This is a genomic window from Buchnera aphidicola (Cinara splendens) (genome assembly GCF_900698975.1).
GTDB lineage: Bacteria > Pseudomonadota > Gammaproteobacteria > Enterobacterales > Enterobacteriaceae > Buchnera_F > Buchnera_F aphidicola_AI.
The window spans coordinates 346028-445216 of record NZ_LR217722.1; the positions used below are offsets into that span (position 1 = coordinate 346028).

The following is a 99189-nucleotide window of genomic DNA, read 5'->3' on the forward strand; positions in this document are numbered from 1 at the left end:
TACGTTTACTGAAAAAAAAAAAAATTACATCCATAATATATACATCAAACATAAACATAAAACAAATCATTTATATTTTATAAACCAAAAAACAGAATATTTTTTACATAAAAAAAAATTTTTTAGTAGCTATAAAAAAATAAAAAAAACTACTCAAAAAAATATTTCAATTAAAAAATTAATAAATTTTTGGAAAAATCCAGTTCAGTACTATTTCAAAAAAACATTAAAAATACCAAAAATAGACAGCACAACAGAAATTTTATCAGAAGATGAATTATTTTCTATAAATTCTCTAAATCAATTTTATATTAATAAAAAAATTTTAAAAAAAAAAATTCTAAACAAAAAAACTAACTCGTTATATAAAAAATTAAAATTACAAAATAAAATCCCATATGGATATGTTGGAAAAATTTTATGGAAAAAACAAGAAAAAAAAATAAATATTTTAGCAAAACAAATTAATACTTTGAGAAAATCTCCAATTAAAAAAAAAATCAATATAAAAACAAAAAAATATAAGTTATCAGGAATTATAAAAGAAATCAATGCATACGGTCTAATTAGATGGTCTGCTAACAAAATTAACTATAAAATTATAATTTCAACATGGATTGAACACATAATTTATTGTTCGTTATATTCATGTACAAAAAGTATATTATTAGGAATTAATAATTCAAGTATAAAATTTTTACCTTTAAAAAAAAATAAAGCTAAAAAATATCTAAAAAAATATCTCCAAGGATATTTAGATGGTATAAAAAAACCTATATTAATATTAAATTCTGGAATTATTTGGCTACAATCATTATATATTTCAAAATATCGTATATTAAATACTAATGCTGATGTTTATACGATTGCTAAAAGAAATTTTTTTACAAAATGGAATGGAAGTTCATTCTTTACAGGTGAGAAAAAAAATATTTATATACAAAAATTAATTCCATATATAAATACTACTAAAATAAAAAAAATTTGTAATACATGTAAATATTGGTTATTACCTCTTTTTAAAAATTCTAATATTAAAAAATATCATTTAAAATAAATGATATCATATTTATATAAATCCATTAACCAGAAAAATATAATATGAAATATATTTCTTTAGACATGAAAAAAATACCTGATTATGGTATTACTTTAATAGAAGCATCTGCAGGAACTGGAAAAACATTTTCTATTATTACCTTGTATCTACGTTTACTTTTAAATATTGGCATAAAAAAAACATACAAAAGACCGTTATCTATATGTGAAATATTAGTAGTTACATTCACAGAAGCATCAAAAAATGATTTAAAAAAAAGATTATACAAAAAAATTTGTCAATTACATTGTTATTGCATCAATACTAGTAATAAAAAAAGTGAATTAATTAACATTATCAAAGATATTAAGGATATAAAAAAAACTACTAAATTATTGCAATTTGCAAAGAAAAACATCAATTCTATCATGATATACACATTACATAGTTTTTTTTTAAATACACTGCGCGAACAAAAATTTCTATGTAATCAAATAATACCTATTAAGATTTTAAAAAACATAGAAAAAATAAAATTAGAAGCTACAAAAGATTTTTGGAGAAATTATGCATACGGAATAAATGAAAACATTACTGATCTTATCATAAAAAAATGGCCCACTCCAAAAAAATTATTTAATTATATCAATATTTTACTGAATCAAGAAAAAAAAAAAGTTCACTATAGTTTTTTGAAAAAAACTAATTTAAAAAAAAAATATGATAATATCATAAAAAAAATTAATAAAACTAAAAAATTCTGGAAAAAAAATAAAAATGAAATACAAACATCAATAATACATACCAATACAAATAAAAAAAAAAATCAACATGAAAAATTCAAACAATGGTTTTATCAAATAGATCATTGGTCTATAAAAATCACAAATAATTGTACAATTCCAAAAATATTAAAAAATCTTCAATTTCATAAAATACTATCAAAACAATTAATAAAAAAAAATTCTCAATATATCCTTTTTAAAAAAATAAAAAAAATTTTTATAAGTTATAATTTATTTTTTAAATACTTTATTTTTATCGCTTTAAAAAAAATACCTCAAATAATTCAAAAAAAAAAAAAAGAAAAAAGAGGATTAGAATTTGATGACTTAAATAAAATTATGTTAAAACAAATAAAATTAAAATCATCTATAATAAAAAAAAACATTATCAAGAAAAATACAATCACTATAATTGATGAATGTCAAGATATAGATAATATCCAATTTAATATATTTTATGAATTATATAATAATATGAATAATAAATCACTTATTTTATTTGGAGATCCTAAACAATCTATATACAGTTTTCGTGGAGCAAATATATTTTTATATTTAAAAATCAAAAAAAAAATAAATAAATGTTTTTTTTTAAAAAAAAATTTTCGTTCATCAAAAAACATGGTAACTGGAATTAATAGTTTATTCTCTCGTGTAAAAGCACCATTTATATGGAAAAATATTAATTTTAATAAATCATCATCATATTCAAAAAATAAAAAAATTTACTTTTCAATTAATAAAATAAAACAATCAGCATTTAATCTTATTGTTAAACATGATAATGAAATGAACACTAATGAATATTACTCGTGGATTTCAAAAGAATGTGCGCATTCTATTTATAGCTGGTTATCAGATAAATTAAACAAAAAATCAATTCTTAAATTAAGAAATCAAAAAAAACGTTGTATTCAACCTAAAGATATAGCTGTTTTGGTAAAAAATAAATATGAGGCTAATTTAATTAAACAAGAACTACACAAAAAAAAAATCAATTCTATTTATACTTCTCGTAAAAAAAATATTTTTCATACTACAGAAGCACGAGAATTAATGTTAATTATAGATTCAATAATTGATTTATCTAGTACATTAAAATTTAAAAAATTATTAATGACAAAAATATTTAATATTAGCATACATGATATTCAATTAATTAATACTCAAAAACATATATATTTTTATTTACTAAAAAAATTAAAAAAATATTACATAATATGGAATACCGTTAACATTTCGCAAATGATTGCTAAAATAATAGTTGATTTTAATTTATTAGAAAGAAATACTTTGATACAAAAAAATAACATTAATATACAAAATATTACTACTATATGTAAAATTCTAGAAAAAAAAAACCAAAGTATCACAAATAAATTTTTATTAATCATATGGTTTAAAAAAAAAATTTTACAAACAGACATTGATAGTAATAATATTATTTATACTGAAACAGTAAATGACACAGAATATACAAAATCCATCAAGATAATTACCATACATAAGTCAAAAGGATTAGAATATCCCGTAATATGGATTCCTTTTTTTAGTAAATTTCAAATAAAAAAAAGTAATTCTATGTCTTCTAAACATGTTTTATCTGAAGATTTACGTTTGCTATATGTAGCTATAACTAGAAGCATAGTACACTGTAATATTGGTTTAGCAGTAATTTCTAAAAGAAAAGAAAAAAAAACAAGTTATAAAAACTATACAAATTTTCATAACAGTAGTTTAGGATTTTTAATACAAAAAGGAAAAAAAAGTAGTTTAATTAAATTAAAAAAAGAATTACAAAAAATACAAGATCCTAAAATTTTTCAAATAAAATATACATGCAAAATAAAAGAAACAATTTATAAAAAAAAAAATATACAAAAAAATGATCTAATATATTTAAATGTATTAAAAAATATAATCAATCCTTGGAATAAAATTAGTTTTTCTAAAATTGTAAAAAAAAATTTATTTTACAAAAAAAAATATATTCTATCAATTTTTCAAAAAAAACCGTCTACATTAAAAAAAAATCAATATTTATTTTGTAAAAAAAATATTCATAAATTTCCTAAAGGAAAAGAATATGGAGCTTACTTGCATAAAATTTTTAGACAAATAAACTTTAAAGAAAAAAAAAAAATAAAAAAAACTCTTACTCAATTAAATTGTTTATCATTATCTGAAACATGGATAAATAAATTATATACTTGGATATGCATTTTTATATCAAAACCACTATACAAAAACTGTTTAATTTTAAATCAGTTAAAAAAAACAGAATATCAAAAAGAAGTAAAATTCACTATGCCTATAGAAAAATCCATCGATATAAAAAAATTAAATTCTATTATTAATAATTTTGACCCTTTATCAAAAAAATGCACAAATATCAATTTTGAAAATGTTTCTGGTGTGCTTACTGGAGTCATAGATTTAATTTTTTTATGGAAAAATAAATACTATATTATTGATTATAAATCCAATTGGTTAGGACCTAACTATACTTATTATACCCATAAAAATTTTCAAAATGAAATAATTAAATATCGATATGATATACAATATCAATTGTATAGTTTAGCTATGCATCGTTATTTAAAATTAAAGATTAAAGACTACGATTATAAGATACATTTTGGAGGAATTTTCTATTTATTTTTGAGAGCATTCGATGAAAAAAATGATTCTAAAGTTTATTTTGTTAAACCTAATTATTTATTAATACATAACTTAGATAATTTATTATACGGAAAATTATATGATACCCCAAAATAAAAAAAAATTTTTTAGAATAATTAACAGCGCAAAAAATAATAATAAAATTCTTTGTATAAACTTTTATTTTTGTTTTAATAAAAATTTCGCAAACATTGCTCCAGAAGTAATATTAGTGATGTTATTTTTAAGTCAATCATTATATTCAGGACATACATGTATACCGATAAAAATATTTAAAAAAAACAAATTATTTTCCCAAAAAAATGATTTATTTTTTAAATTATTTCAACTAGTAAGTGAGGATAACGGGAACTGGTTTGATATTGTTATCAATAGTAATGTATGTAGTAATGGAGTACATAAAACTCCTTTAGTTTTAGAAAGAAAATATTTATATATATATAAATATTGGTATTCTGAAACAAAAATAATTGAATTTATTTACCATCAAAGTTCAAAATTCAATACCAAAAATATACAAAAATACAAAAAACTAATAAAAAAACATTGTTTAAAACACATTGATTGTAATCAAGCAATAGCTATTCAAAAAGCATTATTAAATAAAATATGTTTTATTATTGGAGGACCGGGAACAGGAAAAACTAGTATATTAGCATATTTAGTTTTAGTTTTAATTAAAAATACTAAAAAAAAAATTAATATTCATTTATCAGCATCAACTGGAAAAGCTACTGCTAAATTAACTCAATCAATATATTATATTTTAAATAAAAAAAAAATGAATAAAAATGAAAAACTCTCATATCCTAAAATCGGAGTCACTCTTCATAGTTTATTTAATATTCAAAAAAAAAATAATCAATGTAACGATCATTACATTAAATCATATGAAAAAATAGACGTATTAATTATAGATGAATGCTCTATGATAGATTTAAATATGATGGATATTATTGTTACTAATATAAAAAAAAAAACAAAAATAATATTTGTAGGAGATGTTAATCAATTATCTCCTATAGAAAACGGATCTGTTTTAAAAGAAATATGTAATATAGAATATCAAAGATCATATAAAAATACACAGTTAAAACAATTGAATAATATAAATAATCAAGAACAGAAAAGACAATATATTTCTATTTTAAAAAAAAAATATAGATTTATTAAAAATTCAGGACTAAATAATCTTATTAATTTATTGGAAAAAAAAAAATATTTCAATATATCAAATTTTTACAAAAAAAAATATCCAGACATTATATGTAAATCATTACAAACACAATCTAAATATTTTAATATGTTGAAAAAAATAAAAAAATATTATAAAAAATATATAAAATTTTTAAAAAAAAAATCTAGTCCTAAAAAAATAATCCAAAAATTTAATAAATATCAAATTCTATGTTCAGTAAAAAAAGGAATATACGGAACAAAAAAAATAAACAAATACTTAGACCAATGTTTTTATTATAAAAAACAAAAAAATAAAAGAAAAAAAAATTTTTTTTATCACGGAAAACCACTATTAATTAAAAAAAATAATACTTCTTTAAAACTAATGAATGGAGATATTGGAATTTGTTTGATCGTAAATAATAAAATTAACGTATATTTTATTCTTCCAAACCAAAAAATTCATGTAGTTGATCCATATATTCTATTCAATTACGATACTGCATGGTGTATAACTATCCATAAATCTCAAGGATCAGAGTACTCTTCTGTACAAGTTATTATTCCCAATAATTTATATTCAATACTATCTAAAGAATTATTTTATACTGCCATTACTCGAGCAAAAAAAAAAATTACTATATACGCTAATAAAGACATAATAAAATTTATGATAAGAAATCAAAAAAAAAGATATTCTGGATTAAGTAGAAAAATTTTATAATTAAAAATTATGGTTGCGGGAATTGGATTTGAACCAACGACCTTCGGGTTATGAGCCCGACGAGCTACCTGACTGCTCCATCCCGCTATCAATTTTTAATATTATAACATAATAAGAATTATGTACAACCTTTTTATAAAAATATTTCAGTTAAAATAAAATTTTTAAATTAAAAATATCTATTTTAAAATAAGATTATAATAAAATATTATATTATTAATTTTTATATTTATAATACTTATCAAATAATAAAAATATTTAAAAAATACAGAGAAATTCATCATGAATCCTTCAAAAAGAAGAAAAGCAAGAGAACTAGCCATTCAAGCAATTTATGCATGGCAAATTTCTAAAAATATTGTCATATCAGAAATTACGAAATATGTTGTTCATCACAATAAAAAATGTTCATTGGATATAGAGTACTTTAATCAAGTAGTTTCCGGAGTTATTAAAAATGTTCACTATTTAGATAATATTATCAAATTACATATATCTCAAACAAACATCAGAATAAATCCAGTTGAACAATCGATATTAAGATTATCTGCTCATGAAATTATACAACGTATAGATATTCCATACAAAGTAATTATCAATGAAGGAATAGAATTAGCAAAAATATTTGGATCAAGTAAAAGTCATAAATTTGTTAATGGTGTTTTAGATAAAATTATCTATGAAAAAAATAAAATTAAAACTATCCAACAATATAAAAAATAAACAAAGTTAAAAATTTAACATTGTGTATATAATATTTCAAATTACTAATTATATAAATTTTATATATATTATAAAAATATAACTATCAATTTTATAATAAAATATCCAAAAAAAAAATTAAAATAAATAATTATTTATAATATAAAAATTATCTCTTGATACATATCAATGAAAAAATTCTTATGGTATCATTTATATAAATACTAAATGTATATCAATCAAATTAAATACTTCATCTATTATATAAAAATACAACATGAAAAAATGGAATAAAAAATTTGCACAATCTATTGCAAACAAACTAAAAATCAATTTAAATGAAAATCACTGGAATATTATTTTTTGTATGCGAGATTTTTATAAAAAATACAATATTACACCTTCTACTAGAATGTTATTAACGTATATGAAAAAAAAAAAAATATTTTTGACTAGTCAAGATTTATTTATCCTTTTTCCTAAAGGATTCATGAAATATGCTAGTCAAATATCTGGATTACCAGATAACAGTAACTGTTTTTAACAATATATTTATTAAGAAAAATTTAAAGATAAAACAATACTAGTAAAAAAAATCACAAAAATAGATAAAAAAAACATAATTCGAGACCATTTTTTATAAGAAATAAAATAATTCTCATGTATTATAGAAAATAAAAACCAAGAAAAAATACATACACTTACATACAAACAACTAAAAATATGCACATAATTAAAATAATATAATAATAAATTTAATAAAAACATATTTATAATACAAATTGATATACATTTTTTTGTATATTTAAAACCATATATCGTTGGAATAGTAGGAATATTTGCATCTTGATAATCTTTATATCGGTAAAGTAAAATAGAACAAGCATGAGCTATTTGCCAGAAAACAAAAATAAAAAATAAAATCACACAACATCCATCAATTTTATTACTCACAGCTACATAACCTATAATTGGTGGTAAAGAACCAGATACACTACCTACAAATATAGAATAACATGATTTTTTTTTTAACCATACAGAATAAAGAATTACATAAAAAAATATTCCTACCATCGATATTACCATACATAAAAAACTTATATATTTTAAAAAAACATATAAACCAAGAAAACACAAAAAAATAGCTAATAAAAATGAACAAACTAATAATTTATTATTAGCATGAGCACATAAAACCCTGTTTTTAGTGCGATTCATTTTTTTATCTAAATGTCTATCGATAATATTGTTAAAAACACACGATGAAGAAATTATACAAATAATTCCTAATATCGTTTTTAAAAATAATGTTTTTAATAATTTACCGTGAGAAGCTAAAAAAAAACCACCAGATAAGCTAACTATATTACCTACAATAATACCTGGTTTTATTAATTCAAATATTTGTATTATCTTATGTATTTTTACAGAAAAAAAAAAATTTAATATTAGTGATGTAAATGATCGAAAATCCATAAAGATCCTATAGTAATAATACTAATAATTATACTTATAAATACTAGAGATAATATAATAAAAACATTTTCTTTTAAAAAACGCATACCCAAAAAATATTTAAAATAAAAAAAAATTTGCATGCTAATTAATAAAAAACAAAAATATACGTAGTAAAAATAAGAACAAAAAAAATTAGCTAATACAAAAAAATATACAAACATAAAAAAAGCAGACAAAAAAAAACCAACAAAAAAATTTTTTTTAATAAAAAACATCATAACTTTTATAAATTTATCTTTTATTTTTATAAACATCATCAATACCTCATTAATATTCAATATTTCTGATTTATTATTTTAAATATACACATGCAATTAATATTGTCCATATAATATCTAAAAAATGCCAAAATAAACAAAAACAAATCACTGAAGTGTTCACGAAGAAAGAAAAATTAAAAACAAAAATCTGAATAATTAAAACTAATATCCATAATAATCCTAATATAATGTGTAAGCTATGTGCTCCTAAAATAACAAAAAAAGAAGAAAGATAACCATTAGAAATAGGATAAAATCCTTTCTCTAGAATTTGTAAACATTCTGAAATTTCTAATGCTAAAAAAATACTTCCTAAAATTAGAGTACATAATAAAGAAATTACAACATGTTTTTTTAAACGTTTTTTTAAAAAATATTTAACTAAACTACAAAAAAAAGAGCTACATAACAGGATAAATGTTTCTAAAAAAATCATTTGTCTAGAAAATAAATGATTTTCTTTTAAAAAATTATTATACCCATGTCTCGACATTATAATGTGGACCACAAATAACACAGAAAAAATAATACAATCACTCATTAAATAAATCCACATACCAAAAATATTTTTATTTTCTAATGAAAAATACGAAACATTTTTTTTTTTTTTATTCACTTATAATCCTTATATAAAATTTATTTTCTGTTCTGCATAAGTTTCACTTATTAAAAATCTTTTTTTATGTTAAAAAGAATATTATTTAGAAATAATATATCCTTTATCTATTTTGAAGGATATAAAAAAAACACTAAAAATAATACCAAATAATGAAAAATATACTAACCACCAAATATGCCATACCATAGAAAAACCTAATATTGTAGTAAACATACTAATAACTATACCCATATAGGTATTATTCGGCATATGAATAGAGTCAGAAATACTATTTTTAATACAATTTTTCTTTTCATGTTTTTCATACCAAAAATTATCTATTTTTTTAACAATAGGTATATTAGAAAAATTATATACTGGAGGAGGAGAAGGAATAGACCATTCTAATGTTCTTCCATTCCAAGGATCTCCACTGATATCTTTATATTCATGAGAATGTCGATTTTTAATAGATACAATTAATTGAATTAATTGACAAATAATACCTAATAAAATCATAAATGCACCCATAGTTGCAATTGTTAATAAAAAATGATATTCATTATCAATATTTTGACTTAATCTACGAGTCATACCCATGCACCCTAATATATACAAGGGAATAAATGCTATAAAAAAACCAGTAATCCAAAAAACAAAAGAAATTTTTCCCCAATACTCATTTAACTTAAAACCAAAAATTTTAGGAAACCAATAAGTTATACCAGCAAAACAACCAAAAACAACGCCTCCTATAATAACATTATGAAAATGAGCTACTAAAAATAAACTATTATGAAGAACAAAATCTATTGAAGGTATCGACAATAATACTCCCGCCATACCACCAACAGTAAAACTAATTAAAAATCCTATTGTCCATAGCATAGAAGAATGAAATTGAATCCGACCACGATACATAGTAAATAACCAATTAAATATTTTCACTCCGGTAGGAACAGCAATAATCATGGTAGTAATACTAAAAAAAGAATTTACGTCAGCTCCTGAACCCATAGTAAAAAAATGATGCAACCATACTAAAAAAGATAAAATAGTAATAACAATAGTAGCCCATATTAAAGAAATATAACCAAACAAAGATTTTCTAGAAAATGTCGATACAATTTCTGAAAAAACACCAAATATTGGCAATATCAATATGTAAACTTCTGGATGCCCCCATATCCATATTAAATTAACATACATCATCATATTTCCACCCATATCATTAGTAAAAAAATGAAAACCAGCATATCGATCTAATGATAAAAATGTTAATGTAATAAATAAAACAGGAAAAGATATTAATATAAGAATATTAGTACATAAAGCAGTCCAAGTAAAAACTGGTAATTTAAACATTGTCATTCCAGGAGCGCGAAAATTAATAATAGTCACTATAAAATTAATCGCAGTTAAAATAGTGCCAAAACCCGAAATTTGTAAAATCCAAATCCAATAATCAACACCTACTCCAGGACTATATTTAATTCCCGATAAGGGAGGATAACCTAACCAACCAGTCTTAGCAAATTCCCCTATCCCTAAAGATAACATCATTAAAATAACTGAACTAACTGTTAACCAAAAACTCAAATTATTTAAAAAAGGAAACGCTAAATCTCGTGCTCCAATTTGTAAAGGAACAACAAAATTCATCAATCCAATAACTAATGGCATAGCAACAAAAAAAATCATAATTACACCATGAGCTGTAAATATTTGATCATAGTGATTAGAAGGCAAGATACTGATGTGATTAGGTAAAGAAGAAAAAAATTGCTGTAATCGCATCATTATTGCATCCGAAAAACCTCTAAAAAACATAATAAAAGCTAATACAAAATACATAACAGCAATTTTTTTATGATCCACTGAAGTAAACCATTGACTCCATAAATAGTTCCACTTTTTTAAGTATGTAATATACGCACATATACCTACTGAAAAAAAAATAATCGCCATACATGTAATCATAATAATTGGTTCATGAATAGGTATAGAATGAATAGTTAATTTTCCAAACATTATTATTTACCTTCAAGTATAAAATATATATTACATTAATTATTTTTATTAAAAAAAACTTCAAAAATCACTATTATACAAAGGGTCAAACATGTTTTTTATTTTATAAAACAAAAAAGGATCCACATATGAAAAATATTGTATATAATTTGTTGTATTATCACGCGATAAATGTAAAAATTGTTTTTTAGAAAATAATACATGATGGTGTGATCGTATTTTTTGAATCCATGTATTAAATCCTTGAATATTATCCTGAACACAAACTTTAAATTTCATGTTAGAAAAACCAGAACCACTATAATTAGAGGAGATTCCTTTGTATACACCACTTGTATTAGCTATTAAGTGTAAATCTGTTTGCATGCCTGCCATAGTATAAATTTGACTACCTAAATCAGGAATAAAAAAAGAATTCATAATAGATTGTGAAGTAATTTTAAAGTGTATTGGAACATGTTTAGGAAAAGATATTTCATTAAAAGTAGCTACTTTATAATAAGGATAAATAAACAACCAACGCCAATTCAAAGAAATTACTTCAATGACAATAGGTTTATTAAAATTTACCTTTAAAGGTTTACTAGGATCTAATTTATGTGTAGTTAACCAGGATAAATTAGCTAAAAAAAATATTATAATAACTGGAATTATCCAACATACTGTTTCTAATAAATACGAATGAGACCAATACGGTATATAATCTGAATAAACATTAGATTTACGATAGTAAAATGCAATTATTATAGTTAACAAAATAACAGGAACTACAATAATTAACATAACTCTAAAAACTAACAAAACTAACTGCAATTCATTTTTTAAAATATATCCATAAGCATGAAAATGTATATTTTTACTTAAAAAAAATAGCAGTAAAGACAAAAAACTAACAAAAAATATGGTTAAAATTTTAAACATATCATATTTATTAAATATTTTCATAATTTTAAACCTACATAATACAATATATTTATTTCTTGATATTATAAAAAAATCAAAAAAACAAACAAGCAAAAAAATAACATATATTGTAGAAAATGTTTAATACTTCAATTAGAGTACACAATAAAAATAAAGTTTAATAATTCTAAATTGACAGCTATTATAATTATATTGTATATTAAAAATAATAATATATTTATCTATATAAAATGCTATCTTTAATATTAAAAATTAAAAGTATAAATATATTAATATAAAAATATAAAAAAAATAAACTTATTTTTAAAATGAAAATTTTTAAAATTTATAAATAATTACGTCTATATAATAATAATTTAATCATTTGAAAACCAATAAATAATAAAATAGTATACTCAATAAATATTAAGAATTTTTATTCATTATAACCATAATTATAATTTTACTATAACATAGTAATCTAATAAAACTAGATCATCATGAAAAAAATAATTGAGAAAAAAATAAAATCTATATTAAATATTCTTTATTTAAAAATAGATAATATTAGTAAAATACACAAAAATCAAAATAAAAATCTAAAACATTTTCTTATTGTAGTATCTGCTTACGAATTTAATAAATTATCTTTATACAATCAACATAGAATTATATACAACATTCTTTGTAAATATATTCCACAAAAAATTTACGCAATACAATTACATACCTATACAACATATAAATGGGAAAAAACAAAAAATCCAGCATTTTTATTAACGCCATGCGTATACCAGACAAAAAAAGTTGATTAAATTTAATTTCTTGCATAAATATATATAAAAATATAGAAAAAATTTAAAAAAAAAATCATATCATATTATATTTAATTACTTACTAATAACTTAAATTATAAAAAACAATAAAAATGTACTGTAAGTATAATTATACTAATAAATATATATGAATATATTATTATATCTTTATAATAATTCTGTAATTAAAAACATTATAATATACGTTAAAAATTTATAAAAAATTGCATATTGTATAGTATACATACATAAAAAATATAAAATTATAAATATTTTATTATTACTCAATAACATAAAAAATATTTAATAATTATTTAAAAATACAATAAATAACTATTTATACATATAAAATAATTAATTATTCATATAAATTCATACATCTAAGTGTTATAGAAATAAACCAAAAACAATATTCATAAAAAAATATAAATATTTATAAAACAGGGATTACACATGAAATTTAATGACAAAAACAAACAAAAACATCATAATATGTCTTTAATACCTTTTGTAATTGATAAAAGTTATCAAGGAGAACGTTCATATGATATTTTTTCACGATTATTAAAAGATAGAATTATTTTCATAACTGGAACTATAAATGATAACTTAGCTAGCGTTGTTATATCTCAGATATTATTTTTAGAATCAGAAAATAAAAAAAAAGATATTTTTTTGTATATTAATTCTCCAGGAGGAATAATTACATCCGGTTTATCTATTTATGATACTATGCAATTTGTTAAACCAGATATCAACACAATTTGTTTAGGACAAGCCTGTTCTATGGCAGCTATATTATTATGTGCAGGAAAAAGGGGAAAAAGATTTTGTTTACCGAATGCTAGAGTTATGTTACATCAGCCTCTCGGTGGATTTCAAGGACAAGCATCAGACATTATAATTCATGCCCGAGAAATAAAAAAAATAAAAAAAACAATAAATTACTTATTATCTTATCATACACAGCAATCTATTGAAAAAATAACACAAGATATAGAACGTGATTATTTTTTTTCTCCAAAAGAAGCAATTAAATATGGTCTTATTGACTCAATTTTAAAAAACAAAAAATAAAATTTATGTAAAATCATATAATAACTGATAATAGAGAAAAACATGAATAATACGATTAATAATCAAAATTATATATTTTGTTCATTTTGTAAAAAACAAGAAAGCGAAATAGAAAAGATGATCAGCGGTCTATCTGGACATATTTGTAATCAATGTGTGGTATTGTGTTATGATATTTTAAATACAAAAAAATCACAAAAAAATAAAAAAATAATTCCATTACCAAAACCTAATGAAATAAAAAAATACTTAGATAAATTTATTATAGGGCAAGAACAAGCTAAAAAAATAATCTCAGTAGCTGTGTATAATCATTATAAAAAATTAAACTATGTACTAAATAACAGTAATACAATTAAATTAGAAAAAAGTAACATTTTATTAATTGGTCCTACGGGAACAGGAAAAACACTAATTGCTGAAACATTAGCAAAATATCTAAACATACCATTTTCTATTGCAGATGCTACTTCACTAACAGAAGCAGGATATGTAGGAGAAGACGTAGAAAATATTTTGAGAAAACTAATTGAAAATAGCAATTACGATATACATGAAGCAGAAAAGGGAATTATATATATTGATGAAATTGATAAAATAACCAAAAAATCAGAAAATATTTCTATAACCCGAGATGTATCAGGAGAAGGTGTTCAACAATCATTACTGAAAATAATAGAAGGAACTATTGCATCTGTACCTATAAAAGGAAATCGAAAGCATCCCCAACAAGAGACCTGGAAAATTGATACTTCAAAAATTCTGTTTATCTGTGGAGGATCATTTTTTGGACTAAAGAACATTATATATAATCGTATAAATAATATTTCTAACATTGGATTTAATAAAAATATAAAAAAAGCTATTTGTATAAAAAATACATCAAAAATATCAATACAACCTCAAGATCTCATTAAGTATGGATTAATACCTGAATTTATTGGAAGATTACCTATTATCGTAGAGCTTGATAACTTAACCGAAAAAGATTTAATACAGGTTTTATGTAAACCTAAAAACGCTTTAATAAAGCAATATAAAAAATTATTTTCTTTAGATAATATTAAACTTAAGTTTGATAATTCTGCTTTAAAAGAAATTTCAAAAAAATCCATAAAAAAAAAAACAGGAGCCAGAGGTTTACGATCAATTTTAGAATCTCTTTTATTAAATGTAATGTATCAAGCACCTCAACTAAAAAACATAAAAAGTGTATACATTGATGCATCAGTGGTTAAAGGAAAAAATGCTCCTAAATTATCTTTTTTTAAAAAAAAAATCAGATAAAATCATATAACATGGTAGTCTATCATCAGAAAAAGTATTTATAGTAAAATACATTTTGTTTATTAACATCCCAAATAAAATATACAACTATACAAATTTTGTATATATTTAAAATACTGACAGAGAGAATATACATATGAATTCTGAGTATTCTAAAAATATTAGTATTCCAATACTGCCCTTGCGAGATATTGTAATTTATCCGTATATGGTTACCCCTTTATTTATAGGTCGAAAAAAATCAATTAAATGCATAAAATTTTCTATGCAAAATGACAAAAAAATACTATTAATAACACAAAAAGAATCTTCTATTGAAAATCCCCGAAAAAATGATTTATTTAATGTTGGAACTGTAGCAAAAATTTTACAAATTCTAAATTTACCGGACGGAACAATAAAAATAATAATTGAAGGTAAAAAAAGAGCTAAAATAAAAAACATAGAAAAACATGATACTTATCAAATTGCAAACATAAAATATGTTAAACCAACTCAAGTAAAAGAAAAAGAAAAAAAGGTACTAATTAAAATTACCATCAATCAATTTAAAAAATATATACAATTTAACAAAAAAATATCACCTGAAACACTTAGTTTATTGAAAAAAATTAGTAACATAGAAAAATTAAGTGACATGTTGGCATATTATATACCCTTAAAAATACAGGATAAACAATTATTATTAGAAATGTTCCATACCAATAAGCGCTTAGAATTTCTAATTGGAATAATGGAAGCAGAAATTAATTTGTTGAAAATAGAAAAACGTATTCAAAATAGAATCAAGAAACAAACAGAAAAAAATCAAAGAGAATACTTTTTAACAGAGCAAATGAAAGCAATTCAAAAAGAATTAGGTAATTCTGATTCATCTGTTGACGAAAATGAACAATTAAACAATAAAATTAATTTAGCTAAAATGCCAAAAGAAGCAAATGAAAAAACACGATCAGAATTTAAAAAATTAAAAACAATGTCACCTATGTCAGCAGAAGCTACTGTAGTAAGAAACTATATCGAATGGATGCTACAAGTTCCATGGAACAAAAAAAGCAAATTAAAAAAAAACCTTAATACTGCTCACAAAATTTTAAATATTGATCATTTTGGATTAAATGATGTAAAAGAAAATATTTTAGAATATTTAGCAGTACAAAATCGAACCAGAAAAATAAAAGGACCAATTTTATGTTTTGTAGGCCCACCGGGTATTGGAAAAACATCATTAGGTAAATCTATTGCTAGGGCAACAGGGAGAAAATATATTCGTATGGCCTTAGGAGGAATTAGAGACGAAGCAGAAATCAGAGGACATAGAAGAACATACATAGGCTCTATGCCTGGAAAACTAATGCAAAAAATAACTAAATCAGGAGTTAAAAATCCTTTATTTTTATTAGATGAAATAGATAAAATGGCTTTCGATATACGAATAGATCCAGCCGCTGCTTTATTAGAAGTTTTAGATCCCGAACAAAATATTTCATTTAATGATCATTATTTAGAAATAGATTACGATTTATCAGAAGTTATGTTTATTGCTACCGCTAATTCAATGAACATACCTATCCCTTTACTAGATCGCATGGAAATAATAAGATTATCTGGATATACTGAAGAAGAAAAAATACATATCGCTAAAAAATATTTACAACCTAAACAAATGAAAGCAAATGCTTTAAAGAAAACAGAATTATCTATTCAAGATCCAGCTTTAATAAATATAATTAGATATTATACTAGAGAATCAGGAGTAAGATCTTTAGAAAGAGCCATTTCAAAAATTTGTAGAAAATCTGTAAAAAAAATTCTATTAAAAAAAAATTGTATTACTGTGGTCATTAATAAAAAAAATTTAAAAAATTATTTGGGTATCAAAAAATATACATACGGAAAAATCAATAAAACTAACCAAATTGGACAAGTAATTGGTTTAGCATGGACAGAAATGGGTGGTGATCTATTAACTATTGAATGTACTAGCATACCAGGTAAAGGTAAACTCATTCATACAGGTTCTCTTGGAAAAGTAATGCAAGAATCTATACAAACGGCTCTTACAGTAGTTCGATCACAAGCTCATAAGTTAAACATACAAAAAAATTTTTATATTAAAAAAGATATTCATATACATGTTCCAGAAGGAGCAACACCTAAAGATGGCCCTAGTGCTGGTATTACCATGTGTACGGCAATAGTATCATGTTTAACTAACAATCCTGTAAAATCAAATATTGCAATGACAGGAGAAATTACTTTACAAGGAAAAATATTAAATATAGGAGGATTAAAAGAAAAATTAATAGCTGCTCATCGAGGAGGCGTTAAAACAGTATTAATACCTTATGGAAACAAAAGAGAATTATCTAAAATACCTAAAAATATTCTTTCTAACTTATATATACATTCAATAAAAAAAATAGAGGACATTTTAAAAATAGCATTAGAAAAAAATCCTTATATTAATATATAAATACATAAAAAAGTGAAAAAAAAATTAAAGAAAATTTTACTTTATACAACATAACTAGCAAATGTTATATTTTTGCTAGTTATGAATTTATAAAAAATATCATAAATAACAATACAAGTCATCTAAAAAGGTCCTTATGACGAATTCAGCATTAAAAAACTTCTATAAAAAAAATATTTTAATAATAATTACTACAGTAATTATACTATCAATCATATTAAGTAACATATCAAATTTTTTTATATATAATAATCCACTACCTTTAATAACTATTAATCAAGAAAAAATTTATCCACCAATATTACAATTAAACTATAAAATTATGGAAAAAAATGAACAAAAAAAAATAAAAAACATGCTATCTACTACAATACAAAAAAAAGAATTCGCGCAATATATTTTTCAAAAAATAATCACTAAAACAATAAACGAGTCGTTATTTAAACAGTATGTAGATAAAATCCAGCTAAAAATGTTAAATAAATATGCAAAAAAAATAATTTTATCTTCAAAATATTTTCAGGTTAATAACTCTTTCAGTTATGAAAAATACTTAAAATTTATTAATTTTATTATGTATTCACATAAAAAATATCTGCATGCTTTACAAAAAAAAATAGCAGTAAAATATTTAATAAAAATATTATTAACATCAACAATCGTATTAAAAAATGATATACAAAAAAAATTTAAAAAAATCATAGATAAAAAAAACATAAATATTATTAATTTTAAAATTTCTACAAAAAATATAGTCAATAAAAATAATACTTCTAAAATACTAAAACACTTATATTTAAATAAAGATACTCTTCAAAAAAGTCAATTATATATTATAAAAACTATAAATTTAACAAAAAAGTCATTAAAAAATCAAAATATTAAACATGATATTAAATTATATTCACATACAATAAAAAAAATAATAAAAAATAAAAAATATAATTATCATTGTATACAAACAAATAATTTCAACAAAGCATACATATTTAAAAAAAAAATAAACAACAAAATACCATTTAAACAAGTCAATAATTCTTTATTTCATAATAATAAAAATGATATTACTGATGTTAATTTAGGATGGATAAAAAAAAAAAATATACCTTTTTTAATTAAAAAATGTCAATTAAAAAAAACAGGAGACTGTTCAAAAATAATATTTTATAAAAATAATTTTTTTATTTTTACTTTACATGCTGTTAAAGAAACAAAAATAAAAAACACAAATAAATTTAATCAATACATAATGAAAAAAATTCAATACAATAATTTATTTTTCAAAAATATGATTTTAAATAACAAAATAAACGACTTATTAAAAAAAAAAGAAATTCAGTTAGAAAAAATATTACCTAAAAAGTATATGAAAATACATACGAAAAAATTTTTAAATTATTATGATTTAACTAAATATGCTTATACTAATGTCTTAAATCAACCTTTAAAAAATTTTATTAATTTTAAAAAAAAAACTAACCTTTATACACCTACAAAAATATACAAAAACGCAAAAAATAATATTCGTTTATTACAAATAAAATCATACAATAACAATATTAAAACAAAAAAAAAACAATTTTGTAAAGAATTTATAGTTAATAATACAAATAAAATAAATTACTTAAATATAAAAAAATTTCTATTAACTAATCATAACAAAAAAATTTTTTTCATAAAAAAACATCCAATATACAGTAATAGCACTCAAACTATATCTTATAAAAAAAATATAGAAATAATAAATATCATAAAAAAAATTCCTAATTTAAAAAAAAATAAATCTGTATATTTTTTATTAAAAAAATCTAATAATAAATATATGTTAATAATACTAAAACAACAATTTTTTAAAAAATTTAACACTGTAGAAAAGAAAAATATTATCAAAAAAATCAAAAAATACATAAAAATAAAAGTTATTACGACTATTTTACAAAATTTATATAAAAAATCTAAAATAACATATAATTCTAATATTAAATAATCTTTATACTGACAAATTCAACTAAAAAAAATCACACAATCAATAAAAATTAAGAAAAAATATTAATTATAGTTCAAAACTATATAGGATATTATTTCTAATATAATACATACTTAATATTTTGAAATAAGGTACATATGTGGAATTATTTAAAGAATTACAATGGTTTTTTTTTCAAGAATGGAAAAAATATACTGGAACATTTATTATACTTACCATAATTACATTATTACAATTACTACCATCTAAAATAGCAGGACAAACTATCGATCTAATTTTAAATCATCAATCATCTACGTCACAAATATTACAAAATATATCAAAAATTATTTCAATATCTATTGTTATTTATATATTAAAATATTTTTGGAGAATTTTATTGTTTAGCGCATCAAATCAATTAACTTCTCAGTTGCGGATAAAATTTTGTACAGCTTTATTAAAACAAGATGCAACATTTTATTCAAAATATAGAACAGGTGATTTAATCTCTAGAGCAACTAATGATATTGACAGAGTAGTTTTTTCAACAGGAGAAGGTATATTAACAATTATTGATTCTGTTATTTCAGGATGTTCAATAATTTTTATGATGTGTGCGCAAACAAATTGGAAATTATCTCTATTTTCTTTAATACCCATGCCTATAATGGCAATTATAATGAGAAGATACGGAAAATTACTTTATAAATATTTTCAACAATCACAAGAAAATTTTTCTTTTCTAAACAACCAAGCACAAGATAGTTTAAATAACATACACATGATAAGAAATTTTGGATTAGAGAAACCAGAAATAAACAAATTTTCTGCCGTAGCACATAAAGCAGGAAAAAAAAATCTAAAAGTATCCAAAATAGATGCCCAATTTGATCCTATTATTCATATTTCAATTGCTCTATCTAATTTATTTGCAATATTAGGAGGAAGTATTTTAATTGCTAAAAAACAACTAACATTTGGACAATTAACAAGTTTTATATTATATTTAGGATCTATGATTTGGCCAATACTTGCTTTTGCATGGATGTTTAATATTTTAGAACGTAGTAATGTTTCATGGAAAAGAATAAAAAAAATAGTTAATTATACTAATAAAAAAAAACCACATATTAATAATATATGTCTCAAAAAACCATTCAATTTAGATATAAACATAAAAAAATTCTCTTTTCCATCTAGAACTAATAATTCATTATATAATATAAAATTAATAATATCTAATAATACAACTTTAGGAATTTGCGGTCCAACAGGATCTGGAAAAACTACTTTAATTAGACTAATACAAAAACATTTTGTATTATGTAAAGGTGTAATAAAATATTGTCAGAATAACATTAATAATATACAGTTAAAAACATGGCGTTCCATTGTATCAGTAGTACATCAAACACCTTTTTTGTTTTCTGCAAATATATTAAATAATATTGCATTTGGAAAACCAAATGCTACTTTTCAAGAAATTAAGCATGTCGCTAAATTAGCGTGTATACATGAAGACATAAAAAATTTTCCACAAGGATATTACACAAAAATAGGAGAAAAAGGAATTAAATTATCAGGAGGTCAAAAACAAAGAATTACAATTGCTAGAGCTTTTTTAAAACCATCTAAAATTTTTATTTTAGATGACCCATTATCTGCAGTAGATCATGATACAGAACATAAAATAATCAAAAATATTCATAAATACACTAAAAAAAACAACATAACTACCATAATAGTTACACATCGATTGTCAATATTAGAGAAATTCAACAATATTATTGTTTTAAAAAACGGTACCATTCTACAACAAGGATCACATGAACAATTATTACTTCAAAAAAATTGGTATTCTGAAATGTACAATTATCAAAAATTTAAATAAAAAAATTATATATAAACATACCTTTCAATTTATATAGGAACAAATAATGGAAGAAAAGAAGTACTCTTCATGGAATATAATAAAAAGATTATTATCTTATTACTCTAAAAAAAAAAATATACTAATATTTTCATGTATATTAATTGCATTATCGACAATTACAGAAGTTGCTAGTCCAATTGTATTAAGCAATTTTATTAATAATGTTATAAATAATAATATTATTGAAAAAAAATCTATAATATTACTAATAATTTATTTTATAACGTTACAAATATTATCATCATTATTTAATTACCTATATAATATTTATTTCAGCACACTATCTACGGAAATAATTACTGAATTAAGAGTTAAAATGATGAAAACTGCACTAAAGCAACCCATGAAAATATTTGATAAAAAACCAATAAATTCAATTGTTACTAAAATAGTAACTGATACAGAATCAGTAAAAGAATTCTATGAAGTAATTGTATCATCTTTCTTAAAAAATTCCATATTATTTACTATAATTCTTACTACTATGTTTATATTAGAATGGAGAATGGCATTAGTTAGTTCTATAATTACACCAATAATAATTATTATTATCATAATCCATCAACATTACAGTAAACCTATAATCAAAAAAACAAAAAATTCATTATCAAAATTTAATAATACTATTAATGAAATAATCAACGGAATCACAATTATTCAACAGTTTAATCAAGAAAAAAATTTTATTAAACAAATAAATATTATTAATAATAATAATTATATTAATAAAATGAATATTTTAAAAATTGATGGATTACTATTAAGACCATTATTAACTTTAATATCTTCTATAATTTTGTCTTCTATTATTTTAATATTACAATTATTTCCTAAAGTAATAGTAAAAATTAGTATTTTACACACTTTCATAAATTATTTACGACATCTTAATGAACCTATAATAACAATTGCTAATCAACAAACTATACTACAACAAGCTATTGTATCATCAGAAAGAATTTTTAAATTTATAGATTCTCCTTTACAAATCTATGGAAATAATACTGAACCATTAAATAGTGGTCAAATAAAATTACATAATATATTTTTTAAATATCCACAAACTACAAAAAATATTTTAAAAAATATAAATATTAATATACCTGATAAAAGCTGTATAGCATTAGTTGGAAAAACAGGAAGTGGAAAAACCACCTTATCAAATTTAATTTTAGGACATTATTCTGCAACTAAAGGTACAATATACGTAGATAAAAAACCAATAAATTCACTATCACACAAAATATTACGTAAAAATATCGCTATTGTTCAACAAGAACCTACTATTTTATACGGAAATTTAATTAAAAATATTTCATTAGACAGAAAAATAGAACAAAAAAAAATCATCCAAGCATTACAAAAAAGTCAATTACAAGAACTAATTGACAACTTACCAGATGGCTACATGTCTATATTAGGACAACATGGTAACAATCTTTCACAGGGAGAAAAACAACTTATTGGTATTGCTAGAATATTAATATCTAATCCTAAAATACTAATTTTTGATGAAGCAACTGCCAGTATAGATTCAGAATCTGAACAAAAAATACAAAAAATATTATTATCTATTAGAAAAAAATCTACAGTAATAATTATAGCGCATAGATTGTCTACTATTACAGATGCTGACATGATTATTGTTTTAGACAAAGGAGAAATAGTTGAAAGAGGATCACACGAAAAATTAATCAAGAAAAAAGGATTATATTATTCAATGTATACGTATCAAAAAAATAATAAATCTATTTAATCTAAAAAAAATTATATAAAAGATTTTTATAAATCTGTTAGAGGTAGTTTAACACCTATAAAATTTAATTTGGCTGCTTCTTTCCAGACCTGACCAGATGTTTAAATATATAGCGTTAAAATAAAATCCTCTAACAGAAAAAATCAATACTATATACTAATTAATTTGATATTATTAATATTAAATAATAATATATCAAAAAAGTCAAGAAAAATATATAAATTTAATAAAAATTTTACATTAATATTTTAAAATAAGAAGAAGTATGAAATATCAAATATTATCTAATAAATGGCGACCACAAGATTTTGACCATATTATAGGACATAAATATATAATTCGTATAATAAAAAATAGTCTCGATTTAAAAAGAATTCATCAATCTTGGTTATTTTCAGGAATACATGGAGTAGGAAAAACTACTATAGCAAGAATATTAGCTAAAAGTCTAAATTGTAGTAAAGGAATCACATCTAAACCCTGTCGAAAATGTAATAATTGTATTTCAATAGAGAAAGGCAAATTTTTAGATTTTATAGAACTCGATGCAGCTTCCAGAACCAAAGTTGAAGATATTAAAATAATCTTAGATTCAACAAAATATCCTCCAATCCAAGGAAGATTCAAGATTTATTTAATCGATGAAATACATATGCTGTCAAAAAATAGTTTTAATGCATTATTAAAAATATTAGAAGAACCTCCAAAATATATAAAATTTATTCTAGCAACTACGCATTTTAAAAAAATACCTGATACTATTATTTCTCGTTGTCTTCATATACATTTACCGAGTATAACTTCAAAAGTGATATCTAGTTATTTAGACAATAAATTAAAAAAAGAAAAAATTTATACAAATCAAGAAACATTAAATACTATTGCATACTATGCTCGTGGAAGTATTAGAAGTGCAATCAATACTCTTGAATTAGTGATCTGTTCTACACACGGCGCATCTATAGAGATAAAAAAAATTAATAAATTGATAGGAATATTTGATAAAAAGAATATACTACAACTAGCTAATAGCATCATTACTAACAATATTAATAAAACATTAAATATATTAGACTATGCGGAACAGACAAATATACAATATACTAATATAATTACATCATTAATAACTTTCTTTCACAATTTATCCATAATAAAAATTACTACGTCAAAAAAAGAACACAAAATCAATAAATTCTCAAAATACGATATAAATCTCTATAATTTGTCCAAAAAAATTTTATTTAAAGATATACAAAATTATTGTAAAATTCTTCTTCAAGGATCCAAATATTTAAAATATGCACCTGATCCTAGAATAGGTATTGAAATAATATTTTTTCAAATCTATCAGCATATACAAGAAAAAAATAATATTTTATTATAGTATTTATAAAAATAATATTTTAGAATATTTAAATATCTATTCAAAAAAGATTATTCAAATATCTAAAAATATTTATATATATAACTTTACTTACTAAAAAAAAGAAAAAAAAATGTATACTAATGAAAAAATTAACGAAATTCTAAAACAAGCCAAAAATATGCAAAAAAAAATAGAAAAAATACAGAAAGATATTAACATGTCTAATGTTACAGGGAAATCTGGTATTGATTTAGTTTCTATAGTTATGAATGGAAACTATACCTGTAAATCAGTAATTATCAGTGATGAACTGTGGAATGAAAATAATAAAAAATTATTACAAGACTTAATTACTTCAGCAATTAACGATGCTGTTAAAAAAATAACAAAAATACAACAAAAAAAACTACTATTAAATTCTGAATTTATAAATCCAAATAATAAATCAAATAAATAATGTTTTTATATGATAAAAATCAGTTATAATACATAGTTATAAACACCTTAATAACAAATTAAAATTTATACTAAAAAATATGGAATTTACATATGAAAAATAAAAACAAAAAAGTACATGTTTTTAAGTCCGAAGTAAAAGAATTATTACATCTTATGATTCATTCATTATATTCAAATAAAGAAATTTTTTTAAGAGAACTAATCTCTAATTCTTCCGATGCAATAGAAAAATTGAGATTTGAAAAATTATATAATCCAGAAAAATATACAAAAAAAGAATATGTACCTAAAATACAAATATCAGTAAAAAAAACAGAAAATCAAATAGTTATTTCAGATAACGGAATAGGAATGACTAAAAAAGAAGTAATAAAAAATTTAGGAACTATAGCAAAATCTGGCACAAAATCTTTTTTAAATCAGATGAAAAACATCGAAAATAAAGAAAAAAATGAATTTATTGGTCAATTTGGAGTAGGTTTTTATTCTGCTTTTATAGTATCTGAAAAAGTTTCAGTATATACTAAACATGCTTCAGAAAAAACCGAAAGCGGAATATTATGGATCTCTGAAGGGAAAGGTGAATACTCAATAGAAGAATTTTCTACACAAGAACATGGAACAAAAATCATCCTATCCTTAAAGCCTTCAGAAAAAGAATTTTTAGAAAACTGGAAAATTAAACAAATAGTAAAAAAATACTCTGATCATATTTCAATACCTATTGAAATTGATAACTATGATAAAAAAACAAAGATAATTTCCTGGGAAAAAATTAACGAAGCAAAATCTTTATGGACCCAAAATAAAAATAAAATCACAAAAAAAGATTATCAGGAATTTTACAAATATATAACACATGATTCTGAAAAACCATTAACTTGGAGTCATAATACAGTTGAAGGTAATCAAGAATATACCAGTTTATTATATATTCCGAGAAAAGCAACTTGGGATATGTGGCATCGTGAGAATAAACATGGTTTAAAATTATATGTCAAACATGTATTTATCATGGATGAAGCTACACAATTTCTTCCAAATTATTTACGCTTTGTAAAAGGAATAATAGATTCACAAGATCTTCCGTTAAATATTTCTAGAGAAATATTACAGGATAGCACCATTACTAATGTTTTACGAAAAACACTTACTAAACGTATTTTAAAAATATTACATACATTATCTTTAAACAAAAATAAAAAATATCAAAAATTTTGGAATATATTTGGATTAGTTATTAAAGAAGGTTTAGCTGAAGATTCTGAAAATCAAAAAAATATTGCTGATTTATTACGATTTGCTTCTATACAAACGGAGTCAATAGAACAGAAATTATCTTTAAAAGAATATGTCAATAACATGATAAAAGGACAAAATAAGATTTATTTTTTAACTTCTGATAGCTATCAATCAGCTCTAAATAGTCCACATTTAGAAATTTTTAAAGAAAAAAAAATTGATGTCTTATTACTATCAGATAGAATCGATGAATGGATGATGAACTATTTAACTGATTTTAATAATATAAAATTTCAATCAGTAAGCAAAGCCGATGATTCTTTAAAAGAATTAATATCTAATGAAAACAAACATGATGACAAAAATATATTTGATGATTTTATAAAAAAAACAAAAAAAATATTAACAAATCAAGTTAAAGATGTGCGCATAACATATAGACTTAAAAACACTCCTTCCATAGTTTTGACTGATACTAATGATATGAGTACTCAAATGGCTAAAATATTCAGTTCTGCTGGACAACCTGTTCCCCAAATAAAATATATATTAGAAATTAATCCAACACATCCTTTAGTTAAAAAAATACAAAAAATAGAAAATGAATTAGAATTTTCTAATTGGATACATGTATTATTTGAACAATCGGTATTAGCAGAAAAAGGAACTCTAGAAAATCCTCACATTTTTATTAATAGAATTAATACTTTGTTATTACAATAAAAATATTTTATAAAACAATATGTCATTTTATTTACATAAAAAAAATAAAAAAACATATTTTGAGGAAAATTGTATTATGATGCGTATTATTATGCTTGGAGCTCCAGGAAGTGGAAAAGGCACACAAACACAATTATTATCAAAATATTTTTATATACCTTTTATCTCTGCTGGAGAAATATTACGTCAAGAAAGCAAAAAAAATGAAAAAACAAAAAAATACATAAAAAAAACAATAAATCAAGGAAAATTAGTAAAAAATTCTTTCATTATAAATCTAATTAAAAAAAAAATCAAAAAAAAAAATTGTTTTGATAAATTTATATTAGATGGTTTTCCAAGAACTATTAAACAAGCTGAATCATTAAAAAAACACATTAAAATGCACTTTGTTATACATTTAAAAATCAGCGCTGATAATATTCTCAAAAGAATCACTGGAAGACTAATACATGAGCCGTCAGGAAGAACGTATCATGAAACATTTAATCCTCCTAAAAAAAAATATATAGATGATTTAACTGGTGAATTATTAAGTAAAAGAAAAGATGACAAAAAAAAAATAATCATCACTCGATTAAAAGAATACAAGAAATTAACCGAACCGCTGATAAATTGGTTTAAAATGGAGGATTTAAAGAAAAATATTAAATATATAGAAATAAATGCAAATAAATCTATTTATAAAATAAATAAAAAAATAATTTCATGTATACATTAAAATAAAAAATAATTAAATTTTTGCGCTCTACAGGAATTGAACCTGTAACCTACAGCTTAGAAGGCTGTTGCTCTATCCAGATTGAGCTAAGAGCGCGGAAAAATATTAAATATAATTATACGTAAAACTTAATAAAACATCAATAATTTTAAATATGTATAAAACTATATATTATGAAAATAATAAAATTTGAAAAATCAGTAATATTATTTTTTTAAAATATAAACTATAAAAATATTTATGTTTGATAAAATATTTACAAAAGTATATGAAATATAAAAATATAATTCATTGAATTAAAATAAAAATTTTTTAATAAAATTAATATGTATATAATATACACAATAAAAAGAAAAAAGTAATAAATAGATCAAAATTTTTAAAAAAATAAATTAATACCTTATTTTTTTTATATAAAAATAGAATTTATATAAATTTATTAATTTTTATAAATAAATTTATATATTGAATGTTCGTTTTTATCTTGTACAATTACTCCTAATTTTAACAATTCTTTTCTAATAATATCAGCTAAATTCCACTTTTTATTTTTACGATAAACATCACGCATACGTACTAATTTTTTTATTATATGAGCATTATTATTACTAACAAGTACTTTATTAATAGAAGAAAACAAAAAATTTTTAGGATCATGATGTAATAATCCCAAAATATTTCCAAAAAAAATTAAATCTTTAGACAAAGAATTATACAAAAGAATATCACCAGATTTTTTAATCTTAGTAATATACTTAGACAAATTTTGCAATATTGAACATGCTTTAGGAGTATTAAAATCATCATTCATAGCAGAAAAAAAATTTTTTCTAAACTTATTTCGCAATTTTGTATGATAATCACTACACGTAGTACTGATATTATAGTGAAGTAAAGAAGTATATATTTTATTTAAAATATTTTTCGATGCATTTAAATTTTTTTCCAGAAAAATCAAAGGATGCCTGTAGTGTGTAGAAAGAATGTAAAACCTGATCACTTCAGAGTCATATTTATTTAATAAATCACGAATCAATACAGTGTTAGATAATGATTTTGACATTTTATGATTATTAATAATAACCATACCAACATGTATCCAAAATTTAATAGAAAAAGAACTTTTTATACTTTTTAATTGTGCTAATTCATTTTCATGATGAGGAAATAATAAATCAATTCCTCCCCCATGAATGGTAACTCCGTTTTTAAAAAACTTGTTTATAATAGCAGAACATTCAATGTGCCAACCAGGTCTACCAGGACCCCAAGGAGATATCCAATATGGATCAGATTTATTTATACGGTGTTTCCATAAAACAAAATCGTCAGATTTATTAAATTCAAAAACAGAATTTGATTTATTGTCATTTGAACAGAACTTTTTTATTCTACGTGATAAAGTTCCATAACTATTATATTTTTGAATAGAAAATAAAATATCTTTATTATCAGAAACATAAGCAAGTTTATTATTCAATAAACTTTCTATAAATGAAATTATATCCTTCATACATATGGTAATTCTAGGTTCATAATCAGGATTTTGTAAATTTAAACATAAAAAATCTTCATGCATCAATTTAATCATATGTTTAACAAAAACATCAATAGATTCATTGCTTTTATTAGCTGCATAAATAATTTTATCATCTATATCAGTAATATTTCGTACATAAAAAGTTTTATATCCTAGATATTCTAAATAACGTTTAATTGTATCAAAAACAATAAAAGTACGAGCATGACCAATATGACACAAATCATATACAGTAACACCACATACATAAATATTAATTTTTTTAGAATAAGGAAATTGAAATTTTTCTTTTTTTTTTGTTAAAGTATTAAATATTTTCAACATATTAACACTCTTAATACATATAATATAAAAAATATATAAAAAATATATGATAAAATAATTATATTTATAATTATAAAAATTAAATTTTTTTTATTTAATAAAAAAAATATATTATTTTAATTAATTATAAAAATATAATATACAAACCTAAATCTAATTAAATAATAAAAAAATTTATCAATTAAGAGTATAAAAATGAATAATAAACTAGAAAAAATGCTGAAATTTCCATGTAACTTTACCTATAAAGTAATAGGATTAGCGCAACCAGAATTAACTAATAATATAATTAAAATTATACAAACACATATTCCGGGAGACTATGCGCCAGATATTAGATCGAGTAACAAAGGAACATATTTGTCAATATCAATTACTATTTGCGCAAAAAATTTCACACAAATAAAAAATTTATACAAAGAATTAAGTAAAATTCATTTAGTGAGAATGGTTCTATAAAATATTTTGCGATGCGGTATTTTTTAAATCCGCATCGAAAAAGTACTACTATATGTGGTAGATATACAATTTTTTTAATAATTTTATTATAAACTAACTACATTAGCAGCTGACGGACCTTTTGCGCCTTCGGTAATTTCAAATTCAACACTTTGACCTTCTGCCAAAGTTTTAAATCCGTTGCTTTGAATAGCAGAGAAATGAACAAAAACATCTTTGCTACCATCTTCAGGTGTAATGAAACCAAAACCTTTCGATTCATTAAACCATTTTACATTACCTTTAATCTTGGACATCTATATATTACCTTAGAATGAAAAATTTAAACTAAAACTTATACCTATAGTAAATACATTATTTATAAATAATAAATCTAATATATATTAGTAAAATCTTATATACAATATAAATATTTCATGTAAAAAATATGTATATTAAATTAAAAAATTCAAAAACAATAGATATAAATAAGAATATGAAAAAATTTAAAATATGATAAAAATTAATTAAAAAAAATAATACCTGGCAATGTCCTACTCTCACACAAGGAGACCTTGTACTACCATTGGCGTTGAAATGTTTCACTTCTGAGTTCGAAATGGATTCAGGTGGTACCATAACACTATTGTTGCCAGGTTTTATTTTTTTTAGAAAAACACCTCTGGTGTTGTAAGGTTAAGCCTCTCGGGTCATTAGTACTAGTTAGCTAAACATATCACTACGCTTACACATCTAGCCTATCTACGTCGTAGTCTACAACGTCCCTTCAGTAAATACATTTTATATATTTCAGGGAAAACTAATCTTGAGGCGAGTTTCGTGTTTAGATGCTTTCAGCACTTATCTCTTCCGTATTTAGCTACCGGGCAATGCCATTGGCATGACAACCCGAACACCAGGGATACGTCCACTTCGGTCCTCTCGTACTAGAAGCAGCCCCTCTCAATTTTCCTACGCCCACGGCAGATAGGGACCGAACTGTCTCACGACGTTCTAAACCCAGCTCGCGTACCACTTTAAATGGCGAACAGCCATACCCTTGGGACCTGCTTCAGCCCCAGGATGTGATGAGCCGACATCGAGGTGCCAAACACCGCCGTCGATATGAACTCTTGGGCGGTATAAGCCTGTTATCCCCGGAGTACCTTTTATTTGTTGAGCGATGGCCTTTCCATACAGAAACCACCGGATCACTAAGACCTGCTTTCGCACCTGCTTGCATTATCATGCTTGCAGTTAAACTGGCTTATGCCTTTACACTAACCTTACGATGTCCGACCGTAATTAGCCAATCTTTGTGCTCCTCCGTTACTCTTTGGGAGGAGACCGCCCCAGTCAAACTACCCACCAGACACTGTCTCTGTACCGGATTACGATACTAGATTAGAAAAACAATTTTTATAGGGTGGTATTTCAAGGTTGACTCCATTAATACTGGCGTATCAAATTCTATGTCTCCCACCTATCCTACACAACAAAAATCAATTCTCAATGTCAAGCTATAGTAAAGGTTCACGGGGTCTTTCCGTCTTGCCGCGGGTACACTGCATCTTCACAGCAAATTCAATTTCACTGAGTCCTGGATGGAGACAGCCTGGCCATCATTACGCCATTCGTGCAGGTCGGAACTTACCCGACAAGGAATTTCGCTACCTTAGGACCGTTATAGTTACGGCCGCCGTTTACCGGGGCTTCAGTCAAAAGCTTTAGGTTTCCCTTAACTTCATCGATTAACCTTCCGGCACCGGGCAGGCGTCACACCGTATACGTCCACTTTCGTGTTTGCACAGTGCTGTGTTTTTAATAAACAGTTGCAGCCAGCTGGTATCTGCGACTAACTTAAGCTTCTAAAGTAAATTTTTACACTTATATGTTAGCGTGCCTTCTCCCGAAGTTACGGCACTATTTTGCCTAGTTCCTTCATCCAGGTTCTCTCAAGCGCCTTAGTATACTCTACTTAACCACCTGTGTCGGTTTCGGGTACGATTTAAAATTTACTTATATGCTTAGAGGATTTTCTTGGAAGCGTGGTATCAGTTACTTCGTCATTTACATAACTAGTATTCGTACCTCAGAATTATACAGAAAATCGGATTTTCCTAATTTTCCATCCTACATACTTAAACCGAGACTACCAACCCCCGGATAACCTAACCTTCTCCGTTTCCCCATCGCAGTAAAAAATAAGTACTAGAATATTAACTAGTTTCCCATCGACTACGCCTATCGGCCTCGCCTTAGGGGTCGACTTACCCTGCCCCGATTAACGTTGGACAGGAAACCTTGGTTTTTCGGCGAGTAGGTTTTTCACCTACTTTATCGTTACTCATGTCAGCATTCGCACTTCTGATACCTCCAACGTTCTTTTCAAAACATCTTCACAGGCTTACAGAACGCTCCCCTACCCAATAAAAAAATATTTATTGCCGTAGCTTCGGTACATAATTTAGCCCCGTTATATCTTCCGCGCAAGCCGACTAAACCAGTGAGCTATTACGCTTTCTTTAAATGATGGCTGCTTCTAAGCCAACATCCTGGCTGTTTATGCCTTCTCACATCGTTTCCCACTTAATTATGATTTAGGGACCTTAGCTGACGGTCTGGGTTGTTTCCCTTTCCACAACGAACGTTAGCACCCGCTGTGTGTCTCCCGTGATAACATTCTTCGGTATTCGGAGTTTGCATTGATTTGGTAGGCCGGGATGGCCCCCTAGTCAAAGCAGTGCTCTACCCCCGAAGATGAGTTCACGAGGCGCTACCTAAATAGCTTTCGGGGAGAACCAGCTATCTCCCGGTTTGATTGGCCTTTCACCCCTAACCACAAGTCATCCGCTGATTTTTCAACATCAGTCGGTTCGGTCCTCCAGTTGGTTTTACCCAACCTTCAACCTGCTCATGGCTAGATCACCGGGTTTCGGGTCTGTATCTTGCAACTCTAAAAAATCGCCCATTTAAGACTCGGTTTCCCTACGGCTCCCTTATTCAGTTAACCTTGCTACAAAATACAAGTCGCTGACCCATTATACAAAAGGTACGCAGTCACTTTTAAAAATACAAGCTCCTACTGATTGTACGTATTTGGTTTCAGGATCTATTTCACTCCCCTAACCGGGGTTCTTTTCGCCTTTCCCTTACGGTACTAGTTCACTATCGGTCATTCAGGAGTATTTAGCCTTAGAGGATGGTCCCCCTATCTTCAAACAAGATTTCTCGTGTCCCGTTTTACTTTATGAATCCTAGAAAAAAAATACTTCGCATACAGGACTATCACCTTGTATCGTTAGTTTTTCCAAACTATTCTACTATATTTTTAGTCTTTTTTGATTCTGGGCTTCTCCCTTTTCGCTCGCCACTACTAAGGGAATCTCAATTGATTTCTTTTCCTCAAGGTACTTAGATGTTTCAGTTCCCTTGGTTTGCTTTATTAACCTATTTATTCAGTTAATAATGTTGTTTTAACAACGGGTTTCCCCATTCGGAAATCATCGGATGATAACGCTTCATATCAGCTGACCGATGCTTATCGCAGATTAGCACGTCCTTCTTCGCCTCTGAATGCCTAGGCATCCACCAAATACGCTTATTATGCTTAACCTTACAACCCACAGGTGTTTTTCTAAATTTTTATCATATCCAAATTTTTAAAGAACTAAAAAATTGATCTTTTTAAATCACTAAATAATTATATCATATATTTTTTTGTTAGTATACAAAATATTTTTAATTTTTGTCCTCTAGGGGATTTGAACCCCTGTTGCCGCCGTGAAAGGGCAGTGTCCTAACCGCTAGACGAAGAGGACTCTAAAAAAAAACAACTAATATAACTACTATATTTTTAATGTTACAGAAGGAATAAAAAGTGTCAAGTATTTTTTATATATTTTACAAAAATATTTATTTTTGTCAATAAAATTATACTATATAAATAATCAATTCATGTAAATACAAAAAATCAATTAACAATTTATTATAATAAGTTATTTAACTTTTTTATAGTATTAATATTTTTTTCAATATCAGGTAATACGTTAAACCAAAAATAACATGAGTATGCTGCTTGAGCAACTAACATACCTAGACCATCAGAAATATATCGACTACCTAACAATTTACATAAATATAAAAATGGAGTCAATGTATTGGTAATAGAATATGAGATATCATAACACTTAGTTCTAGAACATACTAAATTTTTAGGAAAAAAAGGAGATACATTATACAAACTACATGAAGTCGCATTAATTATTAAATCAAAATCATAATTATCCATATCATTAGAAAAAATAAAAATATCACCTAGATGTTTAAATTTTTTTACTAAAGTAGTAGCATAACGAACGGTTCTATTTAATACACAAACAGAACACTGTTCTTTTAATAAATGATACACAATAGAATAAGCAGCACCTCCAGATCCTAATAACAATACTAAATAATTTTTTTTAATATAACGTAAACGCTTTAAATCATATATTAAACCAATGCCATCAGTATTATCACCTAAAATATCATTATCTGATATTTTTTTTAAAACATTAATAGAGCCAGAAATTTTTACTATCTTAGTATATCGATTAGGAATATCAAAAGAAATTCTCTTGAAAGGAACAGTAATATTACATCCTAAACCATTATTATTAAAAAAATCTATAACTGTAGAAAAAAAATTTGATTTTTTACATAAAAAAGAGTTATAATTATAATTAATCTTTATTTCTTTAGAAAAATTACCATGTATCATTGGAGATAAAGAGTGATTGACAGGATTACCGAATAAAGCAATATCTTTTTTTTTTTTAATATTTTTTAAACACATATTTACTCCTCACGAATTAAAAAATAGCCTGATTTATTTAAAATAAATAAATCAATATATTAACTACATATATAAAAAAATTTATGTCAATACATAAAATTCTACAATTTCCTGATCATCGTTTACGAATAAAATCCAAACCTATAAAAAAAATAAATCAAAAAATAGTCAATATCATAAACGATATGTTTGATACTATGTATGCTAATAACGGTATTGGACTAGCAGCACCACAAATTAACATACCAAAACAAATTATAACTATTAGTTCTATTCCACCACATAAATCAGAATTAATTTTAATTAATCCTATAATTTTAAAAAAAAATAAAAAATATATATATACTCAAGAAGGTTGTTTATCAATTCCTGAAAAAACAGCTAAAATTAATAGATCTAGTTATATAAAAATACAAGCATTTAATCATCTTGGAAAATTATTTATACTAGAAGCTAGATCTTTACTATCTATTTGTATTCAACACGAAATAGACCACCTAACCGGAACATTATTTATAGATTATATATGTTAAAAACATATTTTTCTATTAAATAAATTATTATTTTAATTCATATGTTAAAAAAAATATCAACAGTTATCTTTGCAGGTAGTAACAATTTTTCATTAGCACACTTACGCTCATTATTTGACTCTAAATACATTATTAAAGCTGTACTAATTAAACCAGATAATCTCTTTTGTAAAAAAAAAGATCAACGATTTTCTCCAATAAAAAAATTTGCTATACGACATAATATTCCAGTATTACAAACAAATAACCTTAATGAAAAAAAATTTTTTATTAAAATATCAAAAATCCATGCCGATATTTTAATCGTATCATCATATGGATTAATAATACCATCTAATATTTTACAATTATTTTGTTTTGGGGGTATAAATATACATGCTTCCTTACTACCTAGATGGAAAGGAGCAGCTCCAATTCAGTGGGCAATACTATCAGGAGATAGTCATACTGGAATTAGTGTGATAAAAATGAATTCTATAATAGATTCTGGAAAAATAATTTATCAACTAACTTGTCCTATTAATCAACGTGATAGTACAAAAACATTATCTACAAAATTAATACCAATCTCACTACAATGTATGTATCAAGCATTAAATATGCTAATATACCCACAAATAAAAATCAAAAATTTTAAAAAAAACATAATTCAAACTAATGCACCAAAAATAAAAAAAAAAGATGCAAAAATATCTTGGTCATTACCAGTAGTATACATAGATCGATTAATTAGAGCATTTGATCCATGGCCTTGTTGTTATTTTTTAATTAATAATCACCATATAAAAATTAAAAAATTTTCTGTTACATCTTTCAAAAAAAACAGATTTAAAAAAGGAGAAATCATTAGTATTAGCAAAAAAGGAATAAAAATTAATACAAAGTGTGGTGTTTTACGGATAGAGAAGATAAAAATACCTGGAAAAAAAACATTACATATAAAAGATATTATGAATTCAAATAGAAAATTATTTGTTCAAAATGAAATACTACCATAAATAAACATTTTATATCATGTAATATTTTTTCAAAAATACAAAAAAAATAACGGCACAAAAATGCCGTTTTTGTTTAAATAATATACAAAAATTCTAATTTTATTAAATAATTTTTATATATTTCGACCTACTAGTTCTACATAGGCCATAGTAGCATTGTCACCTTTTCTAAAACCACATTTTAATATACGTAGATATCCACCCGGACGAGAATAAAAATACGGACCTAATTCATTAAATAATTTTTTAACAGTAAAAATATCACGAATACGAGAAAAAACTATTCGACGATTAGCAATCGTATCATATTTTGATCGTGTAATAAGAGGCTCAATAAAACGTCGTAACTCCTTAGCTTTTGGTAAAGTTGTTTTAATATATTCATATTGAATTAAAGAACATGTCATATTTTTAAACATAGCTTTAATATGACTACGTGTCCTATTTAATGATCGCCCCTTTTTTTTATGTCTCATAATTTATATATCCTTTTAACTCTATTCAGAAATTTTAAAATTATATCTCTATAAAAACTATGTTAACTAAAATATTTATTTATCTATCAAACTATTTGGAGGCCAATTACTTAATTTCATTCCCAAAGATAACCCTTTAGAAGCTAGAATATCTTTAATTTCTGTTAGTGATTTTTTACCTAAATTAGGTGTTTTTAATAATTCTACTTCAGTTTTTTGAACTAAATCACCAATATAATGAATGCTTTCGGCTTTTAAACAATTTGCAGAACGAACAGTCAACTCCAAGTCATCTACAGGACGTAGTAGGCCCGGATCAAATTCAGGTTTTTCTTCTTTAACTACTGGCTCATGAATACCTCTTAAATCAACAAAAGATTCTAATTGTTCTGCCAAAATAGTAGCAGCTTTTCTAATAGCTTCTTCTGGATCAAGTGTACCATTAGTTTCCATTTCTATTATTAACTTGTCTAAATCAGTTCTTTGCTTTACTCTAGCAGCTTCAACATTATATGTAATGCGCTCTATAGGGCTATATGATACATCTAAAAATAATTTTCCAATAACATGATTATCTTGTAAGAGATCTTTTTGAGATTTAGCAGTAATATACCCTCTACCGCGCATTACTTTCATACGCATATCTATAAAAACATCTGGACAAGTAATATTACAAATAACATGTTTTAAGTTTATAATTTCTACAGAAGAATCGTGACTAATATCCGCAGCAATAACAGGTCCAGTGCCATTTTTTTTTAAAGATACTACTACTTCATTTTTACCAAATAATTTTATTGATAAACCTTTCAAATTCAATAAAATGTCTAGTATGTCTTCTCTTATACCTTTTTTATGCATATATTCATGCAATATACCATTTATTTCAACTTCAGTAACAGCACAACCAGACATAGAAGATAATAAAATTCTTCTTAAAGCACTACCTAGTGTATGTCCAAAACCACGCTCCAATGGTTCTAATGTAATTTTAGCATGCGTTGCACTGATTTGTTCAATATTAACTAGTCTAGGTTTTAAAAAATCTTCTACAAAGTCCTGCATACTGCCTCTCTCCGATAATCATCATAATTATTACTTTGAATATAATTCGACTATCAAATGCTCATTAATATCAGAAGATAAGTCATGACGCTCTATTGGACGTATAAATGTACCTTCCATTGTCTTATAATTAACATCTAACCAGCTACATTGCTCACGTTGTTTTATAAGTTCCATAGCAGCCTGAATTCTTAATTGTTTTTTAGAACGTTCACAAATAGAAATTTTATCTTGAACAGAAACTTGATAAGAAGGAATATTTACAATGTTATTATTCACACAGATAGATTTATGGTTAATCAACTGACGTGATTCTGCTCTAGTAGAACCAAAACCCATACGATATACAACATTATCTAAACGATTTTCTAGTAAAAATAACAAATTTTGACCGGTATTACCTTTTAACTTAGAGGCTTTTTTATAATAGTTATGAAACTGTCTTTCTAATATTCCATACAAACGTCTTATTTTTTGTTTTTCTCTTAATTGTGTACCATAACCTGATAAACGTAATTTTCTTAATCCATGTTGACCCGGAGAATGATCAATTTTACACTTAGATTCAATAGATCGTACACCTGATTTTAAAAACAAATCTGATCCTTCTCGTCTACTTAATTTTAATTTAGGACCTAAATATTTTGCCATATCTCTCTTCTCTTATTTATATGTACATAAAATCATTAAACTCTACGTTTTTTAGAGGGTCGACATCCGTTATGAGGAATAGGAGTAACATCTGTAATATTAGTAATCCGAAAACCTGAAGCGTTTAAAGCTCGAATTGTAGATTCACGACCAGGACCAGGACCTTTAACCATAATTTCTAAATTTTTTATTCCATAGTCTTTAACTCGATCAGCACATTTTTCTGCTGCTACTTGAGCAGCAAACGGAGTAGATTTTCTTGAACCTCGAAAACCAGAACCTCCAGAAGTAGCCCATCCTAGAGTATTTCCTTGACGATCAGTAATAGTAACAATTGTATTATTAAACGATGCATGAATATGCGCAATACCATCTAAAACTTGTTTTTTTATATTTTTTTTAGGAATCTTTGCTATTTTTTTTGACATAATCAATTATTTTCCTAAGTTATCTACTTTTTATTAACTTTCTAGGACCTTTGCATGTACGAGCATTTGTTTTCGTTCTTTGTCCGCGTACTGGCAAGTGTTTACGATGACGCACTCCTCTATAACAGCCAATATCCATTAACCTTTTTATGTTAATAGTTCTTTCCCTACGTAAATCTCCTTCAATAACAAGAGTAGATATAAGTTTACGCAATTTATCAATTTGTTGTTCATTTAATGTATTAATTTTAATGTCATATCTAAGATTTATAGCATTACAAATTTTTTTAGACAATGATAAACCAATTCCATAAATTCCAGTTAAAGCTATTAATACATGCTTATGATCAGGAATATTTATCCCAGCAATTCTTGTCACAAAAGTATCCTCTCTATATCTAGTAAATTAGATATCTAATTTATATATAACTACACACAACAGTATTTACTGAATTATTAAAAAATATTATCTTTATAACAAAGAAGTATATATGAATATTATCCTTGTCTTTGTTTATGTTTAGGATCATTCTTGCAAACAACACGAATTACATTTTTTCGACGAACAATTTTACAACTACGACACAATTTTTTAACTGATGCGCGAACTTTCATTGATACTCCAAAATAAACATTATACTGATATTATTTTAATTTTTTAAATATAAATTCGCTTTTTTTAATATTTTTTTATATCGAGTAGACATCATTAATGTTTGTATTTGCATAATAAATTCCATGAGTACTACTACTACAATCAATAAAGAAGTACCCCCGAAATAAAAAGGGACTTTTAAACAATAATGCATAATATCTGGTATTAAACATATAAATACAGTATACATAGAACCAATTGTTGTTAACTTTAAAACAATTTTTTTAATGTATTGTTCAGTTCGTAATCCAGGTCTAATTCCAGGCACAAAAGCACCTGATTTTTTTAAATTAGTAGCAGTATCTTTAGAATTAAACATTACACTAGTATAAAAAAAACAAAAAAATATTATTAATATTACATTTGTACATACAAAAACACTATGATTAAATTTAAAAAAATCAAAAAATTTTATTAGAAATATTTTATCATGAAAAACATGACGACAATATGTTACAATAATAGATGGAAAAAGAATCAGACTAGAAGAAAAAATAACAGGTACAACACCGGCCATATTAACTTTTAAAGGTAAGTAACTATGATGTGATGAATGCATATTTCTACCTTGATGACGACGAGCATAGCACACAACAATGTTACGTTGACTTTTTTCGAAAAATACTACTGTAAAAATTACAAATAACATAACTAGCAGTATCGATAACAAATATAAATTATTAAAATTATAAATATTCATTACAGAAAATGTTTTGTTTATAGAAACAGGCAAAGAGGATATTATTCCAAAAAAAATTATTAAAGAAATACCGTTACCTATTCCTTTATCTGTAATAAATTCTCCTAACCACATCAAAAAAATAGTTCCTGTTACCATGCTAATGATTGAAATTATATAAAAATAAAAATCTGTAAACACAAAAATATTTTGCATACCAGGAATAAACGGTAGTCCAATCACAACACTAATTGATTGAATTACAGATAAAAATAATGTTAAATATTTAGTATACTGGTTAATTTTTTTTGTTCCTTCTTCTCCTTCTTTTTTTAAATTACGTAAATGTGAGCAAATCAATGTTAATAACTGCATTATAATAGAAGAGGAAATATATGGCATTACACCCAGCGTAAATATTGAAATACGATTTAAAGATCCTCCAGAAAAAATATTAAACATAGTAAACAAAGAACTATTTTTATGGATAAGGAATTGTTCTAAAACCTTCATATTAATACCTGGAATAGGTATAAAAGAACCAATACGAAATATTATAATAGCAACAAGTACCAATAACATTCTTTTTTTTAAATTATATAATATAGACATAATGTATTTTCTGTTAGTAGTAAAATTATTTAAATAAAAAACATTTAGTTTGTAATCATTCCTCCAATTGATTCAATATATAACCGTACTCCTTTAGTAACAGATAATCCAGAAATTACTATTGGTTTTTCTATCATTCCAATCTTGATAATCTTAACATATCTAATATTTTTTTTAATTAAATTTGTTTTTTTTAAAACAGACATATTTATTATCTTGAAATGAGAAATTCTATTCAATTCAAACAATCTAACTTCATCTATAAACATTTTCTTTTTGGATGTAAAACCAAATTTAGGAATTCTTCTATATAAAGGTGTTTGTCCTCCTTCAAAACTTTTTCTAACCTTTCCTCCCGATCTAGATTTTTGACCTTTATGTCCTCTTCCACCTGTTTTTCCTAAACCTGAACCAATCCCTCTACATATACGTTTTCTTTTTTTTTTTATATATATGGAGTTCGACAATACATTTAGATACATAATTTTTCCTCTTTATTAACAGACACCATATAAGAAACTTTTTTAATCATACCACGAATAGATGGAGTATCTTCTCGTTGTACAGTATCACCAATATGACGTAAACCTAATCCTTTAATCGTAGCTATATGTTTAGGTAAACGACCAATTTTACTTTTTATTTGCGTAATAAAAATTTTTTTCATAAACAAAAATACACCATTTTATTTTAAATATTAATAATAGATTTACTAAGTTTTTGTGCTATCATTTCTGGTGATCGAATTTTTTTTAAACCATCAATGGTAGCTCTAACTACATTGATAGGATTAGTAGATCCATATATTTTAGCTAAAATATTCTGAATTCCTACGACTTCTAATACAAACCTCATTGCACCACCAGCAATAATTCCGGTACCATCTGATGCAGGTTTCATAAATATCTTAGATCCTGTATGAGAACCATATACCGAATGTTGTATAGTATTTCTATGTAATGGAATTATAATCATATTTTTTCTAGCTCTTTCCATAGATTTTTGAATAGCTGCAGGAACTTCCCGAGCCTTTCCATAACCAAAACCTACTTTTCCTTTACCGTTACCTACTACTGTCAAAGCAGTAAAAGAAAAAATTCTTCCTCCCTTCACTGTTTTAGAGACACGATTAACTATAATTAATTTTTCCTGTAAATCTAGAGATAATTTTTTATCAAAATTCATATATGTCATCCTTTTCTATTTAAAAAACCAAACCAGATATACGAGCAGATTCCGCTAATTCTTTAACTCGACCATGATATTTAAAACCAGAACGATCAAAAAAAACAATTTTTATTCCTTTTTGTAATGCTCTTTCAGCAATTAATTGTCCAATTATTTTAGCAGAATGTTTATTACCAGTATAGGTATGGTTAATGTTTAATTTTTTAAACTCTACAGTAGAAGCACACGTAGAAACAATAGATTCTTTAGAAACTATAATTTGTGCGTATATATGTTTAGATGTACGATGCACTACTAAGCGAAATAATTGATTAGAATATTTATTTTTACGTATTTTAGTGCATCGACGAATTCGTGAATATTTTTTATTAATTTTTCCTTTCATACTATTTTTTTTTAGCCTCCTTAATACGTACAGTTTCATGCAAATAACGAATACCTTTTCCTTTATAAGGTTCAGGAACACGATATAATCGTATATTTGCTGCTACTTGTCCAACTAATTGTTTATCTATACTCTTTAAAACAATCTCACTTTGAGATATAATTGAAGCTGTTACTATATGTGGAATTTTATAAATTACAGGATGCGAAAAGCCTAAATATAATTTTAGGATATTTTTACTTTCTAGTATAACACGATACCCAACACCCAATAAATTTAATTGTTTTTTAAAACCTTCTGTAACACCTAAAATCATAGAATAAACTAAAGAACGACAAGTACCAGCTTGCATCCAACCGTATGATGTAGATAAATGATTATGTGAAAAAAACAAAGAACCATCTTTTTTAAGAATTTTTACACATACATGTATTATGCGCGTTAATGAACCTAAAGGTCCGTTTACTGTAATTTTGTAATTAGATAAATCAACAGCTACATTATTTGGAATGATAATAGATGATTTTGCAACACGAGACATTTTTATATTCCTCTATTCAAAAATATTAATAAACTTAACTTACATAACATATAATTTCTCCACCTAATCCTTTTTTTCGTGCAATTTTATTAGTCATTATTCCCCTAGAAGTAGAAAGAATAGCGATACCTAAATTATTCATTACAACAGGTATTTTATATTTCGTACAATACCGACGTAGACTTGGACGACTAACTCTAGAAATATGTTCAATAACTGATTTTCCATTATAATATTTTAAAAAAATCTTTAATTGAGAAATATGAATATTCTGTATTTTATAATTACAAATATATCCTTCATACTTCAAAACTTTAATAATATTTTCTTTAATTTTAGAAAAAGGAACAGTTACAAAAATTTTATTAGAATGTTGACCATTACGAATAGATGTCAACATATCTGATATGGGATCTTGCATACTCATAAAATACACCTTATATCATATAATTAAGTTAATTTATAATATCTAAAAATTACCAACTTGCTTTTGTTAAACCCGGTATTTCTCCTCGCATAGCAGATTCACGTAACTTCATACGACTCAATCCAAACTTGCGAAGAAAAGCGTGTGGACGTCCAGTTTGTCGACAACGATTACGTTGTCGTGATGGACTAGAATCTCTAGGAAGAGTTTGTAGTTTAAGCATAGCATTCCAACGATCTTTATCTAATGATAATTTTGATTTTATGATTTTTTTTAATTGAACACGCGCTGAATAATATTTAATTGCTAATTTAACTCTTTTAATTTCTCTAAATTTCATAGATTGTTTTGCCATTATTTTTACCATTATAATTTTATTTTTGAAAAGGAAAATTAAATGCTGAAAGTAAACGCTCACATTCCTGATCAGAATTAGCATTTGTAGTAATTGTAATATCCATGCCTCTAATAGAATCAATTTTTTCGTAATTAATTTCAGGAAAAATAATTTGTTCACGAATGCCTAAGCTATAATTACCCGTACCATCAAATGATTTTCGTGATAAACCTCTAAAATCACGTATACGAGGTATTGCAATAGTTATTAATTTATCAAAAAAATCCCATTTTCTTGTTCCTCTTAAAGTAACCTTACATCCTATTGGATAACCCTTACGAATTTTAAAAGTTGCAATAGATTTTTTAGCAACAGTTATAACTGGTTTTTGACCAGAAATTCTCATTAAATCATTCATAGCATGTTCTAATACTTTTTTATCTGTTACGGATTTTCCTATACCCATATTTAAAGTAATTTTTTCAATTTGAGGAACAGCCATAACGGTAGAATAATTTAATTCCTTCATTAACGTAGGAATTACATAATTTAAATAATAAAGATGTAGTCTTTTCATACTTTAATTTCCTTACTTTACTTCAATAATTCTTTAGTAGATTTATATCTGCGCATTTTTTTGCCATTAATCCAACAAAATTCTATTTTATCCGCTTTATTGGTTTCTTTATTAAAAATAGAAACGTTAGAGATATGAATAGGCAACTCTCTTGAAATAATTCCAGCTACTTGTTGTTTTTCTGGAATTGCTTTTTGATGTTTTTTAACTAAATGAACACCTTGAACAATAACTGTTCTATCGCTATAACACATCTTTTGTACTATACCTATTTTACCTTTATCTCTTCCTGTTAATACTATCACTACATCATGAAAACGTATTTTTGCAGCCATTATTTAGTTTCCTTATCATAATACTTCTGGAGCTAAAGAAATAATTTTCATAAAAGATTCTGTTCTTAATTCTCTTGTCACAGGACCAAATATCCGAGTTCCAATAGGCTGACCGGTTGTATCATTTAAAATAACACATGCATTATTATCAAAACAAATCATTGATCCGTCTGATCTACGAATCCCTTTTTTAGTACGAACAATAACTGCTTTCATAACATCACCTTTTTTAACTTTACTACGAGGAATTGCCTCTTTAATTGCTACTTTAATTATATCACCAATTCCAGCATATCGTCGACGAGAACCTCCTAATACTTTTATGCACATAACTAATCGAGCGCCAGAATTATCAGCTACATATAAAATGGTTTGTACTTGAATCATATATAATCCTATATTTTTTATATAAAATATAAAGTTTTAAAAATATAAATATTAAAATATAATAACAGAAGACATGAAACTATCTATTCATAATTCTCATGCCTCCGTGTATAAAAATAAAAAATTTTAAATAAAAGATTTTTCTAAAATACGCAAAAGAGTCCAAGATTTAGTCTTAGAAATTGGTCGGCATTCATAAATTTCAACTATATCACCAATTTTACAAGCATCTTGTGGATCATGTACACATAATTTTGTTCTTTTTTTTACAAATTTTCCATAAATAACGTGTTTTATTTTACGATCTATATTTACAATTACAGATTTTTGCATTTTATTACTAACAACACAACCTTTTAAAATGTTTTTTTTATCATTCATTATGTATTATTTATCCGATCTGTTAAAACAGTTTTTATGCGTGCAATTTCTTTTCTAATTTTTTTCATTATATGAGTTTTTTTTAGTTTTCCAGATGCTAATTGTAAACGCATATTTAATTGTTCCTGCAATAACTCTAATAATTTTTTTTTTAAATCTTGTTTACTAGTATCATATTGTGTAATATTATGCATAATTAGAATACCGTTTTAGAAACAAAAATAGTTTTAATAGGTAATTTAGATGAGGCTAATTTGAAAACAGAACGTGATTCTTGTTCAGAAATACCTTCAATTTCATATAGTATTTTTCCAGGTTGAACTAAAGCAACCCAGTATTCTACATTACCTTTACCTTTTCCCATGCGTACTTCTAAAGGTTTTTGTGTAATAGGTTTATCAGGAAACACACGAATCCACATTTTTCCTTGACGTTTAACTGATCTAGTGATTGTCTTACGAGCTGATTCAATTTGTCTAGCTGTCAGCCTACCCCTATCAATAGCTTTTAAACCATACGTTCCAAAACTTATTTTATTATCAACCGAAAGACCTCTATTTTTTCCTTTATGCATTTTACGAAACTTAGTACGTTTTGGTTGTAACATACACACATCTCCGTAATTTTATCTACGATATTTTCGAGAAAATTTTTTCATAAAACCAAATTTTTTTTTATCTTGTAATTTATCTAAAACCATTCCACCTAATATTTCACCTTTAAAAATCCATACTTTTACACCAATAACTCCATATGTAGTATGTGCTTCTGATGCACTATATTCGATATTAGCCCTCAAAGTATGTAAAGGAACTCTGCCCTCTCTGTACCATTCTCTTCGCGCAATTTCTACTCCACCTAAACGTCCACTCACTTCAATTTTTATACCTTTTGCGCCTTGACGTATAGCGTTTTGTACAGAACGTTTCATAGCTCTACGAAACATTATTCTTCTCTCTAATTGAGATGCAATGTTATCAGCTACTAATTTAGCATCTAGTTCTGGTTTTCGAATTTCAGAAATATTAATTTGAGCTGGAACCGATGTTAAATTAGAAATTTGAATTCGTAATTTTTCAACATCTTCACCTTTTTTACCAATTACAATGCCAGGTCTAGCTGTATAAATAGTTAATTTAATACTTTTCGATAAACGTTCAATAATTATTTTTGAAATAGATGCAGTAATCAACTTTTTCATTATAAATCTACGCACTTGAAAATCACTATCTATATAATTTGAAAATTCTTTTTTACTAGCAAACCAAATAGAGTTCCACGATTTAATAATACCTAATCGCATACCATTAGGATGTACTTTTTGACCCATTATAATCCTCCACAACGTTTTATATCAGATAAAACAATTGTTACATGACTAGTTCTTTTTAAAATCCTATCTGCTCTACCTTTTGCTCTAGGCATCATACGTTTCATACTACTACCACTATTAACAAAAATTTGTGAAATAGTTAATATTTTTAAATCAATATCATAATTATGTTCAGCATTAGCCAAAGCTGAATGCAGTAATTTTTTTATTAACAATGCTGATTTTTTGTTTACACTAGATAAAATTCGTAATGCTAATAATGCTTTTTTACCGCGAATAATATTAGCTATTAGACGAATTTTTTGAGCAGAAGAACGAATTTGATTATATTTCGCTAATATATTCATTTTTTTTTCTTTATTATTTATTTTAAGGTTTTTTTAATTTTTTTATCTGCAATATGTCCTCTATAAGTTCTAGTCATAGAAAATTCTCCTAACTTATGACCAACCATTTCTTCTGTAATAAATACTGGAATATGCTGACGACCATTATGAACAGATATAGTCAAACCAATCATATTAGGAAAAATGGTAGAACGTCTAGACCAAGTACGAACTGGTTTTTTTTTTTCTTCTTTTAAAGACTTCTGAACTTTTTTTAATAAATGACCATCAATAAAAGGACCTTTCCGAAGAGAGCGAGGCATATACAATTATCCTATAGTTATTTTTTTCTATGACGTATAATAAACGATTCAGTTCGTTTATTTTTACGAGTTTTTTTACCTTTCGTATTTACACCCCACGGACTAACTGGATGTTTACCAAAATTCCTTCCTTCACCACCACCATGTGGATGATCGATAGGATTCATAGCTGTACCACGTACTGTAGGTCGAACACCTCGATGACGAGTAGCTCCAGCTTTACCTAACATACGTAACATATGTTCTGAATTACCTACTTCACCTATTGTAGCTCGACATTCTACATGTATTTTTCTTAATTCTCCTGAACGTAAACGAACAACAGAATATGTATCATCTTTAGAAATTAATTGCGCATAACTACCAGCAGATCTGGCTATTTGCCCTCCCTTACCAATTTTTACCTCAATATTATGCATTACCGTTCCTATAGGAATATTTTTAATAGGTAAAGCATTTCCAGTTTTAATTGATACTGAAGAACCTGATTCAATTACATCACCTATTTGAATACCTTTAGGTTCTAAAATATAGTACCTACTGCCATCTTTATATAATATAAGTGCAATATTAGACGATCGATTTGGATCATATTCAATTCTTTGAACAACCGCTTTAATATTATCCTTACATCGTTTAAAATCAATACAACGATATAGTCTTTTATGTCCTCCACCTATATGTCTAGTAGTAATACGACCGCAATTATTTCTTCCTCCAGTTTTAACTTTAGTCTGTAAAAGAGGTGCGTAAGGTTTTCCTTTATACAAACCAGGATTATTTACTTTAATTACATGACGCCTACCAGGAGATGTTGGCTTACACTTTATAATTGTCACATAAACTCCTTATCATATTCATTTAGAATGTCCTAAAAATTCTAAGTTTTGACCAGATTGTAAAATTACATAAGCTTTTTTCCAATCCATGCGCTTACATACTTTATTTTTTTGACGTTTTTTCTTTCCTTTAATAATCAAGGTATTAATTTTATATACTCGAACCTGAAAAATTTTTTCAACAGCTAGTTTAATTTCTAATTTAGTAACATTTTTTTTTACTTTAACTACTACGGTATTATGTTGTTGCATAGAATTGGATGTTTTCTCAGAAACATGCGAAGATAATAGCACTTTTAATAATTTTTCTGTAAGAATCATTGAAACATATCCTCAATTTTTTTAATCGCTGATATTGTAATTAATATAGTATCATATGATATCAAACTAACAGGATTAATAGCATTAACACTCAACACACATACATAATATAAGTTTCTAGCAGCATAAGACAAATTTTGATCAATCGGATCAGTAATAATCAGAACACGTTTGAAATTCATAGATTGTAATTTTTTAAACAAAATTTTTGTTTTAGGAGATTCTAAAAAAAAATCTGCAAATAAAAATAAACGATTTTGTCTAATTAATTCTGAAAAAATACTTTTCAAAGCGCCTTGATACATTTTTTTATTTATTTTTAAAATATATTTTTTAGGTTTAGCTGCAAAAGTTACACCACCTGATCTCCAAATAGGACTTCTTAAAGATCCTGCTCGTGCCTTACCTGTACCTTTTTGTCTCCATGGTTTTTTACCTGAACCAGATACTTCTGAACGACTTTTTTGAGCTTTACTTCCTTGTCTTTTACGAGCCAAGTAGGTAACTACAGTTTGATGAACTAGAGATTCATTAAACGATACGTTAAAAACTTTCTCAGATAATACATGTATTTCATTAGTATCCTGTAATATCAATTCCATACTCCATACTCCTTTATTTTTCCTTAACAGAAGGTTTTAAAACTATGTCACTTCCAACATAACCAGGAATAGATCCTTTAATTAACATTATTTTTTTAATATCATCTATTTTAATAATGCTCAAATTTTGAATGGTAATACATGTATTACCTAAATGACCGGACATTTTTTTACCCTTAAAAACATGTCCCGGAGTTTGATTTTGACCAATCGAACCTGGAACACGATGAGATAAAGAATTTCCATGAGTAGCATCTTGCATTCTAAAATTCCAGCGTTTAACCGTCCCAGAAAATCCTTTTCCTTTTGAAACACCAGTTACATCCACCCGTTTCACATTACTAAATGAATTAATAGTTATTCTTTGACCACATTTAAATCGCAATACCTTTTTACACCTAAATTCCCATAAACCTCTACCTACAGAAGCCTTGTATTTTAAAAAATGACCTTTTTCTGGTTTCAGAATATTATTTTTTTTTTTTATTCCTGTAGTTACTTGAATAGATTCATAATTATCTGTTTTTAATGATTTAATCTGTACTACAAAATTATCTAAAACTTCTATTAAAGTTACTGGTATGGATAAACTATCCTTTGTAAAAATACGCGTAATTCCTAATTTTTTTCCTACTAAACCTATCATTTCTTATTTACCTTTATTAATTAATAAATAAAATTACATACTAAATTACTTTTAACCTAAACTAATTTGTACATCTACACCAGCAGCAAGATCTAATCGCATTAAAGCATCTACAGTTTTTTCAGTTGGCTGCACAATATCAATTAATCGTTTGTGAGTTCTGATTTCATATTGATCACGAGCATCTTTGTTAACATGTGGCGATATTAAAATAGTAAACCTTTCCTTTTTTGTAGGTAAAGGAATAGGACCTAAAACTTTAGCTCCAGTACGTTTTGCTGTATCTACAATTTCTATTGTAGACTGATCAATTAAACGATAATCAAAAGCCTTTAAACGAATACGAATTCTTTGATTCTGCATAAATACAGAACTCCTTTATTTAAATAAAACTTATCCCTATAAACTTCACTTAAAAAAATCAACATATTTATAAGTATAAATGATTCATTATAAAAAACAGGTTTAAAAATTTTACATACAACATAAAATAATAATTTTTAAAAGTAATTAAAATTAAGTTTCTACTTATATTTTTAATATGTCAAGAAAAGAGATAAAGCTCTATTCTTGACAAAACATAAAAACATTGATATATAATAAAATTTATATTAATATTATGCAATAACTTTTATAACTACACCCGCTCCAACTGTTCTACCTCCTTCTCGAATTGCAAAACGTAATCCTTCAGACATAGCAATAGGATGTATTAAAGTTACTGTCATTTTTATGTTATCACCAGGCATAACCATTTCTACATTCTCTGGTAATTCAATTGATCCGGTAACATCTGTAGTACGAAAATAAAATTGAGGACGATATCCTTTAAAAAAAGGAGTATGTCTTCCTCCTTCTTCTTTAGATAATACATATACTTCAGATTCAAATTTTAAATGAGGATGAATAGTGCCAGGTTTAGATAGAACTTGTCCGCGTTCAATATCATCACGTTTTGTTCCTCTCAATAAAATACCAACATTTTCTCCAGCACGACCTTCATCTAATAATTTACGAAACATTTCTACACCTGTACATATTGTTTTAACTGTCGGTTTAATTCCTACAATTTCAATTTCTTCGCCAACCTTAACAATACCTCGCTCAATACGCCCAGTTACTACCGTACCCCTACCTGAAATAGAAAATACATCTTCTATTGGTAGCAAAAAGGGAGCATCAATCGCTCTCGTTGGTATAGGAATATATTTATCTAAATGATTAGATAATTCAATAATTTTATCTTCCCAAATTTTATCACCTTCTAAAGCTTTTAAAGCAGACCCTCTAACAATTGGAATATCATCTCCTGGAAAATCATATTGTGTTAATAAATCACGTACTTCCATCTCTACTAATTCTAGTAATTCTTCATCATCTACCATATCACATTTATTTAAAAAAACGATAATATGTGGAACACCAACTTGTCTACCTAACAAGATATGTTCCCGAGTTTGAGGCATAGGACCATCAGTAGCAGCTACCACCAGAATCGCTCCATCCATTTGAGCAGCTCCAGTAATCATATTCTTGATATAATCTGCATGTCCAGGACAATCAACATGAGCGTAATGACGAAGTTCTGTGTCATATTCAACATGCGAAGTATTAATAGTAATTCCTCTAGCCTTCTCTTCTGGAGCATTATCAATTTGCTCAAATGCACAAGCTTTACCACCAAATCGTTTAGATAAAACAGTCGTAATAGCTGCTGTTAAAGTAGTTTTTCCGTGATCTACATGTCCAATAGTTCCCACATTAATATGTGGTTTAGAACGATTAAATTTTTCTTTTGACATCATTTATTCCTGTAGTTATTCAACTTATTTTTTAAAAAAAATTACTGAAAATTATTACATATTTTATAAAAAAAAAGATTATCGATTAGAGATAATATCTGTACAAATTGTTTTAGGTGCTTCAGTATATTTTATGAATTCCATAGAATACGATGCTCTACCTTGTGTTTGAGAACGTAAATCAGTTGCATATCCAAACATTTCAGACAAAGGAATATGCGCCTTAATATTTTTTCCTCCTAAAGAATCATCCGTCATTCCTTCAATAATACCTCTACGTCGATTAATATCTCCAATTACATCTCCCATGTATTCTCCAGGAGTTTCTACCTCTACTTGCATAATTGGTTCCAATAAAATTGGCTGCGCTTGTTTAAATGCTGCCTTAAATGCATAAGAAGCAGCTAACTTAAAAGCTAATTCAGAAGAATCTACGTCATGATAAGAACCATCGTGCAAACGAATACCAATACCAACTACAGGATATCCTGCTAATGGACCAGATTTTAATTGTTCTTGAATACCTTTATCAATAGAAGAAATATACTCCCCGGGAATTACTCCACCTTTAATATCATTAATAAATGAATATTCAGAACTATTAGTTTTTAAAGGAAAAATATCAATTACAACATGTCCATATTGACCACGACCACCAGACTGTTTAATATGTTTACCTTCTACACCTACTACTTTAGTTAAAATAGTTTCACGATAAGCAACTTGTGGTTTTCCAATATTTGCATCTACATTAAATTCACGCTTCATGCGATCAATTATAATCTCTAAATGTAACTCTCCCATACCTGCAACAATAGTTTGATTAGATTCATGATCTGTCCATACTCTAAAAGAAGGATCTTCTCTGGCTAGTCTGTTTAGAGCAAGTCCCATTTTTTCTTGATCAACTTTAGTTTTCGGTTCTACAGCAATTGAAATAACTGGTTCTGGAAAATCCATCTTTTCCAATATAATTGGATTCTTAACATCACACAATGTATCGCCTGTAGTAACATTTTTTAAACCAATAGCTGCAGCAATATCACCTGAATATACTGCTTTAATTTCTTCACGTTTATTCGCATGCATTTGCACAATTCGACCAAATCTTTCAGTATGATTTTTTACAGAGTTTAAAACTACATCTCCTGATCGAACGATACCAGAATAAACACGAAAAAAAGTTAAATTTCCTACAAAAGAATCAGAAGCAATTTTAAAAGCAAGAGCAGAAAAAGGTTGTTTATCATTTAATTTACAATTAGAAACAGAAACATCCTGATTACATATAAAATTTTTCATGTCATGAATATCAGCAGGTGATGGTAAATATTCAATAATAGCATCTAATAAAGCTTGTACACCTTTATTTTTAAAAGCCGAACCACATGTTATTAAAGTAATTTCATTATTTAAAGCTCTATTTCTTAATCCTAATTTAATATCATCTTCACTTAATTCTTCAGTTTGTAAATATTTTTCCATTAATTGATCATTTGCTTCAGCAGCAATTTCAACTAAATTCATGTGCCATTTTTTTGAAATAGATAATAATTCTTCTGGAATATCATAGTATTTAAAAGTTACACCTTGATCTTTTTCAAGCCACTTAATAGCTTTCATTTTTATTAAATCAACTACACCTTTAAAATTTTCCTCTGAACCAATCGCTAATTGAATAGGTACTGCTAAAGTATGTAATCTAGTATGAATTTGATCTACTACTTTAAAAAAATCAGCACCGACTCGATCCATTTTATTTATAAAAGCAATCCGAGGAACTTTATATTTATTCGCCTGTCTCCATACAGTTTCTGATTGTGGTTGTACTCCTCCTACAGCACAATAAATCATTACTACTCCGTCTAATATTCTCATAGATCGTTCTACTTCAATTGTAAAGTCAACATGACCAGGAGTATCAATAATATTAATTCTATGTGATAAAAATTGTTTAGCCATACCCGACCAAAAAGTAGTAGTTGCAGCAGAAGTAATAGTAATACCGCGTTCTTGTTCTTGAGCCATCCAATCCATTGTAGCTGCACCATCATGCACTTCGCCAATTTTATGATTGATTCCAGTATAAAATAATATACGTTCTGTTGTAGTGGTTTTACCTGCATCAATATGTGCACTAATACCAATATTCCTATACTGAGCAATCGGTGTTGTACGCGTCATAAAAATCCTCTTGCAAATCTGTTTTTTATAAAAATATAAAATATATCGTTAAATGATATAATTTTTAAAAAATATACAGTTACCAACGATAATGGGCAAAAGCTTTATTCGCATCTGCCATCTTGTGAACTTCTTCACGTTTTCGAACAGCTGAACCTTTATTTCCTATAGCATCTAATAATTCATTAGTCAATCGAATTGACATAGATTTATCTGTGCGCTTACGAGCTGCAGCTACAATCCATCGCATAGCTAAAGCATTTTTTCTAGTTGGGCGAACCTCAACTGGAACTTGATACGTCGATCCTCCTACACGACGAGATTTTACTTCCACTGATGGTTTAACGTTATCTAAAGCTAAAATAAAAATATCTAGTTCTTCTTTTTTTATTTTTTGAGAAACGGCTGATAAAGCTGAATAAACGATATTTTCAGCAATAGATTTTTTACCGTCAACCATTAATATATTAATAAATTTAGCTAATAAATCTGAAGAAAATTTTGGATCAGGTAAAATTTTACGTTGACCTATTATACGACGACGAGGCATATTAACACTCCTTAATAATATTTATACTTTTAACTTTTTAACACCGTATTTAGATCGACTTTTTTTTCTATCTTTAACACCGGAACAATCCAAAGAACCTCTAACTACATGATACCTAACACCAGGTAAATCTTTTACTCGACCACCTCGAATTAAAATCACTGAATGTTCTTGTAAATTATGTCCTTCACCCCCAATATATGCTGTAACTTCATAACCATTTGTTAATTTAACACGACATACTTTTCTTAATGCAGAATTCGGTTTTTTTGGAGTTGTTGTATATACTCTTGTACATACGCCTCTTCGTTGAGGACATCCAGATAAAGCAGGAACATTAGTTTTAGTTATTTTTCGAGTCCTAGGAGTACGGACCAGTTGATTAATTGTAGACATATATTCTCCAAAATACTTTATTTTAAAAATTCACTAAAAAAATCTTTAACTATATCTAAAAATTATATAAATAATATGATATTTTACTTATATATAATAATTTATTACAATAATTACCAAGTCATATTAGAGGCGTGGCTATATGTTAACAAAACAAAACTTTCATAATTTAATAAAATTAAATTATTTTTATTATTTTTTTGTAATAACCCTCTAGCAAATAAATCATTTTTTAAGAAATAAATTAAATTAAAATTTTTATATATTTTTTTTAAATAAGAATCATTAATCACACTTAATATTACACCATCCTGAATACATATTAAATCATCAAATTTAGAGCTAAAAGACAACAAAGAAGGTATAGATATACGATATGGAGAATTTAATAAAATATGTAACATATTATTTAACAATTACCATTTTAAAATAAAATCAAATCGATTTATTTGACTTTTAATACAAGATTTATTTAAAAATTCTACTGGTAATAAAAAGTCATCACAATCTTTAAAACCACGCTGATGAGCTGATCTTTTACAAAAAAAAAAGTGTTTTATTCCATATAACAACAAAACCTTAAATGAAAGAGAATAATTGTGTAGTTTAACTAATTCTGGTTTCTGATGTAATATTAATTGAAATATACCATCATCAATAAAAAAAAGAGCAATTTTATTGCAACTCAACGAACAAGAAATAACAAAGTCAAGTCCTTCTCTACCAATATTATCTCCATATGGAGCATTAGAAAAAATAAAAGCCATTGATTTCATAAAAAATAAATATATTTCCAAAATTAGAATTGTACAATACGATCACAGGTACGTATAGAGTACGATAATTCCATCAACGTTACACATTTAAAAGAAGAAGAAAAAATTTTTTGATAATTTTTAATCTTTTTAGTAGATTCGTTTGATAAAATTCCTCTCCTATGGGCAGCGCTAGGACAAATACATAACTGAATATTATAAGTTTTTTTTAAACTAATCCATCCATTTAAAACATTAAATTCATTACTGGGAAGATTAATCATACAATTAGAGTTATATACTCCGGAAGCATAAAAAAAAATTTTACTAATACTAAAATTTAGTTCAAGAACAGATTTTGAAAATAAAAAAGCACTTATAGCATTTTGAGTATCATAAGGAGGACCAGTAACAATTACTATGTAATTCATATTATGACCATACTAATAAACTTTTTTCTTGTTTATAATTAATGTAATTTATATTTTTAATATACAACCATTACTAAAAACCAGTAACAAGTTTTAATATTTAATAATAAAAATAATCATGTAGATGTTTTACACAATAATTGATATTATTTCAATTACCAAGCATATCAAAGTGATAATATATTATACGTGAAAAAATAATTAAATATTATAATTATTTTATATAAGATAAAATATCTCATTTCATAAATTTAAAACACGAAAAACACTATATAATTTTTTTGTACTGTGCTTTAAAGCATTTTCTTTACCATGCATCAAAATATCAATTAAATAATCTTCATCTTTTCTAAATTTATAGTATACAGCTTGTATTTCAGAAATAAAGTTACATACAATATCTGATAGTTTTTCTTTAAAACTAGAATATTGATAATTTTTAAATTCATCTTCTAATATTGAAATTTTTTTGCTTGTAAGACAAGAAAAAATGGACAGTAAATTGGATACTCCTGGTTTATTAAAAACATCATAACGAATACAATCAGAAGAACAGTCAGAATCCGTTAATGCACGTTGTAATTTTAAACGTATAGAATCAATATTCTCAAGTAAAAATATTGTGTTATTAATATTTTTATCCGATTTTGACATTTTTTTTTCTGGATTCTGTAAAGCCATTATTTTATTGCCTATAGGTAACATTAAAACATCTGGGATAATAAAAATGTTTCCATATATAGCATTAAAGCGATGAGCAATCTTTTGAACTAATTCTAAATGTTGTTTTTGATCTAAACCTACTAAAACACAATTTGTGTGATATAATAAAATATCAGCAGCCATCAAAACAGGGTAACAAAACAAAGATAGACTAGTAGTCTTATTTTTTAGCAAAAATCTTTGTTTAAATTGCGTCATACGAGATAATTCACCAAAATAAACAAAATTACTCAAAATCCAGTATAATTGACTATGCGTATGTACATCTGATTGTACAAAAATTATACTACTGTTAGGATCAACACCACATGATAAATACAATGCTACCATATCTAATATATTAGTAGAAAAATTATTTTTCATGCTATTTTTATTGCTATTTCTAGGATAAGTAGTTAAAGCATGTAAATCAGCAATACAAAAAAAACATTTATATTTTTTTTGTATATATTTCCAATTACACATAGTTCCACAGTAATTACCTAAGGTAGGCCAACCTGTAGGTTGAATTCCTGTAAACATAATATCTTTTTTTTTAGTATCTAACATATAAAAAAACCTTAAAAATTTTTAAAAATAAATAATATTTATTGACTACTTAAACTAAAGATTAATTATCTATAATAATATCTGTTAATTTTCTTATTGTTTTCAAATAATCATCTGAATGAAAAATAGCAGAACCAACGACTACATAATCAGCACCTGATTGTATTACATTTACAATATTAGATAAACTAATTCCTCCATCTACTGATAAAAGAATATTCTTTTGACTTTTATCAATTAAAGATCGTACTTGTTGAATTTTTTTTAACACATATGTCAAAAATTTTTGACCACCAAAACCTGGATTCACAGCCATTACTAAAATTAAATCTAATTCATCAATTACATAATCTAAAAAATGCAAAGAAGTAGATGGATTTAAGGCTAAACCAACACCGCAATCTATTTTTTTAATTAGTTGTATAGTTCTATCTAAATGATTAGTAGATTCGGGATGGATTGTAATAAACTGTACATTTAAATTTGCAAATAAAGGAATTAATGAGTCAACCGGAGAAGCCATTAAATGAACATCAAAAAATACTTTTATTCCACTATTTTTTATTGATTTTAATATCATAGGTCCCATCGTTAAATTGGAAACATAATGATTATCCATAACGTCAAAATGAATTAAATTACATCCTGCCTTAAGAACTTCCTGTATTTCTTTTCCTAATCGACAAAAATTTGCAGATAAAATAGATGGAACCACTACAACACGTTTCATGAATTTCCTTAATCATTACTATTTTTATATTTAAATAAATAATGCTATTTTATAAATAAAAAATAAAATTTATTTATATCAATTAAAATAAAAATTTCATATTATATAAATAATACTAATTATTAAAATTAACACTTATCTTCTTGAAATTTTTTTATAAATTGTAATATATTAGTATTTTCAATAGAAGAAAACAACTTTACTTTTCCAATAGAAACAGGAAGAATCAATCGTATCCTTCCAGATAATACTTTTTTATCTCGTAACATAAATTCAAGATAATCTTGAGGCAACATACTTTTAGGACCTTTAATTGGTAAACCTATTCTATAAAAAATATTTTTTATTCTAGACAAACAATCTTTATGCAACATATTTAATTGAACAGATAAATACGCTGACATCACGATACCTACAGAAACTGCTTCGCCATGCAACCATTTACCATATCCAACATATGCTTCAATAGCGTGTGCAAAACTATGCCCTAAGTTTAAAAAAAATCGTAAATTACTTTCTTTTTCATCAGATTCAATAACCAAAGCTTTTAATTCACAACATTTCTTTATACAATATAATAGCGTATCTTTTTGTAATTGTAATATTTTAAAACAATTTTTTTCTAGCCACATAAAAAATTTATAGTCAAAAATAATAGCATATTTAATAATCTCTGCCATTCCAGAAATTATATGTTCTCTTGGTAGAGTTGATAAAAAATCAATATCAATTAATACTCCTTTAGGTTGCCAAAAAGAACCAATCATATTTTTACCTAATATATGATTAACTCCTGTTTTTCCTCCAATAGAAGCATCTACTTGAGCCAAGAGAGTAGTCGGTACTTGAAAAAAATTAACTCCTCTTTGATATATAGAAGCAACAAAACCAGTAATATCTCCTACTACCCCACCTCCTATTGCAATTAATGTTACATCTCTTCCATATGGTTTTTTTAGTAAAAAATATATAATATTTTCAACTTCTTTTAAATTCTTATAAAACTCACCATCTGGAATACTAAAAATAGGTATATTTTTTATATTTTTATTAATATCATAAAGTTTATTTTTGAAAATCATATTTTCAATAGTATTATTTGTAATAATAACATTATTTGTATTATTCAATAAAATAGTCGATATAAAAAAATTTTTTAATATATTACAACCAATGCTAATATCATAACTACTATTCTTTAAATTAACATGTACTTTATCTACCATACTTATCAACCCATATTTCGTTTAAAAATAAAAATAATTTAATTAACTTTGCTAAAATCATAAAAAAATCGTATGATATTTGAAGCTATACATGGAACATCATTATTAACTGTATCAACAACAAAATCAGATATCTTGTTATATATTGGATCACGAATAACTGATAACGATCTTAATATCTTCTCATTTTCATTACTTTTTAAAGATAGCAAAGGTCTTTTTTTATCCATTTTAGTTCGTATTAATTGTTCTTTTATTGAAGTACGTAAATATATAACAATACCTCTAGATTGCAATAAACCTCTAGATTTTAATGAAAGTATCGATCCACCTCCCGTAGATAATATTATACCGGTTTTATTAGTTAATTCATTAATAACTTTTTCTTCTCGTATACGAAATTCAGATTCTCCTTCTACTTCAAATACCCAGTCTATATCTACACCAGTTCTTTTTTCAATTTCAGCATCAGAATCATAAAAAAACATGTCTAGAGATTGGGATAAATAGCGACCTACAGTACTTTTTCCAGCTCCCATAGGCCCAATTAAAAAAATATTTTTTTTTTTATCGCTATTCATGGTAGTTCCTTTCAATAATAAGTTTTATTTAAAATCAATAATTTACACCAAATATATATTTTTTAACAATAAAATACCATATTATATTATGAAGTAACATAAAAAATAAGCATAATATATTATATGGATTATAAGAATATAATAAAAAAAACTTGATTTTAAAAATACTTTTTAATATGATTGTACTATCATAAATAATTATTTATATACACTCTCAAGGTGAGATGTCCGAGTGGTTTAAGGAGCACGCTTGGAAAGCGTGTATACAATAAAATGTATCAAGGGTTCGAATCCCTTTCTCACCATATACACATACACTTATATCAATTTTTTAAAATAATCAAAAAAAATATAAAAATTATATTTATATTAATAATATGAGTGTTGACCGTAAACATGATTTGTTACATCTTCTACTCGGGAAATTTCAGAAAAATGTTTCATCAATTGTTTTTCTATACCTAATTTTAATGTAGTACTAATCATAGAACAACCATTACATCCACCTGAAAATTGTAAAAAAACAACTCCATCACTGCTAATATTTATTAAATTAACAGAACCACCATGCAATAATAATGTAGGATTAACTTGAGAGAATAAAAATTTTTGTACATCATTCTCTAATTGAGATTTATGACGAAATTTTTGTGTTGATTTTGCATAAGGAGCCTGTAGAGTAATTTGCGATCCTACTTCATTTTTAACAAGATCTATACTAGAATTTTTTAAAAAAGGAACTATAGACTTATGAACATAAATATCAAATTCATTAAAAGAAATTTTTTGATCATTTATTGAATCAATATCTTGAAGTTCACAATACGACATGCCACATTCAGCATGCATAGTTCCCGGAGAATTAATAAAAATTCTAATATTTGTTTCTACTTTTCTTTTAGATAACAAACTAAGTATATATTGTTTAGCTGAATCCGATATTGTAATCATAGAATTATTCTACATAATATGTTATTGTATAATAAATAAAAAATAAATATATATAAATTCTATTTTGTAGAAATATATATAAATATATATCCTAAAATTTTTATCCATACTATCTAACACTCAGTATAGTCACAAATTATATGAATAAAAACAAAAAAAAAATATACTCTTCTATCTTTGGAACAGGAAAAATTCATTTAATATTCTTACATGGATGGGGATTACATTCCATAGTATGGAACACAATCATTCCAATATTAAAACCATATTTTACACTACACACATTCGATTTACCTGGATTTGGAAAAAATGTAAATTCTCCTATAATGACATTTAAACAAATATCTAATTATTTATTAAAAAAAATAAAAAGAAAAGTAATATGGATCGGATGGTCTATGGGAGGATTACTCGCACACTATTTAAGTCTACAATATCCACATCATACTCTAGCAACTATCTATGTAGCATCATCACCATATTTTATACAACAAAAAAAATGGCCCGGAATATCAATAAATGTATTATACTCTATAAAAAAGAGTATTTTATCATGTTATAGTAATTTTTTAAAAAATTTTATTTTAATACATGTTATTAATACACACCAATACAAGCTTTCTAAACTTAGAACAAAAGAAAAATTTTCCAAAAAATATCCTAATCCAAAAAAAGAAGCTATTGAAATAGGATATAACTGGTTAACTAAAATTGATTATAGAAATAATCTATTATGTCCAAATATTCCAACATTAAGAATATATGGAAAATTAGATAATCTCATACCTATAGAAACACATAAAAAAATAGAAAATCTATATCACAAAAAAGACTCTATAATTATAGAAGGAGCTAAACATGCACCCTTTTTATCTCATCCTAAAACTTTTAGTAACATACTGTATCATTTTATTAAAAATAATATTTAATAAAATTAAACTACCATATACCAAAAATATAAATAAAAATATTATTTATATTTGATAAAAAAATCAAAAAGGAATATCTTCATCATCAAAATCAATCTTTGATGTTGTATCTACTAAATGTGATTTATTTTTAAATTCAGAAGAAATATCTTGAACATCCATAGACGTAGATAAATTATCTTTATGTGATACATCTTGTATTTCATTAATAGATGATGATGCGCTAGTTGTATTTCGTGAACCTAACATTTGCATAGAACCGGTGACACTAACTACTATTTCCGTAGTATAACGATCTAATCCATTTTGATCCTTCCATTTACGAGTTTGTAAAGATCCTTCTATATAAACTTGCGATCCTTTTTTTAAATATTGACCAGCAATTTCAGCAATTTTACCAAATAGAACTACTCGATGCCATTCAGTTTTCTCTTTAGTTTCACCAGTATTTTTATCTTTCCATATATCTGAAGTAGCAATAGTAATATTTACTACAGTTCCACCATTAGGCATATATCGTACATCTGGATGTTGTCCTAAGTAACCAATTAAAATAACTTTATTTACGCCTCTACTTGCCATAAATTTAACCTAATATGATTTATATCAAAATATAATTATTTAAAATTATACCATAAAAAAAAATAATTTTATTACAATAAATACTTTTATTGAATTAAACTGATATATAAAAATAATTTTTTTAAAAGTAACTAATTAAAATATACAAAACTACATTTTCAAAATTTAATTTTTTAACTTTATATAAATATATTTTTAGATTAAAATAATGATATTTCATTAAAAATATAAAAAATACCTTTTACCATATAAAAATTACAAAAAATAATATGCAAAAAAAAAATGTACATAAATTTTCTGTTGCACCCATGTTAAAATATACTGATAGACATTGTCTATTTTTCTACAGACAATTAACTAAAAAAACTTTCCTATATACAGAAATGATTACCACTTATGAATTAATAAATAAAAAAAACTTATTTTCAAAAAAACAAGTAATGAGTAACGTTCCTATAGCAATTCAATTAGCTGGAAATAACTGTATACATTTTAAAAAATGTGCCAAAATAGCATATTTCATGGGATTTAATGAAATAAATTTAAACATTGGTTGTCCTTCACAACACGCTCAATCTGGTAAATTTGGAATATATTTAATGAATCATCCCAATATAGTGTATCACTGTATCAAAACTATATATTTTACTGTACCAATACCTGTAAGTGTAAAAATAAGAATCGGAACCGAAAAAAATAATAATTATCAATTTCTTAAAAATTTTATTCAACAAGTATCAAAAAACCAATACTGTATTAAATTTATTATACACGCAAGGATTGCTGATTTACAACTAAACAGTCCTAAAAAAAACAGAAGTATACCTACATTAAACTATCAGTATGTTTATCAAATCAAAAAAGATTTTCCTCATTTAAAAATTATTTTAAACGGAGGAATAAAATCTATTCCAGAAATAAAAAAACATTTAAAACATGTAGATGGTATTATGATGGGTCGAGAAATCTATAAAAATCCACTACTATTATGTAAAATAGATAAAGAAATTTTTTCTTGTAAAAAAAAATTCAATTTCAAAAAATTTTTAAAAAAAATGCTCCAGTATACTGAAAAAGAAACAAAAAAAAAAACAAAAATTCTTCACATAATGAAACACATATTAAATATTTTTTATAAACAACCACATTCAAAAAAATGGAAAAAATACATTTTAAAAAAAATACATCATAAAAACGATATACACAACTTATTCACCAAAATACACAAAATATTTAATAAAAAAATCACAATATAATTTGTAATTAACAAATTATAAACAAAAAAATATTTTATTTGATATATATAATATTTCGAAAAAAGATCATCAAAAAACTCTTTTATTTTATATGTTCTATATATTCTTTTATTTTTAAATTTTAATAAAATTAAATATTTAAAATATACAATTATTATCTAAATATTAAAAACAAAATTTTTTAAAAAACAGCACTTAATATAAAACTATTATTAAAAAAACAATTCAAAACATATTTTTAAAAATTTATATAAGAGAATAAATTATTTATGATAGAATCAATAAAAAATAAAAACGAATTCAAAACACCTCCTCATTCATTAGAAGCTGAACAATCTGTATTAGGAGGATTGATGTTAGATAACCAACAATGGGATGTAATTTCTGAATATATTGTTACTGAAGACTTTTATAGTCAACAACATCAATTAATTTTTTGCGAAATGAAATTTTTAGTAGAAAAAGGTTCTCCAATTGATTTAATTACACTCTCTGAGTCATTAGAGCAAAAAGGGGAACTGAATAATGTTGGAAGATTTTCTTATTTAGCAGAAATTTCAAAAAATACACCTAGTATTACTAACATTATTTCTTATGCAGAAATAATACGAGAAAGAGCAATAATACGTGAAATTGTTTCTACTGCACATAATATTGCATACGCAGGATATCATCCTAAAGGACGCACTAGCCTCGAACTACTGGATTATGCTGAATCTAGTGTATTTAAAATTTCTGAAACACGTTCTGCAGGTAAAGAAGGACCTAAAAACATAGAAAAAATTTTAGATACTACTATTCAATCCATTGAAAAATTGTTAAAAAAACCAAATGATGGAATAACTGGATTAAATACTGGATATCACGATCTAAACAAAAAAACATTTGGATTACAACAATCAGATCTCATTATTATCGCTGCTCGACCATCTATGGGTAAAACTACATTTGCTATGAATTTATGTGAAAATACAGCAATGTTATATGAAAAACCAATTTTAATATTCAGTTTAGAAATGCCGGGAGAACAAATTATGATTCGTATGTTAGCTTCTCTATCACGGGTTAATCAATCTAAAATTCGAACTGGACAATTAAATGATGAGGAATGGAGCAGAATATCAAGTACTATAAATATTTTATTACAAAAGAAAAATATTTATATAGATGATTCATCTGGATTAACACCTAATGAAGTGCGATCTCGCTCAAGAAAAATATATCGAGAAAATAACGGATTAAGTTTAATTATGATAGACTATCTTCAGTTAATCAAAATACCTGCATTATCTGGTAATAGAACACTAGAAATAGCTGAAATTTCAAGAACATTGAAATCTTTAGCAAAAGAATTAAATATCCCAATTATTGCTTTATCACAATTAAATCGATCTTTAGAGCAAAGATCCGATAAAAGACCGGTTAATTCAGATCTAAGAGAGTCTGGTTCTTTAGAGCAAGATGCTGATCTAATTCTTTTTATTTATAGAGATGAACTCTATCATGAGAATAGCGAATTTAAAGGTATTGCTGAAATCATCATAGGTAAGCAGAGAAATGGTCCTACTGGAACTGTACGGTTAACATTCAATGGACAGTGGTCACGTTTTGATAATTATACTAATCAAAAATATCATAATTAAATTAAAAAAACAATATCTAAAATAAATTTCATTAAAAAAATTATTACAGACAATAATTAATATATTTTATTAAAAAATTTAGAAAAAATCACTAAATATAAGAAAATCAGTCGCAACCATAAATAATTGTATAAAAATATTATTAAAATAATAATTATATATATCAAAAATATCATATACACAATAAAATTATGTATTAACAATAAATCAAAATCATTAAAATAGTAGTCTTTACCAAACAAATATCTTATTTTACTATACAAAAATTTTTATAGAAAATATCAGATAAATATGTTATATATAATATATATTATATTAACTCAATCATTTATATAAAAATAAATATACTAACAAGATTTTTCTGATATAATTTATGATTATCATATGTTTTGATTATGGAATAAAAACTATTGGAGTTGCTATAGCTGAAACAAGAATAAAATCCTCTACTCCTATAAAATCTATTATGAATAAAAAAAAAACATTGTGGAATAAAATTAATAATATCATCCAGTATTGGAAACCTAAAAATATAGTGATTGGATATCCATATTACATAAAAAAAAACATAAATAAAAAAATAAAAAAATTCAGTTATATTTGTAAAAAAAAATTCAATAAAAATGTATTCTTATATAATGAAAACTATTCATCAAAAGAAGCGCGATCTTTTTTAAAGAACACAAAAAAAAAAAAAAACATTTGTGTACATTCTATTTCAGCTAAAATAATCTTAGATAGTTGGTTACACGAAAATTATTTTTTTAGTTAAAAACTATACATAAAAATACATATTTTTATTAATTATTAAAAAATATTCCTAAAAAAAATTATTTTAATTATAATATACGTTATGAATAAAACAAATACACATACATTACCATCAATTAGTTTATATATTCATATACCTTGGTGCATCAAAAAATGTCCATATTGCGATTTTCATTCATATCCACGATCAAGTAAAATTTCAGAAAAAAAATATATCAAACATATTCTTTATGATTTAAAAAATGATAAAAAAATAATTTCAAACCGAGTTATTCAGTCAATTTTTATTGGTGGAGGAACGCCCAGTTTATTAAAAAGTACATCAATATTATACTTATTATCTAAAATAAAGAAATTAATGTCTGTTTCAAAAAATATAGAAATTTCTATAGAGATTAATCCCGATATAGATAAAACAAAAAAAATATTAGAGTACTATAAAGCAGGTGTTAACAGATTTTCAATAGGAATCCAAACATTTAATTCTTCTTTATTAAAAAAAATAAACAGAAAATACGATAAAAAAAAAACAATGGAATTGATTGATTCTACTAAAAATTTTTCTAATAGAAATTTAAACATAGATTTGATGTACGGTCTTCCCGAGCAAACAGTTCAAAATGCTTTAGACGATTTATACCAGACTATTCTTATACAACCCGAACACATATCTTGGTATCAACTTAATATTGAGCCAAATACTAAATTTTATATACAAAATGTATTACTGCCATCACTCCATACTATTAAAATTATGGCTACAAAAGGAAAAGAACTACTTCATAAGTATGGGTATATGCAATACGAAATATCTTCTTACTCTAAAAAAAAAAAATATCAATGCCAACATAACCTTAATTACTGGAATTTTGGCGACTATATTGGCGTTGGATGCGGAGCTCATGGAAAAATAACTCAGTTAAACCAGAAAATAATCAGAACTATCAAAACTAAAAATGATATCATATATATGATAGGAAATTATCTTAAACAAAAATATTTTGTTCCAAAAAAAGATATTCCTATAGAATTCTTTTTAAATAAATTTAGACTACTACAACCTATTCAATATAAAGAATTTGAGAAAAAAACTTATATTAAAATCATAAAAATCAAAAAAAAAATAATTGTTGCCAAAAAAAAAGGATTTATTCAAGAAGATATGAATTCATGGATAGTTACTCCAAAAGGGAGAAATCAATTAAATTCATTATTATCAATATTTTTAGAGTAACATTCTATTTTATTGGATAATCATTCAACCTGCAATTTATATTTATAGTCAAAAATTCTATTATTCAATAATAAAGCTCTTTTTTCAAATTTTGTTTGAACATACGTGCTAAATAAAGTAAAAATAGTATTTTTTCCTAACAAACATTTAAATTTGGAATGTTGTGACATTAAATAACATATTTTAGAAGAATACAGTACACAATCCGTAATAATATGTATAAAACCACCAAAAACAATTTTTTTTTCCATTAATTTAATAAAAAAATTGTTCACTAATCTTCTTTTATGATGTTTACTTTTAAACCAAGGATCAGGAAAAAAAATTTGCATCATATTAATAGTATTATCTGGAATCATATAAAATAAAACTTCAACAATATCATGAAATATAATACGTATATTAGATACTTGAAATATATTAGCATACTGTATAGCTGAAAAAATACTCCTTGGATATACTTCCACTCCAATAAAATTTATATGCGGATTACTAATAGCTTTTTCTATAAACAGTTTACCATCACCAAAACCAACATCTATAATATATGGCTGATCATTAGAAAAAAAAATAGAATAATCTAAAAAGACACATTTATTAAAATCAATACCATATATTTTCCAATATTTTAACACATACTCTTTTTTTTTTTGACTAATACATCTTCTTCTTATTATATAACTTTTAATTAAAGACAAATTATTTTTATTTTTTTTGTTATTTTTGTCAAAAATATCATCTATTAAAATAGTCATTTTACCTCCAAGAAAATAAATAAATTTATTTAAAATATCTATTAAACAAAATTTTTTTAAAAAAAATTATCTTTAAAATTTATATATAAATTATTAACTATATTTAAAAATTTAATTAGGATCAGCATGGTTTTTTCACAAAAAATACTAAATTGGTTTCATGTATACGGAAGGAAAAATTTACCTTGGCATAAAAAAAATATTTATCAAATCTGGATATCTGAAATTATGCTACAACAAACTCAAGTGAAAACTGTAATTCCTTATTTTAAAAAATTTATAAAAAAATTTCCTACCATAAGATCTTTAGCTAATTCTAGTATAAATGAAATTTTATATTTATGGAGTGGTTTAGGATATTACCAAAGGGCTCATCGTATACATCAAACAGCAATACTAATTTGCAAAATTTATCATGGAATTTTTCCTGATAATATTCATGAAATAAATAAATTACCTGGAATTGGAGAATCTACAGCAGGAGCAATATTATCTTTTGCATACAATTTCAGATATGCGGTTTTAGATAGTAATGTAAAACGTATATTAACACGATATCATTCTATTGATATAAATAACATCAATAAAAAAAAACTAAACAAAAAACTATGGAATTTAATCTATCAGCATCTCCCTATTCATCAATCTAGTAAGTTCAATCAAGCCATGATGGACATTGGATCATTTATTTGTACTAATAAAAAACCTAATTGTTTAATTTGTCCTTTAAATAGTTTATGCCAATACTATATTCATAGCATGCATTTTACAAAAAAAAAACCAAAAAAAAAAAAAAATCAAATAGGAATATTATTTTCAATAATACAATATAAAAATTCATATTTTTTGATTCAATTAAAAAATATATCCATATGGAAAAAACTTTTTTATTTTCCTTTAACATCTTTTCTAATATCAAAAAAAAAATGGGAAAAAACAAAAAAAGATTCAAATATAGTAATTCGTCCATTTATACATTATATCAGTAATATAAAATTACATATTTTTTCACAAATAATAACAATCAAAAAAAAAAATATATATAATAATATAATACAAAAAAAAATATGGTATAATATCTTTAATCCTCAAAAAATCGGCATCCCATCTCCCATAAAAAAAATATTCATTTCACTACAAAAAAAAGTAATAAAAAATATGAAAAAAAAATATACACGCACAATTTTTTGTTCTTTTTTAAAAAAAAAAGCAGAAGGATTAGAATATCCATTTTTTCCAGGAAAAACAGGACAAAAAATTTATCAAGAAATTTCTAAAAAAGCATGGTCTTTTTGGTTAATTCAGCAAACTAAAATCATAAATGAAAAAAAATTAAATATGTTTTTAGAAAAAGATAGAACTTACATAAAAAGAAAAATGAAAAACTTTTTATTTCATAAAAAAAAATTAACATTTAAAAATTAAGCATTTATATGTAAAAAATATTACATTTATATAATTTAAAAAAAAACAAAATCAATTTAAAAAAATATTTTTAATGTCATATATGACTTGTTTTGTATACATAATTAACTGTTTTAACAAAAATAAATTTTCTTTTTTGACGTGTAATTGTAAATTTTTAATGTTATTAATATATTGATTAATAAAAACAGAATTAAATTTATGTTGACAATATTTTTTCCAGTGATTTTTTTCTCTATTATTTAATAAATAAGTAAAATTACGTGCTTTTATGCGAAAAAAAATCTCCCCGACTCGATTATCAATAAATTTAGGATACCAATTTATCCATTTTAACGGGCATCTCTTATGCAGCAACAAAAACAATAGCTTATCTTCTGAAAAAAAGAAATTATTATATAACATTAAATCTACATCATGAACAATTTTTTTTGGAGTTTCATGAGAAAAAAAAGATATAATCCAATTTTTAATTAATGCATTATTTTGTAATAAAAAAAAATTTTTTTGACATCTAATATAATTTATTTGAATCCTATTACAATCACATGGAGACAAAGAGTTATAAGAAAATAAAAGTGGTGATTTATTCAAATAAATAACTTTAATTCCACAATCAAATAAATTTTTTGTGGTTATTTTATGAGATTTAATATGTGAATACAAATAGAATATTTTTTTCAAACATATTGATAAATCTATCAAAATAAAAGAATTTTTGTAATTTGGATGAGATCCTACAATCATAACGCAGCCTAAATTACTATTTTTAGAACCAAAATAACTGGATAAATAAAAAAAAGGTTTATTATAATTTCTAAAAATAAATGATAATATATATTTTTTATGAGATATTTTATATAAAAATAAAAAAAATTTTTTATTTTTTTTATATAAATGTTTTGCTATTAAAATAGTTGCTAAAACATCTGAACATGCATCATGAGTATTCAAATGTGTAATTTTATTTAGTTTCGTAATATCAAACAATTTAAAACTAACTATCCCTTTAGTATCACTAGGCCAAAGCATGGTTTTAGGGTGAAAAATATAAAATGCACGTAAAACATTTAATATATCCCAGGTAAAATTACCATTTTTCCAACTCCATTCATATGGATCAAGTAAATTTCTATAGAAAAGATTACGAGTCATTAGATTATCAAAATTAATATTATTATATCCTATAATACATATATTTTTTTGGGAAAAAATTTTATAAATTTTTTTAGCAAAAAAATATTCATTAACTCCATGTGTTTTAGTATATTGTGGTAATATTTTGGTAACTAAAATAGATTTAGGATCAGGCAAATAATCTAGAGGAGGATAGCAAAAAAAAATTTTTTTTTTACCAAAATATTTAAATTTACTATCTACTTCTATACTACAAAACTGAGAAATCTTATCTAGAGATACATTTGTTCCAAAAGTTTCATAATCATAAAATACTAAAGTTTTTTTGAAAATATAATTATTACTGTTTTTTTTACACATAAAATATATATTTTAAAAGATAAAGTATATATATATATATATATATATATATATATAAATAAAAAATTAATATTTATTTTTGTAAAATAAAATTATGAATTCTCCCCTGACTGGACTCGAACCAGTGACATACGGATTAACAGTCCGCCGTTCTACCAACTGAACTACAGAGGAATATGTTTAATATATATCATATGAAAAATTATATGTCAATTAATAATATTAATATTTATTTATATTATATTAAAAAAATTAAAAAATAATTAACTTTAAAAAAAATATAGATTAGTGCTTTAAATTGTTCTATAATACATTATTAAAATTAATTTTTTAAAATATAAGTAATTTTTTATAGGCCCTTTAGCTCAGTGGTTAGAGCACACGACTCATAATCGTTTGGTCGCTGGTTCAAATCCAGCAAGGGCCATATCTTGTAAGAATTTAAATTTAAAATAAATAATTTTTAAAATATTTAAATTATCTCTATATGTATAGACATTAATAAAATTATATATATAAAAATTTTATTTTTTTATTCGGAACAATTGATAATTGAGCAATTTTATCACCAGGATTAATATAAAAATTTTTTTTACTACAATTCCATAAAGATATTTTTAGTTCAAAAAAATCAAAAAAATCCATAAAATTAAATGGGTTTCCTATTATTATGGGATATTTATTATTTATAGTAGTAATAGGTTCAATAACAACACGAACTGTTTTATCCATAACCTGTATAAAAAGTCCTGTTGAAATTAATGTTGTTTTTTTAGAAAACAGACATATCTTATGTTGAAGATAAGCCCTTAAAAAAAAACCTGATAAACCATTACATAAATATTCCGGAAAATTAAAACTTTTTTTAATACTTGGATCTATGAATTTAACATTTATAATTAATACATTTATACACATAAAACAAAACCTACAATTTAAAAAATTTTTATATCGATAAAATTGATACTTGAATTTCAGTAGAAATATTTTTATACGGAGAAAATATAATGGTATGAACACCTAAATATCGTAATAATCCGTTCGGTAATTTTATTTCATTTTTAGAAACTAAGAAACCGATTTCTGATAAAGTTTTTGTGATATCTTTGATACCAATAGAACCAAATATTTTATTTTTTTTACTAGATTTCATAAAAAAAACAATAGAACCCATCAACTTAATAGCATTAACTCTTTCAATAGCTTTATGTATTTTGTTAGATTCTTTTTCTTCAGCATATATTCTATTTTGTTCAAAAATTTTAATATTTTTCTCAGTAGCTAATAATGCTTGTGAAGTAGGTATTAAATAATTTCTAGCGTATCCTTTTTTTACAGAAATTAATTGGCCTTTTTTTCCTATATTGTTGATAGTATTCAATAAAATAATTTTCATGTAGTATAAACACCTTAAGTATCATTTAAAATCATCACAAAAGAATACTATTTTGATATTCTAATGATGTTGATCAGTATATGGAATCAAACTAATAAATCGTGCTCTTTTAATTGCACGAGATAATTGTCTTTGATACTTTGCTTTTGTACCTGTAATACGACTTGGAACTATTTTTCCATTCTCAGTAATATAATTTTTTAAAGTTTCTATATCTTTATAATCTATATATTTAACTCCTTCTGCAGTAAAACGACAAAATTTTCTGCGACGAAAATAACGAACCATAATATACTACCCTCCTATACTTTATACACATAAACATAATTTTTATTATTAATTTTTATATTTCAAAAATTAAATGTGATTTTTATTAATAAAATACTTTTTATGATTATTTTTAGTAGATATCACTTCTTTTTTACTATTTTCTTGATTTCGTAAAATAGGAGACATATCTGTGTGTGCTTTATTGCATACAAGAATTAAATTACGAATAATTTTAGAATTAAATTTAAAATGATTTTCTAAATATTTCATACATTCAATAGATACTTCAATATTCATTAAAACATAATTTGCTTTCTGTAACTTATTTATAGAATATGATAAAACACGCTGTCCCCAATTTTCTGAACGATGTATAGTTCCAGATTTAGACAATATAATCTTAGTATAAAAATCAATAACATGCGAAATTTTTTCATTTTTATCTGGATAAATCATTAGAATAATTTCATAGTGACGCACAAATAAAACTCCTTTTTAAGATATAGATAACCATCTTTAAATATTTTTTAAAAAAAATAGTTTTACTTTAAAATATCTTTGTATATAAAATGTAAAATACTATGTTCTTTTTACATTAAAAATATCTCATTATATTAACATAATTATATTCATGAAAAATATAGTTTTTTAAAAAAAGTTATATTTAATATTCATTAAATCGTAAAATAATATTTTATTTTTTAATAAAAAATAATATAGTTATACGTTTAGTCATTTAACTCATATAATAATATTTTTTGAATTTTTTTCATTAATACATCTATCTTATTATCTGGTATTAAAGTAATATCTGTCCAATTATTTAACCAAGTTAATTGACGTTTAACTAATTGATAAGTAGATTTGAGTGTGTTATTAATCATTTCTTGATATGTACATTTATTTTGTATATATAACCACATCTGCTTATAACCAATACTATTAATAGACGGAAGAGAAAGATTTAAATTTTTATTTTCATATAAATTACGTACTTCTTGCTCAAAACCACATTCTAACATATAGTAAAAACGCTGTACTATTTTTTCATATAGAATACTTTTTTTAAAAGGAATTAATCCAAACTGAAAAATTTTATAAGGTAATTTCTGATTAACAGACTTAATTAATGTACTTCGAGGACAACCACCTGAAACAAAAAAGATTTCAACAGCACGTAAAACTCGCTGAATATCATTTATATGAATTCGTTCACTAGAATTTTTATCAATTTTTTTTAAAACATCAAACAATTTTTTTTTCTCTCCTAAACACATATTATTAAAAATATAATTTCTAATAATAGGATTAGATGGCGGTAAATCAGAAAATCCGTTGAGTAATGTTTTAAAATAAAACATAGTTCCTCCTACTAAAAGAGGAATTTTTCCTAATTTCAAAATATTTTCTATTTCTTCTATAGCGTCTCTATAAAAATCAGCAGATGAATAAATTTCTTGAGGTTTTAAAATATTAATTAACTTATATATATTTTTTTGTAAATCTTGTTTAAGCGGTTTATCAGTTCCAATATCTAATCCTTTATATACCAATTTAGAATCTACACTTAATAACTCTATAATGGAAAAATTTTTTTTTATTTGAAGAGCAACTGCACTCTTACCTATAGCTGTCGGACCCATCAAAAAAAATATCATTGGTTTATTATTCATTATTTATTATCAATTATAAAAATATATATCCTTTATAGTTTGCAAAAAGAACATGAAAAAATTTTTTATATACAATATATATATTATCATATATATAATTATATTTATATATCAATACAGAATAGCATAAAAAATTTTTAATATTGATTTAATAATCAAGTTATATCCATTTTTTATAAACACGTAGTAATCCTTTAGTAGAACTATCATATAGATTATTAAATTTGTTTTTTAATAAATCGCTAAACAAATCATTAGCTACTAATTTTCCTAATTCAACACCCCATTGATCAAAACTAAAAATATTTAAAATAACTCCTTGAACAAATATCTTATGTTCATACAAAGATATCAAAGAACCTAAATTACATGGAGTTAAATTCTTTAACATAATTGAATTAGTTGGTTTATTTCCAGAACAATATTTATACGATACATGTGAACTGCAATCTGGATTACTTAAGTTAATATTATTATCCATATTATTTTCGTTACCAAAAGCTAAAGATCTAGTTTGTGCTAAAAAATTTGATAATAATTTTTTATGATGATCATTAATAGGGTTATGACTCACAGCTGGAATAATAAAATCACACGGAATAAAAGTTGTACCTTGATGTAATAATTGAAAAAAGGAATGTTGACCGTTAGTACCACGTTGTCCCCAAATAATTGGACTAGTGTTCCACGTAACTAAATTACCACTACGATCTATTGATTTTCCATTAGATTCCATATAACTTTGTTGTAAATATTCAGGAAATGCGTGCATATATTCATCATACGGAAATATAGCTTCTGTTTCTGTTTTAAAAAAATTAGTGTACCATAAACTAATTAAAGCTAAAATAACTGGAATATTTTGTGATAAATCTTGATTTAAAAAATGTTGATCCATTATATACGCTCCATGCAACAATAATTCAAAATTTTTAAATCCAATAGATAAAGCAATAGATAAACCAGAAGAAGACCACAAAGAATAACGACCTCCTACCCAGTCCCAAAATTTAAAAATATTTTCACTGATAATACCAAATTTTAATGCTGCAGTTGTATTTTCACATAAAGCAAAAAAATGAAAATCAATATATTTTAAACAGTTAGTACGAAAAAGACACCAATTTTTTAAATAATTAGCATTACTTATAGTTTCATCTGTAGAAAAAGATTTAGAAGCAATTAAAAAGATAGTAGTTTCTAAGTTAATTTTTTTTAATACTTCAACAATATTAGTGCCGTCAATATTAGAAATAAAATGAATTTTTAAATGATTTTTATAAAATTTTAATGACTCAGTTACCATGTAAGGACCGAGATATGAACCACCAATTCCAACATTAACTACATCAGAAATACTTTTTCCTGTATATCCTTTCCAACTACCTTGAATAATAGAATCAGAAAATTTTTTTATTTTTTTTAATTCTTTTTGTACATTTATCATAATATTTATATTATCTACAGTTATCGTATTACTAAATTTGCTGCGTAAAGCCGTGTGTAAAACAGGTCTATTTTCTGTTCTATTAATTTTATGTCCTGTAAACATACTTTGTATAGCATCACTCAAAAAGCATTCTTTAGCTAACATCAATAGCAGTTGTAAAGTTTGATTGGTTATGCGATTTTTAGAAAAATCCACCAAAATATCATCTTGAAATAAAATAGAATAATTATGAAATCTATTTTTATCTATATTGAATAAATCGTTTATATGAATATTTTTAACATCATGAAAGTGATTAGTTAATTGTTTCCAAGAAAATGTTTTAGTTGGATTGATATTTTTCATTTTATCCCTTATATTATTTAAATTATTATGTATTAATATAGTATACATTCAATGTATACATGATTTATCAAATTATTCAAATATAAATATCGTATATCTTTAAATTATTAAAAAAGATATATATTATTAATTAACATACTAAAAAATTTTATAAAAAACATGAAAAATAGAAAAAAAAACGAAAAATTAATCTGGATTGATTTAGAAATGACGGGATTAAATCCTAAAATTCATAAAATTATTGAAATTTCTACTATTATTACGGATAAACATTTAAATATTTTAGAAATAGGACCTAACATTGTAATTTTTCAAAAAGAAAAATTTTTAAAAAAAATGAATGATAAAATATTTCGTATACATCAAAATAACGAATTAATTAAAAATATAAATATTAGCAAAGAAAACGAAAAAAGCGCTGAAAAAAAAACTTTATTATTTCTAAAAAAATGGATTAAAAAAAAAATTTCTCCTATGTGTGGAAGTACTATATCAACAGATAGAACTTTTTTATTAAATCATATGCCAAAATTAGAATCATATTTTCATTACAGAAATTTAGATGTTAGTTCAATTAATGAATTAGCACAACGCTGGAAACCTAATATTTTAAAAAAAATAAAAAAAAAAAAAATTCATCGCGCACAAGAAGATTTAATAGAATCAATAATAGAACTAAAAATATATAAAAAATATTTATTTTTTATATAAAAAATAAATATTTTAAGGCATGTAAAATATTATAAATTCTATTTTTATTTAAATAATTCTTGCAAAAAAAAAAAATGTTTTATATAATTAAAATATAATATATTGCGGGAATAGCTCAACTGGTAGAGCACAACCTTGCCAAGGTTGCGGTCGCGAGTTCAAATCTCGTTTCCCGCTCAAAAAAACAATGAAATACAAAAAAATTTGTAAACATTTTTGTAAAAAACACAAGCATACATTATTAACATTTATTCTTTATACATAAAGATATACTTTTATATAAAAAGTATTAAATAAATCTAAAAAAACCAAAATTTCTTCTAAAAAATCATATATTTTTTTATCAATGCCAAAAAATCCTTTAATTTTAAATTTCTGACAAATTAAAACGTTTCTGAAATCTTTGTATTCGACCTTTTGTATTCATACTTCTCTGTTTTCCTGTATAAAATGGATGACATTGTGAACATAAATCAAGTAACATATCTTTCTTTTTAGTGGAAAAAACTGGAATTGTATAACCGCAGGAACAAATAGCAAAAATTTTTTTATATTCAGGATGAATATTTTTTTTCATCACATATTCTCCAAAGAAAAATGTAGTATACTATTTAAAGATACCTTTAAATACAATAATATTTGTATTAAAATAAAAAACATCAAAAGTTAATCATTCTAAATATTACATATATTATATGTAATATTTTTTAAAATCAATATTAATTGTATAAAATATTTATCAATTTCATAAAAATAACCTTATACATGTAAAATATATACAACTGTATTTAATAAGAGATTATGTTATTTATGACTACAATACTAAGTGTTCGTGTACATGGAAAAGTAGTAATTGGTGGTGATGGACAAGCTACTTTTGGACATACTGTAATGAAAAGTAATGTAAAAAAAGTTCGTTCAATTTATAAAGATCAAGTAATTGCAGGTTTTGCTGGAGGAACAGCTGATGCATTTACATTATTCGAATTATTTGAAAAAAAGTTAGAAAAATATCAAGGACAATTACAAAGATCTGCTATAGAATTAGCTAAAGATTGGAGAACTGATAGATTATTGAGAAAATTAGAAGCGTTACTAGCTGTAGCTGATAAAAAAAATTCTCTTATCATTACCGGCACAGGAGATGTGATACAACCAGAAAATGATGTCATGGCCATCGGTTCAGGTGGAACATTCGCGCAAGCAGCTGCATATGCTTTAATTAAAAATACAAATTTAAGTGCTTCTACTATAGTAAAAAAAGCCTTAAAAATTGCTGCAAATATTTGTATATATACTAATCAATCATTTACCATAAAAGAAATATCTTCAGAAATATAATAAGGAAATATACATGTCAGCAATGACTCCTCGCAAGATTGTACAAGAGTTAAACAAACATATTATTGGACAAGAGAATGCTAAACGCGCTGTTGCTATTGCTTTAAGGAACCGTTGGAGAAGAATGCAATTAAATTCAGAATTACGCCATGAAATAACACCAAAAAATATTCTAATGATCGGACCAACAGGAGTAGGAAAAACAGAAATTGCTCGTAGACTAGCAAAATTAGCTAATGCTCCTTTTATCAAAGTAGAGGCTACTAAATTCACTGAAGTTGGTTATGTAGGAAAAGAAGTAGATTCGATTATCCGGGACTTAACAGAATTAGCAATTAAAATGATTAGAACACAAAATATAAAAAAAAACAAAAAATATGCAAAAAAACGTGCTGAAGAAAAAATTTTAAAAATTTTAGTACCTATGCCAGATGGTAATAAATGGAACGGTGAAAAATCTATAGAAAAACCTACAGATACAATAAAAATATTTAAAAAAAAATTACGAAAAGGCGAATTAGATAATAAGGAAATAGAAATACAAATCACTTCAGTTCCTTTAGGAATAGAAATCATGTCTCCCCCAGGAATGGAAGAATTAACAAATCAACTACAATCTTTATTCCAAAACTTAGGAGGTAAGAAAAAAAATCTACGCAAACTTAAAATAAAAGATGCAATGAAATTAATTGTTGAAGAAGAAGCCGCTAAATTAATTAATATAGAAGAATTAAAAGAAAAAGCAATATATTCTGTAGAGCAAAACAGCATAGTATTTATTGATGAAATTGACAAAATCTGCAAACATCGATCTTCTACATCTAATTCAGATGTATCACGAGAAGGTGTTCAAAGGGACCTTTTACCATTAATTGAAGGATGTACTGTATCTACAAAACATGGTTTTGTAAAAACAGATCATATACTATTTATAGCTTCTGGTGCATTTCAAACATCCACTCCTTCTGATTTAATCCCAGAATTACAAGGTAGATTACCAATTCGTGTAGAACTAAATGCATTAACGATAGATGATTTTGAAAGAATCCTAACCGAACCAAATGCATCTATTACTGCTCAATATATTGCTCTAATAAAAACTGAAGGAGTGGATATTGTTTTTACCAAACAAGGAATCCATAAAATTGCTGAAGCATCATGGAAAATTAATGAATCAATGGAAAATATTGGAGCTCGCCGATTATATACAGTATTAGAAAAGCTAATAGAAGATATTTCATTTAATTCTAACGAACAATTTGGAAAAAAAATTTATATTGATGAAAACTATGTTAGTTTACATTTAGACAAATTAATGGAAAATCAAGATTTAAGCAAATTTATTTTATAAAAAATATTATAATAAGTATCGTTAAAAATATTAATTAGTAACTGTTATATTTTATAAAAATTGCCTATCTAAAAATTTATATGATAGGCAATTATAAAACACTACATGTAGCACGTTACTACATATTAATATTAAAAATATATAATAATTAGATACATTAAATAAAATTAAAATTATTCTAAATCATTTTATTTTTTCTAAAAAAGATTTCAATTTATTTTTCCATTTAATTCTTTCTTCTTGTATTATAATATTTTTTTCTTCTATACGTTTTTTTAAAGAATAAAGATTTTTCAATTTTTCTTTTAAGTGTTTATTTTTTAATTTTAAATTTTTAATTTTTTTTTTTAAAGATAAAATACAATCTACTGATTTTTGTACTTTTATTTCTAAATTAGAGAATGTTTCTAAAACCATAATGATACCATTTAAATACAAAATATTTATTAATATAATAAAAACGCATAATATATTAATACAATAAAATTTATAAGGTATAGATATACAGTATAATATATAGAATAATTTTAAAAAAAACAATTTTTAATATTTATATTTCAAAAAATATCATCAATTATATTATATAAAAAATAATCATTTCATTTAATAAATTTAACAATTATTTTTCAATAATCTTTACATCAAATTAATAATTATTATAAAAAATTTATCAGATAAAATGGTTATTTTTTATATTCTTCTAAACCTAATGTAATATAATAAATTTATTATTATAAAACATACATAATGAAATCTTCTGACATGAATCAATGGTTAAATATCAAAATTATAAAATTAAAAAAATGGAAAAACAACTTATTTTCACTTGTTATACGCGCTCCTATAAATTCATTTAAAGCAGGACAATTCACAAAATTGTCATATATTAATAATAATAATCAAAGAATTCAACGAGCATATTCTTTTGTAAATCCACCTAAAGATCAAAATTTAGAATTCTATATTTTATTAATCAACAAAGGAAAATTAACACCATATTTATATGATATATATAATTATGATATTTTCATAGCAAAAAATTCATTTGGTTTTTTTACTATGGAAGAGTTACCTAACAAAGAAAACATTTGGATGATGGCTACTGGAACCGCATTAGGTCCATACTGTTCTATATTACAACAAGAAAACATATTAAAAAAATTCAAAAAAATAATTCTAATATACGCTGTTAAATATAGTATAGATTTAAATTATCTAAATATATTTAATAAAATCCAAAAAAAATACAATAATAAAATTGTCATACAAATAATATTAAGCAGAGAAAAAAACAAAAAATATCTATTTGGACGTATACCTGATCTACTCCATTCAGGAAAATTAGAACAATCCGTTCAAGAACCATTAAATAAAAAAAAATCTCATATAATGTTATGCGGTAATCCAAATATGATAAAAGATACACAGAAAGTACTATTTTCTTTAAAAAACATGAAAAAACATTTTAGAAGAAATCCAGGACATATAACAAGCGAAAATTATTGGTAAAATTTTTTATATTATTATAAAAATAAAATATAGCACAATACTATTTTTTCGGAATTGATTCCTATTAAAAAAGGAATCAATTCCAAATACATGCAATAATCCGTTAAATAATTTTAATTTATATTAATTAAAATATTTATATAATTAACGCACAAAAAATGAATATCTTATTTCTGGATCAGAATTTTTACTAATAATCATAGCAGCACGAACACCGTATTGATTAATTTCATCAATATTTTCTGAATAAGAAGATTGTAGATCTGCTGTTTTAGTAACTGCTACTTTATACATATCAGGACCAATTTTATCAATTTCATACGCAAAACGTACATTATCAGATGCTCGATATTCAACTTCAGGATAACGAGACACCAAATTATTCCATGCAGCTTCTAGTACTTCAGGATGTACATAAGTAGAAATTAATTGTTGTTCTTCATAATCTGTAACAGAAGTTTGAAATATATTCATTATATCTGGAGCTTGATTAGAAGGAATTCTATTACCATTTAAAAAAACAGTTTTATTATGGATATTATCTAAAAATTTTTGCTCTAATCTACCAGTTTTAGTCAATTCTTTAAAAGATTGTTGTAATTTTTGCGAAAATAATTCAGTTTTAGTGGAAAAATTAACAGAATTTAATATGTTCCAGTTTATATCAGAATTATTAAAAATTTCTGGTAAAAAATCTGCAACTCCATCATCTAAACGGTAATATTGAGGTGTGCTATGAAACTCAGAATCATTTATTGAATTATCAACATGTTCTTCAGATACAGAAGCATTAGGACAATTAAAAATACCATTATCACACTCTATAGCTGTAAAATCAGAATTTTTATTAGAATCTATAATGTTTTCTTGATCATACTGACTATTAGGAGAAATATGCGCTATATACTCTTGATTAGCGTTATTAATAATTGTAATATCAACATTTTTAAAATCTTGATTTTTTAACACACTGTTATTATTAACTTGTTTTATAAGTTCTAAATTAAAATTCATATTAGATCTTATTGAAGAAACTGATGACATAGCATTTCTATCCTTGTATATTTATTAAAATATAACATATTAATAACATTAATTTATAAAAATGTTTTTTTTAAAAAATAAAAATCACAAAAAACAAAATCAAGTAAATTACATTAAATTCTTGTTATAAAACAATAATATTAGAAAATATATTTAAACATATATTTAAGATAATTAAAATATTTATTATATATTTTTAATATTTTATAAAATAACAATCAAAAATTTAATAATATATAAATTATATTTTATATTTAAAAATCAATAAAAATTTTTATATACAAAAAATCACAATATAAAAAATTTTTATATATAATCTTATCTTCCTTATATACTGTACAATATAAGAAAAGTCAAACAATAAATGTATTTTACGCAAAAAAAAATAAAAAAACTAATTTGTCATGTAGAATGCATATAAAAATTTATGTAAATACAAATAAATTATAATATTAAATTTAACTAAAACGTAATTATACCATCATATACATGAACAGCTTCTCCTGACATATACAAAGAATGTCCTAACAAACCACTCCAAGAAATTGTTAATTGACCATACAATAAAGTGACAACAACATTATTGGATAGTATTTTATTTCTTATACCAATAGCAACAGCGGCGCACGCTCCACTACCGCAAGCATGTGTTTCACCAACATGTCGTTCATATACTCGCAATAATATTTTTTTTTTAGATATAACTTGCATAAAACCAACATTAACACCTTCTGGAAAACAACTATGTGTAGATAATTCACTACCAATTTTTTTAACATTTACACATTCTATATCATCCACTTGAATGATACAATGGGGATTACCAATAGTAACTACATAAATAAAATAATTTATTCCATGAATAATTATAGAATAACTTGATTGTTCAGAAGTACATAAAAAAGGAATATTTTTTGGAGTAAAAACAGGCTCACCCATATCTATTTTAAAAATATTATTTTTTACATGTTCTAAAAATAAATATCTATTTTTCGTACTAACACAAATTTTTTTTTTATCAATTTTTTTTTTTAAAAATAAATAATATGCAATACATCTAGCTCCATTACCACATTGTTCAACTTCTACACCATTGGAATTAAAAATTCTGTAATAAAAACTAGCTTGCGTACAAATTGAATGCTGAAGCACTAAAAATTGATCAAATCCAATACCTAAATACCTATTTGACCATTTTTTTATTAATTGTGGTGAAAAAAAAAATTATGTTGCGTAGAATCAATTAAAACAAAATCATTTCCTAAACCATGCATTTTCGAAAAAAAAACAACGTTTTTTTTTAAAAACATATTAAAATTCCTCATTTAAAAAATAAATGTTATAATTAAATTTTAAAAAGTTGTTCATTAAAAATAATCTATATTAGGTATAATATGCGTGATATTTTATTTTGTAAAAAAATCAAAAAAACACTGTTAAGAATAGAAGAAATTTTGAATAAAAATAACAAGAAAATAGATATTGATTATTTATTACTAGATAATATGCTAGAAATTACATTTATTAATAATAAAAAAATAATCATTACGTCACAAATGTTTTTAAAACAATTATGGATAGCTACATCTAGTCAAGGATATCACTTATTATATAAAAAAAAAACTTGGATATGTATACGTTCAAATCAAACAATACATAAAATTTTAAAAAAAGAATTTTTAATACAGACCAATTATCTATTTAAGTTTAATATATTAAATAATATTTGAAAAAAATTTTTATTTCTTTATTTTCGGCGAAAGAGGATTTGAACCTCTGACCCACTGGTCCCAAACCAGTTGCGCTACCAAGCTGCGCTATTCGCCGAATTATTTAAACTAATAAATCATTAATAAATAAAAATATTCATAAAATGAATATCGTATATAAAAAATATATTATACAAAATTGGGGTGGTCAATGGGATTTGAACCCATGACCGCTGGAATCACAATCCAGAGCTCTACCAACTAAGCTATGACCACCAAAAAAATATTCACATAAAAATATATATAACCTGCGTCCGACAGGATTTGAACCTGAGACCTTTACTTTCGGAAAGTAATGCTCTATCCAAATTGAGCTACGGACGCAAAAAACTTATTATTATTAATAATAATAATAATGTATATACATAATATGTATTATTAAAATAAATTTGTATTATCTAATAAATATTATATATACACTAACTAAAAAAATCTAGTACTTTATCTCTATTTTTAAAATAAAATTATCTATTATAATAAGCTAATAAAAATTATCATAATAATTTAATAAAAAAAATATTATTTTGATCTTTTCATCATATCAAAAAATTCATCATTAGTTTTAGTCATAGAAAGTTTGTTGATTAAAAATTCCATAGCATCTATTTCACCCATAGGATGAATAATTTTCCGTAATATCCACATTTTCTGTAGTTCTTCAGGAATAGTTAATAACTCTTCTCTTCGTGTTCCAGAACGATTATAATCAATAGCCGGAAATACTCTTTTTTCTGCTATTTTTCTAGATAAAGGTAGTTCCATATTACCTGTGCCTTTAAATTCTTCATAAATTACTTCATCCATTTTAGAACCAGTATCAATTAGAGCTGTCGCAATAATAGTTAAGCTACCTCCTTCTTTTACATTTCTAGCTGCTCCAAAAAATCTTTTAGGTCTATGCAATGCATTAGCATCTACCCCTCCCGTCAATACTTTTCCTGATGCTGGAACAACAGTATTATACGCCCTAGCTAATCGAGTAATTGAATCTAATAAGATAACTACATCTTTTTTATGTTCTACTAATCGTTTTGCTCGTTCAATTACCATTTCAGACACTTGAACATGCCTAGAAGCTGGTTCATCAAAAGTAGAAGCTACTACCTCACCTTTAACTAACCTTTGCATTTCAGTTACTTCTTCTGGTCGTTCATCTATCAAAAGGACCATTAAAACACAATCTGGATGATTATAAGCTATACTTTGAGCAATATTTTGCAATAACATAGTTTTTCCAGCTTTAGGAGGAGCTACAATTAAACCTCTTTGTCCACGACCTATAGGAGAAGATAAATCCAATACTCTAGCAGTTAAATCTTCCTGAGAACCGTTACCTCTTTCCATTTTTAATCTAGAATTAGCATGTAAGGGAGTTAAATTTTCGAATAAAATTTTACTACGCGCATTTTCAGGTTTATCATAATTTATGGTATTAACTTTTAATAAAGCAAAATAACGCTCTCCTTCTTTAGGGGGTCTAATTTTTCCCGAAATAGTATCTCCTGTTCTTAAGTTAAAACGACGAATTTGACTAGGAGACACATAAATATCATCGGGTCCAGCTAAATAAGAACTGTCTGCAGATCTCAAAAAACCAAAACCATCCTGTAAAATTTCTAAAACACCATCTCCAAATATATCTTCTCCACTTTTTGAATGCTGTTTTAGTATAGAAAAAATTATATCTTGTTTACGTATACGCGCTAAATTTTCAAGACCTATCTGTTTACCTACAATAATAAGTTTTGATACTGATGTGTTTTTTAATTCGGTAAGATTCATAATAGGGAGTTTTTCAATCCATTTAAAAAATATAAAATATTAATATACAATAATAAATTTATAAAAAATATATATACAAAAATATATGTATGATTCAGTATTTTGAAAAACACAAATATATAGTTTATTAAAAATAATCAAATTATTGTTTTGTTATACTTGATAGTCAAAAAACAACACTAATGAAATAAAAAATTTAATGTAACAATTTTTCATCTAAAAAGTTTTTTAATTCCATTCTTGATATAACACCTACTTTAGTTCCTATAATTTTATTTTTATTGAATAATAATAATGTTGGAATACCTCTAATAGAATATTTTATTGGCATTTTTTTATTCACATCAATATTAATTTTTCCTACAACAATCTGTTCAAAATACTCTTCGGCAATATCTTCTAATACAGGTGATAAAATTTTACATGGACCACACCAATCTGCCCAAAAATCTACTAAAACATGTTTTTCTGAAAAAAATACTTCTTTTTTAAAATTCTTATCCGTTAATTCAATAATTTTAGTTATTTTCATAAAAACTCCAATACATACATTAGATAAAAATCAATATTTTAATATTATTGATAATATTTTTTATAATAAAAATTATACTGACATAAAAAATATCATTTTAAATCAGATATTATGTAATTTTTATTACATAATTTTTTATTATAATTCATATGATAGTTAACCCAATAAATTTCTTTTTTTGGTAACTCAAATAAAAAACGACTTGGTTGTAAATTACTAAAAATACCAAATCTTTTCTTATTTTTACAAAAACTAAGTAATAATTGGGTTTTTGCACGAGTCATTCCAACGTACATCAAACGACGTTCTTCTGTAATATTATTATCTATAATACTTTTTTGATGTGGAAAAGTTCCTTCTTCCATACCAATAATACAAACAACCGAAAATTCTAATCCTTTAGAAGCATGTATAGTCATTAAATGTAATTTATCATGTTCTAAATTAGTATGATCAGCATCTAAACGTTCAAAATCACCACAAAGAAAATGTATTAATACATCCTCTAATTTTAAAGGTATGGTTGTACTATTACCTACTAAAGTTTTATGTAACCATTGTGAAAAAAATACTATATCCTGTATACGTTTTTCAGACAAAGCAACATTATTATAATAATTGATAACCCAATCAAAATAATTAACATCATTAATTATATAATTTAAAATATTTTCTGGTTTATTTGATAAAAATGAGGATAAATGTAAAATCCATACTATAAAATTATTTAATTTTAATACAACAGTTGCATTTAATTGAACAATCATACGTTTATCTGTACTGGCGGCAAATAAACTAATTTGATTTTTCTTAGCAAAAATTTTTAACTTAGATAGAGTAATTAATCCTATTTTTCGACGTGGAACATTAATAATTCGCAAAAATGCCAAATCATCTGTATGATTAACAATTAATCTTAAATAGGCTAATAAATCCTTAATTTCCAAAGAACTAAAAAAAGAATGCCCTGCATGAACAATATATGGAATGTTTCGATATATTAATTCTGATTCTACAACCTTTACTTGATAATTACTACGATATAAAATGGCATAATCATTATACTTATTCTTATAATTAGATTTATGTTTTTGAATATATCGAATAATTTGTTGTGCTTCATGAATTTCGTTAATAAACATAAACACAAAAATTTTATTTCCGTAATCTAAAGTAGAAAATAATTTTTTATTAAAAAAATTAATATTGTTAGAAATTAATATATTAGCTGCATGCAATATACATCCAGAAGAACGATAATTTTGTTCTAGTTTAATTAGATCTAAAGAAGGAAAGTCTTGTTTTAATAAATAAAAAATTTTTTGTTGAGCTCCTCTCCATGAATAAATAGATTGATCATTATCACCAACAACCGTTAAATTAGAATTATGACCACATAATAACTTCATTAATTGATATTGACTAATATTAATATCTTGATATTCATCTACTAATAAATATTGAACTTTTTTTTGCCAATTCAATTTTATATAAGTATTATTTTGTAGCAACATAGTAGGTAAAAAAATCAAATCACTAAAATCTAGTATATTATGTTGTTTTAAGAATAAATCATATTTTTCATATAACAAAACATATGTCTTTTCTAAAGAAGAATTAATTTTCTCATGAGCTAATTTAGGAGTTAATAAGTTATTTTTCCAATTAGAAATTTGATAAAGCAACTTTTTTAAAAAAAAAACATCATTTTTAATATTAGCATCAGTTAAACTTTTTAAAAGACGCAACTGTTCATCTTCATCAAATAATGTAAAATTTTTTTTTAAACCTAAAATTTTATATTCACTACGAATAATCTTTAAGCCTAATGCATGAAAAGTAGATACTGTAATATCTTTAATTTGTTTAACAGTTAATTTTTTACATAAACGATATTTAATTTCTTTAGCTGCTTTATTAGTAAATGTTATTGCAAAAATTTTTTTAGGATCATATTGATATATAGTAATTAATGTTATAACTTTATTAATTATAACACTAGTTTTTCCTGATCCTGCTCCAGCTAAAATTAAACACGGATTATCAATTATATGAATAGCTTTATTTTGAAATTTATTTAACATCATAAATATAATATCTTGAAAATAAGACTTTAAAATTTGTCTTTTTTTTATTTAATAAATAAAAAATTAAATTTATACACCTTGTTAAAATATTTAAAGATTATGATTCATAGTTAAAAATTATTTGACCATTGTAGACTTCATAACATTCATATATAGACGTAATTTTCTTCCTATCTTTTCAATAGCATGACTACTAACTATATCATTAACGTATTGTAATTCTTGATTACTAATAGATCGATTCTCAATAGATTCTCCTAAATCATCACTACGAATAGTGCGTACAAATTTATTTAATATAGGAAGTGCTCGTTCAGAAAATAGATAACTACCATATTCTGCTGTATCAGATATAACTAAATTCATTTCATATAATCTTTTTCTAGAAATTGTATTAGTAATCAATGGTAATTCATGTAAAGATTCATAATATGCTGAAGCTGGAGTTATCCCTGTTTCTACCATAACTTCAAATGACAATTCTACACCGGCTTTTAACATAGCGACCATCAAAACACATTTATCAAAATATTCATAATCTAAAATTTTTCTTCCAGAATACACATCAGCATTTTCAAAATTAGATTTTTTTAAATCTTGTCTCCATTGAATTAATTGTTTATCTCCATTTTTCCAATCTAACATCATACTTTCCGAAAAATCACCGGAAATAATATTATCCATATGCAAGCAAAATAATGGTTTTAATATATTTTTTAGTTGTAAAGATAATTGATGTGCACGAATTTTAGATGGATTAGATAAACGATCTAATAATAATTTTATTCCACCTTCTTTCATACATTCTGCTAATTTTTCCCATCCAAATTGCAATAAAGTAGCAGAATAATCAGAACTATATCCTTTTTCTACAAGATGCTCATAACAAGTAAGAGAACAAGCTTGTAACATACCACATAGAATAGTTTGTTCTCCCATTAAATCAGATTTTACTTCAGCAATAAAAGAAGATTGTAATACTCCAGCACGATGTGCTCCTAAACCAAAAGCCCATGCTTTTGCAATACTTAAACCTTTTTTTTGTAAATCATTTTCTTTGTGCACTGCAATTAATGTTGGAACACCAAATCCTCTTAAAAATTCTTGTCGTACTTCAGTACCAGGACACTTAGGAGCTACCATAATAACAGTAATATCTGATCGAATTTTTTCTCCTTCTTCAACAATATTAAATCCATGAGAATAACCTAAAATAGAATTTTTTTTCATTAATAATTGTAATTTTTTAACAACTCGAGAATGTTGTTTGTCAGGTGTTAAATTAATTACTAAATCTGCATTAGGGATTAATTTTTTATATGTATCTACACAAAAATTTTCTTTAATAGCATTTTTCCAAGAATTAGATTTATTTGATATAGAAGATTTTCTAAGAGCAAACGAAACATTATATCCAGAATCTCGCAAATTAAGTCCTTGATTTAATCCTTGTGCACCACATCCCACTATAACAATGTTTTTATTTTCTAATATTTTTTTTGTTTGTAAAAATTCATGTTTATCCATTAAAAAACCAGTATGTAAATCTATCAATTTTTCCCTAAAAGAGAGAGAATTAAAAAAATTGTTCATGTATATACTCCGATTAAAAAAATAAAACTATAAGCGTTAAAATTATTTAATATATACTACACATACATATACATAATATTTGTATCTATATAAAAATATTATTTTAATAATATTAGAATCAATATATTTTTTTTAAACTTCTTACTGCTCCAGTATCAGCACTAGTAGCGAACATACTGTACATTCGTAAAGAATCTGAAATATTTCGTACACGATATTTAGGTGTATAAGATTTTTTTCCTCTTTTTTCTTCTAGAATTCTCCGACGCTGTATTTCTTGTGCAGAAATTTGTAGAGTTATACTGCGTTGTAAAATATTAATATTAATTATATCTCCAGTATACACTAAAGCAATTAATCCCTTTGTAGCTGCTTCGGGAGAAATATGACCTATAGAGATACCAGATGTTCCACCAGAAAAACGACCATCAGTAATTAATGCACACTTTTTATCTAATCCCATAGATTTTAAATACGTAGTAGGATAAAGCATTTCTTGCATTCCAGGTCCTCCACGAGGTCCTTCATATCGAATAACTACTACATCTCCAGAACAAATTTCATAATTTAAAATAGCATTAACAGCTTCATCTTGACTTTCATAAACTTTAGCTATTCCTGAAAATATCATATTTTTTTCATCAATTGCAGCTGTTTTTACTATACAGCCACGAATTGCTAGATTACCAGTTAATACAGCTAGTCCTCCATCTTGACTATATGCATATTTTTTAGATCGAATACAACCGTGAATACGATCTGTATCTAATTTAGACCATCGAAATGATTGTGAAAAAGGAACTAACGTTTTAACTCCTTGAGGACCAGATGAATAAAAACGAAATATATCTTTATTAGATATATTTAATATATCATATTTTTTAATAGTTTCCTGTAATGTTAACCCCAATATATTAAATACTGATGTCTTTAGTAAATTAATTTTGTTTAATTCAGATAAAATACCAATTACCCCTCCAGAACGATGTAAATCTTCCATATGATATTTAGTAGTACTAGGAGACAGTTTACATAAATGAGGAACTATCCTAGATAAGTGATCAATATCTGTCATTGAAAAATTAATTTTTGCTTCATGGGCCATAGCTAATAAATGCAAGACAGTATTTGTAGAACCACCCATAGCAATATCTAAAATCATAGCATTTTTTAAGGTAGAGCGTGTTACTAGATTTTTGGGTAATAAACTTCTTTCATTACATTGATAGTAATCTTTTGTATTTTTAACAATAATTTTACCAGCTTGTAAAAATAAATCTTTTCTGTCAGCATGAGTAGCTAAAACTGTCCCATTTCCAGGAAGAGACAAACCGATAGCTTCAGTTAAACAATTCATAGAATTAGCAGTAAACATTCCTGAACACGAACCACATGTTGGACAAGCAGAATGTTCAATTTTAGATAAAATACGTGATGAAGTATTTTTATTAGCTCCGTGAGCAATAGCATCAACTAAATCAATTTTAATAATATGATCATCAACTATTATTTTTCCGGATTCCATAGGTCCTCCAGAAACAAAAACAGAAGGAATGTTCAGTCGTAAAGCAGCCAATAACATACCTGGTGTAATCTTATCACAATTTGAGATACATACCATAGAATCAACACAATGTGCGTTAATCATATATTCAATAGAATCTGCTATTAGTTCCCTAGAAGGCAGTGAGTACAGCATTCCGGAATGCCCCATAGCAATTCCATCATCAATAGCAATAGTATTAAATTCTTTAGGAATTCCTCCGCATTTATAAATTTGATTGGAAACTAATTTACCCAATTCACGTAAATGTATATGACCTGGAACAAATTCAGTGAATGAATTAACTACTGCAATAATTGGTTTACCAAAATCTTTATCTTGTACACCGGTTGCGCGCCATAATGCTCTTGCTCCGGCCATATTTCTACCGTTAATAGTTGTTGATGAACGATATATTGGCATGGAATAAACTCTTTTTACATAAAATTTAAAAAAATATAATATTTTTATTTACAAAATACTTTTATAAACATATATTTTATATACTAAATATTGGTTATTAAAATTATATTTAATTATTAAAAATTTTTTACTTATGATAGGTCAATCTTGGTAAGATATATGTATGAAAAATAACTAAAATAATTAATATTAATATATTTTATAAGAATTTAAGTTATTCGCAGGGGCGGAGGGATTCGAACCCACAACTTTTGGTTTTGGAGACCAATGCTCTACCATATTGAACTACGCCCCTAAGATACATTTTTAAAAACATAAAAATTTTATTTCTAAAATATTATACCTGAGAGATACAAAAAAAACAACTATCCAAAATAGTTAATGTATATTAAGAAATATTACTAATTTATTGTATTGCATATTTAATTTTTAACTAAATTTTTTTATTTTACAATATATAATTTATATATAAAAAATTAAAAAAAAGTTAATATTTATTTTAAAAAATTGATTAATATAAATTGTACACATATTTATTAAATGAGGTTGTAAAATGAAATTTCCTATTTATTTAGATTACGCATCTACTACCCCGGTAGACCCTTTAGTAAAAAAAAAAATGAACAAATATTATTCTTTAAATGATGTTTTTGGAAATCCAGCATCTAGATCACATGAATTTGGGTGGAAAGCAGAAGAAGCTGTCGATATAGCTAGACATGAAATTGCTGATTTAATTCATTCAGATGCTAGAGAAATAATTTTCACTTCAGGAGCTACTGAATCAAATAATCTAGCTATTAAAGGAATTTATGAATTTCATAAAAAAAAGAAAACACACATCATCACTAGCCAGATAGAGCATAAATCAGTACTAGATAGTTGTCGATATTTAGAATATCAAGGATGTGAAGTAACATACTTGAAACCAAATAAATATGGTATTATTAATATCTCTCAAATTCAAGAATCTATTAACCATAACACTTTACTAGTTTCTATTATGCATATAAATAATGAAATTGGATCAATTCAAAATATTGAAGAAATTGGTCATTTTTGTAGACATAAAAATATCTTTTTTCATGTAGACGCTACACAAAGTATCGGAAAAATAGATATAGATACACAAAAAATACCAATCGATTTATTATCATTTTCTGCTCATAAAATATATGGACCGAAAGGAATTGGAGCATTATATATTTGTAGACAACCCAGAATTAGATTATCTCCCCAAATACATGGAGGTGGACATGAAAGAGGATTTCGTTCTGGAACATTACCTGTTCACCAAATTGTAGGTTTTGGAGAGGCATGTAAAATTTTAAAAAAAAGAATGAAAAAGGATATGTCACACGCAAAATATTTACGTGATATGTTATGGAATGGTTTATCTAATATTCAAGAAATTTATTTAAATAGTAATTTTAATTATGTGACTAACAATATAATTAATATTAGTTTTAACTTTATTGAAGGTGAATCATTATTAATGGCTTTAAAAAATTTAGCAGTATCTTCTGGATCTGCATGTACATCAGCAAGTCTAGAACCATCTTATGTTTTACGTGCCATAGGAATAAAAGATGAGTTAGCTCATAGCTCTATTAGATTCTCTATAGGACGCTTTACAACTTCAGAAGAAATTAAATATGCTATAATAGCAATTAGACATGCAATTTGTAAATTAAGAAAACTGTCACCTCTTTGGGAAATGTTTCAATCAGGTATTGATATGAAAAAAATTATTTGGAGTTAATACTTTTATATAGGAAAATTTTAAAATTATGGCTTACAGCAAAAAAGTATTAGATCATTATGAAAATCCCAGAAATGTCGGGTCATTTCCAGAAAAAGAAAAAAACATTGGAACCAGTTTAGTTGGAGCACCTGCTTGTGGAGACGTAATGAAATTACAAATCAAAGTAAACCAAAAAAACATAATAGAAGATGCTTGTTTTAAAACATATGGATGCGGTTCTGCTATTGCTGCAAGTTCTTTAATGACTGAGTGGGTTAAAGGAAAAACGTTACAAGAAGCTAATGAAATAAAAAATACTGATATAGCAAAAGAACTAGATTTACCTCCAGTTAAAATTCATTGTTCAATTTTAGCGGAAGATGCAATTAAAGGAGCTATCGCTAATTATCATAAAAAATATAAAAAATAAAACGTATCTAATTCATTAAAAATACGTAGTGCTGAAAATAAATATGCTATATTCAGCACTAGAATATACATCAAATAGCATATCATAATTGTTATTATATTTTGTATATTTATATACTTAATTTTTAAAATTATAACTCTTTTTTTAAAGGTTACTAATGAATTACTTTAATTTATTTAAACTTTCACAAAAATTTAATATTGATAAAAAAAAACTAATAAAAAATTTTTATAAACTACAAAAAAAATACCACCCAGATATGCAGAAAAAAAAAAAAATAAGCGCAGTAAATCAATTATTAATATCTATTAAAATTAATAAAGGATTTAATACATTAAAAAATAGGTTTACTAGGGCTAAATATTTATTAAAAATAAATAACGAAAAAAATTTATTACCAAAAAATAATAATTGTTATCAAAAGAAAATATTAACAAAACAATTTAAGTTACATGAAAAAATACAAGAAATAAAAAAAAAATCAAATTCATACATTCATATTAATAAATTTATAAAAAAATTAAAAATTAAATTAATATTATATTATTCACAATTTAATAAAAAAATTAAAGAAAAAAAAATAAATTATGCAAATCAAATTTTTTATTGTATATCGTTTATATATAAAATTATAAAGAAAGCTCAAAATTTTAAAAATAAATTAATTCAAGATAAAGAGATACGATCATGAAAAAAAAAAAAATTATCATAGGAATAGATTTTGGAACTACATGTTGTTTAGTGTCCACAGTAATAAACAACAAAATAATCGTTTTAGATATATTTAATAAAAAAAAATTTTTTCCTACAATTGTACATTTTAAAAAAAATAATACTATTATAGGCTGGAAAGCTCAAAAATTCTTACGTAAAGATGTGAAAAATACCATTACATCTATAAAAAGATTCATTGGAGTTTCATATTCTGAATTAAAAAAAAAAAAATAAATGTTCCGTATAAAATATCCACTAATGAAAATAAAGAATTAGTTTTTCATACAAATATAGGAAAAATAACTGTTTCTGGTATTATTCAAAAAATTTTTACTTATATAAAAAACAAAATAGAAAAAAATTTTCAAACATCTATTTGTGGAGCTATCATAACAGTTCCAGCCTATTTTAATAATATACAAAAAAAAACAATCCGAAAATCTGCAAAATTAATTAATTTAAAACTGTTACGACTATTAAATGAACCAACTGCAGCTGCTATTGCATACGGTTTAGAAAAACAAAGAAAAGGATTTATTTGCGTATATGATATAGGTGGAGGAACATTCGATGTATCTATTTTAAAAATATCAGAAGGAATTTTTGAAGTTCTTGCAACTAATGGCGATTGCCACTTAGGTGGTGATGATTTTGATCGTTTATTAGCTAGTTTTTTATACTCTAAAATAAAAAATAAACCTAAAATTACTGATATTTTATTTAAAAAATTACTTGTTATTGCTGAAAAAGTTAAAATTCAATTAAGCAAAAAATCATCTGTTACAGTTGAATTATTACATTCAAAAATAAATTGTTCAGTTTTAGAGTTTAATGTATTAATTGATCCTTATATCAAAAAAACATTAAATATATTAAAACAGGCATTACAAGATGCTAGTGTTAAAAAATCAAATATTAAAGATATAATTTTAGTTGGTGGATCTACTTATATTCCGTTAATCCGTAAAAAAATTCACAATTTTTTTAAAAAGAAAACCTTACAATTACTTAATCCAGTAGAAGTAGTTGCTCATGGAGCAGGATTACAAGCAAATTTTTTATATCATAAAAAAAATAAAAACATTCAGTCAATATTACTATTAGATATAGTATCTATTTCTATAGGAATTGAATTATTAGGTGGAATTATGGAAAAAATGATAGTGAAAGGATCAAAAATACCAACTGAAGTAGTAAAAATATTTACTACGTTTAAAGATAACCAAACAGGATTTTGCATAAATATTTTTCAAGGAGAAAGTAAATACGTAAAAAATTGTAAATTACTAAAAAAATTTAAAATCAAAAAATTACCGCCTAAAAAAGCAGGAGAAATAAAAATAGTGATTGCATTTCGTATAGATGCAGACAATTTATTATCTGTAACAACACAAGAACAAACATCTAAAATTAGACATAGAATTCAAATGGATACTATATACCACAATAAAAATATCAATAAAAAAAAATAATATGCACTAAATTATCAAAATCATTCAAAAAAAGATATGAAAAAACTAAAAGATTTTTTATAATAAATAATATATATATATTACACTAACCATGTTAACTATGGAGATAGTATGCCAAAAGTAATCTTTTATCCTCATAAATTTATATTACCAGAAGGATTGTCAGTACAAGGAAAAACAGGAGAAACAATTCTTGATATAGCTTTATTTAATAAAATAAAAATGGAACATGCATGTGAAAAATCATGTGCATGTTGTACATGTCACTGTATTATTAGACAAGGTTTTTATTCTTTATCACCTTGTCAGGAAAAAGAAGAAGATTTATTGGATAAAGCATGGGGTTTAGAAAAATATAGCCGATTAGGTTGTCAGGCTCGCTTAGGAAAAGAAGATGTAGAAGTAGAAATACCATTATATCATGTAAATCATGTTAATGAATAAATTAAATTTACTTTCAATTTTTTTTATAAATATACGGATTAAAACTATTTTTAAAAAATAACTTTATGGGTGTATTCTGGATTTGTAATTTTCTTTGAAAAAAATGCATTAAATATTTTTTGTATGTTAACGGTATATATTGTATTTGTGTACCGTGAATAATAATAAATATTGGATTTTTATTTCCAAAATGTGCATATTTTAATCGTATTACTTTTCCAGTTATACCCGAAGGTAAAGGATGTTGTAAAATTGCTTTATTTAAAATTTTTGTTAAATATGATGTACTAAAATTTTTTAAAGATTCTTTGTAAATAATATTTATTTGATTAAAAATTTTATTTAATCCTATTTTATGTAGTGCAGACACATAAATAATAGCTATATTTTTAATAAATTGTAAACGATTACAAATTAAATTCTTAATTTTAGTTTTTTGATGAGATGGGATTAAATCCCACTTATTTAGAATGATAAAAAAAGATTTTCCAGATTTAATAGTAGTATTAATTATAGATAGATCTTGTGCACATATTCCTATAGAAGAGTCTATTACAATACAGATTATTTGATTAAATTTAATTGATTTTATAGAATTTTTTTCAGATAAATGCTCTAGAAAAGTATTTCTTTTATTTATTTTTTTAATTCCTGCAGTATCTGTGAAGATATATTCAATATTTTTAATATATAGTGAATCTTTTACAATATCCCTTGTGGTTCCTGGAATAGAACTAGTAATTATTCTATTTTTATTTAATAAACTATTAATTATACTAGATTTACCTGAATTAGTTTTTCCTAAAAAACAAATACTTATACAAACTTTAGATTGTAATGAATCATATAATATTTTTTGATTGTAATTATTTTGAAAAAATTTTTTATAAAATATCCATATTTTTTTAAAAAAATCAGATATACCAATACGGTGAAGTATAGAAATTTTACATATTGTTTTAATTCCAAAATCATAAAAATCAATTATGTTATTACGTAAATTTTTTCTATCAATTTTATTAATTAGTAAAAAAATTGGTTTGTTTGTTTTCCTGATTTTTTTTAGTATAAAAAAATCTAAATTTTTTATTCCTGTATACGCATCAACTACAAAAATCAAAAAATTTGATTCTCGTACTGCTATTTTTGTTTGTTTATACGACTCTATTTGTATGATTTCTTTCTTTTCTACATATTCAATACCTGCTGTATCAATAATACAAAATTGACGATTTTTAAGAAAAAAAAAACCATAATTCCTATCTCTTGTAGTCTTTAATGTATTACTTACAAGAGAAGAATTTCCCCGTGTTAAAAAATTAAATATACTAGATTTTCCTACATTTGATCTACCTACCAAAGTTATTTTCAGGATCATTACTGTGATCTCTTTTTTAACAAAATAAATTTTTTATACTGTTGAAATAATTCGTTCCATTCACTATTATTAACTGTTCTAATAATATCTAAAGCAGGAGAAAAATCTTTTTTCTTAACATAAATTTTTACTAAATTTAATTTGATATACAAAATTAAATTTTCTTCTTCAGTAATAATTAAAATTCTTTTTAAAACATCAATAGCTTGCGTATATTTTTTTTGTAAAAAAAATTGTTTAGATAAATTAATACCAATTAATATAGAATATATATTTTGATTTTTTCTTAAAAAATTTTGTTTATTTCGAACTAAATCGACTTTCTTTTTTTGTAAATTATCTGTTATTTCTTTAAACTCTTCAATATTTTTATCGTTGTTTCTTAATTTATAATTTCTTCCCATTACAATTGTACAGATTGATAATGAAAATAAACCTATACAAAAAAACAAATAAAAATATTTTTTTAAAAAAGTCATAAATTTATTTTTTTTCATATATTTTAACACTAATTTTCTCAAGAATAAGTCATTTTTTAAATTAACAAAAATAATAACACATTTTTTTTATTTTTCCAAATTTTTTTTAAAAAAAATTAGGAGTATATTTTTTTTCTAGCTAATTTTTTTTATTTTCATTTTGAATTTTGTTTTTATGTTTTACATGATTTATTTGTATGCTTATTTTTTCTTTTATTATATAAATTTTATTTTTGTATATTGATGTATATGTATATTACATATTTATATGTGTGTGTATAAATACACATATAAGTATATATATACGTTT

104 protein-coding genes, 11 tRNA genes, 2 rRNA genes and 1 other RNA gene (1 of these 118 running past the window's edge) are annotated in these 99189 nt (G+C 24.5%); 39 read left to right on the forward strand and 79 right to left on the reverse strand.

Annotation, left to right across the window (positions count from 1 at the left end; genetic code table 11):
• The 3 genes in view from BUCISPPA3004_RS01465 to recD are tightly spaced (at most 44 nt apart) and all read left to right on the forward strand, a layout consistent with a single transcriptional unit that may run on beyond the window.
• Window positions 1-1057, forward strand: the final stretch of a protein-coding gene (locus tag BUCISPPA3004_RS01465) for an exodeoxyribonuclease V subunit gamma (protein WP_154048967.1). 2090 nt of this gene lie to the left of the window's left edge; the window shows 1057 of its 3147 coding nt (coding positions 2091-3147); the start codon falls outside the window, past its left edge; it ends in the stop codon at window positions 1055-1057.
• Window positions 1058-1101: 44 nt separating this feature from the next.
• Window positions 1102-4602, forward strand: a complete 3501-nt coding sequence (gene recB, locus BUCISPPA3004_RS01470) for an exodeoxyribonuclease V subunit beta (RefSeq protein ID WP_154048968.1) — start codon at window positions 1102-1104, stop codon at window positions 4600-4602.
• Window positions 4586-6409: an exodeoxyribonuclease V subunit alpha gene (gene recD, locus BUCISPPA3004_RS01475; protein WP_154048969.1), complete on the forward strand. Its 1824-nt coding sequence runs from the start codon at window positions 4586-4588 to the stop codon at window positions 6407-6409. The genes recB and recD overlap by 17 nt, the downstream gene beginning before the upstream one ends.
• Before the next feature lie 10 nt (window positions 6410-6419).
• On the opposite strand, the gene BUCISPPA3004_RS01480 is transcribed toward recD, so the two are convergent.
• Window positions 6420-6496, reverse strand: a tRNA-Met gene (locus BUCISPPA3004_RS01480).
• Between the two features lie 195 nt (window positions 6497-6691).
• Here BUCISPPA3004_RS01480 and nusB point away from each other — a divergent pair.
• Together nusB and BUCISPPA3004_RS01490 are read left to right on the forward strand one after the other, a co-directional pair.
• Window positions 6692-7132: a transcription antitermination factor NusB gene (gene nusB / locus BUCISPPA3004_RS01485; RefSeq protein WP_154048970.1), complete on the forward strand. Its 441-nt coding sequence runs from the start codon at window positions 6692-6694 to the stop codon at window positions 7130-7132.
• Window positions 7133-7388: 256 nt separating this feature from the next.
• Window positions 7389-7655: a TusE/DsrC/DsvC family sulfur relay protein gene (locus BUCISPPA3004_RS01490; protein WP_154048971.1), complete on the forward strand. Its 267-nt coding sequence runs from the start codon at window positions 7389-7391 to the stop codon at window positions 7653-7655.
• An 11-nt stretch (window positions 7656-7666) separates the two neighbouring features.
• Here BUCISPPA3004_RS01490 and BUCISPPA3004_RS01495 read toward each other — a convergent pair whose 3' ends face one another.
• From BUCISPPA3004_RS01495 to cyoA, 5 genes are all read right to left on the reverse strand, one after another.
• A complete protein-coding gene (locus BUCISPPA3004_RS01495; protein WP_154048972.1) occupies window positions 7667-8587 on the reverse strand; it encodes a protoheme IX farnesyltransferase in 921 nt (306 codons plus the stop codon).
• A complete protein-coding gene (locus BUCISPPA3004_RS01500; protein ID WP_154048973.1) occupies window positions 8560-8883 on the reverse strand; it encodes a cytochrome o ubiquinol oxidase subunit IV in 324 nt (107 codons plus the stop codon). The genes BUCISPPA3004_RS01495 and BUCISPPA3004_RS01500 overlap by 28 nt, the downstream gene beginning before the upstream one ends.
• A gap of 37 nt (window positions 8884-8920) precedes the next feature.
• A complete protein-coding gene (locus BUCISPPA3004_RS01505) occupies window positions 8921-9505 on the reverse strand; it encodes a cytochrome c oxidase subunit 3 (protein ID WP_154048974.1) in 585 nt (194 codons plus the stop codon).
• Window positions 9506-9586: 81 nt separating this feature from the next.
• Window positions 9587-11518: a cytochrome o ubiquinol oxidase subunit I gene (gene cyoB / locus BUCISPPA3004_RS01510; RefSeq protein WP_154048975.1), complete on the reverse strand. Its 1932-nt coding sequence runs from the start codon at window positions 11516-11518 to the stop codon at window positions 9587-9589.
• Window positions 11519-11578: 60 nt separating this feature from the next.
• Window positions 11579-12463 (reverse strand): ubiquinol oxidase subunit II, encoded by an 885-nt coding sequence (cyoA, locus tag BUCISPPA3004_RS01515; protein ID WP_154048976.1) that lies wholly within the window; start codon window positions 12461-12463, stop codon window positions 11579-11581.
• Window positions 12464-12921: 458 nt separating this feature from the next.
• Between cyoA and BUCISPPA3004_RS01520 the strand changes: the two genes are divergently transcribed.
• From BUCISPPA3004_RS01520 to BUCISPPA3004_RS01550, 7 genes are all read left to right on the forward strand, one after another.
• Window positions 12922-13236, forward strand: coding sequence for a BolA family protein (locus BUCISPPA3004_RS01520; protein WP_154048977.1), 315 nt, complete (start codon window positions 12922-12924; stop codon window positions 13234-13236).
• A gap of 453 nt (window positions 13237-13689) precedes the next feature.
• Window positions 13690-14313 carry an ATP-dependent Clp protease proteolytic subunit gene (locus tag BUCISPPA3004_RS01525; protein WP_154048978.1) on the forward strand — a complete coding sequence of 208 codons (624 nt, stop codon included), beginning with the start codon at window positions 13690-13692 and terminating at the stop codon, window positions 14311-14313.
• A gap of 42 nt (window positions 14314-14355) precedes the next feature.
• On the forward strand, window positions 14356-15600 hold the full coding sequence (clpX, locus tag BUCISPPA3004_RS01530) for an ATP-dependent Clp protease ATP-binding subunit ClpX (RefSeq protein ID WP_172598693.1): 1245 nt from the start codon (window positions 14356-14358) through the stop codon (window positions 15598-15600).
• 136 nt (window positions 15601-15736) lie between these two features.
• Complete coding sequence (lon, locus tag BUCISPPA3004_RS01535; protein WP_154048980.1) at window positions 15737-18076, forward strand: endopeptidase La; 2340 nt, start codon at window positions 15737-15739, stop codon at window positions 18074-18076.
• A gap of 136 nt (window positions 18077-18212) precedes the next feature.
• The gene (locus BUCISPPA3004_RS01540; protein WP_154048981.1) at window positions 18213-20063 is read left to right on the forward strand and encodes a SurA N-terminal domain-containing protein; all 1851 of its coding nucleotides are present in this window, start codon (window positions 18213-18215) and stop codon (window positions 20061-20063) included.
• Between the two features lie 139 nt (window positions 20064-20202).
• A complete protein-coding gene (locus BUCISPPA3004_RS01545; protein ID WP_154048982.1) occupies window positions 20203-21936 on the forward strand; it encodes an ABC transporter transmembrane domain-containing protein in 1734 nt (577 codons plus the stop codon).
• 46 nt (window positions 21937-21982) lie between these two features.
• Window positions 21983-23734 carry an ABC transporter transmembrane domain-containing protein gene (locus BUCISPPA3004_RS01550; RefSeq protein ID WP_154048983.1) on the forward strand — a complete coding sequence of 584 codons (1752 nt, stop codon included), beginning with the start codon at window positions 21983-21985 and terminating at the stop codon, window positions 23732-23734.
• Window positions 23735-23772: 38 nt separating this feature from the next.
• On the opposite strand, the gene ffs is transcribed toward BUCISPPA3004_RS01550, so the two are convergent.
• Window positions 23773-23860: signal recognition particle sRNA small type (gene ffs / locus BUCISPPA3004_RS01555), an RNA gene on the reverse strand.
• A gap of 139 nt (window positions 23861-23999) precedes the next feature.
• Between ffs and dnaX the strand changes: the two genes are divergently transcribed.
• The 4 genes from dnaX to BUCISPPA3004_RS01575 all read left to right on the forward strand — a co-directional run bounded on the left by dnaX (window position 24000) and on the right by BUCISPPA3004_RS01575 (window position 28245).
• Window positions 24000-25118 carry a DNA polymerase III subunit gamma/tau gene (dnaX, locus tag BUCISPPA3004_RS01560; protein ID WP_154048984.1) on the forward strand — a complete coding sequence of 373 codons (1119 nt, stop codon included), beginning with the start codon at window positions 24000-24002 and terminating at the stop codon, window positions 25116-25118.
• A gap of 112 nt (window positions 25119-25230) precedes the next feature.
• The gene (locus BUCISPPA3004_RS01565) at window positions 25231-25557 is read left to right on the forward strand and encodes a YbaB/EbfC family nucleoid-associated protein (RefSeq protein WP_154048985.1); all 327 of its coding nucleotides are present in this window, start codon (window positions 25231-25233) and stop codon (window positions 25555-25557) included.
• A 92-nt stretch (window positions 25558-25649) separates the two neighbouring features.
• Entirely contained in the window at window positions 25650-27524 is a 1875-nt protein-coding gene (htpG, locus tag BUCISPPA3004_RS01570; protein WP_154048986.1) for a molecular chaperone HtpG, read from the forward strand.
• Between the two features lie 76 nt (window positions 27525-27600).
• Window positions 27601-28245, forward strand: a complete 645-nt coding sequence (locus tag BUCISPPA3004_RS01575; protein WP_232036878.1) for an adenylate kinase family protein — start codon at window positions 27601-27603, stop codon at window positions 28243-28245.
• A gap of 21 nt (window positions 28246-28266) precedes the next feature.
• Here the strand turns inward: BUCISPPA3004_RS01575 and BUCISPPA3004_RS01580 are convergent.
• A tRNA-Arg gene (locus BUCISPPA3004_RS01580) sits at window positions 28267-28341 on the reverse strand.
• 343 nt (window positions 28342-28684) lie between these two features.
• Window positions 28685-30109, reverse strand: coding sequence for a cysteine--tRNA ligase (gene cysS / locus BUCISPPA3004_RS01585; RefSeq protein WP_154048987.1), 1425 nt, complete (start codon window positions 30107-30109; stop codon window positions 28685-28687).
• 195 nt (window positions 30110-30304) lie between these two features.
• Here cysS and ybeD point away from each other — a divergent pair, with 195 nt between their 5' ends.
• A complete protein-coding gene (ybeD, locus tag BUCISPPA3004_RS01590; protein WP_154048988.1) occupies window positions 30305-30568 on the forward strand; it encodes a DUF493 family protein YbeD in 264 nt (87 codons plus the stop codon).
• 86 nt (window positions 30569-30654) lie between these two features.
• Here the strand turns inward: ybeD and cspE are convergent, their stop codons facing one another.
• The 5 genes from cspE to aroE form a co-directional block, all read right to left on the reverse strand.
• On the reverse strand, window positions 30655-30864 hold the full coding sequence (cspE, locus tag BUCISPPA3004_RS01595; protein WP_025369112.1) for a transcription antiterminator/RNA stability regulator CspE: 210 nt from the start codon (window positions 30862-30864) through the stop codon (window positions 30655-30657).
• 224 nt (window positions 30865-31088) lie between these two features.
• Window positions 31089-31204 (reverse strand): 5S ribosomal RNA (gene rrf, locus BUCISPPA3004_RS01600).
• A gap of 35 nt (window positions 31205-31239) precedes the next feature.
• Window positions 31240-34163, reverse strand: a 23S ribosomal RNA gene (locus tag BUCISPPA3004_RS01605).
• Between the two features lie 133 nt (window positions 34164-34296).
• Window positions 34297-34368: transfer RNA gene (locus tag BUCISPPA3004_RS01610), tRNA-Glu, on the reverse strand.
• 167 nt (window positions 34369-34535) lie between these two features.
• Entirely contained in the window at window positions 34536-35384 is an 849-nt protein-coding gene (aroE, locus tag BUCISPPA3004_RS01615; protein WP_154048989.1) for a shikimate dehydrogenase, read from the reverse strand.
• Between the two features lie 83 nt (window positions 35385-35467).
• On the opposite strand from aroE, the gene def reads away from it, so the two are divergent.
• A complete protein-coding gene (def, locus tag BUCISPPA3004_RS01620) occupies window positions 35468-35917 on the forward strand; it encodes a peptide deformylase (protein WP_154048990.1) in 450 nt (149 codons plus the stop codon).
• A 41-nt stretch (window positions 35918-35958) separates the two neighbouring features.
• Window positions 35959-36915 carry a methionyl-tRNA formyltransferase gene (gene fmt / locus BUCISPPA3004_RS01625; protein WP_154048991.1) on the forward strand — a complete coding sequence of 319 codons (957 nt, stop codon included), beginning with the start codon at window positions 35959-35961 and terminating at the stop codon, window positions 36913-36915.
• A 113-nt stretch (window positions 36916-37028) separates the two neighbouring features.
• Here the strand turns inward: fmt and rplQ are convergent, their stop codons facing one another.
• The 39 genes from rplQ to aroK form a co-directional block, all read right to left on the reverse strand.
• Window positions 37029-37391 carry a 50S ribosomal protein L17 gene (gene rplQ, locus BUCISPPA3004_RS01630; protein WP_154048992.1) on the reverse strand — a complete coding sequence of 121 codons (363 nt, stop codon included), beginning with the start codon at window positions 37389-37391 and terminating at the stop codon, window positions 37029-37031.
• 75 nt (window positions 37392-37466) lie between these two features.
• Complete coding sequence (locus BUCISPPA3004_RS01635) at window positions 37467-38456, reverse strand: DNA-directed RNA polymerase subunit alpha (protein WP_154048993.1); 990 nt, start codon at window positions 38454-38456, stop codon at window positions 37467-37469.
• A gap of 30 nt (window positions 38457-38486) precedes the next feature.
• Complete coding sequence (rpsD, locus tag BUCISPPA3004_RS01640) at window positions 38487-39107, reverse strand: 30S ribosomal protein S4 (RefSeq protein ID WP_154048994.1); 621 nt, start codon at window positions 39105-39107, stop codon at window positions 38487-38489.
• Between the two features lie 35 nt (window positions 39108-39142).
• A complete protein-coding gene (rpsK, locus tag BUCISPPA3004_RS01645; protein ID WP_420021851.1) occupies window positions 39143-39535 on the reverse strand; it encodes a 30S ribosomal protein S11 in 393 nt (130 codons plus the stop codon).
• Between the two features lie 19 nt (window positions 39536-39554).
• Window positions 39555-39914: a 30S ribosomal protein S13 gene (rpsM, locus tag BUCISPPA3004_RS01650; protein ID WP_154048995.1), complete on the reverse strand. Its 360-nt coding sequence runs from the start codon at window positions 39912-39914 to the stop codon at window positions 39555-39557.
• A gap of 119 nt (window positions 39915-40033) precedes the next feature.
• Complete coding sequence (gene rpmJ / locus BUCISPPA3004_RS01655) at window positions 40034-40150, reverse strand: 50S ribosomal protein L36 (protein ID WP_154048996.1); 117 nt, start codon at window positions 40148-40150, stop codon at window positions 40034-40036.
• 35 nt (window positions 40151-40185) lie between these two features.
• Window positions 40186-41481, reverse strand: a complete 1296-nt coding sequence (secY, locus tag BUCISPPA3004_RS01660) for a preprotein translocase subunit SecY (protein WP_154048997.1) — start codon at window positions 41479-41481, stop codon at window positions 40186-40188.
• A gap of 44 nt (window positions 41482-41525) precedes the next feature.
• On the reverse strand, window positions 41526-41963 hold the full coding sequence (gene rplO / locus BUCISPPA3004_RS01665; protein ID WP_154048998.1) for a 50S ribosomal protein L15: 438 nt from the start codon (window positions 41961-41963) through the stop codon (window positions 41526-41528).
• Complete coding sequence (rpmD, locus tag BUCISPPA3004_RS01670) at window positions 41954-42148, reverse strand: 50S ribosomal protein L30 (RefSeq protein ID WP_154048999.1); 195 nt, start codon at window positions 42146-42148, stop codon at window positions 41954-41956. Before rpmD ends, rplO begins: the two co-directional genes overlap by 10 nt.
• A gap of 23 nt (window positions 42149-42171) precedes the next feature.
• Entirely contained in the window at window positions 42172-42666 is a 495-nt protein-coding gene (rpsE, locus tag BUCISPPA3004_RS01675) for a 30S ribosomal protein S5 (protein ID WP_154049000.1), read from the reverse strand.
• 19 nt (window positions 42667-42685) lie between these two features.
• A complete protein-coding gene (gene rplR, locus BUCISPPA3004_RS01680) occupies window positions 42686-43054 on the reverse strand; it encodes a 50S ribosomal protein L18 (RefSeq protein WP_154049076.1) in 369 nt (122 codons plus the stop codon).
• 1 nt (window position 43055) lies between these two features.
• Complete coding sequence (gene rplF / locus BUCISPPA3004_RS01685) at window positions 43056-43595, reverse strand: 50S ribosomal protein L6 (RefSeq protein ID WP_154049001.1); 540 nt, start codon at window positions 43593-43595, stop codon at window positions 43056-43058.
• A gap of 34 nt (window positions 43596-43629) precedes the next feature.
• Window positions 43630-44022 carry a 30S ribosomal protein S8 gene (gene rpsH / locus BUCISPPA3004_RS01690; protein ID WP_154049002.1) on the reverse strand — a complete coding sequence of 131 codons (393 nt, stop codon included), beginning with the start codon at window positions 44020-44022 and terminating at the stop codon, window positions 43630-43632.
• A 49-nt stretch (window positions 44023-44071) separates the two neighbouring features.
• The gene (gene rpsN / locus BUCISPPA3004_RS01695) at window positions 44072-44377 is read right to left on the reverse strand and encodes a 30S ribosomal protein S14 (protein WP_154049003.1); all 306 of its coding nucleotides are present in this window, start codon (window positions 44375-44377) and stop codon (window positions 44072-44074) included.
• A 19-nt stretch (window positions 44378-44396) separates the two neighbouring features.
• On the reverse strand, window positions 44397-44936 hold the full coding sequence (gene rplE, locus BUCISPPA3004_RS01700; protein WP_154049004.1) for a 50S ribosomal protein L5: 540 nt from the start codon (window positions 44934-44936) through the stop codon (window positions 44397-44399).
• 17 nt (window positions 44937-44953) lie between these two features.
• Window positions 44954-45271 carry a 50S ribosomal protein L24 gene (gene rplX / locus BUCISPPA3004_RS01705; protein WP_154049005.1) on the reverse strand — a complete coding sequence of 106 codons (318 nt, stop codon included), beginning with the start codon at window positions 45269-45271 and terminating at the stop codon, window positions 44954-44956.
• 15 nt (window positions 45272-45286) lie between these two features.
• Entirely contained in the window at window positions 45287-45658 is a 372-nt protein-coding gene (rplN, locus tag BUCISPPA3004_RS01710) for a 50S ribosomal protein L14 (protein ID WP_154049006.1), read from the reverse strand.
• A gap of 126 nt (window positions 45659-45784) precedes the next feature.
• The gene (rpsQ, locus tag BUCISPPA3004_RS01715; protein WP_154049007.1) at window positions 45785-46039 is read right to left on the reverse strand and encodes a 30S ribosomal protein S17; all 255 of its coding nucleotides are present in this window, start codon (window positions 46037-46039) and stop codon (window positions 45785-45787) included.
• Complete coding sequence (gene rpmC / locus BUCISPPA3004_RS01720) at window positions 46039-46233, reverse strand: 50S ribosomal protein L29 (protein ID WP_154049008.1); 195 nt, start codon at window positions 46231-46233, stop codon at window positions 46039-46041. Before rpmC ends, rpsQ begins: the two co-directional genes overlap by 1 nt.
• 2 nt (window positions 46234-46235) lie before the next feature.
• Window positions 46236-46646 carry a 50S ribosomal protein L16 gene (gene rplP, locus BUCISPPA3004_RS01725; protein WP_154049009.1) on the reverse strand — a complete coding sequence of 137 codons (411 nt, stop codon included), beginning with the start codon at window positions 46644-46646 and terminating at the stop codon, window positions 46236-46238.
• Between the two features lie 18 nt (window positions 46647-46664).
• Entirely contained in the window at window positions 46665-47369 is a 705-nt protein-coding gene (rpsC, locus tag BUCISPPA3004_RS01730; protein WP_154049010.1) for a 30S ribosomal protein S3, read from the reverse strand.
• Entirely contained in the window at window positions 47369-47719 is a 351-nt protein-coding gene (gene rplV, locus BUCISPPA3004_RS01735) for a 50S ribosomal protein L22 (protein ID WP_154049011.1), read from the reverse strand. The genes rpsC and rplV overlap by 1 nt, the downstream gene beginning before the upstream one ends.
• Window positions 47720-47736: 17 nt before the next feature.
• Window positions 47737-48021 (reverse strand): 30S ribosomal protein S19, encoded by a 285-nt coding sequence (rpsS, locus tag BUCISPPA3004_RS01740; RefSeq protein ID WP_154049012.1) that lies wholly within the window; start codon window positions 48019-48021, stop codon window positions 47737-47739.
• A gap of 17 nt (window positions 48022-48038) precedes the next feature.
• Window positions 48039-48860: a 50S ribosomal protein L2 gene (gene rplB / locus BUCISPPA3004_RS01745; protein ID WP_154049013.1), complete on the reverse strand. Its 822-nt coding sequence runs from the start codon at window positions 48858-48860 to the stop codon at window positions 48039-48041.
• 18 nt (window positions 48861-48878) lie between these two features.
• A complete protein-coding gene (gene rplW, locus BUCISPPA3004_RS01750; protein WP_154049014.1) occupies window positions 48879-49181 on the reverse strand; it encodes a 50S ribosomal protein L23 in 303 nt (100 codons plus the stop codon).
• Window positions 49178-49783: a 50S ribosomal protein L4 gene (rplD, locus tag BUCISPPA3004_RS01755; RefSeq protein ID WP_154049015.1), complete on the reverse strand. Its 606-nt coding sequence runs from the start codon at window positions 49781-49783 to the stop codon at window positions 49178-49180. The genes rplW and rplD overlap by 4 nt, the downstream gene beginning before the upstream one ends.
• A gap of 13 nt (window positions 49784-49796) precedes the next feature.
• The gene (gene rplC, locus BUCISPPA3004_RS01760) at window positions 49797-50429 is read right to left on the reverse strand and encodes a 50S ribosomal protein L3 (protein WP_154049016.1); all 633 of its coding nucleotides are present in this window, start codon (window positions 50427-50429) and stop codon (window positions 49797-49799) included.
• Window positions 50430-50480: 51 nt separating this feature from the next.
• Window positions 50481-50792 carry a 30S ribosomal protein S10 gene (gene rpsJ, locus BUCISPPA3004_RS01765; RefSeq protein ID WP_154049017.1) on the reverse strand — a complete coding sequence of 104 codons (312 nt, stop codon included), beginning with the start codon at window positions 50790-50792 and terminating at the stop codon, window positions 50481-50483.
• 254 nt (window positions 50793-51046) lie between these two features.
• A complete protein-coding gene (gene tuf / locus BUCISPPA3004_RS01770) occupies window positions 51047-52231 on the reverse strand; it encodes an elongation factor Tu (RefSeq protein ID WP_154049018.1) in 1185 nt (394 codons plus the stop codon).
• Between the two features lie 78 nt (window positions 52232-52309).
• Entirely contained in the window at window positions 52310-54415 is a 2106-nt protein-coding gene (fusA, locus tag BUCISPPA3004_RS01775) for an elongation factor G (RefSeq protein WP_154049019.1), read from the reverse strand.
• A 79-nt stretch (window positions 54416-54494) separates the two neighbouring features.
• Complete coding sequence (gene rpsG / locus BUCISPPA3004_RS01780; protein WP_154049020.1) at window positions 54495-54965, reverse strand: 30S ribosomal protein S7; 471 nt, start codon at window positions 54963-54965, stop codon at window positions 54495-54497.
• 21 nt (window positions 54966-54986) lie between these two features.
• Entirely contained in the window at window positions 54987-55361 is a 375-nt protein-coding gene (rpsL, locus tag BUCISPPA3004_RS01785) for a 30S ribosomal protein S12 (RefSeq protein WP_154049021.1), read from the reverse strand.
• A gap of 113 nt (window positions 55362-55474) precedes the next feature.
• Window positions 55475-55765, reverse strand: coding sequence for a sulfurtransferase complex subunit TusB (tusB, locus tag BUCISPPA3004_RS01790; RefSeq protein WP_154049022.1), 291 nt, complete (start codon window positions 55763-55765; stop codon window positions 55475-55477).
• A 12-nt stretch (window positions 55766-55777) separates the two neighbouring features.
• The gene (tusC, locus tag BUCISPPA3004_RS01795; RefSeq protein ID WP_154049023.1) at window positions 55778-56137 is read right to left on the reverse strand and encodes a sulfurtransferase complex subunit TusC; all 360 of its coding nucleotides are present in this window, start codon (window positions 56135-56137) and stop codon (window positions 55778-55780) included.
• A gap of 23 nt (window positions 56138-56160) precedes the next feature.
• A complete protein-coding gene (tusD, locus tag BUCISPPA3004_RS01800) occupies window positions 56161-56547 on the reverse strand; it encodes a sulfurtransferase complex subunit TusD (RefSeq protein ID WP_154049024.1) in 387 nt (128 codons plus the stop codon).
• A 243-nt stretch (window positions 56548-56790) separates the two neighbouring features.
• The gene (trpS, locus tag BUCISPPA3004_RS01805) at window positions 56791-57819 is read right to left on the reverse strand and encodes a tryptophan--tRNA ligase (RefSeq protein WP_154049025.1); all 1029 of its coding nucleotides are present in this window, start codon (window positions 57817-57819) and stop codon (window positions 56791-56793) included.
• Window positions 57820-57880: 61 nt separating this feature from the next.
• Complete coding sequence (rpe, locus tag BUCISPPA3004_RS01810; protein ID WP_154049026.1) at window positions 57881-58549, reverse strand: ribulose-phosphate 3-epimerase; 669 nt, start codon at window positions 58547-58549, stop codon at window positions 57881-57883.
• Between the two features lie 128 nt (window positions 58550-58677).
• Complete coding sequence (aroB, locus tag BUCISPPA3004_RS01815; RefSeq protein WP_154049027.1) at window positions 58678-59775, reverse strand: 3-dehydroquinate synthase; 1098 nt, start codon at window positions 59773-59775, stop codon at window positions 58678-58680.
• A gap of 38 nt (window positions 59776-59813) precedes the next feature.
• Window positions 59814-60356: a shikimate kinase AroK gene (gene aroK / locus BUCISPPA3004_RS01820; RefSeq protein WP_154049028.1), complete on the reverse strand. Its 543-nt coding sequence runs from the start codon at window positions 60354-60356 to the stop codon at window positions 59814-59816.
• A 218-nt stretch (window positions 60357-60574) separates the two neighbouring features.
• Between aroK and BUCISPPA3004_RS01825 the strand changes: the two genes are divergently transcribed.
• Window positions 60575-60661: transfer RNA gene (locus tag BUCISPPA3004_RS01825), tRNA-Ser, on the forward strand.
• Window positions 60662-60725: 64 nt separating this feature from the next.
• Here the strand turns inward: BUCISPPA3004_RS01825 and BUCISPPA3004_RS01830 are convergent.
• Window positions 60726-61307: an NfuA family Fe-S biogenesis protein gene (locus tag BUCISPPA3004_RS01830; protein WP_154049029.1), complete on the reverse strand. Its 582-nt coding sequence runs from the start codon at window positions 61305-61307 to the stop codon at window positions 60726-60728.
• Window positions 61308-61447: 140 nt separating this feature from the next.
• Here BUCISPPA3004_RS01830 and BUCISPPA3004_RS01835 point away from each other — a divergent pair, with 140 nt between their 5' ends.
• On the forward strand, window positions 61448-62236 hold the full coding sequence (locus BUCISPPA3004_RS01835) for an alpha/beta fold hydrolase (RefSeq protein ID WP_154049030.1): 789 nt from the start codon (window positions 61448-61450) through the stop codon (window positions 62234-62236).
• 63 nt (window positions 62237-62299) lie between these two features.
• Here the strand turns inward: BUCISPPA3004_RS01835 and ssb are convergent, their stop codons facing one another.
• Window positions 62300-62818 carry a single-stranded DNA-binding protein gene (ssb, locus tag BUCISPPA3004_RS01840; RefSeq protein WP_154049031.1) on the reverse strand — a complete coding sequence of 173 codons (519 nt, stop codon included), beginning with the start codon at window positions 62816-62818 and terminating at the stop codon, window positions 62300-62302.
• Between the two features lie 269 nt (window positions 62819-63087).
• On the opposite strand from ssb, the gene dusA reads away from it, so the two are divergent.
• The 4 genes from dusA to hemW all read left to right on the forward strand — a co-directional run bounded on the left by dusA (window position 63088) and on the right by hemW (window position 67722).
• Window positions 63088-64074, forward strand: a complete 987-nt coding sequence (gene dusA / locus BUCISPPA3004_RS01845; protein ID WP_154049032.1) for a tRNA dihydrouridine(20/20a) synthase DusA — start codon at window positions 63088-63090, stop codon at window positions 64072-64074.
• 269 nt (window positions 64075-64343) lie between these two features.
• Window positions 64344-65717 (forward strand): replicative DNA helicase, encoded by a 1374-nt coding sequence (gene dnaB / locus BUCISPPA3004_RS01850; protein ID WP_154049033.1) that lies wholly within the window; start codon window positions 64344-64346, stop codon window positions 65715-65717.
• 373 nt (window positions 65718-66090) lie between these two features.
• A complete protein-coding gene (ruvX, locus tag BUCISPPA3004_RS01855; RefSeq protein WP_154049034.1) occupies window positions 66091-66489 on the forward strand; it encodes a Holliday junction resolvase RuvX in 399 nt (132 codons plus the stop codon).
• 81 nt (window positions 66490-66570) lie between these two features.
• Window positions 66571-67722, forward strand: a complete 1152-nt coding sequence (gene hemW / locus BUCISPPA3004_RS01860) for a radical SAM family heme chaperone HemW (RefSeq protein ID WP_154049035.1) — start codon at window positions 66571-66573, stop codon at window positions 67720-67722.
• Window positions 67723-67742: 20 nt separating this feature from the next.
• Here hemW and trmB read toward each other — a convergent pair whose 3' ends face one another.
• Entirely contained in the window at window positions 67743-68477 is a 735-nt protein-coding gene (gene trmB, locus BUCISPPA3004_RS01865) for a tRNA (guanosine(46)-N7)-methyltransferase TrmB (protein WP_154049036.1), read from the reverse strand.
• 126 nt (window positions 68478-68603) lie between these two features.
• Here trmB and mutY point away from each other — a divergent pair, with 126 nt between their 5' ends.
• Window positions 68604-69902, forward strand: coding sequence for an A/G-specific adenine glycosylase (gene mutY, locus BUCISPPA3004_RS01870; protein WP_154049037.1), 1299 nt, complete (start codon window positions 68604-68606; stop codon window positions 69900-69902).
• A gap of 51 nt (window positions 69903-69953) precedes the next feature.
• On the opposite strand, the gene sbcB is transcribed toward mutY, so the two are convergent.
• Window positions 69954-71399, reverse strand: a complete 1446-nt coding sequence (gene sbcB / locus BUCISPPA3004_RS01875) for an exodeoxyribonuclease I (protein ID WP_154049038.1) — start codon at window positions 71397-71399, stop codon at window positions 69954-69956.
• A 101-nt stretch (window positions 71400-71500) separates the two neighbouring features.
• Window positions 71501-71573 (reverse strand) — tRNA-Asn (locus BUCISPPA3004_RS01880).
• Between the two features lie 180 nt (window positions 71574-71753).
• Here BUCISPPA3004_RS01880 and BUCISPPA3004_RS01885 point away from each other — a divergent pair.
• Window positions 71754-71826, forward strand: a tRNA-Ile gene (locus BUCISPPA3004_RS01885).
• Between the two features lie 80 nt (window positions 71827-71906).
• Here BUCISPPA3004_RS01885 and BUCISPPA3004_RS01890 read toward each other — a convergent pair.
• From BUCISPPA3004_RS01890 to pgi, 6 genes are all read right to left on the reverse strand, one after another.
• The gene (locus tag BUCISPPA3004_RS01890) at window positions 71907-72317 is read right to left on the reverse strand and encodes a dUTP diphosphatase (RefSeq protein ID WP_154049039.1); all 411 of its coding nucleotides are present in this window, start codon (window positions 72315-72317) and stop codon (window positions 71907-71909) included.
• A gap of 28 nt (window positions 72318-72345) precedes the next feature.
• Window positions 72346-72795: a 50S ribosomal protein L9 gene (rplI, locus tag BUCISPPA3004_RS01895; protein WP_154049040.1), complete on the reverse strand. Its 450-nt coding sequence runs from the start codon at window positions 72793-72795 to the stop codon at window positions 72346-72348.
• 60 nt (window positions 72796-72855) lie between these two features.
• Window positions 72856-73083, reverse strand: coding sequence for a 30S ribosomal protein S18 (gene rpsR, locus BUCISPPA3004_RS01900; RefSeq protein WP_154049041.1), 228 nt, complete (start codon window positions 73081-73083; stop codon window positions 72856-72858).
• A 69-nt stretch (window positions 73084-73152) separates the two neighbouring features.
• A complete protein-coding gene (gene rpsF, locus BUCISPPA3004_RS01905; protein WP_154049042.1) occupies window positions 73153-73545 on the reverse strand; it encodes a 30S ribosomal protein S6 in 393 nt (130 codons plus the stop codon).
• 248 nt (window positions 73546-73793) lie between these two features.
• A complete protein-coding gene (gene miaA / locus BUCISPPA3004_RS01910; protein ID WP_154049043.1) occupies window positions 73794-74738 on the reverse strand; it encodes a tRNA (adenosine(37)-N6)-dimethylallyltransferase MiaA in 945 nt (314 codons plus the stop codon).
• Window positions 74739-74898: 160 nt separating this feature from the next.
• Window positions 74899-76533, reverse strand: coding sequence for a glucose-6-phosphate isomerase (gene pgi / locus BUCISPPA3004_RS01915; RefSeq protein ID WP_154049044.1), 1635 nt, complete (start codon window positions 76531-76533; stop codon window positions 74899-74901).
• A 159-nt stretch (window positions 76534-76692) separates the two neighbouring features.
• On the opposite strand from pgi, the gene orn reads away from it, so the two are divergent.
• Window positions 76693-77244 (forward strand): oligoribonuclease, encoded by a 552-nt coding sequence (orn, locus tag BUCISPPA3004_RS01920; protein WP_154049045.1) that lies wholly within the window; start codon window positions 76693-76695, stop codon window positions 77242-77244.
• A gap of 104 nt (window positions 77245-77348) precedes the next feature.
• Window positions 77349-77421 (forward strand) — tRNA-Gly (locus BUCISPPA3004_RS01925).
• Window positions 77422-77611: 190 nt separating this feature from the next.
• On the opposite strand, the gene rpmE is transcribed toward BUCISPPA3004_RS01925, so the two are convergent.
• Window positions 77612-77821: a 50S ribosomal protein L31 gene (gene rpmE / locus BUCISPPA3004_RS01930; RefSeq protein ID WP_154049046.1), complete on the reverse strand. Its 210-nt coding sequence runs from the start codon at window positions 77819-77821 to the stop codon at window positions 77612-77614.
• 233 nt (window positions 77822-78054) lie between these two features.
• On the opposite strand from rpmE, the gene hslV reads away from it, so the two are divergent.
• Window positions 78055-78585 (forward strand): ATP-dependent protease subunit HslV, encoded by a 531-nt coding sequence (gene hslV, locus BUCISPPA3004_RS01935; protein ID WP_154049047.1) that lies wholly within the window; start codon window positions 78055-78057, stop codon window positions 78583-78585.
• Window positions 78586-78598: 13 nt separating this feature from the next.
• Entirely contained in the window at window positions 78599-79936 is a 1338-nt protein-coding gene (hslU, locus tag BUCISPPA3004_RS01940) for an HslU--HslV peptidase ATPase subunit (RefSeq protein WP_154049048.1), read from the forward strand.
• Window positions 79937-80119: 183 nt separating this feature from the next.
• Here hslU and zapB read toward each other — a convergent pair whose 3' ends face one another.
• Window positions 80120-80353, reverse strand: a complete 234-nt coding sequence (gene zapB, locus BUCISPPA3004_RS01945; protein WP_154049049.1) for a cell division protein ZapB — start codon at window positions 80351-80353, stop codon at window positions 80120-80122.
• Window positions 80354-80683: 330 nt separating this feature from the next.
• On the opposite strand from zapB, the gene BUCISPPA3004_RS01950 reads away from it, so the two are divergent.
• Complete coding sequence (locus BUCISPPA3004_RS01950) at window positions 80684-81445, forward strand: ferredoxin--NADP reductase (RefSeq protein ID WP_331866582.1); 762 nt, start codon at window positions 80684-80686, stop codon at window positions 81443-81445.
• 144 nt (window positions 81446-81589) lie between these two features.
• Here BUCISPPA3004_RS01950 and BUCISPPA3004_RS01955 read toward each other — a convergent pair whose 3' ends face one another.
• Together BUCISPPA3004_RS01955 and dapF are read right to left on the reverse strand one after the other, a co-directional pair.
• Window positions 81590-82489: a hypothetical protein gene (locus BUCISPPA3004_RS01955; protein WP_154049050.1), complete on the reverse strand. Its 900-nt coding sequence runs from the start codon at window positions 82487-82489 to the stop codon at window positions 81590-81592.
• Between the two features lie 462 nt (window positions 82490-82951).
• A complete protein-coding gene (gene dapF / locus BUCISPPA3004_RS01960) occupies window positions 82952-83641 on the reverse strand; it encodes a diaminopimelate epimerase (protein WP_232036879.1) in 690 nt (229 codons plus the stop codon).
• Window positions 83642-83883: 242 nt separating this feature from the next.
• Between dapF and cyaY the strand changes: the two genes are divergently transcribed.
• The gene (gene cyaY, locus BUCISPPA3004_RS01965; RefSeq protein WP_154049051.1) at window positions 83884-84219 is read left to right on the forward strand and encodes an iron donor protein CyaY; all 336 of its coding nucleotides are present in this window, start codon (window positions 83884-83886) and stop codon (window positions 84217-84219) included.
• Window positions 84220-84242: 23 nt separating this feature from the next.
• On the opposite strand, the gene BUCISPPA3004_RS01970 is transcribed toward cyaY, so the two are convergent.
• From BUCISPPA3004_RS01970 to BUCISPPA3004_RS02010, 9 genes are all read right to left on the reverse strand, one after another.
• Window positions 84243-84316 (reverse strand) — tRNA-Pro (locus BUCISPPA3004_RS01970).
• Between the two features lie 82 nt (window positions 84317-84398).
• Window positions 84399-84474, reverse strand: a tRNA-His gene (locus BUCISPPA3004_RS01975).
• 33 nt (window positions 84475-84507) lie between these two features.
• Window positions 84508-84582, reverse strand: a tRNA-Arg gene (locus BUCISPPA3004_RS01980).
• 195 nt (window positions 84583-84777) lie between these two features.
• Entirely contained in the window at window positions 84778-86040 is a 1263-nt protein-coding gene (gene rho / locus BUCISPPA3004_RS01985; RefSeq protein ID WP_154049052.1) for a transcription termination factor Rho, read from the reverse strand.
• Between the two features lie 196 nt (window positions 86041-86236).
• On the reverse strand, window positions 86237-86572 hold the full coding sequence (trxA, locus tag BUCISPPA3004_RS01990) for a thioredoxin (RefSeq protein WP_154049053.1): 336 nt from the start codon (window positions 86570-86572) through the stop codon (window positions 86237-86239).
• Window positions 86573-86664: 92 nt separating this feature from the next.
• Window positions 86665-88659 (reverse strand): UvrD-helicase domain-containing protein, encoded by a 1995-nt coding sequence (locus BUCISPPA3004_RS01995; protein WP_154049054.1) that lies wholly within the window; start codon window positions 88657-88659, stop codon window positions 86665-86667.
• 117 nt (window positions 88660-88776) lie between these two features.
• Window positions 88777-90252, reverse strand: a complete 1476-nt coding sequence (gene ilvC, locus BUCISPPA3004_RS02000) for a ketol-acid reductoisomerase (RefSeq protein WP_154049055.1) — start codon at window positions 90250-90252, stop codon at window positions 88777-88779.
• Window positions 90253-90370: 118 nt separating this feature from the next.
• The gene (ilvD, locus tag BUCISPPA3004_RS02005; RefSeq protein ID WP_154049056.1) at window positions 90371-92218 is read right to left on the reverse strand and encodes a dihydroxy-acid dehydratase; all 1848 of its coding nucleotides are present in this window, start codon (window positions 92216-92218) and stop codon (window positions 90371-90373) included.
• A gap of 221 nt (window positions 92219-92439) precedes the next feature.
• A tRNA-Trp gene (locus tag BUCISPPA3004_RS02010) sits at window positions 92440-92513 on the reverse strand.
• 258 nt (window positions 92514-92771) lie between these two features.
• Here BUCISPPA3004_RS02010 and BUCISPPA3004_RS02015 point away from each other — a divergent pair.
• From BUCISPPA3004_RS02015 to fdx, 6 genes are all read left to right on the forward strand, one after another.
• Window positions 92772-93980 carry an IscS subfamily cysteine desulfurase gene (locus tag BUCISPPA3004_RS02015; RefSeq protein WP_154049057.1) on the forward strand — a complete coding sequence of 403 codons (1209 nt, stop codon included), beginning with the start codon at window positions 92772-92774 and terminating at the stop codon, window positions 93978-93980.
• A gap of 28 nt (window positions 93981-94008) precedes the next feature.
• On the forward strand, window positions 94009-94392 hold the full coding sequence (gene iscU, locus BUCISPPA3004_RS02020; RefSeq protein WP_154049058.1) for a Fe-S cluster assembly scaffold IscU: 384 nt from the start codon (window positions 94009-94011) through the stop codon (window positions 94390-94392).
• A gap of 157 nt (window positions 94393-94549) precedes the next feature.
• Window positions 94550-95083 (forward strand): Fe-S protein assembly co-chaperone HscB, encoded by a 534-nt coding sequence (gene hscB, locus BUCISPPA3004_RS02025; RefSeq protein WP_154049059.1) that lies wholly within the window; start codon window positions 94550-94552, stop codon window positions 95081-95083.
• Window positions 95080-95340: an Hsp70 family protein gene (locus BUCISPPA3004_RS02110; protein ID WP_154049060.1), complete on the forward strand. Its 261-nt coding sequence runs from the start codon at window positions 95080-95082 to the stop codon at window positions 95338-95340. Before hscB ends, BUCISPPA3004_RS02110 begins: the two co-directional genes overlap by 4 nt.
• A gap of 14 nt (window positions 95341-95354) precedes the next feature.
• Window positions 95355-96578, forward strand: a complete 1224-nt coding sequence (locus BUCISPPA3004_RS02035) for an Hsp70 family protein (RefSeq protein ID WP_269471937.1) — start codon at window positions 95355-95357, stop codon at window positions 96576-96578.
• Window positions 96579-96689: 111 nt separating this feature from the next.
• On the forward strand, window positions 96690-97022 hold the full coding sequence (fdx, locus tag BUCISPPA3004_RS02040; RefSeq protein ID WP_154049062.1) for an ISC system 2Fe-2S type ferredoxin: 333 nt from the start codon (window positions 96690-96692) through the stop codon (window positions 97020-97022).
• Between the two features lie 13 nt (window positions 97023-97035).
• Here the strand turns inward: fdx and der are convergent, their stop codons facing one another.
• Entirely contained in the window at window positions 97036-98400 is a 1365-nt protein-coding gene (gene der / locus BUCISPPA3004_RS02045; RefSeq protein WP_154049063.1) for a ribosome biogenesis GTPase Der, read from the reverse strand.
• Window positions 98400-98897 (reverse strand): tetratricopeptide repeat protein, encoded by a 498-nt coding sequence (locus BUCISPPA3004_RS02050; protein ID WP_154049064.1) that lies wholly within the window; start codon window positions 98895-98897, stop codon window positions 98400-98402. Before BUCISPPA3004_RS02050 ends, der begins: the two co-directional genes overlap by 1 nt.
• Between the last annotated feature and the right edge of the window lie 292 nt (window positions 98898-99189).

Excerpts from the sequence above, each read along its gene's own strand:
- recB (WP_154048968.1), top strand. The coding sequence starts at position 1,102 with ATGAAATATATTTCTTTAGACATGAAAAAAATACCTGATTATGGTATT.
- recD (WP_154048969.1), top strand. The coding sequence starts at position 4,586 with ATGATACCCCAAAATAAAAAAAAATTTTTTAGAATAATTAACAGCGCA.
- nusB (WP_154048970.1), top strand. The coding sequence starts at position 6,692 with ATGAATCCTTCAAAAAGAAGAAAAGCAAGAGAACTAGCCATTCAAGCA.
- BUCISPPA3004_RS01490 (WP_154048971.1), top strand. The coding sequence starts at position 7,389 with ATGAAAAAATGGAATAAAAAATTTGCACAATCTATTGCAAACAAACTA.
- BUCISPPA3004_RS01495 (WP_154048972.1), bottom strand. The coding sequence starts at position 8,587 with ATGGATTTTCGATCATTTACATCACTAATATTAAATTTTTTTTTTTCT.
- BUCISPPA3004_RS01500 (WP_154048973.1), bottom strand. The coding sequence starts at position 8,883 with ATGTTTATAAAAATAAAAGATAAATTTATAAAAGTTATGATGTTTTTT.
- cyoB (WP_154048975.1), bottom strand. The coding sequence starts at position 11,518 with ATGTTTGGAAAATTAACTATTCATTCTATACCTATTCATGAACCAATT.
- cyoA (WP_154048976.1), bottom strand. The coding sequence starts at position 12,463 with ATGAAAATATTTAATAAATATGATATGTTTAAAATTTTAACCATATTT.
- BUCISPPA3004_RS01520 (WP_154048977.1), top strand. The coding sequence starts at position 12,922 with ATGAAAAAAATAATTGAGAAAAAAATAAAATCTATATTAAATATTCTT.
- BUCISPPA3004_RS01525 (WP_154048978.1), top strand. The coding sequence starts at position 13,690 with ATGAAATTTAATGACAAAAACAAACAAAAACATCATAATATGTCTTTA.
- clpX (WP_172598693.1), top strand. The coding sequence starts at position 14,356 with ATGAATAATACGATTAATAATCAAAATTATATATTTTGTTCATTTTGT.
- lon (WP_154048980.1), top strand. The coding sequence starts at position 15,737 with ATGAATTCTGAGTATTCTAAAAATATTAGTATTCCAATACTGCCCTTG.
- BUCISPPA3004_RS01540 (WP_154048981.1), top strand. The coding sequence starts at position 18,213 with ATGACGAATTCAGCATTAAAAAACTTCTATAAAAAAAATATTTTAATA.
- BUCISPPA3004_RS01550 (WP_154048983.1), top strand. The coding sequence starts at position 21,983 with ATGGAAGAAAAGAAGTACTCTTCATGGAATATAATAAAAAGATTATTA.
- dnaX (WP_154048984.1), top strand. The coding sequence starts at position 24,000 with ATGAAATATCAAATATTATCTAATAAATGGCGACCACAAGATTTTGAC.
- BUCISPPA3004_RS01565 (WP_154048985.1), top strand. The coding sequence starts at position 25,231 with ATGTATACTAATGAAAAAATTAACGAAATTCTAAAACAAGCCAAAAAT.
- htpG (WP_154048986.1), top strand. The coding sequence starts at position 25,650 with ATGAAAAATAAAAACAAAAAAGTACATGTTTTTAAGTCCGAAGTAAAA.
- BUCISPPA3004_RS01575 (WP_232036878.1), top strand. The coding sequence starts at position 27,601 with ATGATGCGTATTATTATGCTTGGAGCTCCAGGAAGTGGAAAAGGCACA.
- cysS (WP_154048987.1), bottom strand. The coding sequence starts at position 30,109 with ATGTTGAAAATATTTAATACTTTAACAAAAAAAAAAGAAAAATTTCAA.
- ybeD (WP_154048988.1), top strand. The coding sequence starts at position 30,305 with ATGAATAATAAACTAGAAAAAATGCTGAAATTTCCATGTAACTTTACC.
- cspE (WP_025369112.1), bottom strand. The coding sequence starts at position 30,864 with ATGTCCAAGATTAAAGGTAATGTAAAATGGTTTAATGAATCGAAAGGT.
- aroE (WP_154048989.1), bottom strand. The coding sequence starts at position 35,384 with ATGTGTTTAAAAAATATTAAAAAAAAAAAAGATATTGCTTTATTCGGT.
- def (WP_154048990.1), top strand. The coding sequence starts at position 35,468 with ATGTCAATACATAAAATTCTACAATTTCCTGATCATCGTTTACGAATA.
- fmt (WP_154048991.1), top strand. The coding sequence starts at position 35,959 with ATGTTAAAAAAAATATCAACAGTTATCTTTGCAGGTAGTAACAATTTT.
- rplQ (WP_154048992.1), bottom strand. The coding sequence starts at position 37,391 with ATGAGACATAAAAAAAAGGGGCGATCATTAAATAGGACACGTAGTCAT.
- BUCISPPA3004_RS01635 (WP_154048993.1), bottom strand. The coding sequence starts at position 38,456 with ATGCAGGACTTTGTAGAAGATTTTTTAAAACCTAGACTAGTTAATATT.
- rpsD (WP_154048994.1), bottom strand. The coding sequence starts at position 39,107 with ATGGCAAAATATTTAGGTCCTAAATTAAAATTAAGTAGACGAGAAGGA.
- rpsK (WP_420021851.1), bottom strand. The coding sequence starts at position 39,535 with ATGTCAAAAAAAATAGCAAAGATTCCTAAAAAAAATATAAAAAAACAA.
- rpmJ (WP_154048996.1), bottom strand. The coding sequence starts at position 40,150 with ATGAAAGTTCGCGCATCAGTTAAAAAATTGTGTCGTAGTTGTAAAATT.
- secY (WP_154048997.1), bottom strand. The coding sequence starts at position 41,481 with ATGTCTATATTATATAATTTAAAAAAAAGAATGTTATTGGTACTTGTT.
- rplO (WP_154048998.1), bottom strand. The coding sequence starts at position 41,963 with ATGTATCTAAATGTATTGTCGAACTCCATATATATAAAAAAAAAAAGA.
- rpmD (WP_154048999.1), bottom strand. The coding sequence starts at position 42,148 with ATGAAAAAAATTTTTATTACGCAAATAAAAAGTAAAATTGGTCGTTTA.
- rpsE (WP_154049000.1), bottom strand. The coding sequence starts at position 42,666 with ATGAATTTTGATAAAAAATTATCTCTAGATTTACAGGAAAAATTAATT.
- rplR (WP_154049076.1), bottom strand. The coding sequence starts at position 43,054 with ATGAAAGGAAAAATTAATAAAAAATATTCACGAATTCGTCGATGCACT.
- rplF (WP_154049001.1), bottom strand. The coding sequence starts at position 43,595 with ATGTCTCGTGTTGCAAAATCATCTATTATCATTCCAAATAATGTAGCT.
- rpsH (WP_154049002.1), bottom strand. The coding sequence starts at position 44,022 with ATGAGTATGCAAGATCCCATATCAGATATGTTGACATCTATTCGTAAT.
- rpsN (WP_154049003.1), bottom strand. The coding sequence starts at position 44,377 with ATGGCAAAACAATCTATGAAATTTAGAGAAATTAAAAGAGTTAAATTA.
- rplE (WP_154049004.1), bottom strand. The coding sequence starts at position 44,936 with ATGAAAAGACTACATCTTTATTATTTAAATTATGTAATTCCTACGTTA.
- rplX (WP_154049005.1), bottom strand. The coding sequence starts at position 45,271 with ATGGCTGCAAAAATACGTTTTCATGATGTAGTGATAGTATTAACAGGA.
- rplN (WP_154049006.1), bottom strand. The coding sequence starts at position 45,658 with ATGATTCAAGTACAAACCATTTTATATGTAGCTGATAATTCTGGCGCT.
- rpsQ (WP_154049007.1), bottom strand. The coding sequence starts at position 46,039 with ATGAATGATAAAAAAAACATTTTAAAAGGTTGTGTTGTTAGTAATAAA.
- rpmC (WP_154049008.1), bottom strand. The coding sequence starts at position 46,233 with ATGCATAATATTACACAATATGATACTAGTAAACAAGATTTAAAAAAA.
- rplP (WP_154049009.1), bottom strand. The coding sequence starts at position 46,646 with ATGTTACAACCAAAACGTACTAAGTTTCGTAAAATGCATAAAGGAAAA.
- rpsC (WP_154049010.1), bottom strand. The coding sequence starts at position 47,369 with ATGGGTCAAAAAGTACATCCTAATGGTATGCGATTAGGTATTATTAAA.
- rplV (WP_154049011.1), bottom strand. The coding sequence starts at position 47,719 with ATGAATATATTAGCGAAATATAATCAAATTCGTTCTTCTGCTCAAAAA.
- rpsS (WP_154049012.1), bottom strand. The coding sequence starts at position 48,021 with ATGCCTCGCTCTCTTCGGAAAGGTCCTTTTATTGATGGTCATTTATTA.
- rplW (WP_154049014.1), bottom strand. The coding sequence starts at position 49,181 with ATGATTCTTACAGAAAAATTATTAAAAGTGCTATTATCTTCGCATGTT.
- rplD (WP_154049015.1), bottom strand. The coding sequence starts at position 49,783 with ATGGAATTGATATTACAGGATACTAATGAAATACATGTATTATCTGAG.
- rplC (WP_154049016.1), bottom strand. The coding sequence starts at position 50,429 with ATGATAGGTTTAGTAGGAAAAAAATTAGGAATTACGCGTATTTTTACA.
- rpsJ (WP_154049017.1), bottom strand. The coding sequence starts at position 50,792 with ATGCAGAATCAAAGAATTCGTATTCGTTTAAAGGCTTTTGATTATCGT.
- tuf (WP_154049018.1), bottom strand. The coding sequence starts at position 52,231 with ATGTCAAAAGAAAAATTTAATCGTTCTAAACCACATATTAATGTGGGA.
- fusA (WP_154049019.1), bottom strand. The coding sequence starts at position 54,415 with ATGACGCGTACAACACCGATTGCTCAGTATAGGAATATTGGTATTAGT.
- rpsG (WP_154049020.1), bottom strand. The coding sequence starts at position 54,965 with ATGCCTCGTCGTCGTATAATAGGTCAACGTAAAATTTTACCTGATCCA.
- rpsL (WP_154049021.1), bottom strand. The coding sequence starts at position 55,361 with ATGTCTACAATTAATCAACTGGTCCGTACTCCTAGGACTCGAAAAATA.
- tusB (WP_154049022.1), bottom strand. The coding sequence starts at position 55,765 with ATGTTACATATTTTATTAAATTCTCCATATCGTATATCTATACCTTCT.
- tusC (WP_154049023.1), bottom strand. The coding sequence starts at position 56,137 with ATGAAATCAATGGCTTTTATTTTTTCTAATGCTCCATATGGAGATAAT.
- tusD (WP_154049024.1), bottom strand. The coding sequence starts at position 56,547 with ATGAATTACATAGTAATTGTTACTGGTCCTCCTTATGATACTCAAAAT.
- trpS (WP_154049025.1), bottom strand. The coding sequence starts at position 57,819 with ATGTTAGATACTAAAAAAAAAGATATTATGTTTACAGGAATTCAACCT.
- rpe (WP_154049026.1), bottom strand. The coding sequence starts at position 58,549 with ATGAAACGTGTTGTAGTGGTTCCATCTATTTTATCTGCAAATTTTTGT.
- aroB (WP_154049027.1), bottom strand. The coding sequence starts at position 59,775 with ATGGTAGATAAAGTACATGTTAATTTAAAGAATAGTAGTTATGATATT.
- aroK (WP_154049028.1), bottom strand. The coding sequence starts at position 60,356 with ATGAATAGCGATAAAAAAAAAAATATTTTTTTAATTGGGCCTATGGGA.
- BUCISPPA3004_RS01830 (WP_154049029.1), bottom strand. The coding sequence starts at position 61,307 with ATGATTACAATATCGGATTCAGCTAAACAATATATACTTAGTTTGTTA.
- BUCISPPA3004_RS01835 (WP_154049030.1), top strand. The coding sequence starts at position 61,448 with ATGAATAAAAACAAAAAAAAAATATACTCTTCTATCTTTGGAACAGGA.
- ssb (WP_154049031.1), bottom strand. The coding sequence starts at position 62,818 with ATGGCAAGTAGAGGCGTAAATAAAGTTATTTTAATTGGTTACTTAGGA.
- dusA (WP_154049032.1), top strand. The coding sequence starts at position 63,088 with ATGCAAAAAAAAAATGTACATAAATTTTCTGTTGCACCCATGTTAAAA.
- dnaB (WP_154049033.1), top strand. The coding sequence starts at position 64,344 with ATGATAGAATCAATAAAAAATAAAAACGAATTCAAAACACCTCCTCAT.
- ruvX (WP_154049034.1), top strand. The coding sequence starts at position 66,091 with ATGATTATCATATGTTTTGATTATGGAATAAAAACTATTGGAGTTGCT.
- hemW (WP_154049035.1), top strand. The coding sequence starts at position 66,571 with ATGAATAAAACAAATACACATACATTACCATCAATTAGTTTATATATT.
- trmB (WP_154049036.1), bottom strand. The coding sequence starts at position 68,477 with ATGACTATTTTAATAGATGATATTTTTGACAAAAATAACAAAAAAAAT.
- mutY (WP_154049037.1), top strand. The coding sequence starts at position 68,604 with ATGGTTTTTTCACAAAAAATACTAAATTGGTTTCATGTATACGGAAGG.
- sbcB (WP_154049038.1), bottom strand. The coding sequence starts at position 71,399 with ATGTGTAAAAAAAACAGTAATAATTATATTTTCAAAAAAACTTTAGTA.
- BUCISPPA3004_RS01890 (WP_154049039.1), bottom strand. The coding sequence starts at position 72,317 with ATGTGTATAAATGTATTAATTATAAATGTTAAATTCATAGATCCAAGT.
- rplI (WP_154049040.1), bottom strand. The coding sequence starts at position 72,795 with ATGAAAATTATTTTATTGAATACTATCAACAATATAGGAAAAAAAGGC.
- rpsR (WP_154049041.1), bottom strand. The coding sequence starts at position 73,083 with ATGGTTCGTTATTTTCGTCGCAGAAAATTTTGTCGTTTTACTGCAGAA.
- miaA (WP_154049043.1), bottom strand. The coding sequence starts at position 74,738 with ATGAATAATAAACCAATGATATTTTTTTTGATGGGTCCGACAGCTATA.
- pgi (WP_154049044.1), bottom strand. The coding sequence starts at position 76,533 with ATGAAAAATATCAATCCAACTAAAACATTTTCTTGGAAACAATTAACT.
- orn (WP_154049045.1), top strand. The coding sequence starts at position 76,693 with ATGAAAAATAGAAAAAAAAACGAAAAATTAATCTGGATTGATTTAGAA.
- rpmE (WP_154049046.1), bottom strand. The coding sequence starts at position 77,821 with ATGAAAAAAAATATTCATCCTGAATATAAAAAAATTTTTGCTATTTGT.
- hslV (WP_154049047.1), top strand. The coding sequence starts at position 78,055 with ATGACTACAATACTAAGTGTTCGTGTACATGGAAAAGTAGTAATTGGT.
- hslU (WP_154049048.1), top strand. The coding sequence starts at position 78,599 with ATGTCAGCAATGACTCCTCGCAAGATTGTACAAGAGTTAAACAAACAT.
- zapB (WP_154049049.1), bottom strand. The coding sequence starts at position 80,353 with ATGGTTTTAGAAACATTCTCTAATTTAGAAATAAAAGTACAAAAATCA.
- BUCISPPA3004_RS01950 (WP_331866582.1), top strand. The coding sequence starts at position 80,684 with ATGAAATCTTCTGACATGAATCAATGGTTAAATATCAAAATTATAAAA.
- BUCISPPA3004_RS01955 (WP_154049050.1), bottom strand. The coding sequence starts at position 82,489 with ATGTCATCAGTTTCTTCAATAAGATCTAATATGAATTTTAATTTAGAA.
- cyaY (WP_154049051.1), top strand. The coding sequence starts at position 83,884 with ATGCGTGATATTTTATTTTGTAAAAAAATCAAAAAAACACTGTTAAGA.
- rho (WP_154049052.1), bottom strand. The coding sequence starts at position 86,040 with ATGAATCTTACCGAATTAAAAAACACATCAGTATCAAAACTTATTATT.
- trxA (WP_154049053.1), bottom strand. The coding sequence starts at position 86,572 with ATGAAAATAACTAAAATTATTGAATTAACGGATAAGAATTTTAAAAAA.
- BUCISPPA3004_RS01995 (WP_154049054.1), bottom strand. The coding sequence starts at position 88,659 with ATGATGTTAAATAAATTTCAAAATAAAGCTATTCATATAATTGATAAT.
- ilvC (WP_154049055.1), bottom strand. The coding sequence starts at position 90,252 with ATGAACAATTTTTTTAATTCTCTCTCTTTTAGGGAAAAATTGATAGAT.
- ilvD (WP_154049056.1), bottom strand. The coding sequence starts at position 92,218 with ATGCCAATATATCGTTCATCAACAACTATTAACGGTAGAAATATGGCC.
- BUCISPPA3004_RS02015 (WP_154049057.1), top strand. The coding sequence starts at position 92,772 with ATGAAATTTCCTATTTATTTAGATTACGCATCTACTACCCCGGTAGAC.
- iscU (WP_154049058.1), top strand. The coding sequence starts at position 94,009 with ATGGCTTACAGCAAAAAAGTATTAGATCATTATGAAAATCCCAGAAAT.
- hscB (WP_154049059.1), top strand. The coding sequence starts at position 94,550 with ATGAATTACTTTAATTTATTTAAACTTTCACAAAAATTTAATATTGAT.
- BUCISPPA3004_RS02110 (WP_154049060.1), top strand. The coding sequence starts at position 95,080 with ATGAAAAAAAAAAAAATTATCATAGGAATAGATTTTGGAACTACATGT.
- fdx (WP_154049062.1), top strand. The coding sequence starts at position 96,690 with ATGCCAAAAGTAATCTTTTATCCTCATAAATTTATATTACCAGAAGGA.
- der (WP_154049063.1), bottom strand. The coding sequence starts at position 98,400 with ATGATCCTGAAAATAACTTTGGTAGGTAGATCAAATGTAGGAAAATCT.
- BUCISPPA3004_RS02050 (WP_154049064.1), bottom strand. The coding sequence starts at position 98,897 with ATGAAAAAAAATAAATTTATGACTTTTTTAAAAAAATATTTTTATTTG.